This is a genomic window from uncultured Formosa sp. (genome assembly GCF_947500765.1).
Taxonomy (GTDB): domain Bacteria; phylum Bacteroidota; class Bacteroidia; order Flavobacteriales; family Flavobacteriaceae; genus Formosa.
Genome location: NZ_CANMTH010000005.1, coordinates 57,672 through 173,014, shown reverse-complemented (window position 1 = coordinate 173,014; position 115,343 = coordinate 57,672). Strand labels below are relative to the sequence as shown.

General features: G+C 31.6%; 92 protein-coding genes and 2 pseudogenes (2 of these 94 cut by a window edge). 36 read left to right on the top strand and 58 right to left on the bottom strand.

The genetic code is table 11. The features are described from left to right. The 12 genes from Q1B05_RS11325 to Q1B05_RS11270 all read right to left on the bottom strand — a co-directional run. Nucleotides 1–1,163: the 5' portion of a sialate O-acetylesterase gene (locus Q1B05_RS11325; protein WP_299780727.1), read on the bottom strand. 472 nt of this gene lie to the left of the window's left edge; only the first 1,163 of its 1,635 coding nucleotides appear in the window; its start codon is at nt 1,161–1,163; the stop codon falls past the left edge of the window. A gap of 97 nt (nt 1,164–1,260) precedes the next feature. After that, nucleotides 1,261–3,057 carry a sulfatase-like hydrolase/transferase gene (locus tag Q1B05_RS11320; RefSeq protein WP_299780725.1) on the bottom strand — a complete coding sequence of 599 codons (1,797 nt, stop codon included), beginning with the start codon at nt 3,055–3,057 and terminating at the stop codon, nt 1,261–1,263. A gap of 366 nt (nt 3,058–3,423) precedes the next feature. Beyond that, nucleotides 3,424–5,493, bottom strand: coding sequence for a right-handed parallel beta-helix repeat-containing protein (locus tag Q1B05_RS11315; RefSeq protein ID WP_299780722.1), 2,070 nt, complete (start codon nt 5,491–5,493; stop codon nt 3,424–3,426). Between the two features lie 50 nt (nt 5,494–5,543). Further along, nucleotides 5,544–7,985 (bottom strand): glycoside hydrolase N-terminal domain-containing protein, encoded by a 2,442-nt coding sequence (locus Q1B05_RS11310; protein ID WP_299780720.1) that lies wholly within the window; start codon nt 7,983–7,985, stop codon nt 5,544–5,546. 103 nt (nt 7,986–8,088) lie between these two features. After that, on the bottom strand, nt 8,089–8,895 hold the full coding sequence (locus Q1B05_RS11305) for a hypothetical protein (RefSeq protein WP_299780718.1): 807 nt from the start codon (nt 8,893–8,895) through the stop codon (nt 8,089–8,091). A 6-nt stretch (nt 8,896–8,901) separates the two neighbouring features. Next, nucleotides 8,902–9,228 carry a glycoside hydrolase N-terminal domain-containing protein gene (locus Q1B05_RS11300; RefSeq protein ID WP_299780716.1) on the bottom strand — a complete coding sequence of 109 codons (327 nt, stop codon included), beginning with the start codon at nt 9,226–9,228 and terminating at the stop codon, nt 8,902–8,904. A 21-nt stretch (nt 9,229–9,249) separates the two neighbouring features. After that, on the bottom strand, nt 9,250–9,408 hold the full coding sequence (locus tag Q1B05_RS11295) for a hypothetical protein (RefSeq protein WP_299780714.1): 159 nt from the start codon (nt 9,406–9,408) through the stop codon (nt 9,250–9,252). Nucleotides 9,409–10,076: 668 nt separating this feature from the next. Further along, the gene (locus Q1B05_RS11290) at nt 10,077–10,961 is read right to left on the bottom strand and encodes an alpha/beta hydrolase (protein WP_299780713.1); all 885 of its coding nucleotides are present in this window, start codon (nt 10,959–10,961) and stop codon (nt 10,077–10,079) included. A gap of 75 nt (nt 10,962–11,036) precedes the next feature. Continuing rightward, nucleotides 11,037–12,029, bottom strand: coding sequence for a kelch repeat-containing protein (locus tag Q1B05_RS11285; protein WP_299780712.1), 993 nt, complete (start codon nt 12,027–12,029; stop codon nt 11,037–11,039). Nucleotides 12,030–12,468: 439 nt separating this feature from the next. Beyond that, a complete protein-coding gene (locus Q1B05_RS11280; RefSeq protein ID WP_299780711.1) occupies nt 12,469–14,874 on the bottom strand; it encodes a glycoside hydrolase family 3 N-terminal domain-containing protein in 2,406 nt (801 codons plus the stop codon). Then, nucleotides 14,871–16,082, bottom strand: a complete 1,212-nt coding sequence (locus tag Q1B05_RS11275) for a glycoside hydrolase family 88 protein (RefSeq protein ID WP_299780709.1) — start codon at nt 16,080–16,082, stop codon at nt 14,871–14,873. The genes Q1B05_RS11280 and Q1B05_RS11275 overlap by 4 nt, the downstream gene beginning before the upstream one ends. Before the next feature lie 126 nt (nt 16,083–16,208). After that, a complete protein-coding gene (locus tag Q1B05_RS11270) occupies nt 16,209–20,387 on the bottom strand; it encodes a two-component regulator propeller domain-containing protein (protein WP_299780707.1) in 4,179 nt (1,392 codons plus the stop codon). A gap of 531 nt (nt 20,388–20,918) precedes the next feature. Between Q1B05_RS11270 and Q1B05_RS11265 the strand changes: the two genes are divergently transcribed. Both Q1B05_RS11265 and Q1B05_RS11260 read left to right on the top strand, forming a co-directional pair. Then, the gene (locus Q1B05_RS11265; RefSeq protein WP_299780705.1) at nt 20,919–22,760 is read left to right on the top strand and encodes a DUF885 family protein; all 1,842 of its coding nucleotides are present in this window, start codon (nt 20,919–20,921) and stop codon (nt 22,758–22,760) included. A gap of 289 nt (nt 22,761–23,049) precedes the next feature. Next, the gene (locus Q1B05_RS11260) at nt 23,050–25,338 is read left to right on the top strand and encodes a DUF1566 domain-containing protein (RefSeq protein WP_299780704.1); all 2,289 of its coding nucleotides are present in this window, start codon (nt 23,050–23,052) and stop codon (nt 25,336–25,338) included. Between the two features lie 198 nt (nt 25,339–25,536). Here the strand turns inward: Q1B05_RS11260 and Q1B05_RS11255 are convergent, their stop codons facing one another. From Q1B05_RS11255 to Q1B05_RS11235, 5 genes are all read right to left on the bottom strand, one after another. Continuing rightward, the gene (locus Q1B05_RS11255) at nt 25,537–26,217 is read right to left on the bottom strand and encodes a Lipl32 family lipoprotein (protein WP_299780702.1); all 681 of its coding nucleotides are present in this window, start codon (nt 26,215–26,217) and stop codon (nt 25,537–25,539) included. A gap of 39 nt (nt 26,218–26,256) precedes the next feature. Beyond that, complete coding sequence (locus tag Q1B05_RS11250) at nt 26,257–26,874, bottom strand: SIMPL domain-containing protein (protein WP_299780700.1); 618 nt, start codon at nt 26,872–26,874, stop codon at nt 26,257–26,259. 24 nt (nt 26,875–26,898) lie between these two features. Then, nucleotides 26,899–27,318, bottom strand: coding sequence for a hypothetical protein (locus Q1B05_RS11245; protein WP_299780698.1), 420 nt, complete (start codon nt 27,316–27,318; stop codon nt 26,899–26,901). Nucleotides 27,319–27,680: 362 nt separating this feature from the next. Next, nucleotides 27,681–28,322 carry a response regulator transcription factor gene (locus Q1B05_RS11240; RefSeq protein WP_299780696.1) on the bottom strand — a complete coding sequence of 214 codons (642 nt, stop codon included), beginning with the start codon at nt 28,320–28,322 and terminating at the stop codon, nt 27,681–27,683. A gap of 1 nt (nt 28,323) precedes the next feature. Continuing rightward, the gene (locus Q1B05_RS11235; RefSeq protein WP_299780694.1) at nt 28,324–30,360 is read right to left on the bottom strand and encodes an ATP-binding protein; all 2,037 of its coding nucleotides are present in this window, start codon (nt 30,358–30,360) and stop codon (nt 28,324–28,326) included. Nucleotides 30,361–30,918: 558 nt separating this feature from the next. Here Q1B05_RS11235 and Q1B05_RS11230 point away from each other — a divergent pair. From Q1B05_RS11230 to Q1B05_RS11220, 3 genes are read left to right on the top strand one after another with little or no spacing between them, the layout of a single operon-like run. Further along, entirely contained in the window at nt 30,919–31,635 is a 717-nt protein-coding gene (locus Q1B05_RS11230) for a hypothetical protein (protein ID WP_299780692.1), read from the top strand. Nucleotides 31,636–31,688: 53 nt separating this feature from the next. Continuing rightward, nucleotides 31,689–32,114, top strand: a complete 426-nt coding sequence (locus Q1B05_RS11225; protein WP_299780690.1) for a VOC family protein — start codon at nt 31,689–31,691, stop codon at nt 32,112–32,114. 22 nt (nt 32,115–32,136) lie between these two features. Then, nucleotides 32,137–32,877, top strand: coding sequence for a carbon-nitrogen hydrolase family protein (locus Q1B05_RS11220; protein WP_299780688.1), 741 nt, complete (start codon nt 32,137–32,139; stop codon nt 32,875–32,877). A 75-nt stretch (nt 32,878–32,952) separates the two neighbouring features. Here the strand turns inward: Q1B05_RS11220 and Q1B05_RS11215 are convergent, their stop codons facing one another. The 5 genes from Q1B05_RS11215 to Q1B05_RS11195 form a co-directional block, all read right to left on the bottom strand. Then, a complete protein-coding gene (locus tag Q1B05_RS11215; protein ID WP_299780686.1) occupies nt 32,953–33,447 on the bottom strand; it encodes a hypothetical protein in 495 nt (164 codons plus the stop codon). A gap of 61 nt (nt 33,448–33,508) precedes the next feature. Then, the gene (locus Q1B05_RS11210) at nt 33,509–34,102 is read right to left on the bottom strand and encodes a hypothetical protein (protein WP_299780685.1); all 594 of its coding nucleotides are present in this window, start codon (nt 34,100–34,102) and stop codon (nt 33,509–33,511) included. 314 nt (nt 34,103–34,416) lie between these two features. Further along, nucleotides 34,417–35,979 (bottom strand): carbohydrate-binding domain-containing protein, encoded by a 1,563-nt coding sequence (locus Q1B05_RS11205; protein ID WP_299780684.1) that lies wholly within the window; start codon nt 35,977–35,979, stop codon nt 34,417–34,419. 430 nt (nt 35,980–36,409) lie between these two features. After that, a complete protein-coding gene (gene hemG, locus Q1B05_RS11200; RefSeq protein WP_299780682.1) occupies nt 36,410–36,937 on the bottom strand; it encodes a menaquinone-dependent protoporphyrinogen IX dehydrogenase in 528 nt (175 codons plus the stop codon). Between the two features lie 385 nt (nt 36,938–37,322). Beyond that, the gene (locus Q1B05_RS11195; RefSeq protein ID WP_366944369.1) at nt 37,323–38,204 is read right to left on the bottom strand and encodes an NAD(P)-dependent oxidoreductase; all 882 of its coding nucleotides are present in this window, start codon (nt 38,202–38,204) and stop codon (nt 37,323–37,325) included. Between the two features lie 546 nt (nt 38,205–38,750). Here Q1B05_RS11195 and Q1B05_RS11190 point away from each other — a divergent pair. Next, nucleotides 38,751–39,314 carry a peroxiredoxin gene (locus Q1B05_RS11190; RefSeq protein WP_299780681.1) on the top strand — a complete coding sequence of 188 codons (564 nt, stop codon included), beginning with the start codon at nt 38,751–38,753 and terminating at the stop codon, nt 39,312–39,314. A 176-nt stretch (nt 39,315–39,490) separates the two neighbouring features. Next, nucleotides 39,491–40,408, top strand: coding sequence for a DUF6263 family protein (locus Q1B05_RS11185; protein ID WP_299780679.1), 918 nt, complete (start codon nt 39,491–39,493; stop codon nt 40,406–40,408). Between the two features lie 134 nt (nt 40,409–40,542). Here Q1B05_RS11185 and Q1B05_RS11180 read toward each other — a convergent pair whose 3' ends face one another. The 4 genes from Q1B05_RS11180 to rhaD all read right to left on the bottom strand — a co-directional run bounded on the left by Q1B05_RS11180 (nt 40,543) and on the right by rhaD (nt 45,882). Next, nucleotides 40,543–41,697: an iron-containing alcohol dehydrogenase gene (locus Q1B05_RS11180; protein ID WP_299780677.1), complete on the bottom strand. Its 1,155-nt coding sequence runs from the start codon at nt 41,695–41,697 to the stop codon at nt 40,543–40,545. A gap of 13 nt (nt 41,698–41,710) precedes the next feature. Further along, a complete protein-coding gene (locus Q1B05_RS11175) occupies nt 41,711–43,024 on the bottom strand; it encodes an FGGY family carbohydrate kinase (protein WP_299780671.1) in 1,314 nt (437 codons plus the stop codon). Nucleotides 43,025–43,281: 257 nt separating this feature from the next. Next, on the bottom strand, nt 43,282–45,069 hold the full coding sequence (locus Q1B05_RS11170; protein WP_299780669.1) for an L-fucose isomerase: 1,788 nt from the start codon (nt 45,067–45,069) through the stop codon (nt 43,282–43,284). A gap of 18 nt (nt 45,070–45,087) precedes the next feature. Beyond that, entirely contained in the window at nt 45,088–45,882 is a 795-nt protein-coding gene (gene rhaD, locus Q1B05_RS11165; RefSeq protein WP_299780667.1) for a rhamnulose-1-phosphate aldolase, read from the bottom strand. 101 nt (nt 45,883–45,983) lie between these two features. On the opposite strand from rhaD, the gene Q1B05_RS11160 reads away from it, so the two are divergent. The 4 genes from Q1B05_RS11160 to Q1B05_RS11145 all read left to right on the top strand — a co-directional run bounded on the left by Q1B05_RS11160 (nt 45,984) and on the right by Q1B05_RS11145 (nt 51,256). Continuing rightward, a complete protein-coding gene (locus tag Q1B05_RS11160) occupies nt 45,984–46,883 on the top strand; it encodes an AraC family transcriptional regulator (protein ID WP_299780665.1) in 900 nt (299 codons plus the stop codon). Nucleotides 46,884–47,450: 567 nt separating this feature from the next. Further along, a complete protein-coding gene (gene aldA / locus Q1B05_RS11155) occupies nt 47,451–48,890 on the top strand; it encodes an aldehyde dehydrogenase (protein WP_299780663.1) in 1,440 nt (479 codons plus the stop codon). 239 nt (nt 48,891–49,129) lie between these two features. After that, nucleotides 49,130–50,428 (top strand): L-fucose:H+ symporter permease, encoded by a 1,299-nt coding sequence (gene fucP / locus Q1B05_RS11150; RefSeq protein ID WP_299780661.1) that lies wholly within the window; start codon nt 49,130–49,132, stop codon nt 50,426–50,428. Nucleotides 50,429–50,575: 147 nt separating this feature from the next. Next, nucleotides 50,576–51,256 carry a Lipl32 family lipoprotein gene (locus tag Q1B05_RS11145; RefSeq protein WP_299780659.1) on the top strand — a complete coding sequence of 227 codons (681 nt, stop codon included), beginning with the start codon at nt 50,576–50,578 and terminating at the stop codon, nt 51,254–51,256. Nucleotides 51,257–51,414: 158 nt separating this feature from the next. Here Q1B05_RS11145 and Q1B05_RS11140 read toward each other — a convergent pair whose 3' ends face one another. The 3 genes from Q1B05_RS11140 to Q1B05_RS11130 are packed head-to-tail and all read right to left on the bottom strand — an operon-like array spanning nt 51,415 to nt 54,223. Beyond that, complete coding sequence (locus Q1B05_RS11140; protein WP_299780657.1) at nt 51,415–52,821, bottom strand: FAD-dependent oxidoreductase; 1,407 nt, start codon at nt 52,819–52,821, stop codon at nt 51,415–51,417. Between the two features lie 49 nt (nt 52,822–52,870). Beyond that, complete coding sequence (locus tag Q1B05_RS11135) at nt 52,871–53,635, bottom strand: DUF547 domain-containing protein (protein ID WP_299780655.1); 765 nt, start codon at nt 53,633–53,635, stop codon at nt 52,871–52,873. A 21-nt stretch (nt 53,636–53,656) separates the two neighbouring features. Continuing rightward, nucleotides 53,657–54,223 (bottom strand): hypothetical protein, encoded by a 567-nt coding sequence (locus Q1B05_RS11130; protein WP_299780653.1) that lies wholly within the window; start codon nt 54,221–54,223, stop codon nt 53,657–53,659. A 374-nt stretch (nt 54,224–54,597) separates the two neighbouring features. Here Q1B05_RS11130 and Q1B05_RS11125 point away from each other — a divergent pair, with 374 nt between their 5' ends. After that, nucleotides 54,598–55,587 (top strand): phosphotransferase, encoded by a 990-nt coding sequence (locus Q1B05_RS11125; protein WP_299780651.1) that lies wholly within the window; start codon nt 54,598–54,600, stop codon nt 55,585–55,587. Nucleotides 55,588–55,861: 274 nt separating this feature from the next. Here the strand turns inward: Q1B05_RS11125 and Q1B05_RS11120 are convergent, their stop codons facing one another. From Q1B05_RS11120 to Q1B05_RS11095, 6 genes are all read right to left on the bottom strand, one after another. Beyond that, nucleotides 55,862–56,575: a FadR/GntR family transcriptional regulator gene (locus Q1B05_RS11120; RefSeq protein ID WP_299780649.1), complete on the bottom strand. Its 714-nt coding sequence runs from the start codon at nt 56,573–56,575 to the stop codon at nt 55,862–55,864. Nucleotides 56,576–57,429: 854 nt separating this feature from the next. After that, entirely contained in the window at nt 57,430–58,425 is a 996-nt protein-coding gene (locus Q1B05_RS11115) for a peroxiredoxin (RefSeq protein WP_299780647.1), read from the bottom strand. A 32-nt stretch (nt 58,426–58,457) separates the two neighbouring features. Further along, a complete protein-coding gene (locus tag Q1B05_RS11110; protein ID WP_299780646.1) occupies nt 58,458–61,220 on the bottom strand; it encodes an outer membrane beta-barrel protein in 2,763 nt (920 codons plus the stop codon). 147 nt (nt 61,221–61,367) lie between these two features. After that, a complete protein-coding gene (locus tag Q1B05_RS11105; protein WP_299780644.1) occupies nt 61,368–62,114 on the bottom strand; it encodes a LytTR family DNA-binding domain-containing protein in 747 nt (248 codons plus the stop codon). A gap of 10 nt (nt 62,115–62,124) precedes the next feature. Beyond that, entirely contained in the window at nt 62,125–63,474 is a 1,350-nt protein-coding gene (locus Q1B05_RS11100; RefSeq protein WP_299780642.1) for a histidine kinase, read from the bottom strand. A gap of 20 nt (nt 63,475–63,494) precedes the next feature. Continuing rightward, on the bottom strand, nt 63,495–64,559 hold the full coding sequence (locus Q1B05_RS11095; RefSeq protein ID WP_299780640.1) for a hypothetical protein: 1,065 nt from the start codon (nt 64,557–64,559) through the stop codon (nt 63,495–63,497). Nucleotides 64,560–65,553: 994 nt separating this feature from the next. Here Q1B05_RS11095 and Q1B05_RS11090 point away from each other — a divergent pair. Continuing rightward, nucleotides 65,554–66,081 carry a DUF4269 domain-containing protein gene (locus Q1B05_RS11090; RefSeq protein WP_299780638.1) on the top strand — a complete coding sequence of 176 codons (528 nt, stop codon included), beginning with the start codon at nt 65,554–65,556 and terminating at the stop codon, nt 66,079–66,081. 135 nt (nt 66,082–66,216) lie between these two features. Beyond that, the gene (gene map, locus Q1B05_RS11085; protein ID WP_299780636.1) at nt 66,217–66,981 is read left to right on the top strand and encodes a type I methionyl aminopeptidase; all 765 of its coding nucleotides are present in this window, start codon (nt 66,217–66,219) and stop codon (nt 66,979–66,981) included. Nucleotides 66,982–67,019: 38 nt separating this feature from the next. On the opposite strand, the gene Q1B05_RS11080 is transcribed toward map, so the two are convergent. Beyond that, entirely contained in the window at nt 67,020–67,397 is a 378-nt protein-coding gene (locus Q1B05_RS11080; RefSeq protein WP_299780634.1) for a transcriptional repressor, read from the bottom strand. A gap of 157 nt (nt 67,398–67,554) precedes the next feature. On the opposite strand from Q1B05_RS11080, the gene Q1B05_RS11075 reads away from it, so the two are divergent. The 13 genes from Q1B05_RS11075 to Q1B05_RS11015 all read left to right on the top strand — a co-directional run bounded on the left by Q1B05_RS11075 (nt 67,555) and on the right by Q1B05_RS11015 (nt 76,737). Continuing rightward, entirely contained in the window at nt 67,555–68,487 is a 933-nt protein-coding gene (locus tag Q1B05_RS11075; protein ID WP_366944367.1) for an NAD(P)/FAD-dependent oxidoreductase, read from the top strand. Nucleotides 68,488–68,736: 249 nt separating this feature from the next. Further along, the gene (locus Q1B05_RS11070; protein WP_299780632.1) at nt 68,737–69,342 is read left to right on the top strand and encodes a class I SAM-dependent methyltransferase; all 606 of its coding nucleotides are present in this window, start codon (nt 68,737–68,739) and stop codon (nt 69,340–69,342) included. Between the two features lie 92 nt (nt 69,343–69,434). Then, nucleotides 69,435–70,175 carry an SDR family oxidoreductase gene (locus Q1B05_RS11065; RefSeq protein WP_299780630.1) on the top strand — a complete coding sequence of 247 codons (741 nt, stop codon included), beginning with the start codon at nt 69,435–69,437 and terminating at the stop codon, nt 70,173–70,175. Between the two features lie 18 nt (nt 70,176–70,193). After that, nucleotides 70,194–70,661: a DUF1097 domain-containing protein gene (locus Q1B05_RS11060; RefSeq protein WP_299780628.1), complete on the top strand. Its 468-nt coding sequence runs from the start codon at nt 70,194–70,196 to the stop codon at nt 70,659–70,661. A 4-nt stretch (nt 70,662–70,665) separates the two neighbouring features. After that, nucleotides 70,666–71,598, top strand: a complete 933-nt coding sequence (locus tag Q1B05_RS11055) for an AraC family transcriptional regulator (protein ID WP_299780626.1) — start codon at nt 70,666–70,668, stop codon at nt 71,596–71,598. 27 nt (nt 71,599–71,625) lie between these two features. Then, nucleotides 71,626–72,438: a helix-turn-helix domain-containing protein gene (locus tag Q1B05_RS11050; RefSeq protein ID WP_299780624.1), complete on the top strand. Its 813-nt coding sequence runs from the start codon at nt 71,626–71,628 to the stop codon at nt 72,436–72,438. Nucleotides 72,439–72,515: 77 nt separating this feature from the next. Then, the gene (locus Q1B05_RS11045) at nt 72,516–73,097 is read left to right on the top strand and encodes an NAD(P)H-dependent oxidoreductase (RefSeq protein WP_299780622.1); all 582 of its coding nucleotides are present in this window, start codon (nt 72,516–72,518) and stop codon (nt 73,095–73,097) included. 1 nt (nt 73,098) lies between these two features. Beyond that, on the top strand, nt 73,099–73,308 hold the full coding sequence (locus Q1B05_RS11040) for a hypothetical protein (protein ID WP_299780620.1): 210 nt from the start codon (nt 73,099–73,101) through the stop codon (nt 73,306–73,308). A gap of 36 nt (nt 73,309–73,344) precedes the next feature. Further along, a complete protein-coding gene (locus Q1B05_RS11035; protein ID WP_299780618.1) occupies nt 73,345–74,034 on the top strand; it encodes a YafY family protein in 690 nt (229 codons plus the stop codon). A 75-nt stretch (nt 74,035–74,109) separates the two neighbouring features. Next, a complete protein-coding gene (locus tag Q1B05_RS11030; protein WP_299780616.1) occupies nt 74,110–74,502 on the top strand; it encodes a RidA family protein in 393 nt (130 codons plus the stop codon). Between the two features lie 197 nt (nt 74,503–74,699). Beyond that, a complete protein-coding gene (locus Q1B05_RS11025) occupies nt 74,700–75,545 on the top strand; it encodes an SDR family oxidoreductase (protein WP_299780612.1) in 846 nt (281 codons plus the stop codon). Between the two features lie 18 nt (nt 75,546–75,563). After that, the gene (locus Q1B05_RS11020) at nt 75,564–75,806 is read left to right on the top strand and encodes an Atu4866 domain-containing protein (RefSeq protein WP_299780610.1); all 243 of its coding nucleotides are present in this window, start codon (nt 75,564–75,566) and stop codon (nt 75,804–75,806) included. A gap of 16 nt (nt 75,807–75,822) precedes the next feature. Continuing rightward, entirely contained in the window at nt 75,823–76,737 is a 915-nt protein-coding gene (locus tag Q1B05_RS11015; RefSeq protein ID WP_299780608.1) for an AraC family transcriptional regulator, read from the top strand. Nucleotides 76,738–76,751: 14 nt separating this feature from the next. Here the strand turns inward: Q1B05_RS11015 and Q1B05_RS11010 are convergent, their stop codons facing one another. Beyond that, the gene (locus Q1B05_RS11010) at nt 76,752–76,997 is read right to left on the bottom strand and encodes a helix-turn-helix transcriptional regulator (RefSeq protein WP_299780834.1); all 246 of its coding nucleotides are present in this window, start codon (nt 76,995–76,997) and stop codon (nt 76,752–76,754) included. Between the two features lie 18 nt (nt 76,998–77,015). Continuing rightward, complete coding sequence (locus Q1B05_RS11005) at nt 77,016–77,432, bottom strand: hypothetical protein (protein WP_299780606.1); 417 nt, start codon at nt 77,430–77,432, stop codon at nt 77,016–77,018. Nucleotides 77,433–77,461: 29 nt separating this feature from the next. Between Q1B05_RS11005 and Q1B05_RS11000 the strand changes: the two are divergent. Continuing rightward, a pseudogene (locus Q1B05_RS11000) lies at nt 77,462–77,746 on the top strand (ATP-binding cassette domain-containing protein); the annotation flags it as partial. A gap of 126 nt (nt 77,747–77,872) precedes the next feature. Here Q1B05_RS11000 and Q1B05_RS10995 read toward each other — a convergent pair. From Q1B05_RS10995 to Q1B05_RS10975, 5 genes are all read right to left on the bottom strand, one after another. Further along, nucleotides 77,873–79,789, bottom strand: coding sequence for a PA14 domain-containing protein (locus Q1B05_RS10995; RefSeq protein WP_299780604.1), 1,917 nt, complete (start codon nt 79,787–79,789; stop codon nt 77,873–77,875). A gap of 54 nt (nt 79,790–79,843) precedes the next feature. After that, nucleotides 79,844–81,652, bottom strand: a complete 1,809-nt coding sequence (locus tag Q1B05_RS10990; protein WP_299780602.1) for an alkaline phosphatase — start codon at nt 81,650–81,652, stop codon at nt 79,844–79,846. Nucleotides 81,653–81,735: 83 nt separating this feature from the next. Beyond that, entirely contained in the window at nt 81,736–83,322 is a 1,587-nt protein-coding gene (locus tag Q1B05_RS10985) for a RagB/SusD family nutrient uptake outer membrane protein (RefSeq protein ID WP_299780600.1), read from the bottom strand. Between the two features lie 16 nt (nt 83,323–83,338). Further along, entirely contained in the window at nt 83,339–86,437 is a 3,099-nt protein-coding gene (locus tag Q1B05_RS10980) for a TonB-dependent receptor (RefSeq protein WP_299780598.1), read from the bottom strand. A 382-nt stretch (nt 86,438–86,819) separates the two neighbouring features. Further along, nucleotides 86,820–90,557 carry a two-component regulator propeller domain-containing protein gene (locus tag Q1B05_RS10975; protein WP_299780596.1) on the bottom strand — a complete coding sequence of 1,246 codons (3,738 nt, stop codon included), beginning with the start codon at nt 90,555–90,557 and terminating at the stop codon, nt 86,820–86,822. 831 nt (nt 90,558–91,388) lie between these two features. On the opposite strand from Q1B05_RS10975, the gene Q1B05_RS10970 reads away from it, so the two are divergent. The 3 genes from Q1B05_RS10970 (at nt 91,389) to Q1B05_RS10960 (ending at nt 92,659) form a co-directional block, all read left to right on the top strand. Then, nucleotides 91,389–91,553: a lmo0937 family membrane protein gene (locus Q1B05_RS10970; protein ID WP_299780594.1), complete on the top strand. Its 165-nt coding sequence runs from the start codon at nt 91,389–91,391 to the stop codon at nt 91,551–91,553. 12 nt (nt 91,554–91,565) lie between these two features. Further along, the gene (locus tag Q1B05_RS10965) at nt 91,566–92,012 is read left to right on the top strand and encodes a response regulator (RefSeq protein WP_299780592.1); all 447 of its coding nucleotides are present in this window, start codon (nt 91,566–91,568) and stop codon (nt 92,010–92,012) included. 107 nt (nt 92,013–92,119) lie between these two features. Then, nucleotides 92,120–92,659, top strand: a complete 540-nt coding sequence (locus tag Q1B05_RS10960) for a hypothetical protein (RefSeq protein WP_299780590.1) — start codon at nt 92,120–92,122, stop codon at nt 92,657–92,659. A 340-nt stretch (nt 92,660–92,999) separates the two neighbouring features. Here the strand turns inward: Q1B05_RS10960 and Q1B05_RS18730 are convergent, their stop codons facing one another. Together Q1B05_RS18730 and Q1B05_RS18725 are read right to left on the bottom strand one after the other, a co-directional pair. Next, nucleotides 93,000–93,275: a tyrosine-type recombinase/integrase gene (locus Q1B05_RS18730; RefSeq protein ID WP_366944366.1), complete on the bottom strand. Its 276-nt coding sequence runs from the start codon at nt 93,273–93,275 to the stop codon at nt 93,000–93,002. Nucleotides 93,276–93,411: 136 nt separating this feature from the next. Then, nucleotides 93,412–93,657, bottom strand: a complete 246-nt coding sequence (locus tag Q1B05_RS18725) for an Arm DNA-binding domain-containing protein (RefSeq protein ID WP_366944365.1) — start codon at nt 93,655–93,657, stop codon at nt 93,412–93,414. Nucleotides 93,658–94,324: 667 nt separating this feature from the next. Between Q1B05_RS18725 and Q1B05_RS10945 the strand changes: the two are divergent. The 4 genes and pseudogenes from Q1B05_RS10945 to Q1B05_RS10930 all read left to right on the top strand — a co-directional run. Then, nucleotides 94,325–94,534, top strand: a pseudogene (locus Q1B05_RS10945) (HipA N-terminal domain-containing protein); the annotation flags it as partial. 147 nt (nt 94,535–94,681) lie between these two features. After that, entirely contained in the window at nt 94,682–94,813 is a 132-nt protein-coding gene (locus Q1B05_RS10940) for a hypothetical protein (RefSeq protein ID WP_299780588.1), read from the top strand. A gap of 97 nt (nt 94,814–94,910) precedes the next feature. After that, complete coding sequence (locus Q1B05_RS10935; protein WP_299780587.1) at nt 94,911–96,260, top strand: HipA domain-containing protein; 1,350 nt, start codon at nt 94,911–94,913, stop codon at nt 96,258–96,260. Continuing rightward, complete coding sequence (locus Q1B05_RS10930) at nt 96,196–96,828, top strand: DDE-type integrase/transposase/recombinase (protein ID WP_366944372.1); 633 nt, start codon at nt 96,196–96,198, stop codon at nt 96,826–96,828. Before Q1B05_RS10935 ends, Q1B05_RS10930 begins: the two co-directional genes overlap by 65 nt. A gap of 213 nt (nt 96,829–97,041) precedes the next feature. Here the strand turns inward: Q1B05_RS10930 and Q1B05_RS10925 are convergent, their stop codons facing one another. The 13 genes from Q1B05_RS10925 to Q1B05_RS10870 all read right to left on the bottom strand — a co-directional run bounded on the left by Q1B05_RS10925 (nt 97,042) and on the right by Q1B05_RS10870 (nt 114,674). Then, nucleotides 97,042–97,752, bottom strand: a complete 711-nt coding sequence (locus Q1B05_RS10925; protein WP_299780585.1) for a FadR/GntR family transcriptional regulator — start codon at nt 97,750–97,752, stop codon at nt 97,042–97,044. A 539-nt stretch (nt 97,753–98,291) separates the two neighbouring features. Further along, nucleotides 98,292–99,926, bottom strand: a complete 1,635-nt coding sequence (locus tag Q1B05_RS10920; protein WP_299780583.1) for a glycoside hydrolase 43 family protein — start codon at nt 99,924–99,926, stop codon at nt 98,292–98,294. 623 nt (nt 99,927–100,549) lie between these two features. Then, nucleotides 100,550–100,729, bottom strand: coding sequence for a pectinesterase family protein (locus Q1B05_RS18720; RefSeq protein WP_366944371.1), 180 nt, complete (start codon nt 100,727–100,729; stop codon nt 100,550–100,552). A gap of 82 nt (nt 100,730–100,811) precedes the next feature. Next, nucleotides 100,812–101,081: a pectinesterase family protein gene (locus tag Q1B05_RS10915; protein WP_299780581.1), complete on the bottom strand. Its 270-nt coding sequence runs from the start codon at nt 101,079–101,081 to the stop codon at nt 100,812–100,814. A 358-nt stretch (nt 101,082–101,439) separates the two neighbouring features. After that, a complete protein-coding gene (locus Q1B05_RS10910) occupies nt 101,440–102,339 on the bottom strand; it encodes an alpha/beta hydrolase (RefSeq protein ID WP_299780579.1) in 900 nt (299 codons plus the stop codon). Between the two features lie 42 nt (nt 102,340–102,381). Then, nucleotides 102,382–103,152 carry a rhamnogalacturonan acetylesterase gene (locus Q1B05_RS10905; protein WP_299780578.1) on the bottom strand — a complete coding sequence of 257 codons (771 nt, stop codon included), beginning with the start codon at nt 103,150–103,152 and terminating at the stop codon, nt 102,382–102,384. Then, the gene (gene pelA / locus Q1B05_RS10900) at nt 103,140–105,128 is read right to left on the bottom strand and encodes a pectate lyase (RefSeq protein ID WP_299780577.1); all 1,989 of its coding nucleotides are present in this window, start codon (nt 105,126–105,128) and stop codon (nt 103,140–103,142) included. Before pelA ends, Q1B05_RS10905 begins: the two co-directional genes overlap by 13 nt. Nucleotides 105,129–105,195: 67 nt before the next feature. Beyond that, nucleotides 105,196–106,416: a glycoside hydrolase family 88 protein gene (locus Q1B05_RS10895; protein ID WP_299780575.1), complete on the bottom strand. Its 1,221-nt coding sequence runs from the start codon at nt 106,414–106,416 to the stop codon at nt 105,196–105,198. A gap of 4 nt (nt 106,417–106,420) precedes the next feature. Next, nucleotides 106,421–107,440: a DUF4861 family protein gene (locus Q1B05_RS10890; RefSeq protein WP_299780573.1), complete on the bottom strand. Its 1,020-nt coding sequence runs from the start codon at nt 107,438–107,440 to the stop codon at nt 106,421–106,423. Between the two features lie 10 nt (nt 107,441–107,450). Then, entirely contained in the window at nt 107,451–108,323 is an 873-nt protein-coding gene (locus tag Q1B05_RS10885; RefSeq protein ID WP_299780571.1) for an alpha/beta hydrolase, read from the bottom strand. 139 nt (nt 108,324–108,462) lie between these two features. Further along, entirely contained in the window at nt 108,463–110,079 is a 1,617-nt protein-coding gene (locus Q1B05_RS10880) for a RagB/SusD family nutrient uptake outer membrane protein (protein ID WP_299780569.1), read from the bottom strand. Between the two features lie 11 nt (nt 110,080–110,090). After that, entirely contained in the window at nt 110,091–113,177 is a 3,087-nt protein-coding gene (locus Q1B05_RS10875) for a TonB-dependent receptor (protein WP_299780567.1), read from the bottom strand. 48 nt (nt 113,178–113,225) lie between these two features. Further along, nucleotides 113,226–114,674 (bottom strand): glycoside hydrolase family 28 protein, encoded by a 1,449-nt coding sequence (locus tag Q1B05_RS10870; protein ID WP_299780565.1) that lies wholly within the window; start codon nt 114,672–114,674, stop codon nt 113,226–113,228. 274 nt (nt 114,675–114,948) lie between these two features. Here Q1B05_RS10870 and Q1B05_RS10865 point away from each other — a divergent pair, with 274 nt between their 5' ends. Beyond that, nucleotides 114,949–115,343, top strand: the start of a protein-coding gene (locus Q1B05_RS10865) for a LacI family DNA-binding transcriptional regulator (protein ID WP_299780563.1). It continues 625 nt past the right edge of the window; only the first 395 of its 1,020 coding nucleotides appear in the window; the start codon lies at nt 114,949–114,951; its stop codon lies off the right edge, out of view.

The following is a 115,343-nucleotide window of genomic DNA, read 5'->3' as shown; positions in this document are numbered from 1 at the left end:
AGAATTTCACTTTGCTTGTATGAAAGTAAAGCCCAACCATCGTCGTCTCCAACAGGCGCTTCATTTGGGTCCTTATAGTTTGCGAGTTGACAGGCATAAAAATAAAACGTTTTCTGTCCCCAAACTTTTCTCCAACTTTCAATCATAGTCGAAAGTTTTAAGCCGTAAGTTTCTGCACCGTTCTCCGTATTACTTTCTCCTTGATACCAAATGGCACCCTTAACAGCAAAAGGAATTAATGGATGAATCATAGCATTATATAAGGTTCCGGGGATTTGTTTATCTCGACTCGGATGTACTGGTTTCCTTGGTTTTGATGGCGCGTCTTTGCCTTCTAATTCAGCTTGTTTTGCTTTAGCTTCCCAGTCGGTTAAATGCTGTTTATAGTTTTCATCTTCCTTAACGGCATCCCAAGTTGCTAATTGGTTTTCGTAAGTCGCTAATTCTTCATTATAAGCTGTTTTTAATATGTCATTTTCTTGATAAGCCGCTTTTGGCATCCAAGGTTCTATTCTTGTCGCTCCTAAACTGCAACTTAAAATAGCAACAGGAACTTGTAACTCCCAGCGTAATTCGCGTCCGAAAAAATAAGCAGTACCCGAAAATTCATTCACTTCGCCATGTATTGCCTTAGACCAGTTGCCTCTACCTTGATTTTTTTCTTCAAAAACACTAAAATCTGGACCAACTTTAAATTGACGAAATAATGGATCGTTTGCGGTAGCCGCCTCTTCTCGTAAATATTCAGCAATAGGTTCATATTTTGGTTCGACAGCTTCTCCGATTAACATTCTAAACGGACGATACATATTAGATTGTCCGCTGCACAACCATACTTCACCAACCAAAACATCTAATATCTTTAATGTGGTGACTTCATTATTATAATGAGAAGTAACTGTTAGAACTCGTGATTCACTTGATGCTTCCAACGGTTCTAAATCGATTCGCCAATTGCCTTCAGCATCAGCCCTCACTTTCTTTTTCTGATCTGCAAACAAAACCTCCACCATCGCATTAGCTTCTGTCGTTCCCCAAACAGGGACCTTTTGACTACGTTGCAACACCATGTGATCTGCAAAAATACTTGGTAATGTTATTTCAAAAGCAAAAGTGCTTTGTATACATACTAATAAAAATATAATCGAGATACTTTTCTTCATAATTCACTGTATTTCTATATTTTACTAAAAGATTATTTCAATAATTGTAAACATTTAAACGTTTATGATTTTTGATAACTTATGGATTGAATTGCTATTATTGGTTAACATGCTCTACATAATTATAATACACAGCACCTTCCATTTCTCCTGCTTCATTATAAAACCAGGTCTGAATAAACGCAGGACCTTTTGGTAAATTCTGTATTGTAAATTGCACGCCATCTTGGCCTCCGTTAGCATCTTTCTTCTCATCGACATAAATGGTATCTCCGTTCCAAATTTTTATTCTAGCACTTGCTATATTTAAGGCTTTACCATTTTCATCGCCAGAAGTTAATGTTGATTTATCTTCAATTTCTTTTGGCCAACGGCGTAAATCGAAATTATACGTCCCTGACTTATCTAATTCTACAGCTATAAATCCGCTACCAGGAGCTCCCTTTTTCACATCGTCTTGATGCCAAATTACTGTACCATGAAAATCGTGTGCATGAAGTGTTGTTTTAGGCTCTGCTTTATTTCCTATAATAATTCTCGTGTATTCACTAGCACGTTCTTCTACAAGTTGAAACCATTTTTCATACTCCTCTTTCAACTCAGCTACGACGCCATTATAGGCAGGATTTGAAATGATATTATTTTCTTGTTTCAGATCTGTTAAAACATCATATAATTCCCAATCTGAAGTTGCACTTGTTCTAACCAAACGCCATTTATGTTCTATAACATCTCCATTCCAATCATCTTTTTTTACGGATAGTTTTTTATATTTCTCAGGAAATTCTGTCCACATATCGTTTATAACGACAGCTCTATTTTTGTATGCTAATGGATCGTTAGTAGGATCATCATCTAGGAATGGTTTAAAACTACGCCCTCTAATTTTTAATTTTTCAGGTCGGTTTTCTACGTCTTTAAGATCTAAAACATCCATAAACGTAGGGAGCCAATCAATATGCGCTGTTAAAGGAGTTACATCTCGGCCTTTACCTTTACCTCCAAGGTTTCCGACTTCCCATCTTACAAAACATGGCACTCGCGTACCACCATCGTAATTCGATCCTTTTCCGCCTCTTAAGTAACCTCCTGCGCCATTATCTGTAGTAAAAATAAGAATGGTATTATCGGCGATACCTTTATCATCTAGGAATTTTATTAAACGTCCCATATTCTTATCTATGTTTTCAATAGTTCCCGTTTTTGCACTCACACCTTCACGAGCATCTGGTGGTAAAACATGAGGTGCATGAGCCGTTCCTAAAGGAATATATGCGAAAAAAGGTTTATTCTTTTCGATGTTATCTTCCATAAAATCCATAGCGCGATTCATAAAGAAATTTGTAGTAAAAGCACCCTCTATACCATCATCCTCATCTGTCATTTCAACCAAAGTATCGTTAATCCACATATGTGCCTCGTTATTAGTATTCCCCCAATAATCAGGTTGTTGTCCAGTTCCTCCTCCTTGTATCCAAGCCACATAGTCGAATCCGCGATCTTTTGGGCGAAACGGATAATTATCGCCTAAATGCCACTTAAAAAATAAGCCAGTAGCATAGCCATTTGCTTTAAAAATATCGGCCATAGTAATCTCATCGGCACGCATCATATTTCTTCCATTAATGGTATGCCAAACACCTACGACATCGCTTGGTCTTCCTGTAAGCAAGGCGCCTCGTGTTGGAGAACAACTTGGCGACACATGGAAATCTGTTAAGCGCACAGACTCGTCTCCTAACAGATCTATGTTTGGCGTTCTTGGCGCATTGTCTTTATAATATGAAAATGAACTGTGACTAATATCGTCAGGCATTACGAAAATTACATTCGGACGGTCTTGTTTTTGGGCAATAAGTGAATATGAATTCGCTAGAATAATATTCAAGAGCATGCATAGTTTAAATAGTTTCATATTGTGTAATAAATCAAATTAAAAATAGAAACACCTCTATTTTTCAAAAAAACAACTGTGCTTTCTTTCTATTGGTGTACATTATAATGACACTGCAAACGTTCGCTATATAGATTAAAAACCATATCGCGTAATCGTACTAGTATACAATGTTAAACATTATGTATTACTTGTATTATAAACCATGATGCAGAAACTATAACCTATGATTTATTTTATATAATTAAGCCTTGCTTCTACAGTATTAATCTATTAGAGAAGGTTTAAATCACTATGACTCACACAAAAAAGCATTCAACCTATTATACATTAAATGCCTTTTTCTTCACTTAAACACGTCTTAAACTACCACAGTAATTTTACATCGCCTGGCCATTTATCAACCGATTTATAGGTTTCGTTACCTTTAATAAATTCACTTTGCTCCATGATTACGTCACAATTTAGTAAACCCATATCTACTTTTTTATTTTTAAACATACAGTTAATTACATAGGAATTTTTAACACTACGCCACATTGCACCCCAAGTATTATCAACCACATTACAGCGGTTTAAAATGATGTTCTGAGGGGCATATTTTGGGTTTTCGGTATAATTGTATTTATCGTAATAATTTTCGCAAGGAAACCACAAGGCTACACGTCCACAACCAGAAATGTCAAATTTATGAAGAAATATATATCCCGCTTCTTCATGGTCGGCCTGAATGCCATTACCATTTGCATCTCGAATTTTACAACGCTGCGCCAATACAAATTCGCAAGACGTATATTTATTCCCTTTCCCTTTTATGGGGTTAGACATGTCGCAATCGGATTGTAAAATATATTTATTATACAAAAAATACACATTGTGATATAGTCCGCCGGCTGAACCATTATACTGAAAATCACAATGGTCCATAATAATATTATCGGTACGCTTTAAATGGACACCTTGCGCAGACCAATCTCTTACTGTGATATTCTGAAACATGATTCGTGTATGCCGACTCCCATTTTTTCCAGACATACGAATGCCATTCGCTTTTCCTTTTCTGGTTCCTTGAAGAATTAAATCTTTAATAATAAAATCTGTGACTTGCTGCTCTGGCTCCACATTAATTCCCGAAACGAGCATGTCTGGTCCCTGCATGATTATGGTTTCAGCTTGTCGTTCGCCTACAAGCGTGACTTTACTTCTTGGAATAAGCGTATCTTCTAAATAATGTATGCCTTTTTTCAATACAACTACACCTCCGCCAGCATTGCTTACAGCATCCATAGCAGATTGTATAGATTCTCCTGGATTAACATCTACCACATGCTCTAAAAATTGTTCGGGATAGGTGACATGTTTAAATTCATCATTCCATTTATCTTGCATGATAGAGTACACTTCTGGTTCTATTTCGACTTTAGTAATCTCATAATTCACCTTTTTTTGAACCGCCTGAGTATCATAAAAAAAGTAATTTGTTGTCCATGTTTTTTCATCATTTACAGGAACGGAAACATCTATAATATTACTTGTTGAAATTGATTTATTATTAGCAAAAAGTAGTTCTCTATTTAAAGGTTGATTTGAAGAAATGGTTATACCTGTATTTAATTCAGAATTTTCAATAGTCAATTTATTATTAGGGGTAATAAATTCAAAACCTTTTAAATCTAACGATACTACTAGATCTGTAAGAGTGTTAGTGAATTGAATTTCATTCCCTTCAATTTTAACGTATTCACTTAAGGAGTTTTCGGTTTTAAGTTTAAACGGATAAATAATTTTAAAAGGAAGCTCTGCAATTTTATCATCTGTGCCAAATGTATTCGCATTGTACAAATCTATATTTATAACATTAATGCCTGTATTTTGAAGGTGGTGTTCGATAATAAAACCTTGATTAGATAGTCTTATTGTTTTTTTATAGATATATGCATAACCAAAGTCACTTGAAAGAGTATGTGTGAAACTGATCCAATCTTTACCTTGATCGATTTTCCATGTTCCATGATCGAGAATCTTGTATGCAGAATGCTTTGAATCGTAAACTGATTCCTTTCCTTTTTGAAGAATCCCTACACCTAAACGGATAAATTTCCCGCCAGATACAGCTTCATCATAGCCTAAACCACCTTCTATTAAAGCTTCTGTTGGCCCCAAAATATTTGTAAACTTATTTGTTTTTTGCCTTGTTTGGTTTCCTTTAAGAAATTCTTTCCCTTTATATTTTAGACTAGCCACAAGACCAGACCAATCAAAATGTGTGGTACGATAAAACCCTTTTTTACGATCTGGTAAAAAGAACGTTAAAGTCATATCTTTATTAGAAATCTCGGTATGTGGATATTTTAAATATGCTTCTTTTTGTGCGTATCCTTGACTGATAAAACATCCTGAAAAACACAGCATGCATATCAAAATTTTAATATTCATAATTTATTTTTTTTGATTTTTTACACCTGCAACAAAACATATTTTCCTTCTTAAATTTTAAGGTAATATCGTTCTCCTTTTTTTGTTTTAAATGAAATTATATTAGTATTTTCTTTTTTGAAGGCCACAGATCGTCCTTCAAAATCTGTGAGGTTTTCGTTAGAAATTCCCGCATATTTTAACTTACATAATGCTCCGCTTCTAGAAAGAATTTCTATAGCCATAACTTTGCCATTCTTCCAAACCACAGATATTTCAAAATTTCCTCTAGCCACCAAACCTGAATATGCTCCGTTATTCCACGCTTTAGGAAGTGCAGGCAAGACATTAATATACCCTTCGTGACTCTGTAGCAACATTTCTGCAACACCAGCCATGGTTCCAAAATTACCATCAATTTGAAATGGTGGATGCGTAGTCCATAAATTTGGCAAAGTGCGCTCCTTTATAAATTTAGAATATACGGCGTGAGCTTTCTCACCATCTTTTGTTCGGGCGCGAGCATTCATGCGGTGTGCCATAGCCCAACCCGTAGTATTATTTCCTCTTAAATCTAAAGTAAGGATAGAGGCTTCCATCCATTCTGGAGTAGACTCGTTAATTAGCGTTCCTGGATAAAGTGCACATAAATGTGAGATATGTCGATGATTTTTTTGACCGATTTCTCCATAATATTCCTCTTCTCTAAATTCCTTTATCTGTCCAGATTTCCCTATAATTATGGGATCTAATTTTGTAAGTTCATCTTCAACAGTTTTCTTAAAACCGTCTTGAATATCTAGAATCTTATACGCTTTTAATAGATCGTGATGATTTTCCCAAACCAATTCTTGATCGAATGTTGTACCTGCCGTAATATAATTATCGCCATTGTGCTTTTGTTCTGGAGAAGCAGAAGGCTTTACCAATAAAAGACTATCATTTACAGGTACTAAGGTTTTAGATAAAAATTGACTCATTCCTAAAATAGCAGGAAATCCTTTTTCTTTAAGAAAGGTGGTATCCCTAGTAAATTCGTAATAATCCCAAAACATTTTAGTGGTTAGCGCACCTGTTCCAGGACCAGAATGCCCACCTGGACCAACAATTTTATAAGGTGTAGTTCCGGTTCCTATCGTCCACCCGTTATCTAAACTATCTTTTGCAAGCGCATCTGGATGATGTGCTTTTAAATATGTAGTTGCCAAACGATTTGCTTTCGGATGATAGGCATTGAAAAACTCAATATAAGGCGTAAAAGTCTCGGCTAAATTCGAATTTAATGCTCCCCAATAATTCATTTGCACATTAATATTGTGCCAAAATCCACCTGTAAAAGGGGTCACTTCATACTGACTCCAAACCCCTTGTAAGCCACAAGGCAAAGTCCCCGCTCTAGATGTTGAGATTAATAAATAACGGCCATAATGAAACATCAATTCTTCTAAATAGTGATGTGATGCATCTGCTTGATAATCTGTCAATAAAAGTTTAGTAGGTTTTGTTGGAATAGTTGTATTAAACTGAAGCTTTACGCGAGAAAAAAGAGATTGATAATCTTCTAAATGCGATTGTTTTAATTTTTCATATCCTTTTTCTGTAGCAGCTTGCATTAAATCGCTAACTTTTTGATGCGGATAACTATTTTTATCTAATTTCTTATTGTGAACTTCCTCTAAAAAAAGATTCTCACTTAATTCGTAATTCGTTCCTGCAGTGACTAATAACACTACACTATCGGCATTAGTCACCGTTATTTCCGATTTATCGCCTTTCTGAGTCGCGGTTAATGCTCCACCTGTATTCATGACTTTGATTTGCCCTTCATAATTCACGCTAAAATGATCAATAAAACCAGACATGGTAATCAAATCATTTTCAACTTTCATGACTCCGGTTCTTGTGTTTTTCTGAGTAGAATCGCGCAGATAAGGTATTTCGGGTTTAAGCGTAAAAGAGATTTTTCCTTTTTTATTGGCACTCAATTTTATGGCCATTACATTATCAGGATAGCTCATAAAATACTCACGAGTATACGTCACACCTTCATGGGAGTAGTTAACATAGGCTAGAGCTTCATTAATATTTATAGACCTGCTATAATTGGTTGGATTCTCATGATTGAATTCTAGATTGATTTCCGCAAAACTTGTTAAACCTCCAATACCATATAACCCTTCATTAGCCAATGTTTTTTCGGTAAGTTGTATGCGCTCAACATCGGTTCTACCAAAAATATTAGCCCCCATATACCCATTACCAATAGGATAAGAATGTAATTCCCAATCTTCATCATACGGATATCCTCTAGCTTTAGTTATGCTAAAATCTCCTCCTCTATTTGGTGCCGGTTCATTGTCCCAAATCGTATAAATCCGTTCTGAAAGTTTTGAATTTGAATTTAAAGACGACTGACTATAGCTAAGTTTACAACACAACATAAAACACAAAGTCAGTATAAACCAGGTTATAGAATTACTTTTTTTATTGCTATAAAAGCCATCTATTTTCATAATATGTTAGTTTGTAAAAATTAATATTTTAATGTTGTTTTTAATTTGATTTTTGAAGCTCTTCTTTCCAAAACATCAAAAGATTACCATTTTTTAGTTTTCTCTAAAGTGTGTTTTTTATGATAAAATCGACAACCATTTCAGGATCATCAATATCATAATGATGTCCGTTTGATTTTTGAACACCCGACTTACATGGCGATACCGTTGCGGTACCTCCTAAATGAATGTAGTTATTTGTAAGTTTTAACGAATTCTCGTCGGCCGGAACAACACCATCTTTTAAACTTACCGTATGAAAGATAGGAACTCCCGCATGAGCTAAACCTTCTAAATTATCGATGGGATTATTGGTATAAGCCTTAGCATCTTCATCTGTTTTAAATCCGTATTCAGCTTTTAATCTCTCCCAATCTTTTTTACTTCCTTCACTTGAACTAAAACCTGCTGGCCAACTTTTAAAATCGCAAACGACAGCGTCTCCGTATATACAGGCTACTTTTCCTGGGTTTTCTTTTGCCCAATTGTAAATAAACAAGCCTCCACGGCTATGACCATGTAAAGCTACTTTGGATTCTAATTTATAGTTTGTAGTAAGGTAATCGTAAAATTTATTCCAAATAGCAACTGCCTTTGGACTTCCAAATTGATTATTGGTATTAACGTAGGCTACATGAAATCCCTTAGCTAAAAGTAAACTATCAATTTCTGCATGATAATCAGGAAAACGAGCGCGCCAAAGCCATGGATTTCCAGGTAAAGGATGTTCTGGACGGGTAAGATGAGCTTCTCTTCCTTCAAACTTAAAATTAATACGTTCGAAGCCTTTCCAATCTGATGTTTCACTTTGTCCGAAACTGGATATTGTGGAAAATATGGTAATTAAAACAATAATAAAACAAGACTTCATTTTTATCTACTTTTGGGTTCTTAATTCGTTTACTTTTTGATTTGTATTATGTGCTATATGGCGATCATAATCTTGGGTGTACAACGTTACAACCCTATTATACTGCTCTAGTAATTTGTTATAATCTACCCAAGCTTTATCATAAACTGTAATCCATTTTTTAATTTCTTTTGCATCAAGATTATTATTACTATGCGGACCACCAGCCCAAAGGGTACTTTCGTTTAATTGAATATTTTCTTGAGTAGGATTTCCATAAACCATAGCCCCTAAACGACCATTTCCTAACGAAAGAGCTTCATTCCAATCGGCAGACGGTACATCATACCACAACTTTAACTAAGTTTTATTTTCTTATTTTTCATTATCTTCTTTCTGTTTAGTTTCGGTAGCACAACTACTTAAACTTAAAACCATCAAAAAAAACAATACCATAAATAAATTAATCTGATTCGTTAATTCTGTAAAATATAATCTAGGTATTCTTAATAAAAGAGAGTGTGGTAAATTCATTAATTTTATTTTATTCCGTTTATTCTTCTTTATTAATCTCTAAGCAATATCGTTTTTTTATTAAGTTTTGAATATAAATTAGAGGTCTTTGACTATTACTTATGAGTACTTATTAAACAAAATACATGATTATAGTATAATATCTGTTGAAAAAATAAAGGCATAAAAAAACCTCGACGTTTTACATTCAAGGTTTTAAGCACTAGTCTCGATTTAAATACACAACACATGAGTAATCATTTCATGTTGCTTACGTTTATTATTTTTATAAAATCTAACTAAATTTCAGCTTAAGCAAAAGCACCAAATTAGATTATTTATCACTTATATAATCTTCTAATTTTGATCTCTCTATTTAATTCATAAAAATCATTACAATTTTTATTCATATTTAATACACTTACATAAAAAGTAACGCTTCAAATATTTAAATAATAATCCCGAACACTCTTTTTTTGCCCCCTTAGTATCCAGGATTATTATTACTCACTCTTCATGATGGCAATATCGGTTTAATATTAAATTTTAGAGATAAATTATAAGTCAATTACTATAAATTATGGGTGTTTTTTACGTAAAAAAATCATTTAAAGATGAATTCTAACTAAATTTATTATTTGTATTTCTCTAACTTCTTTTTGCTAACTGTCTTTATGCTTTCTAATATTTTATTTTAAATGCGATAGTATAAATTGTGTTGCATAATCGTTAAGCTCCTCTATAGATGGTGAAATATTAGAACCGTTAAAGCTATGTTCTGCATTTTTAATTGTTAATAATTCGACATCTGCATTTTTTTCATTTGCGACTTCCATCATATACGTTGAATTAATAATAGGTAATGTAGTATCCTTATCGCCATGAATTAATAAAATTGGAGGGCTTTTTTTATTTAAAAATTCTGTTGGGCTGAGTAACACTGCTAATTCTGGTTTCTCAGCTAATGGCGCTCCCAAAAGTCGAACAAAAAGCGTTTCGTCTTCAAAAATAGATCCTGGTCTTATTTCTGGATTTACACAAGATGTAAATGGAAAATAAGCTGCGACACATTTAAATTTTGGATAAAACCCCGATAACTCTGGGTCTCCTTCAAAATCGGAATTATTTCCCAAAGCAGTAACTAGACTAAGATGACCTCCAGCTGAACCACCCCAAACACCATAATTTTCTGTATCTAATTTATACTCATCTGCATGTTTTAGAAGAAATCTAGTTGCATCTTTAGCATCTACAACAGCATCATAGGCGGTGTAATTCCCTCTAGCTTTCCGATACTCTATGGTTGCGCATACAACACCATTATCAAGCAAAGCTCTTAAGGTCTGTAAATATGCTTTTTTAAGTACATTATACTGGCTACCTCCGGCCCAACCACCACCGTGAACATGTAACATCCATGGATTATTGGGTGTCATTTTTTGAGATTCAGGATAAAAAATAGTCATGATTAAGTCCTGACTATCTATGGTTTTATAAACAACGACTTCTTTATTTTTAAAGGTTTCAAGAATTGCTTTCTCTTGCTTATTTTGCGCCAACACAGAGTTTTGCATGGTTATAACGCACAACAACAAAACTGCTAATTTGAAGGGTTTTCGTATTATATTAACTATTTTCATAACTTTTGTTTATTTACTAAAACATTCTATACTTGTTAATTCTGTACTCCCTCCTCTTTCACGACATCCAGAAGCAATATATAGTTTATTTTTATGCCAAATAAGCTGTGTACCATGTCTTCCTGTAATTAACGATGGTAACGTGCTCCATGTTTCTGTTTTTGTATTCAAGACCTCTACTTCATTATGTGCTGAAACTTGTTTAACATCTTCTCCTCCGGTAAACAAAATAGAATCTCCAATACATATAGAAGTACATCCTCCTCGTTCGGTTGGAACAGGTCTATTTAAAGTACTCCACGTGCCTGTTTTAAAATCAAACACATCAACTTCTGAAACCGTTAAATCCATAACTTTTTTAATATTTCCAGACGAACGTCTACCTCCTAAAAGATATAATTTATCATTACTAATTACAGAAGTAGCATGATCTCTTGCTCTTGGTGCATCGGGGAGTTTTTCCCACGTGCCTGTTTTAAAATCGTAAACATCGAACCAATTTACATGTCCATCCCAATGTCCATCAATAATACCACAAGCAATATAAAGTTTATCTTTATATACGTTAGCTGTTGTAGATGCTCTAATTCTATCTTTAGGCATATTAAAACCTTTGGTCCAGTTGTTCTTTTTAGGATTATAGATATAGGCATTCTCTAATGGTGTTTCATGAGGATATTTCCCTGTATGAGCACCAACAGCATAAATATTATTTTTATATGCAACACCTTGAAAATGATGAATCTCGATTGGTGGTTTTGCGCCACTTGTCCAGGTTGCTGTCTTTGGGTTAAAAATGGACACTTCTTGAATACGCCGCCCTCCTAAAAGGTAGAACATTCCGTTTACTTCAATAAAAGCGGCTTCATGTCTTGCCACAGGGTCTCCTTTGGTCTCAAGTGTTTTCCAAGTGTAACCTTCTAAAGATTGTGCTATTAATTGTTGCATACAAACAACCAATAGCAAACTAAACATACTTAATCTTTTTAATAATGTGTTCATTTTAAATCTATTTATAAATACCACTATTAATGAATTGAATTGCATCTATATTTAATAAAATCTAGACACAGCATTGCATGAAAGACTCCAACATATTAAGCTATGAGTGATTTCTTAATGTTTTACAAAAATATTCTTTAACATTACAACATACTCTAAATCATAGTTCAATCTCTATTAATTATCAACTATTTTAAAGCTTATCTCTCTAAAACAAAGAACAAAACATATAATTAATATTAAAAAATTAAGAGTTTAAAATTGCTTTATCATATTGAAGTGTAATATCTTCTAGTATATTTTATTCTATCTATTAAAAAGGGGTATAACGTCTAGATTCATCCCTCTATAAACTAAAAATCTCAATACATCTAAATTTAGATTATACTGAGATTTTCAATTATTTTATTATTCGAAATTACGTTAAAGTTTAGCTCATTTACAAAACAGTAAACTTTTCTTTAAGAAAAATATCGACAGACGAACCTCCTACTAGGATTTCAAAAGTTCCAGGTTCTACCGTCCAATTCATATGTTTATCTAAGATCTTTAAATCTTCTGGTTTTAAAATAAAATGAACCGTTTTAGTTTCTCCTGCTAATAAATGAATCCGATCGAATCCGCGAAGTTGAGATTCGTAAGTCGTAACACTGCTTACCTCATCTTTTAAATACAATTGCACAACCTCGTCGCCTGCACGTTTCCCCGTATTCTTAACTTTAAAGGAGACTTCAATATCACTTTGTGAATGTTGTGTTTTTTGATTTACAACCAAATCACTATACTGAAATGTGGTATAACTTAAGCCATAACCAAACGGATATAACGGACCTAAAACACGTGTGTTTCCATACCCATTGGGTCCTGCGCCAGGTTGCCCAGCTTGCGATCCAGGTTTATATGGAAAATTTAATGGGATTTGTCCAACAGATTTAGGAAATGTTACAGACAATTTTCCGCCAGGGTTATAATCTCCAAACAGTGTTTCTGCAATAACCTCTCCCGCTGCTGTGCTTGGGAACCAAGCTTCTAAAATAGCTGGCAAGAATTTATTTTCCCAATTAATTGTTAAAGGTTGTCCGTTTATCATGACTAGAACAACTGGTTTTCCTGTAGCATATAGCGCCTGTACCAATTGAAATTGTCGTCCAGGAAGTCCTAAACTTGTTCTGGATTTGGTCTCACCTACACGTTTCTCATCTTCGCCAACTACAGCAATAATAATATCAGATTTTTGTGCTTGAGCAACAGCCTCTGCGATACTTGCTTCTTCTGATAAGGACAACGGTGTTGGAATTATTTCGCTTCCTGGCCAATCTGGATCTACAATATCACATCCTTTTACATAGGTTACTTCAGCCTTATTTTTTGCGTAATTTTTAATCCCTTGATAGACTGAGGTTGACGGATTAAAAGCTGGCCCATAACGACTGTACGTAAAACTAACTTCATCTGCTAATGGTCCTGTTACTAAAATATTTTTAAGTGCATTAACATCTAAAGGCAATACATTATTTTCATTTTTTAAAAGTACTAAAGATTCTCTATTGATTTGTTTTGAAAAATCCTCATCGGCTTTAGTGTGAACTAAATTATCTGATACTTTTGGATTTTCGACATAAGGCTGATCGAATAACCCTAATTTAAACTTTACCTTTAAAACCTCAGCAACTCTCTTATCTATCGTTTGTGTTGAAATCTTTCCTTCATGAATTAATTCTCGTAAAGGCTCTATATATGATTCTGGAGTTCTAAATGTTGTGCGTACATTTAAACCTGCTTCAACAACCTGTCTAACTGCTTCCTTATAATCTTCAGCAACATGATGTTTTGCTGATACATATTCTACAGCTTCACTATCTGATACCACGTACCCATCAAAGCCATATTGTTCTCTTAGTAATTCAGTTAAAAAATAAGGACTTGCCGAAATTGGAACTCCGTCATAATCATTATAACTACTCATAATCCCCATAGGCTTAGCTTCCTTAATAACGCGTTTAAACGGATATAAATGAAGCTGATGCATTTCTCTTGGCGCTACATGCGGATCTGTACGCGCATCTCCATCTCTAGCTCCTTTTGGGATACTATACACAGCAAAATGTTTTAAGGTAGCTGCTACACCTTGCGATTGAATACCTAAAGTCATTTGTTTCCCCATTTCGGCAATATGAAACGGATCTTCCCCATAACATTCTAATACTCTACCCCAACGCGGATCTCTTGCTACATCTAATATGGGGGCATAGACATTGGTATATCCTAAAGCTTTGGCTTCTCTCCCAACCATCGTTCCGGCTTGCAAGACCAAATCTTTATTCCACGTACTACCAATACCAATAGGTGCTGGTAAAGGTGTTGCTTTTTCATGACATAAACCATGCACACCTTCGTTGGTAAAATCGACAGGAATACCTAAGCGAGTTTCTTCAATAAACCATTTTTGGACTGTATTTATCGCTTCGGCATGTGTACTATACGGATAAGAATACGGTGTATGTGTTTTTTCTTGATTCCAAATGGTATTTAAATGCTCGTCTATATTTGCGATACCGTCTTTCCAAACTCGATTCTTCCATTCTGAAGTTGGTAACTCGTCTTCTAAAACACGAGCATAACCATATAAAGTGGCCATTTGGCATGTTTTTTCATCAATTGTCATTAATGAAATAAGGTTAGCTACTCTATCATCTATTTGAGCTTTAGGATTTTCATAAACATCCATAACTCCATTTTTATTAAAATCTATCCAATCTTTATGATAAATCTTAAGTTTGTCGCCTTTAAAAGCAGTTATAAAAGCTAATACTCCTAAAATGAAAATAATCTTTAAATTTCTCATATTTTATTTTCTAATGTTTTAAGACGCATTAAGGCTTCCATATAATAATAATCGGCATAAATTATAGATTCGTCTATTTCTGAACCATCAGGATAATTTCCTGTTGAATGAAGTAATAACGCTTGGTTTGTTGATGTACTTAAATAGGCAGAAGAAGATAGTAAATCGACTAGCTTTTTAGCCGCCTTCGTATACTTTTCTTGTAATTCTGGATCTTTTACTAAAGTAGACAACTCTAACATTCCACATGCAGCAACAGCCGCAGCTGAAGCATCTTTAGGAGCATTGGGTATGTTAGGATCGTCGAAATCCCAATATGGCATCCCATCTTTTGGTAAACGTTCTAAAAATTTATCGGATAATTTAATCGCGGTGTCTAAAAACACTTTACGACCTGTTTCTCTATATGTAAACGAAAAACCATAAATACCCCAAGCTTGTCCTCGTGCCCACATAGAATCATCTGCATAACCTTGATGGGTATAACCTTTAATAAACGCACCAGTCTCATCATTAAAAGCGGCAACATGATAGAGTGTAGCATCTTGACGAACAATATACTTCATGGTTACTTTTGCATGACTTACAGCGATATTATACAACGATGCATCTCCTCCATTTTTAGCAGCCCAAAATAAGAGTTCTAAATTCATCATATTATCTATGATAGTATTGTGCGGATAATCTTTTCTGTATGGCCAAGAATGAATGCTTCCTACATTTGGATTATATAAGGTAACCAAATTATTAGCAGCATCAAGCAAAATTTGTTTATAGGTTTCGTTACCTGTTAGTCTGTAACCATTACCATAACTGCAATACATTTGAAATCCGAGATCATGATTTTTAGGTGGTGTATACGCTAACGTGTTAAGAGACGTTGTAAATTCTTGGGCACCTTTTAAAATAGTTACATCTTTAGATTGTTCGTATGCATACCAAAGGGTACCTGCCCAAAAACCGCTACACCAGTCGCTCTTTCCAACTAATTCCCAATTTGTTTGCCCTTTAAAGATATGCCTAGGAAAGCTATCGGTTGCTTTTAATGTACTTAAGGTTTCCTTTATTTTTGTAGCATGTTGGTCCAGCATAACGCTTGCTTGTGACGTAGTTTTTACGACAGTAGCAACCTCTTTTTTCTTGGTATTACAACCAAATAACAACATGAATATAATTCCTAATAAACCAAAGTATCGCTTACCATTCATAGTGTATTATTTTATATAAGTTGATAACTATACAATACTAAAAAACATATTGTAAGCAATTTATAAATTATGAATCTTTGGTTATAACTCTAAACCCATTTTAATTAGTTGCTTAAACATAGAGCATTAACTATCTGACTCTGATGATTCTTTTTTATGTTTTTCTACATATTCACTTGGCGTCATATTATAAAGTTCTTTAAACGTTTTTCCAAAATAAGCAGCGGAATTAAACCCAGACATATGGGTTACTTCTTTTATTGTATTTACATCTTTTAATAATAACTCTGAAGCATATTTTAAACGAATTGTACGAATAAAATTACTTGGATTTTGACCCGTAATATTCTGTATTTTTCTATAAAATTGAGAACGTCCAATACCAACTTCTTTTAATAAATGTTCTAATTTAAAATCGGAATCACTAATATTATCTAAAATAATTTTTGTTGTTTTTTCTAAAAAGGCCTCATCTATAGAATTATTTGTAACTTCTTTAGAAGGAATAACGGCTCCTAATTTTGAAAATTTTTCTCTTAGAACACGCTTAGTTTCTAATAAGTTAGAAATTCTTGCTTTTAAAACGCGCATATTAAATGGTTTTCCTAAATAACCATCTGCACCTGTTTTATAACCTTCTATTCTATCTTCTTCTAACGCGCGAGCTGTTAACAATATAATAGGTATATGGCAAGTTTCAAACTCCGATTTAATTTGTTTACACAATTCAAACCCATCCATTTTAGGCATCATAACATCACTAACTATAAGATCTGGATAGTGTTTATGCACCTTTTTCAATCCTTCTTCACCATTAACGGCTTCTATAATTTCATAGCGATTACGTAATTCGTTTTTTAAATGTTCCCGTAACTCTTTATTATCTTCTACGATTAAAATTTTATTTTTATCTTTTAATTCATCTACGGGTCCTTGATCTACAATCTCCTGACTATCTTCAGAAATAAGCATATCGTATTCTACAGATTTCATAGAATTAATTAAAAACTCATCTTTAACAACCTCTACAACACTTGTTTCTGCTTTTTTATTATATGGAATTCTTACCACAAACTTACTTCCAACACCATATTCACTTTCTACAAAAATTTCACCACCATGTAATTCTACCAAACCTTTACAAAAGTTAAGTCCGATACCCGTTCCTGTTTTGTTAACATCTACATTGTAAAATCTTGAAAACAAACGCTTTAACTGTTCTTTATCTAAACCAATCCCCGTATCTTCTACAATTATTTCTATATAATTTGTAAGCCTTTTAGAATGCCCAAGAAATGTACTACTATTCTTTTTCTCTGAAACCTTATTAATAGACACAACTATTTCTCCTCCGTTATTGGTGAATTTTATAGCATTAGATATTAAATTGGTTAATATTTTTTCAATTTTATCGAAGTCGAAAAAAGAGAATAACTGATCTGTTGTCGAAGTAAAGGTATAGCCTATATTTTTCTTAATTGCTAAGCCTTTAAACAGTGCAAAAATGTCGTTACTAAACTTTATAATATCACCTTTTTGTAATTGTAAAGGCGCCATACCAACTTCCATTTTTCTGTAATCTAACAACTGATTTACTAGATACAATAAACGTCGTGCACTACGCTGAATTGATTTTGCCGATGATTTAACAACCTCTGTATCATTATATCCATCCATTAATTTATCTAAAGGATTTAATATTAATGTAAGTGGTGTTCTAAATTCGTGAGATACATTAATGAAGAATTCTAGTTTCATTTGGTCAAATTCGTGCTCTTTTTCTTCTTTAATTCTATTTGTAAAATATTTATTTAAATACCATAGTGATACAAGAAAAACAATAGTGTAAATAATATATGCAGTCCAAGTTTTCCATGGCGGAGAATTAAGACGAATATCCATAGACGTTACAGGCGCACTATCCCAATCTCCATCTACCGTTGCTTTTACCATAAAAGTATAATCTCCTGGTTGTAGGTTAGAGTAATTTACAAGTCTGTTTGTTCCTGCTTGAATAAATTTATCGTCCAAACCTTCCATTTTATAAGCATATTTTACTTGCTCTTGATTTTTAAAATGAAGTGCTAAAAAATCGAAAGATAAATTTGTTTGTTTGTAATCTAATACTAACCGTTTGGTATCTGAAATAGTTTCAGATAAAACGAATTTTTTATTAATACGATCTCCCGTTTTTACATATTCGTTATTGATTTTTAAACCTGATATTCTTGGATATAATTTTTCTGACGAACTGATAATAATATCTGAAGGCTGAAAAATATTAAATCCATTAATTCCTCCTGCCAGGATACGACCATCTTTAGTACGATATATAGATTTACTTTGGTATTCCATACCTTGAATACCATCGTGCGTATTAAAATTTTTAATAATATCTGTCTTCGGGTTTATAAAAGATAAACCACTTCGTGTGGTTACCCAAAAATTATGATTTAAATCTTCTGTAATCCCTGTAATCAAATTATTAGGTAATCCATCTGTTGTAAAATATGTTTTTACTAAGTTAAGATCTGTATCTAATTTAAAAATACCAATGTCTGTTCCTAACCAGATATTATGAAATTCATCTTCTTTAATATCATTAATTCGATTTCCTGATACTCCATTAAGATTGACTTCTTGGAATGTAATATGTTCTGGGATTTCTGAGCCAAGCGCATCTAAATTTATAAAATTTAAACCTAGAGATGTACCAACCAACATTCTGTTTTTAGAATCTATAAATAAAGAAAATACAAAGTTATTTAAAAGTCCTTCTTGATTTTTTTCTCCTATTTTAAAATGATGAAAGATTTGTTTTTTCTTATCAAACACATCTAATCCTTCGTCTCTTAATCCTAACCAAACCCGATTATTCTGATCTTCTATCCCTGTCCAGACCGAGTTCTGACCAATAGTATTATTGTTATCTTCGTTATGATAGAAGCTTTTAAAAGTCTTAGTCTCTGGATTAAATATACTAACACCTCCATCTAAAGTACAAACCCAAATGTTTCCATCATTGCCTTCAAAAGTGTACATTATTTTGTTAGAACTTAATGAATTACTATCATTTGGATCGTGACTGTAGGCTATAAAAGAACTGTGCTCTTCATCAAAATAATTTAAACCACCATTATAAGCGCCTAACCATATTCTTCCTTTAGAATCTTCTAGTACAGATTGTACAATTTTTTCATTTAACCCATTAGGTCTTCCTTTCTGATAATAATAATGACCAAAACTAGATTTTTTAACATCTAACTTACTAATCCCCTCATTGTAAGTTGCAATCCAAAAGATACCGTTTTTATCTTCAATCACGTCAGAAACTTGGTTTCCTGGCAGAGAAAATGGATCTGAAGGGTTGTTTACAATCTGAGCTATTTTTTGCTTCTTTTTATCGTATAAATAAATACCATATCCGTCTGTAACAATCCAAATTACACCTGTAGAATCTTCGTAAAGGGTATAAAACGGAATACTTTTTTCGGTTAGAGCCAATTGCTTAAACGAATTTTTACTTTTATTCCAGATAATAATATTAGACAAATCGTTTCCTATCCAGAAATCATTATCAGAATCTATAAACAATCTTTTAGGTATATGGTTTAACTCGTAAGGCTGTTTATGTTGTATAAAAACACGTTCAAAATCGTTTGAAATCGGGTTATACTTATTTAAATATTCACCATTAGTTTCAATCCATATAAAACCATCTTTATCTTTTTCTATAGAATTGATGTTGTTATTATCTATACTCTTAGTATTCTCTGGGTTGTATGCATAATGTACTGGTTCTAATTGGTCTACTTGACTTGAATCGTCACTTAAAACCAATTTCACTAAACCATCGCTAGTACCTACCCAAATTATATTTTTTACATCGTCATATAAAAGTGTATTTATTATTTTTTTAGGATTATTAAGCTTTAAAGGTTGATTGTATATTGCAATGTGTTTAAATTGCTTGGTATCTCTATGATAAAAATTTAATCCGTTGTTTGTTCCTATCCACAGATTTTCTTGTTTATCTTCTTGAATGGTATTTATACGATTATTACTTATAGATGTAGAGTCATTTAATAGCGGTCTAAATATTTCGAATTCATATCCATTATACTTGTTTAAACCATCTATAGTTCCGAACCATAAAAACCCTTGACTATCCTGAAAAACCTCTAAACACGTACTACTAGAGAGTCCCTCTTCTGTGTTTAAGTTTTCAAATTTAAGGTTAGAATACTGTCCAAAAATAAGATTACTACAAAAGCATAATACAATTAAACATAAATTCTTATTCATTCTATAGCTATTTTGTCAATCCCGTAAAATTACTAAAATTTAATAAAAAGTTAACTTTTGCACCGAATATAAAAGGATAATCGATAATAATATTTAAACAAAAATCACATACAAATCTAAAAGTTAATCGATTACATTTACAAATGTTTATAAAAATAATCTATAAAAAAATGTAATATTATAAATTCGAAGCTTTTTTAATAGAACTTTCCATAAAAAATTTTTATTAAGTTAAGCAATTAGAATTTAGCATATCTCGACATTGTTTTAAAACAGATTGAAAAATTCAAATATGCTCCTGAATTGACAAAAAATCAAAATTTTAAGCACATTATATTTTAAATATAGTCTTAAAAAACTACGGATCTCTTCTGTAAAACCTACCCTAATTATAAATTTAGTATTTTAGAACAGAAATTATACTATAAGTATATAAATCGTAGCACTACTAAAAACAATTCTAACACCTATTACCTACTATTTATGTACTAAATACAGTTTCAAATTTAACTAAGCAATAACTAAACATTAATGAAGCACACAATTTTTAAATCGACACTCGTTTTATTTTCAATTTCAGTATGTATGTCCTGTAAAACAGAAAGCGAGCGCACTAAAACGTATACTGAAGCAGAAATTTCGGCAGAATCAAAAAAAGTCAATGATTTTTTCCAAAAAACATTTGATGACAAAGTGAATTTATATCCAGAATTTCAAACACGACTTGGAATAAAAAAAGATTATGGAAAATTAAACGATATTTCTCCAGAAGCAGGAATAAGAGATTTAGAAGTAAATAAAGAAAATCTTGCTTGGTTAACAGACTCAGTAAATGTAGATGCGCTTTCTAAGGATGCATTATTAAGTTATAAATTGTACAAACAAAATGTACAAAATAATATTGACGATTATATTTACAGATTACATAATTATCCTGTAAATCAAATGCATGGTGCGCAATCTGGCATACCAGCATTTTTAATAAACATGCATCGTATTGACAGTATTCCAGATGCAGAAGCATATATTTCTAGATTAAATGCATTTAACGCATACTTCTCTCAATTAGTAGAAAATTTAAAAGCGCGTGAAAACATTGGTGTTATGCCTCCAAAATTTGTTTACGACAAAGTAATACAAGATTCTGAAAACATACTAGTCGGACAACCTTTTGATACTTCTAAAACGCAGAGTACATTATTAAAAGATTTCATAAAAAAACTAAACACTTTAGAGATTGATGAAGCACAGAAATCTATTTTAACAAACAAAGCTAACACAGCACTATTAACATCTGTAAAACCTGCTTACGAAGCCTTAATAACGTTTATGAAGGCACAAAAAGAACGAGCGAACACAGATCATGGTGCTTGGAAGTTTCCTGACGGTGATGCATTCTATAACAATGCTATAAAAAGAACAACAACTACAAATTTAACAGCAGACGAGATACACAATATTGGTCTAGCGGAAGTTGAGAGAATACATAAAGAAATGAATGCAATTCGTATAAAAGTAGGCTTTGAAGGGACATTGCAAGGTTTTTTCCAGTTCATGAAAACAGATAAGCAATTTTATTACACTGCAAACCAAGAAGGCAAAGATGCTTATTTAGCTAAAGCTGTACATATAATAGACAGTATGAAAACCCGATTAGATGAAATTTTTATTACCAAACCGAAATCTGATATTATAGTTAAAGCGGTAGAGTCGTTTAGAGAAAAATCGGCAGGAAAAGCCTTTTATAATCGTCCAGCAGCAGATGGCTCTAGACCTGGTATTTTCTACGCTAATTTATACGACATGGAATCTATGCCAACCTACCAAATGGAAGCTTTAGCATACCATGAAGGAATTCCAGGACACCATATGCAATTGGCGATACAACAAGAATTGAAAGATGTACCTATGTTTAGAAAATTTGGTGGTTACACAGCTTATACTGAAGGTTGGGGATTATATTCTGAATTTATTCCAAAGGAAATGGGATTCTATTCAGATCCATATTCAGATTTTGGGCGTTTAGCTATGGAGTTATGGAGAGCCTGCAGATTGGTTGTAGATACAGGAATACATTCTAAAAAATGGACGCGTGAAGAAGGTATTAAATATTACACAGATAATACCCCAAATGCAGAATTAGATGCTGTTAAAATGGTAGAACGCCATATTGTAATGCCTGGTCAAGCAACTGCCTATAAAATTGGCATGTTAAAGATATTAGAATTGCGTAACAAAGCAAAAGACGCCTTAGGAGATGCTTTTGATATTCGTGAATTTCACGAAGTTGTTATTTCTCATGGTGCAATTCCTTTAAATGTTTTAGAAGATTTTGTAGATGATTATATTGCCTCTAAAACTGAAAACATATAAATTAAACAATAACGTATTGTATCTAGTACTAAACTAGAATTAACCTCAACATTTACACATAAAAAGCACTAATAACATTAAATTTATTAGTGCTTTTTTTTACAAAAAAATCTCTTGAATAATACATGTTACCTTTCTATTTTATATTGTAAAAGTTATCTACACACTTATACATAACAACAATTATATATTATGCCAAGAACTCCAATACTAATTTTGGTATATATAATTTCTTTACTCTTAACTAAACCATAAGTAAAAAAAAGAGTCCTAAAACTAAAATACTTACATGAAACGCTATTTAGTTTTAATTCTAATTTGTTTAAGCACTCCAATTTTTGCGCAACAAAATTCTGAACATTTAATGGCAACAATTATTGGTTCTGGATCTCCAAAATTTAATACTGAACGCTCAGGACCTTCTGTTCTTATTTCTTATAAAAACACAAACATTTTGGTAGATATGGGTAATGGAACACAAGCCAATCTAAATGCAAACCAGACCAAAATTAAAGACCTTGATGCTTTACTTTTTACACACCATCATTTAGACCATAACGAAGAATTTACCCCTATTTTTATTCAGTCACTTCTTGGAGGAAATACCATATCTATTTCAGGACCAGCCCCAACAACAACCATGGTCGATAATATCTTAACAACATATAAAGACGATATTAATTACCGGCTTTCAAAATCTGGGAGAGATTTAAATAGCGCTATTAAACATGTCTCTACTAAAAATTTAAAAGGAGATGAATCGTTTTTTATAGGAGACATAAAAATCACATGCACTCCTGTAAATCATACTATTACTACACTTGCTTATCGTTTTGATGTAAACGGAGAATCTATTGTTATTTCTGGAGATTTAACCTATTCTGAATCGTTACCTGTACTCGCTAAAAATGTCGATTACTTAATTATGGACTCTGGCGGGAGTATTCAATTGGGTGCAAAAGCACGTCCAAATAGAAATCAAAATAATAGAAAGACAACTCAACATGCTCATGTTAATTTAGCTGAAAGTTCACAAATGGCACAAGAAGCACATGCCAAAATTTTAGTATTAACACACTTTAATTATACAGATATTGATGAAGCTGCCACTAAAACCGAAATTCGTAAAAATTATAACGGCACGATTCTTTTCGGATTTGATTTAATGAAGATTCCACTAATAGATACTCCTATATCTCAAAACAAAACATCAACACAGTACACATACCCGATTGTAGACACTAATGTAAAAACATTTTATTCTGATGTTTCAACAATTTCAAAACCATCTATAAGCGATGCATTTTATGGCCAAGATGCCAATTATTTAGGACATGCACCTACCTATATAGACAATAACGATTCCACAATAACCGACCAAGTAACGGGATTAATGTGGGAAAAAGATATGGGAGAAAAACTAACATATAATGACGCTCTAGTTAAAGCTAAAAATTCGACATTAGGTGATTATAAAGATTGGAGAATCCCTACCATAAAAGAACTGTATTCACTTATATTATTTTCCGGTCAAGTTAAAGGAGAAAAAGCCATTAGCTCATTTATTGATACAAATTACTTTAATCAGCCGTTAGGAAATATAAATGCTGGAGAACGGGAAATTGATGCACAAACGTGGAGTTCTACCCAATACGTTGGTAAAACCATGAATAACAACGAAACTGTATTTGGAGTTAATTTTATAGATGGTCGAATAAAAGGTTACCCAAAACTTCAACCAAAAACAAAGCAAGAAAACAAAATGTATTTCCGAATGGTACGCGGTAATACACAGTATGGAAAAAATAACTTTATAGACAATAGAGATGGAACTGTGAGTGATTTATCTACAGGGTTAATGTGGCAAAAAAGTGATAGCAAACAAGGTAAAGATTGGAAATCTGCACTTTTATATGCCGAAAATTTAACTCTAGCAACCCATACAGACTGGCGCTTACCAAATGCGAAAGAATTACAGAGTATTGTAGATTACACAAGATCGCCACAAACCACACATTCACCTGCAATAGATTCGATTTTTGATACTTCAGAAATTAAAGATGCAAATGCACACTCTGGCCAGTATCCTTATTTTTGGACGAGTACCACACATTTAGATGGGAAGAACCCGAATGCTAATGCGGTATATATTGCCTTTGGAGAAGCTCAAGGTAAAATGAGAAATAAAGTCATGGATGTACATGGTGCAGGCGCTCAAAGAAGCGATCCAAAGAGCGGGAATAAAGACGATTTTCCTCAATACTTTGGACCTCAAGGCGATATAAGAATGGTATATAATTATGTAAGAGCGGTTCGAGATATCACACCATCTGCTACAACCCTAAATACAGAAATACCTCAGATCAATAATACACAAACTCGACAGGTAAATAATAATAGAAACAACTTGAATACACCTCCTTCTTTTTCGCAACTCTTAGAAAAGATGGATACAAATAAGGACCAAAAAATTAGTAAATCTGAAGCCATAGGTCAATTAAAAAACAACTTTGAAAAAAGAGATCGTAACAACGATGGATATCTTACCGAAGATGAAATGAAAAAAAAAAGTCGATAAAAAATTGAAGGCACTTAAGTTTAAGTATATATTTTCAACCAAAGAAAAACCACTAATAGTATGATTCAAAATAAATGAATTTGATTATAATACAAACCTAGTCAAAAGCTTATATTGGTTTACTTTTTATACAAAATTAAAACACCCCTTTATTTTCATAAAGGGGTGTTTTTTATAATACGAATGTCTGTCTTTGTTTTATAGTCCTTTTTTAAGGTCTTCAATAGTTTTAGCCATTACAACACCAGGTAATTTTATTGGTGCTGCTACTTCTGCTAAAAATGTTCCTTTAACTTCTCCTGTTTTGTAAGTTGTAAAACCAATACGGTATAAACCAACAGTTAAAGCTTTTGTAGGATTTCCAACTTCACTTTCGTATCTTAATAATGAGTTGTAGCTACTTCCGCTTGGTTGTTTAGGCATTTCACTACTATCATCATTGCTAGCAAGTTTAGTCCAAGTTGCGTTTTTAGCAGCTTCTTCAGAAATATCTTCTTTTGTAAAAATAGTAGAACGTTCTAAAGTAATGTAAGTATCAAAATAATCGCTTGAAGATGCATTTTCTTTGTAAGCAGCAGACTCAATAGCATCTTTAACTTTTGTTTTAGCTACAGGAGAAAGCATTCTTACACCAAGTTCTGGAGCAACAGCAGGAATCCATAAGTATATGTAATAGAATTTTTTACCATCTACAACTTCATCTTCATTCCCTGCAGAAGCATATCCTAAATAAGAAATAACATCTGTGTAAGGTACTTGGATTGTTTTTGGTCCAACTTTTTTCTCTACTGAACTTCCAAACTTTTTTAATTTTTGAGCTTCTGCATTGAAAAATGAACAGCAAGCGAATACTGATAATACTAGTAATTTAATTTTCATATTTGTTTTGTATTTTGTTATATATAGACATTCGTGTTTTTACTTCAACTCAAAAGATACAGTAACGTTATGGGTTTGTTTTGTAGTTGTACCATAACTCTGTACATATTGTAGACTTGTATTAGGATCTGAAATACTAACAATTTCTCCAATAGATTTATTCATTTTTTCAGCAATAGCTTGTGCTTTTTCTTTTGCGTTAGTAATGGCTTTTATAGAAAGATCTACCAATTGGCTATCTGTAAACTTTACAGGTTCCATATCTATATTAGCAATAGACATCCCGGCAGATTTTAATTGTATTATTTTTCTAACTTCGACCTGATCTGATGTTTTTAAATAATAGCAAGCGGCGGCTTTACCTTGTGAGTAAGACATGGCAAATTCGTAATACGTATTTCTTTTAAACCTATTAAAATCTATTCCTAAATCTTTTAATTTTTTGGTGAAATTTTGCTGGACAATATCTAAAGGTGTGACCACCATTTCTCCTTGTCCTTCGTATACCGTAACATCCTGTAAAGTGATTATAATGGTATAACTCTCTGCTAATACTTCTTTTTCGACTTCCCCCATAACAACAATGGTATTTTTATTGTCTTGAGCAAAAGTGGGTAAGGAAATGAATAAGATAAGTGCATAAATTATGGTTCTCATATTAGGTGTATTTAGATGTGTATATTAAAAGAAAAGAATGTTAGCAACAATCATCCAAGCCCCCACTATTAAACCTACAAGACCTAATTTACCTTGCTTTGGTGCTAATTTTTCTCTAAGTATTATTGCTTTTTCTTTAGCGGCGTCGTTTTTAGATAAAACATATTTGTTAATAAGACTAAACCCTAACATAAATCCTAAAATAGATTGAATAATATTCCCTGCTAATAATGTTCCCCACCAGATAGGAAATGTTGTAATCCAACCTAAATTTAAAATTGAAAAAACAATTCCCCAAACACCATAAAAACAACAAACCAATCCGATCCAACCTTGGTAAGGTTCTATTTTTTCTAAAAGTTCTTTAGCGTTAGGTTTTTTTGATAATAATAAAGATGGTACTGCAATGAAACTTAATAAGATTAGTGTAATTCCGAAAATCATAATGTTTTTTTTAAATGGTTAATTTTTATGTTATAATTAAAGCATCCTGTTTCTGTTTCTGATGCCTCTCTTATTCTTATACAAATTTAGATGAATAGCCTCTACTGTAAACCCCACTATTAAGTGAAAACATACCCCCTGAAAACAGGGTGTTTTAAGTAAACAACTATTAATCAAATAATTAAAACACATTTCATAATTTTATATGTATCTGATGTACTCATTTTTACTAAAAAAATAGAGTTAAACGTTTTTATATACCAATAAAAGGGGGTGTTACTAAGTTTAAAAGAAAATTTTGTACAAAAAAAAGTGCTATTTTAAAATAGCACTTTTACGTATTGTAACTGTATGTTCTAGTTTTAAGAAACATATCCTTTTTTAATGGCATATTTGGTTAATCCTGCTAGGTTTCTAACATTAAGTTTAGTAATCAGGTTTTTTCGGTAACTTTCAATAGTGTGTTTGCTTAAAAAAAGCTTCTCTGCAATTTCGTGTGTAGTATACTCTTCTGCTATAAGCGAAATCACTTCAACTTCGCGCTTTGTAAGTTTGATTTCTCTTTCTTTATTTTTTTCAAATTTGTTTTGAAGGTAAATCTCTTTAATTTCTTTAGAGAAATATTTTTCACCACTTAAAATTGTTTCTATTGCTTTTAGAAACTCTTCCTTTTGTGCATTTTTTTGAAGATAACCATCTACATTATTTTCAATAAGATCGTCTATAATTTCTGGTGTGTTATGCATGCTAACCACCAATGTTTTTATATTTCTAGAGGTTTTCTTTATCCATTTATTTAAAGTAATACCATCTACTTCTGGCATAGTAACATCTGTAATTACAAGGTCTATTTTTTCTTCAGTATTTATAGATATATATTTTTGAACATGACCACCATGTTTTGCCGTATATAAAATATTGTAATTACTTTCTGTGTTTAGAATACTTAATAAACCATCTAAAAACATTTTATGATCGTCGGCTATAATGAGGTTATGCTTCATTTTATTGTACTTTTAATGGAATTTCTATATTGATACTTGTCCCTCTTTCGAGTTTAGAATCTATATGCAATATACCGTTATAATTTTCTACTCTATTCTTTATATTCGTTAAGCCTATACCTAATGTGGTTTTAGATAAATCGAATCCAATACCATCGTCTTCATACACAAAAAAGATACATTCATTTAAAAGATCTAACTGAATGTCTATAGTCTTTGCTTTAGCATATTTAAGCGTATTGGTTGTTAATTCTTGAAAAATTGAAAATAATTCGTTTTGTAATATTTTATCTAGCTCATTAATTTTTTCTTCATCGAAAAATGAAACATTTATACTTATTTCACTAGCATCTTCAACCGTATAGATGTATTCTTTAATTAAAAATACGAAGTCGTTTTCTATAATTTTTTTAGGCAATAAATTATGCGATAAGTTTCTTACTTGTTCATAAGTATCATCTAATTGACTATAGATTAATTCCATTTTTTCTGGGTGATAAGTAAGCTGGCTAAATTGTAATTTTATAGCCGCCAAATTACCTCCAATGCTATCGTGCATTTCTTGTGCAATCTTTTTTCGCTCTTGATTTTGTCCTTCAACAGATGCTTTAATTAGCTTTAATTCTTGATCTTTCTTTAAAGAATTAACACGTTGTGCATTAATTTCTTTCTCTTTTAAATTAAGTAACCCTTGTGCTTGTAATTTTTGATAGTAAATAATTAAAAGCGCAACAATAGGTACTAGTAGAATAAAAAAAGCAACAAGAACAATGTATTTAATAGTTTTCTCTCGGTCTAACTCTACTGCCTTTAAAGCTTCTTTTTCTTTTAGTAATGCGATTTCATTTTTACGTTTTTCAACACCATTTTGTAATTGTAAAACTTGATTCTCATTTTGTTTTGCAATTATGGCTTGCTGAAGTTTGTATTTCTCAATATCTGCATCTTTATTTTTAATATTTAAACTTTTATTTAAGTTCTCTATCTGTAATAGTTTTATCTTTTTTTCTTTTTCAAGCGTTTCAAACTTAACCTCTAAACGATTTATTTCTTTTTCTTTCTGAGAATTTTCTATAGAATCTTTTATCTGATAATATCTTTTTCCATAATTATAAGCACTATTATAATCATCTTCTCTTACTGCTATTTTTTCTAGCATAAGGTAACTATGCATTAGCACATCTAAAGCCCCCAAACTCATGGCTTTTGGTATTGCACTTGTAAATATTAAGAGGGCGTCATGATCTCTTTGTTCATTATAAAGTAAAGTCCCTATTTTATCTGTAATTATAAGATCTAAATCATAAAATTTATTTTTAAAGCTTAGGTCTTTTGCTTCATAAAAATGTAAAAGCGCTTTATTTATCTCTCCATTATTTAAATAATTATCTCCTATATTTAGAATAACATTAGTTAAAGCTTGCGTATTATTCGGATCTTTTTCACAAATCACTTTAGCTTTTTTTAAATAATTATTCGATATGTTATATTGGTTTAGCGATGAATAAATAGACCCTAAATTGATATAGCTTCCTAAAATAATTTCCTCATCCTTAGAATATTTAATACATTTCTCTAAAAGCTCTAGAGCTTGTTGGTTCTTACCAAATGCAATATACGTACTCGCTAAACCATGTAAATGAGAATAGTATAAATTTGTCTCGTTATATTTCTCACTAAGTTCTGCTCCTTGAATATGCCATTTTTTACTTTCATGATACAAACCTTTCTTTTTATTGTTCATCGCTAGTAATTGGTAAGCTAATATGGTTAGCCGGATACCCAAAGAATCGTTAACTGTGGTTTTGCTTTTAAGGGCTTGTTGGGTATAATAAATAGACGAATCTATCGCAGCATATTTATTATGGTAATAGGCTAATAATAAATTGGTGTTCGCTAAAGCCTTATTTGTTTTAAATACAGGCAACAAATGTTTAGCCTGCTTATATGCTTTTTTATCTGAGCCATTATTAAAATAGTAATATAGCGAGTCTACTTTTTTATTTTCTTCATTTATGGTTGTAACCGTTTGTGCCATACACAAAGAGGTATAGCATAAACAAAGAAAAATAATTATATTTTGGAGCTTAAAAAGCATGCACAAATGTATGTATTGCAAAACGTATAATCACCCCCGAAAACAGGGAATTATATTTTTTTAAAAATGACACAAAAAAAGACACATCATACCTACTGAAAATCAATTTATTAACACATTAGTTATAATGTACTAAGATTTCTCGCCTATTTAGAAAAGATATTTAAGGATTTTATATTCGGTTTGTATTTGGTAAATTTGATGTTTAAAATTCGCTATTAATCTCACACGATTAATTATTCGAAAATATATTAAAAGCACTATCGCTAACACCATTTATAAAATGTTTTTTGAGAACAAATTTTGAAGCGTGTAATATTGGTTCTTCTAAATTTCAACATAAAATCACATTGTAAATAAATTCAAGTATTTAAAATATAGATAAAGACTACTATTTTTTATTCATTTTAAAACTCTATTTATGCAATAGAATTTTTTGTAAGCCAGTCTAGAATTATAATAACGTTAGAAAAAAACAGAATACAAATGATTAAAAAAATGAGCTTACTAATCTTAACATCAATTTTTCTTTTAAGTATGACACCTAAAAATTTAGACCCCATAAAACTATTAGTTTATGGAAATAATAACAATTACAATGTACAACTTACAATTAATGGCATCTCTATTGGAAATGGATCTGTATCTGGACTTAAAATTTTTAACGAAGAACATCCTTTAAAAAGTCAATTTGAAGATTTTCCGCCTATAGTTAAAGATCAGATCGCTTTTGTTTTAAAAGAAGGTGAAAATACTATTGAATTAAAGTTTAAACATAAATCGAATAACTCTCGCAAGTTTAGTTTTGCTTTAACCGCTGTTGACGAACTTGTTCCGCTTTTCTATTTTTCAAGTGAAGAAGAGTCTGGAAGTGTAACGTCTAAGTTTTATGTTTGGAATACAGATGAAACTTCTGAACTTAACACACCTAGTTTAGGAAATACAGATGCTTCTTTTATTTTTTCTGAAAGCACTGCCTTATTTCAAGCAACTCTAAACGATAATAGATTAATGGTCTTTGGAGGTACTGGAGGTCTTACCGACTTAAATTTAATTGAAAGACAAAACACTTTAAAAGTAAATTATATATGTTCTAACGAAGGTGAGTTTACCTACTATATTCACACTCCAAATTTTACTAAAAAAGTAATTAAAAACATAACTAAAGATCAGGTAGACAATTTTTTAATTGACACCTATACTTTTGAAAAATAAGATTACAAAAAATAACGTGCAAAACTTTAACCCACTGTAAATAACAAAACATCATGAATGTAAATCCTTTTCATCTTGCAATACCGGTTAAAGATTTAGCGCTTTGCAGATCTTTTTACAACGAAATTTTAGAATGTCCTGAAGGTAGAAGCTCTGAACAATGGGTAGATTTTAATTTTTTCGGACATCAATTGGTTATTCATCAAAAACCGAGTAACGAGATTCCAAACAATCAAATTTCTAATCCGGTAGATGGTCATGACGTGCCTGTGCCACATTTTGGGGTTGTTTTAGATTGGGATAAATGGATTGAATTATCAGAAAAATTACAGAAGAAAAACATAACCTTTGTTATAGAACCTTATATTCGTTTTAAAGGACTAGTTGGAGAACAAGCAACAATGTTTTTTTTAGATCCAGAGAATAATGCACTGGAGTTTAAATCCTTTAAAAATATAAACCACCTTTTCGAGAAATAAGAATTAAGATCATTATTAAAAAATGAAAATTTGCATCGCACAAACAACCCCCATTAAAGGAGATATTCAACAAAACATTGAAAATCATAAAAAACTAATATCCCTTTCTATTCAAAACGATGCAGATATAATCGTTTTTCCAGAACTATCATTAACAGGTTACGAACCTAAATTAGCGAAGCTTTTAGCAACAACAAAGGATGATCCCAGAATTGATGAATTTCAAAAACTAAGTGATTCAAACAATATTATAATTGGTGTTGGTTTACCTACCAAAAGCGACGTAGGAATTTGCATTAGTATGGTTGTGTTACAACCCCAAAAACCTAGAGAAACTTATTCTAAAAAACATCTACACCCTGGTGAAGAAAAATATTTTGTTCCTGGAAAAAACCTAAACCCTATTACCTTTAAAAATAATAAAATTGCTTTTGCAATCTGTTATGAAGTTTCTATTCCAAAGCATTCAGAACATGCATTTAAAACTGGTGCAACTGTATACATTACCAGTGTATTAAACTCTATAAATGGCATAGATAAAGACATTGAAACAATTTCTAATATTTCTAAAACATATGGAATAACCTCTGTAATGGCAAATTATGTTGGACATTCTGGCAACTACGATTGTGCGGGAAAAAGTTCTATTTGGAATAAAAAAGGAGTACTAATTGAACAGTTAGATAGTACAAATGAAGGTATTGCTATAATTGATACAGATACACAACAAACATTTATCTCCCAGTTGATTTCAGCAAAATAAAATCGCTACTATTTTTAGATTAAAAGACAAGACACTCTCTAAATTAATTAGAGTCTGAATTTGCTTTAAAAGAAATTAAGGCACTTTGATAAAATACTTTTGGGTTAAAGGCTTATCCTGCCAAAATGCGAGTTTAAAAGTCCAGAAAGGTGTGTCTTCAAATAACAAATGATAATCTCCCCACGGATATTGAAAGTCGTAACGCTTTTTCTTTTCTTTACTGTATATCGTACCAAAAACATACGCAGTTGTAGTACCACTAACTCGACCTGTATGGAGTTCTGCTTTATCTAGTACAACTTCTGTTCCGATAGGTATATCGGCAATAATTTCAAGTCCTGAATCCATGCCATAACTATTACCATCTTCAAAATGATAATTGTATTGTTCGTGTATAGAATGCTCTGGGTGTTTTAAAATTACTGCGTACCGCTTTGTTGTGAGCTTTTTATTTAAAATCTCTGAAAATGGTTTTTCCTGAGACACTTCTTTATATTTAGGACTGTATAAAAAATAGTACATAAAAGCTATACTTAAAACTATTCCTAAACCAAGTACTGTTTTTTTCATATTCCGTTCACAATGTATTTTTAAAGCAGAGCTGGTTTTTGGTATTTGTATCTGTTACTATTTAGTCTGCAACTTTCATTAGTTCTTGATATAATTCATTTAAAAAATCTTGTTGATTAACATCGTCGCTAAAATATCTTTGATAAATTACACTACAAGATTCAATATCTAAAATATTATTTTTGCTACAAGACCAATCGTTTGCATTTTTCACAGAAATACCTAAATTACTATGACAACTTTGCCATTGTTTAGAAAAGGGCGTTTCTTTATCTGCTGGTAATGCTTTAAAATCTGCATTCACTGTATAGCCAGTCATCTCTGGATTATAAAACTCGTAAATTGAGGTAATTGGTACACCTCCCCAGTTTATAGTTACGCCTTCTTCAAAAGAAATCTGAGTAATATCTTCTTCTTTAGGCATTTTTTTTTGTTCAATTTTTTGCCAAAAGTAACGTTTGCTATATTGAATTTTAGTTCCTTTTGGTACGTTTAAGTTTTTAACAACCATTGGTTTTGTAGTTATAAAATAAGGACTTTCATCGACAGTATGTGTTGAATACATTGAAGCAGATGCTTTTATATAAGCATAAAAGTACCCCACTACTATAAGTACGATTACTCCTAATATAATTAGTATTTTCTTTGTTTCCATTAATGTTAAATGCTTTACTTTTTATAAACATAACTTCCAATTCTATGAAAGATTTATTTTGCTTATTCCTTTAAAAATGTTTAATATTTTAACTGTTAAAGATACTACAATTACCCTTAACTACATTTAAGTAATATTAGACTTCAAGTATTTATTTTACTTACATCTCACAGCTTTAACCTACCAAAAAAAAAGCTTACAACATCAATCTCTTGACGGTGTAAGCTTAATCTTTAACTGTTAATCAATTTAGAATATCAGGACCTTGTATTCGGTGATGTTTTACCTACAATTTAATGATTTCAATTTATATATTATCGGCCTCCATTATCACCTGTTGGACCTAAATCTCCACCAATTTGTGTCACCGTGTTACTTACCGTAAACTCATTTCCAGTATCTGTGCCTCCAGTATATGTTCCAGACGTGTACAATCCGTTAACTTCTGTGCCATTACTTACGCTTCCACCAGTATAAATTTTATATGTAGTACCCGTTACTAATTTTGCATTAGAATAAATTATGGTATTTACCTTATAAGGGACTAAGTAAGTTAGTGCTTCTGTACCATCTTCTGACTGAATATTTAATAGTGTATTAGAACTCGTACCATCAAAAACTACAGTATTCTGCGTACTCACACTTTCTGTAGGAAATGAAGAATTTAATGCCAGTCCTAAAATGGTTCCTCCAGTAACTTTAAATATATTATCATCGGTATCAAAACTACCATCAGGTTCGTCTACTCTAATTGCTATACCAATTGTAGTACCTCCTGTAACAGTAATTCCGGTATTACTATCTATCGCATCATTTAAAGTACTATACACATAGTTATTTCCGCCGTTAATATATAAGTGTCCAATAGCATTCAATCCATCATCATAAGCGTTAATGTTTATGGTTCCGTCATTAATAGTCATGATTCCTTTAGATTCTATCCCCTCACCTTCAGACGTATTTATAACAAAACTCCCTCCGTTTATGGTTACGTTTGGTGTAATAGAATTGTCTGGTTCATCTTCATCATCGATATCATAAGAAGCTGCAATACCATCATCTACAGCATTAATATTGAATGTTCCGTCGTTAATAATTATATAACCTTCTGTACAGTCCATACCATCACTATCTGCCGTTAAATTAAGTGTACCGCCATCTACAATAATATAATCATTGGTATGTAAACCGTCTGACGCTGCTTGAGATACGGTAATTGTTCCGCTAATCACTCTAATATAATCATCACTAGCAATACCGTGTTTATAATTACCAGCTACATTAAGCGCTCCCGAACCACTAAACACTAATTGTCCTTCACTAAAAAATGTTGCTTTTGCATCTTCGTCATCAGGAATACTGCTATAACTAGAGGCGTCTGTTAAATTAGTTGTTCCATCTAATATTACAAAAATGGTTTTAGAAGATTGGATATTAATTGCAGGTCCGTCTGTATTCATGATACTTAAATCACTTAACGATAATTTGAATTTTTTATCGCTATACATTTTTAGCATACCATTTGTTGTTGTTCCCGATACTTCGTAGGCAACTTTAGAAATTGATGAATTTACGGTAACATCTGCACCGTCTTGTGTAATAACCACATCGTCTGGGACGGGATTTGTAATGGTTACCGAAGATTCTGAAAACACTATTTGAACGGTGTACTCGAACGTGGCATTTTCTACTAAATCATCCTCATCTGCCCCCGTATTATCGGTATCTCCTTCGGCTGTGGCAGTAGTATTTGTATCTGTTATTGTAATATCATCAGACACGGTTAAAACTTCATTGTCACTATCACTACTACAAGCCGACAGAACGGTTAATAACACAGTTAAAATACTTGCTTTTTTTAATGTTATATACTTCATAATTCTATTGTTTTAAGTAAATTTTTAGAGCTTATTTAGAAATCTTTTAAGTTGAAAAATTTAAGCCGTTAGTTTACTTCGTTCTAAATTTTAGTTCGCATTAAATTAGACGCAATTATAAAAATAACACCACTTAAAAAATTCAAGTTTGTATTATAATGCCTCACTTTTCAATGTTTTGTAGTACAAGTATATAAACAAGTTTCTATTATAATTTTACGAATCAGTGAACCCGTTATATTTTTAAGTGAATAGCACTTATTGTACTGTAATTAAATTTGAATAAAATAGTCTTTTTGAAATATGAGAAGAGATCTTTAAAATAAATCGAAGCATGACAATTTAGTATTGCGTTAGGATTCGATTTTAATTATTTAAAGCTTTATCTGGTAAAAGAACTAATTGGATATAAAAGGAGCTTATAGCGGTATTAAATCTGACTTATTTTTATTGAAAAGGCTTTAACTCGATCCCAATCGGTATATTCTATAGGCGTGTTAGTTGAAGTTGGACCATCTGTCATTTTCATAATTAGTTTAATCATAATACGGTCCAGAAAGGAATATGATTTATAATCTAAGGTTCCGGCGAAAACATCAATTATTTTGGGTGTCCAATCTAACTGTTTAAAATACTTTATAACATACGGATTGGTATTAAACCGATTTTTATCACTCTTTCTTGCCACTAAATTTACAGAAAAGAATGCTACATCAATTTGATCTAATGCATTCTTATGTTTTTGGATAAATGCTGTAACTTTTTTACTGTGTTTTCCATACCTAATACTGGCTCCAATAATAAGTTTTGGATATTTTGATACGGAATCTTTAAATGCTGAAATTTCAATAATATCTGTACTGAATCCTGAGTTTTTAAGATGTTCAGCTATACGTTGACAAATTTTAAGTGTTTGTCCGTCTGTTGTAGAATATATGATGCCTACTTTCTTATTCATATTTAATCTATCAAACTCAATTAAACTGCTTTCTCTTTAATGGTTTTCTTATAAATTTTGCAGATATATTTTCAGCTGTAAAATTACAATTATCTCTTTAAAGTTATATAAAAACCAGTTACCTACATCCTATAATTTATATTAAAACAAAATACAAGTACTGGAATCTCACTTTTGTGTGTTTTCTATAAATTACATATGCTTTTTAAAGTTAAAACTGGGGCTAGAATATGTTATAAAATGGTAGTTGCGTGTTTTCTACATTAAGTTTTCTTTTGAAAACATAAATATAAAAACACGCAACTTTCCACACACAAAGTGTTATCCTGAAAATATTTTCAGATCTAAGAAGTATTAATTTTTATTAAAAAAAATTGACACTCTACTATTTTTGCAATTTCACGAAATAATCAAAAATTTCTGGAACGTTTCCTTTACCCATATCTGCTTTTACAGCAGCTTGTAGGTTAGAAGATGTAGCTTCTGCAATCGAAGAAGTTGTTCCAAGATCGTTCATCATCTGTACAAAATAGCCTAAATCTTTATTTGCATTAGCAATAGAGAAACCTAAATCACTTACGTTATCTACAGCATAGTTTTTACAGAATTTCATGAATGGTGAATTTGAAGGACCTGCAGACATAATGTCGAACAATTGTTGCCCATCTACACCTGCAAGTTTAGCTGCAGCAAAAGCCTGAGACATAGCAACTACAGTTGTCATACCCATAAAATTATTAATTAACTTTGTTGTATGTCCTGCACCAAGAGCTCCTAAATAAAATACATTCTCTCCTTGCTCGTCTAAAACTGGTTTCACTTTTTCAAAAGTATCTTTATCTCCGGCAGCCATAATGTTAAGCAATCCGTCTTTTGCATGAGCTGGAGTACGTCCTAGTGGAGCATCAATCATACCAGCGCCTTTTTCAGCAAGATCTTTACCAATCTTAATTGTAGAAGCAGGAATAGATGTTCCAAAATCAATTAAAACAGCACCTTCTTTAATACCAGCTAATATACCTTCTTCACCATATACAATCTTTTCTACAACAGCAGAAGTAGTAAGACAGAACATTATGATATCACTCTTTTCAGCTAATTCTTTAGGAGTGGCAGCTTCTGTAGCATTACCACGAGCAATAACAGTTGCAACTTGGTCTTTATTAAGATCCATTACTATTAGCTCGAAACCTCTCTTTTGCAGATTTTCAACCATATTACCGCCCATAAGGCCTAGTCCGATAAATCCGATAGTGGGTTTTTTCATATTTAACTTATTTAAATTATAATTGTTATTGCAAAGATATGCATGCTGTTAACATTTACGAAATTTTTTAACAGATCTCTACCATGCATTATTAATTTTTTTTTAATAAAACAAATACGAGAAAACATTCATTTTAAGCAAAGTAAAAGTCTAACAATTGTAAAACAGCTTGTCTAGACCTAGATTCAGCTATTATTAGCTTTAATATTTAAATCCCATAATGCTTAAAATCTAACCATTAGCAACTGTATATATTTCAGTTAAAAAAATAAAATAATTGCATGATATTATGTTAAAAACAGATTTAAAAGTAAAACACTGAATCTCCCTTCACCTTGACAATTTCTTACCCAAAAAAACGGAATTTACTACTACGAATAGCTAATATTATAAATTAAAAACCCTACTAGAATTATAAGCTTTATAGATTTTCCTACAAATATCCTCCCTCTTTTGTATCTTAGTTTTTTAAATAAAAAATCAGTTTGTTTTTTTTATAGCGACCTCTACCCTATTTAATAACTAATCACATACTACAAACATTTTATGAGTACACTGCAAGATTTTCAAAAACGAGTTATAGCTAATGCTTCCCAAGTAAAAGGATTAAAGATTGGTGAAAAAGCACCAAATTTCATATTACCCAATGCATTTGGCCATTTAATTTCACTTTCAGATTGCTTAAAGTCAGGATCTGTTGTCTTAAAATTTTACAGAGGTGAATGGTGCCCTATTTGTAATCTTGACCTTATAGAAATTCAAAAACACATAAGTCAATTCAATGATTTTAACACCAAGATAGTAGCCATAAGTCCACAAAAACCTAATGATGCGTTAAGTATTACACAAAAAAACGAACTTGGATTTGAAGTCTTAAGTGATAGTGACCAAAAGGTTATTACATCTTATAATTTACAATTTGATCCAGGTGAAGATTACCACCAAAGACGCGACTTGTCTCTTTTAAATGGCAATGGATTAATAACACTTCCTGTGCCTGCAACGTTTATAATTGATCAGGATTTTACTGTCATTGCAGCTCATGTGGAAGCCAATTACACAGAAAGAATGTCTCCTGAGGAAATTTTAGACATCCTAAAAAACACATAAAACACGGATTAACAACAGATATAATTTCTACATAACTATTCTCAAAATTCTAAAATCAAACTCTTTCTTTAGTATTTATAAAATAAGGTCTACATATACCAAAACACTAAGAAAATACACTAGTTTTGAGTTTTAAACAGAAATCATACTTTAATGCCCCACATAAACACCATTATATGAAAACATTTTATACGCTAATCTTAATCTCTTTTTTTTTAACATCTTGTCAAACAGAACAAACAGATTTAGCGCTAAAACTTGAAAAAGGAAAGACTTACAAACAGATTTCTAATGCCAAAGCAACCATTACACAAAAAGCTAATGGACAAGAAATAAAAATGATTATGACTATTAATGGAACTTTAAGTTTTCTTGTAAACACAGTAAATGATACTGATTACAGCATGGAAGCGACTTTCGATGAGTTAAATATGTCTATGCAAACCCCCCAAGGTACAATGTCTTTTAGTTCTGAAAAGGAAGATAAAAACGATATCATGTCGAGTGTTTTTAAAACCATGAAAAACAAAACTTTTGGAATTACAATGAGTAAGACCGGAAAAATTGTTGATATAAAAGCCGTTAATAATGCTTGGGACACAGCTATAAATAGTATGGAACAACTTTCCGACAGACAAAAAGGGCAATTAAAAGCTCAGATAATGAAATCTTACGGTGCTCAAGTTTTAAAAGATAATATTGAAATGGCAACTGCAATTTACCCAGAACATGGACTAAGCACAGGAGATACATGGACTATAAATAAGACTATTGAATCTAATATGCATGCTAAAATGATTACAGATTATAAATTTGTAGAACGCACACCTGATCATATATTAATAACAGGAAAATCAGCCATAAGCACCACCGATAAAGAAGCATATATCGAGTTTAACGGCGTAAGTATGAAGTATGATTTAACAGGAACTATGACATCTAAAATTAAGGTAGATAACAATACGGGATGGATTATTGAAGCAAATATGGATCAAGAAATAAAAGGAGATGCTTTTATTAAAGAAAACGATCGCATGCCAAATGGTATGACAATTCCAATGTATTTAACAAACATCACAACCATTACAAATTAACCAAAACACTAATTTAGTATAAATAAAAAGCTTACAGAATAAACAATTCATTCTGTAAGCTTTTTTAGTGGTATATTTTTAATGCTACTTCTTATTATAAACTAAGTTTTACAACAAAAATGCATTCTTTTAAATTACATAGCTGCTTTATAAATTGCAACTGCATCTTCTAAAGTAACAGCTCTTGGGTTTCCACCTGTACAGACATCTTCAAGAGCATGTTGTCCCATAACTTCAAAATCAGATTCTTTAACACCTAATTCTCTTAATCCAGATGGAATTCCAACAGCTTTAGATAATTTCTCGATAGCTTTTATGGCTTCATTGGCACCTTCTAAATCATTTTTATCAGAAACCTCAACGCCCATTGCTCGTGCTACCTTTTTAAGTTTGTGCGTACATGCAGGAATATTAAAACGCTCTACATGTGGTAATAGAATAGCATTGGCTACACCATGAGGCAAATCGTACATTCCTCCTAATTGATGCGCTAAAGAATGGACAAAACCTAAACCAGCATTAGAAAAAGATTGTCCTGCAATAAATTGTCCCCAAGCCATTTTACTTCTAGCTTCTATATTACCTCCATTTTTAACAGCTTCTTCTAAACTAGATGAAATTAACTTAACCGCTTGTAAAGCTAAAGTATCAGACCAATGAAAAGCACCAGTACACACATAAGATTCTATAGCATGTGTTAATGCATCCATACCTGTAGCAGCAGTTAAAGCTGCCGGTTTACCTAACATTAATTCTGGATCGTTTACAGCAATAGATACTAAACAGTTTTTATCGACCATCACCATTTTAACATGACGCTCTACATCTGTAATTACATAGTTAATAGTCACCTCACTTGCTGTTCCAGCAGTTGTATTTATTGCTATAATTGGTAGAGATGCTTTTTTAGATTTATGAATACCATCGTAGTCATTAATTTCTCCACCGTTTGTAGCTAAAATACCTATAGCTTTTCCACAATCTTGAGGCGAACCTCCACCAAGTGTAATGATAACATCACAATTATTTTCTTTCAATAATTTTAATCCATTCTTTACATTCTTCACTGTAGGATTAGGCTGTACATTATCAAAAACAACCATTTCAATATTAGAACTCGCTAAAGTATCTATTACCTTTTGGGCAACACCTATTTCAACAAGTATTTTATCGGTTACAAAAAGCGCCTTTTTATAAGGTAATGCTTTTAATTCTTCTGCTAAATCTTTTAATGATCCTGGACCAATTAAACTTAGTGGCGGTAAATAAATTCTTCTACTTTGTAACATAATATTTTATATTCTATTTTAAATAATCTTTCATTAATAAAGCAGCTCCTAAAGCACTTTCGTTTTTACAATCCGAAATTTTTATGGTTATGCTTGGTTTCAATAATTCTAAAAATTTGATAAAAATTCTATTTCTATTAAACCCGCCTGAGATATAAACGTCTTTCAACACCGCCTTTTCGTCTGATATTAATTCTATAGCTTGAATAACTTTTTTGCTTATTTCATAAATTAATTGAAAATAAGCTGTTTCATAAGACTGAAACTTTTTCAACAATTCTGGATGTGCCTCAAAATCGTTATCGATACCTTCTGATAAAAACACACGAGTATCTTGATGTATTAATGTTTCACAAAGTGTTTCATTAAGAATTAAGTCTATATGTGTATTTATATCTACTTTAAAATAATCGCTTAAGGCTTTGATATAAACTTCGTGAATACGTCCTAAAAATTGCATAGACGATTTTACTTGTTGTTTTTCGGGGGTCATAAAACATAAACAATTATTCTGAAGTTGGTATTGGGTTAAGGTTTCTTTACTAAACGGGTTCATGGCAATAATCCAAGTTCCGGTAGACAGTAAAACAAAATCGTTATCTTTTTCTTTTTTTAATAATGGTATAATTGAAGAAGAACTATCATGTAAACCAGATCCGACTGCAATCTCTTGGCCGTTAATTTCTGCAATAACAGCTTCGGTGCCTTTACAAGGTTCGGGTAAGGAGATACCTTCTTCTCTTAACCAACTATGGTATTGCATATTATCATAATCCCAAGTTGCGGTGTGTGCACCAACCGATGTAAAATCGGCAGTTATTTTGTGAGTAAACAGATAACTTAAATATTGTGGGTAATGCAAAATAGATGAAACCTGTTTCCAGATCTCTGGTTTATTCCGCTTAATAGACAACATTTGAATTCCCGTATTAAGCATACCATAAGCTGGAGATGCTGTTTTTCTAGAAAATTCTTCTACGCCACCTTGAGAGATATAAAAATCTTGATAATCGTTAAGATCTAAGGGTTTTAAATAATTATATAAAGGCGTAATACGTTTACCTTCCTTATTTAAATAGACTAACGAAGCTCCATGGGTAGAAAAATTTATAGCCTTTATGTGATAAAGTCCTTGATTTTGAATTTCTATAATTTCGTTTTGAATCCAACGTTCTATAGCCTCAATATTGTCGCAACAAAATCCATCATCATCTTTAACCTCTTCAAATTGAATACTATTTTGAGACACAACTTGAAAGGCTTCATCAAATAAAAATATTTTCTTATTCGTTTTTCCTATATCTATAACGGCTATAACTTGTTTCATCTGTTTAAATTTTTCTTCTAATCCCGATAACATTGGGATATTTTATTAAATACACCTGAAGCCATTATGCAACTCTTAAAAACGGCTTAATTTCATGTTTATGTTTGGAATATTTTAGATAGATAAAGCCTTCCCTCTAATAGTTATTACACTATTAAAGGGATAATCTTTATCCATTTTACTATAAAAAAGCGGTATTAATATCTAATTATCAGTTCAAAAAGAAATAGATGTTTGAACTATTTTGTAATTACATATTAGTGTTTAAACCCATATAATGGGCCGTAGTTTTGGCATGCTCTGTAATCTGAACCTTCTAGATGTTCTCCAAAAGCCGACCATGCACTTGGTCTAAATACATCATTCTCATTTACATTATGCATATTTACAGGAATACGTAACATAGCTGCTAACGAGATTAAATCTGCACCAATATGTCCGTGAGTAATTGCACCGTGGTTTGCTCCCCATTTTGCCATTACTGTATACACATCTTTAAAAGCACCTTGTCCTGTAGTTCTTGGTACAAACCAAGTTGTTGGCCAAGTTGGATCTGTACGTTCGTCTAAGACTTTATGTATATCTTCTGGTAATTCGACACTCCATCCTTCTGCAATTTGAAGTACTGGTCCAATGCCTTTTATAAGGTTAACTCTACACATAGTTAATGGCATAGTTCCTTTTGTTAAAAATTGAGATGAGAATCCTCCTCCTCTAAAATATTCTGTGGTGGCTGGTGGCCATTTTGTATTATCTAAACAACGTTTAACATCGTCTTCTGTAATATCCCAGAATGGTTTCATTGTAGGATTTCCTTCAGCATCTAATTGTTGTGCTGTAGCATCTAAAGTCGTAGATCCAGAATTAATTAAGTGAATAATTCCATGCTCTGCAAGACCTGTTAGTTTTTTACCTGTAACACGCTCTACAGATTCTGGGCTCCAATATGTACGTACGTCTGAGAATAATTGTGCTTTATTAGTCAATAAGTGACCAAATAACATAGAGATTGCATTTAAACAATCGTTTTCTGTAGCAAACACGTATGCTTGACGAATACCATTCCAGTCGAAAGATGAATTTAAAATAGACTCTGTATAATCTGCATTGGGTTGGTAATCTGTCCACTGACGTTGACCCTGAAAACCTCCCATAATAGCATTTCTACCTTTAGACTCTTCACCAAATCCCATGTCTTTCAACTTAGGATTCCCGTTCATTAAATCTTTACAGATTAAAGTCATTTTCACAACTTTCTCCCATTCTTTATCTTTTTCTTCACGAGATTTCTGGCTTTCCGGACTATTTCTATCTTCGGCTTCTTTACAGTTTTCTTTGGTCCAAGCTAAAGCTTTTTTATATTCGTCTTGATCAAAAATATTATTTTCAATACGTCTTAAAAGTTCAACAGATTCTACAAATTCTGCTCTCACCCCTAAATAGTCTTGTAAAAAATTAACATCGACCATAGATCCTGCAATACCCATAGAACTATACCCGATAGATAAATACGATTTCCCTTTCATTTGTGCTACAGCAAGTGCTCCTTTTACAAAACGTAAGATTTTTTCTGATACATCTTCAGGAATTGATTTATCTCCTCCATCTTGTACTTCTTTACCATAAATACCAAAGGCTGGTAATCCTTTTTGAGAATAACCTGCTAAGGCTGCTGCTAAGTATACAGCACCTGGTCTTTCTGTACCATTAAATCCCCAAACAGCCTTAGGTGTTAATGGATCGGTATCCATTACTTCTGTACCATAACACCAACAAGGCGTTACAGTTAAAGACACTTCTACACCTTCTCTTTTAAATTTATCTGCACATGCTGCTGCATCTGCAACACCACCAATTGTAGTATCTGCTATAACACATTCTACCTTTTCCCCACTTGGAAAACGTAATGTATCTTCTATTAATTTTGCGGCTGCTTTAGCCATATCCATAGTCTGAACCTCTAAAGATTCTCTCACACCTAGCTCACGTCCATCAATCGTCGGACGAATTCCTACTTTTGGTAGTCTCCCTATTAATCTACTCATCTTTATAATGCTTTTATATTATGTAAATTGCTCTAATTCTGTTAATTGATCGTTAGATAAACCTGCTGGTTTAAATCCTGCTGCCCAACACATCATTAATAATTTTGCTCCTTTATTTGCGACATCTAAAAAGTCCCAAGCTTTCATAACATCTGGTGCGGTTGCAGTTGCTCCATGTTTTTCCCATAGTGATACGTTACGCGTTTTAAAAGCTTCGATAGTAACTTTAGCTAATGCTGCGGTACTAGATAATGCATATGGTGTACAGTGAATTCCTTTAGGCACAAATACTTTCACCTCTGGACACATCATCCAAATTTGTCTGTTTAATTCTTCTTCATTATCAAACAATTCGTGATGACTCATACAAATTAACTCTAATGGATGCGTATGTACCACTGCTAAGTTTTCTGGATGATGTTGTGAGTTAAACAAGTGGATACTTGCATGAGAAATTAATTCGCAAGTTGGTCCGAAATTAGGACGATTACCTCCCCATATAATAGAATATGCTGTTGCCGCTTCATTGATATAAAGAATACAAGACACTTCTTCTAATTTATCTACTAAATCTCTTAAATAACAACCCGTACCGGTAATGTATAAAACAAACCCTCCAGCTTCTTTAGGAAAATCGAAAGGTACTTCTTCACCAATACCTTTAACTTCGTCTTTCGAGAAAAAAGAAGTTAAATTCATCGAAATATTACCTGCATTTCGTTCTGCCCATTCTCTTTGCCATAAGTATCCTGCTACAGTAGACACTTTTTTTAATTCTGCCTCTACTTCTATTGGAAGTTTTAAAGTTTTCATAGTATTTAATTATGTTTATCTCACAAAAATAGTCAACCTATATCGTCAAATAAATATTCAAAATCTGTATTTTCGTATCTAATTCAAACATTGTTAAAAAAATGAAGTTTGTAAAAAGTATTGAATTAGGAGATCCTTCCTCGAATAAACAGAATTTTATTGACCTTAGGTTAAGGATGATGTGTTGCCGATATTGGTTATTAGATTTATGGGATTGCCACGATATGGTTTTCCCGTTTTGGAGGTTATATTGGAATAAAAATGAAGGTGGCCAATTAATACATCAAAACACGGTGTACGAAATGGATTCTAATCACATTTATATTATACCGCCTTTTACATCCTTTTCTTCCCAATTCAAAAAAAACCATAGATATACCACAGGAATTCATGTTTCGGGAAAACAATTCAGCGATAATATTAACGAAAAGGATTATATAGAGCATTCGTTAATTCATTTCTTTATTCATTTTAATCTTGGAGTCCCTTTTGACAGTGTGTATCCTGGAATTCTAAAAATTGAAATGACCGATTATTTAAAGGAGCGTTTAGAGTATTTAACCGAACGATTGATATTAGAAAATAAAGATTTTAAACTGACATTCAATTTAAAATTACAAGCCTTTATAAAAGAAGCCTTGACTAATATTGGTCCAGAATTATGGAAAACCACAATAATAGATGAACGGGTTTTAAAGGTGATTCGTTATGTAGAAGCCAATATTGAAAAAAAATTAAAAAACACAGATATGTCCTCCTTAATAAATATGGCACCAAACTCCTTTGCCCGATTATTTAAAGAAGAAATGCAAGTCACACTTCATAACTTTATTCAGAATAGGAAAATTGCCAAATCATGCGAACTTTTTGAACACACAGATAATTCTATTGAAGAAGTGGCTTATAATTTAGGATTTTCTGACAGGTACCATTTCTCTAGAGTCTTTAAGGCTGTTACAGGACTAACACCTGCGGTTTACAAATCTGGAAGATATACTTAAGCAACAATTGATCTTCAAAATTGATACGTTTTAATCATTTACAGGATCCAAATACATCATTAATACTTATTTCATTATTGAGAATTATTTTCAGTACAAACAAAATATTTAACTGTATAAAATACACCTACTATCTAATTACTTTAAAACTTAAAAACAGAGTATCTGAAACTGTTTTAAGAAGGTGTTTTTTAGAACTAAAATCATTTCATGTTAGAAACACATCTATAACAAAAACAGTAACTCTTAAGTATTGTTCTAAATCTGCGTTTTCAAAACACTAAATTACAAAGTTTTAAAACCACATTTACGACTTAAAATTCATCAAAAAAATAGTTAAAATATTCACAATTGTTTAAATTATACATAAAATAGATAATTATAGATAAAACTTTTTGAAGTCATATCTTTAAGTTTGATAATAGCAAAACCATATTTATTTTTTTAACCACAGCCTATACCTTATATAGACTTTAAAAATAAATTAAAACAGAGTATCTCAAACAAATGTTTAAATATAATTAGGTAAAACCATTTGTATTTATGCACACTAAATTTAAAGAAATTATGAAACCATTTGAACAGTTTATAAACGGAAGGTTTGTAACATCTACGTCTACAGATGTTATTGAAATTTTAAATCCTTGTACAGAAGAAGTATTATCCTTAATGCCTGTAGGAAGTGTTAAAGATGCAGATTTAGCCTTAGAGGCTGCAGAAGCTTCACAGCATGCTTGGAAATCTTTATCAGCTATAGAAAGAGCCAAATTTTTACACAAAATGGCTGATGTTATTCGCGAAAACCGCGTAGCTCTTGCAGAAACACTAGCTAAAGAACAAGCTAAAGTAATAGATTTAGCTCAGGTTGAAATTGATGTCACTGCAGATTACTTTGATTATAACGCAGGTTGGGCAAGACGTATAGAAGGAGAAATTATACAAAGTGACCGACAAAAAGAACATATTTTTTTACATAAAGCACCTATTGGTGTCGCTGTAGGAATTCTACCATGGAACTTTCCATTCTTTGTAATGGCTAGAAAAATTGCCCCATCTCTAGTAACAGGTAACAGCTGTATAATTAATCCAAGTTCTGTAGCTCCAAATACGGTTATGCAATTTGCACAGTTAATAGAAAAAATAGGCGTCCCAAGTGGTGTATTAAACTTTGTCTGTGGTAAAGGGAGTATTGTTGGAAATGCACTCTCTAAAAGTCCAATTACGGGTATTATTAGCTTAACTGGTAGTGTAGGTGCTGGTCAGAAAATTATGGAAGCCGCAGCAGAAAATATTACAAAAGTATCTTTAGAATTAGGAGGAAAAGCACCAGCTATAGTGTGTGCCGATGCTAATTTAGATTTAGCAGTTAATGCTGTAGTAAGCTCAAAAATTATATTTAGCGGTCAGGTTTGTAATTGTGCAGAACGTGTCTATGTAGAAGATTCTATATACGACGAGTTTATGGACAAGGTAACTAAGAAATTTACTAAAATAAAGGTTGAAGATGCTTTTGCAACAAACAATCCAGACATGAGTAGTTTAGTAAATAAAGACCAATTAGATAAAATTTCTGAAATGGTTGAATATGCTAAAAAAGAAGGAGCAGAAGTTGTTGTAGGCGGAAGCAGATCTAGCCAATTTGATAAAGGATATTTCTACCAACCTACCCTACTTACAAACGTAACTCAAAACATGCAAGTTATACAAGAAGAAGTTTTCGGACCAGTATTACCGGTAATGAAATTTGCAACTTTAGACGAGGCTATTGCCTTATCTAATGACTGCCAATACGGACTAACATCTTCAATTTTCTCAGAAAATTTCAATAAAGTCATGCATGCTTCTCAAGAACTACAATTTGGAGAAACCTATGTTAACAGAGAACATTTTGAAGCTATTCAAGGATTTCATGCAGGATGGAAAAAATCAGGATTAGGTGGTGCCGATGGAAAACATGGTATGGAAGAATATCTTCAAACCAAAGTGATATATGCTCAGTATAGATAATAGTAAATCAAGATCATGTTTCATTTTTATATCTAATCAAGTTGGAATAGTTTTATCTATTTCAACTTGATTTATTTTACACTAAACTTCAAACTTATTTTTAAAACTAACCTACTAATTAAATTCATTACTTTTTAACCGGTATTTTTACTGTATTTATATCTTATTGCATTATTAAAACGTAATAACACCTTTTAAAACATTATAGAATTCTTAAATAGTACGGCCTAAAACTTACTATGACTACAACAATGCAACCTCCTATTGTATCCAAAAAATTTTTAATTCCATTTATATTAATAACATCTTTATTTGCCCTTTGGGGTTTTGCCAATGATATTACCAACCCTATGGTTGCAGCCTTTGCAACGGTTATGGAAATATCTACAGCAAAAGCCGCTTTAGTACAATTGGCTTTTTATGGTGGCTATGCAACCATGGCTATACCTGCAGCATTATTTGTTAGAAAATACTCTTATAAAAAGGGCATTCTTTTAGGCTTATCGTTATATGCTATAGGTGCCTTACTCTTTTTTCCTGCAGCGAAATATGAGGTTTTCGGATTCTTCCTAGGATCGCTTTACATTTTAACTTTTGGTTTGGCTTTTTTAGAAACAACCGCCAACCCTTTTATTCTATCTATGGGAGATGCTAAAACAGCAACACAACGTTTAAATTTAGCACAAGCCTTTAATCCTATTGGTTCTCTTTTTGGCATGTTTGTGGCTTCAAAATTTATACTTGTTGCCTTAGATTCTGACATACGAAATGAAGCAGGCGAACTTGTTTTTAACACCTTAAACGAAGCGCAAAAAGCAGTTATTAGAACCCACGATTTAGAAATTATTAGGAACCCTTATGTCATTCTTGGTTTTGTGGTGATAGCAATGTTAGTTGTAATATCTATTACTAAAATGCCTAAAAGAGCCGTTAATGATAATCCAACTAGTGCAGCATCTTCATTTAAAAGATTATTCAAAAACGAAAAATATAAAGAAGGTGTCATTGCCCAGTTATTTTATGTTGCTGCTCAAATTATGTGTTGGACATTTATTATTCAATATGCTGGACACTTAGGAATTTCGAAAGCAGAGGCCCAAAATTATAATATTCTGGCCATGACAATATTTTTAGCAAGTCGATTTATAAGTACATTTTTAATGAAATATATAAACTCAAGAAAATTACTCATGATTTTTGCTCTAGGTGCTATGGTAACCATTTCTGGAGTCATTTTAATTGAAGGTATTTTAGGACTTTACTTACTCGTTGCAACTTCTGCCTTTATGTCTTTAATGTTTCCTACAATTTATGGTATAGCATTACATGGGTTAAGCGAAGAAGATTCTGCCTTAGGAGCAGCCGGTTTGGTTATGGCAATTGTAGGCGGTGCATTAATGCCTATTTTGCAAGGAACACTTATTGATATCGAACATATAGGTCCTCTATCTGGAGTAAATTTCTCATTTATCCTTCCTTTTATTTGCTTTTGTGTGATTGCTTTTTATGGATACAGAACTTTAAGGGTACATGATTAATAATTCATATTACAATGATTCCTTAACCATATAAGTTAAATTAATACGTTTTTTTTGTTAAAAAACCCAAATTAACAATTAATACAATAATTGTGGCATATTAATTTAATAAGGTTTATTTTGCGCGAAATTAAAAACCAATACAATATGAAGTTTATTAAAAATGTAAGTTTATTATTTGTTTTCGCACTTACAGTGAGTACCATTAATGCTCAAAAATTAAAATCATTCGGTAGTTCTATCGAGAAAAAAGTAGGTCCTGTTACAAAAAAAGTTCCTTACACCGATGTTATTAGTTATTTAGGACACGCTGCTCCTGGCTCTGAAGATGAAGTAAAAGATGGTAAGAAATTTTACTACATTTATGTATGGATTCCTGCTGTTGCTCCTGAATTAGGATTAAGAATGATGTCTCCTGCAGGAGATGCAAAAACTAAAAACGCAATTATTGGAGCTGGATATGAAGAAAACAAAGATTCTAAAGACTTTTTCGATACTTACATCACTTTAGAAAGATCTAGTGTATTCACAGAAGATAAAATTGCTGGTTCTGCAAGTGCAACTTGGACTAAATTAGCAAGTAATGACGATAGTGGAGAAATGCCAAAACAACCAAGCGGTAGTTCTTACAACTCACTTTTACGTTACGAAAGTCAAGTTGGAGATCCTTTAAAAGCATTAACTAAAGGATTATACAGAATTGGATTTACAACTTACAAAACAGGTGAAGTAAACGGAACGTTCCTTGCTCAAATAGGGTCTCCAATAAAATTACCAGGTGTTGTAATGTCTAATACAATCGAAGGGCTATTAGAGCAAATGAAATAATCATTTTCTTTTAATATATTAAAAATCCAAGTCAAAAGACTTGGATTTTTTTTGTTTATTATTTAGAAGTATTTTTAATTTAAATATTGAAAGTGTAGCCAATATTATGGCAATTCCAGGTAACATCATTATAGGTAAATACCAGTTTTTCATTTTAATTATTTAAAATAATGGCGCACACCATAACTTGCTAAAACACCTTCTCCTGTTGCTGCTGCTACCTGAGCAATAGCACCTTCCCTACAATCTCCTGCTGCAAAAACACCTTTTACACTAGTTTCCCCTAAAGCTGTAGTTTTAATAAAGCCTCTAGGATCTAAATCGATAAAATCTTTTACATTTTGCGTATTAGGAATCAGACCAATAAAAATAAATGAACCATCGGCATGTAATTCTTCAACCTCACCAGTCTCATTATCTTTAATCTGTAAACCTTTAAAATTTCCGTTTTCATCTTTTAAAAACGCTACAGATTCCTTATTCATATAAGTCTCTATATTTTTAATGCTAGGCAATTTATCTATATACGTTTCTGAAGCTGAAAATGTTTTACTTCGGTTAACAATACTCACTTTTTTACAAAATCCTGATAAAAATATACCTTCTTCTAAAGCACTATTCCCACCACCAATAACAATTATTTCACGATCTCTATAAAACGCACCATCGCAGGTGGCACAAAAATGTACACCACCACCAATAAGATCGGCTTCATTCGGAATTCCTAATAATCTGTAAGTAGACCCTAAAGCAAGTACTACACTTTTACTTACATACTCGCCCATATTAGTTTCTAATACAAATTCATTTCTTTTTTTGCTTATTTTATTTACTGCTACACCCGTTTCAATTTTAGCACCATAGGTTTTAGCTTGCTCAGACATTTTAGTCATTAATTCTGGACCGGAAATATTAGTAAATCCTGGATAGTTTTCAATCTTTTCAGTTAAAAATGCATTGCCGCCAATATTCTTTTTCTCAAGAATTAAAGAATTAAATCGATCGCGTTGAATATAAATTGAAGCCGTTAAACCTGCTGCACCTGCACCAACAATTATGGTATCAAAAACCGTTTTTTCTGCTTCTTTACCAATATCTAAAACCTCTTTTAAAATGGAATTATCTGGATTCGTATACGAAGTCTCGTTAATAAACACAGTAGGAATAATACGTTTTCCGTTATTGGTTTGCTCTACTAAATCTGCTGCCCATTTATTTTTATCGACTTCAATGTATTGAAAATTAATCTCGTTATTTTGTAGATACGTTTTTGCACGCTGACAATCCGGACACCAATCTGCACCATACAATTTTATAACGCCTTGCTTATTAATTCCTAAAAGATTTGCCAAGGTGGCATTATCAGGGTTTGTATAGGGTTTTTCATTAACTATAACCGTTGGAATTATACGTTTTCCCTTATTTATGGCTTCAACTTTTGCTGTAGCTTCTTTATCTAAATCGACATCTATAAACTTAAAATCTATTTGATGTTCTTTTAAATATGCTTTTGCTCTCTGGCAATCTGGACACCAATCTGCGCCATATAAATCTATTGTATTCATATTCTTTTTGTATGTAAATTAGTTAGTTGTTTTAAAACAAATTGGAGGCTTATTTATTCAAGTTCCAGTTATAATCCTTATATTTTACTTTAGCGTTTTTATTAATTTTGATTGTACTATAGTTATTCAGAAAATCGATTATACTCCCGTAAGATTTAAAATCGCTAGAGAACCAATCAAAAATCTTTGAAATTTCAACAGCATCTTTAGAGATTGTATTCTTTGAAGTATCGTTAACAAAACGATGTGCTGCAACGTCTAACTGAGCCTCTAATGTCTCTGCTATATAAGCCTGATTCAATAAATTAGGACAAGAATACGATGCACAATTTATAGCAAAATGAATTCTAGGTTCATCCATTTTACGAAGAATTTTATGTTCAATATCTCCTAAACTATAGGTTTTATTTGCTATTACAATAAATTCTTGATCCCAAGGATTCTTAATATCTTTTATGCTTTTAACAGGATAATTATCTAAAATTAATTTCACTGTAAAGGCATTGTAGGCATTAATCCAATACGCTAATTTTTCATTTTTAGTCCACGATTCTGAAGGCGCATGAGTTTTCAAAACGTTTAAATAATCTTGAAGTTTATCTTCGTCTGTTTTAAAACCTTCGTAATTTACATGCCCTTTCTTTGTCACATATTTAGACAATAGCGTATTCCAAAGTGTATGATCTACAGACATTGGTATTTCTAGTGTATTTACATTATATTTCTGAAAATTAACGTGTAATTCGCTCACTGTTTTAAGATTAGAAAATCCCATTAAAGGCGCTATTAATAGAATTAAAAAGTAATTTTTCATGTATGCAGTATTTGTATTAAATTATTTAAATATATAGTTTACAGACAACGCCAATATCCCGATCCAACCTTCTCCAACTTTTTCTCCGCGTGTAATAATATTAATTTCTCTACCAAATCCCAAAGAAGCACCTGCATTCCAATGCCGTGATAAGTTAAACAAATAACCTCCGTTTACCCATGGTTGCAAGACAACATTATAAGTCTCTCCCGATGTCGGATTTAAAGTGTTTAATCCATCTTTCCAGTCTGTCCACATATTCCATGTATCTAAAGACACACCTGCAATAAAATGTCCCATTCCATAAGGAACGTATCTCACTACACCTAAACTTCCTCCAACCCCTTGGGCTGTTTCATCATCGTTATATTCACTAAAATCTTGCCTGTCTGCAAAATTCCCTCCAACCCTAAATCGTAAGGCCCACTTTTCGTTTAAAAATACATTAGAAGTTAGCATGGGCATAAATCCGGCAGGATATAATTGAAGCTCTGTTCCAAATTCAATTTTACGTTTAAAACCATCCTTTTTTTGAGCATTAACTAAAAATGAAGCCGCAAAAAATACAATGACTAAGATTTTTTTCATTTAAGTTCTTTAGTTTAAAGACGCTAATAATTTATTTTCCTAACAAATAAAAATTCACAATTATTTTTTAAACACATATTGTAACACCTTTAAAAGAGTAAATCTTATTATAAAACGAGAAAGCTAAAAATTTAAATGTCAGGAATAGATTTTAGTTACGTCTGTTTATAAGACATTAAATTAACCGATGTGGAACAATAATTCAGAATATAGAATTAAAGCCAATCATTTTAGAAAAAAGACTTTATATATTACAACATTATTTTGAATACTTTTGGTGATTACAAAACAACTGAATTCAAAAAAACTAACAAAACTGCAGCAATACTAAAGTTATTTTAGTTTAGAGATGATACTTAAAAAAACAGTTAACTATGTTTATATTAGATGCTAATGCACCGAATAAATTGGAGCATTACTTAAAACAAAATCGATGGCTGTCTGATAAAGACCGTATTCTTGCTTGCATTAAAGCTGGTGAGGGAAATATGAATTATGTATTGCGTATAACCACAAATCAAGGTTCCTTTATTATTAAACAGTCACGCGGTTACGTAGAAAAATATCCACAAATTAAAGCGCCAGAAAAACGTGTTCTTACTGAAGCTGCATTCTATACAAAAATAAGCACCAAAGAAACACTTCAAAATAAAATGCCTGAAATACTAGGCTTAGATTCCGTAAACAACATTTTACTTTTAGAAGATTTAGGACAAGCAAATGATTTTAATACCTTATATAAATTAGATCACACGCTTTCTAAAAACGATATTAATATTTTAGTACAATATCTAAATTTATTACACGACAGTTTTAAAAAAGAAGACCTAGATAATGAACTAGCCAATTTAGAAATGCGTAAATTAAATTACGAACACATCTTTCATTATCCTTTTTTAGAAGAAAATGGCTTCGACTTAGATAGCATACAGCAAGGTTTACAAACTTTAGCTTTAAATTATAAGAAAGATGCCCTTTTAAAACAGAAAGTAGCACTTTTAGGTACACATTACATGGCCAATGGTAAATACTTACTGCATGGCGATTATTATCCTGCCAGTTGGTTATCGACCACCCAAGGCATTAAAATTATAGATCCTGAATTTTGTTTTTACGGTTTAAGAGAATTCGATTTGGGTGTGTTTATTGCGCATTTATATTTATCTAATCAGAAACAAAGTATTATAGATTTAGTCATTGAAAAGTATTATAATTTTGAGGCGTTAAATCAACCTATTTTAAATGGATTTATTGGTATAGAAATTATGCGGCGTTTAATAGGATTAGCACAATTACCATTGCAATCGAACATTAAAGACAAAGAAAAACTACTAGCATTCGCTTATCATTTAATTACAACATAAGGATAAAATTTTACACATTACTATTAATTATATTACTTACAAATAGTATTATGGCACAGACTAAATGTGGTTAAACATCTATATTATAAGAAGTATGCTAGACACACCTTCTAAAAAATTCTTAGAAGTCTCTTCTCTATAAAAAAAAACAATAAGGAAGTAAAATATGCACGACGTGCTTTACTAGATTTTGAAGGACATCTTTAATAATAATAAATTTTAGATTAGATATAGAAACAATCTTCCGTTCCGGTTCTTCTCTAACTTTAAAATATTATTCTTCTATACAATTATAACAATATTGATATAACATTTTAAAATGATCTTTCATTTTTTGTTTGGCTAGTTTCGGGTTTTGATCCTTAATAGCCTCATAAATTTCTGTGTGTTCTTGGATGCCTGAAACTGCTCGATTTTCATCACAAACATGATGCTTTTTAAAATTAGTAATAATTTCAGGAGTAATAATAAGCATTAAACTATTTAAAGTACTATTATCACAAGCATCGGCTATAGCTAAATGAAATAATAAATCTTCTTGCACAGCATCTTCCCCTTTTAAAACTTTCTCACAGTACCCATCAAGAGCATTTTTAATTTGAATTAAATCTCGATCTGTTCTTCTAGAAGCAGCGAATCCAGCAGTTTTTAATTCCAATAAAATCCTTGTTTCTACCAACGATTTAAAATCAGGACTTTTTAAACGAGAAATACTATCAATCATTCCATTCATGCCAATCGTTCCAATATTTGCAACAAATGTCCCACTTTGGGGAATAGATTTTAACAAGCCATAAAACTCTAACTTTTGTATAGCTTCGCGTACAACACTTCTACTTACACCAAACTTTTCAGATAACATCCGTTCCGATGGTAATTTATCTCCAAGTTCTAAATTTTTATAATTAATTAAATCTCTTATTTTCGAGATAATAGAATTTAACACTTCTTGATTGTAACTTTTTAAGTTACTTTTTATTTCATACATACTCCTTTTGCTTATTAAAAGTCTGACTAACCAGTCAAATCAAATAAAACAATTTATAAACTTTAGACTAAAACTTTGTCTATAACGTTTATTTTTTCTGCCAATAAATTTATTAAAGATTTGAATTACTATCTGTAAACTATATTAATATTTTTTTTGATAAATTTAATATAAATTAAACACAACAGATATTTTTTTTATACGCTTAGACCAAAACCACTATACTTTTAGGCATTTTTATACTGATATTAATGATAAAAAAAAAGTATTGATTTGAGATGTAAATTATATGAATATGATTGTATTGAAAACAAAAAATAAAAATTATTACAATAGTGATTTTCTGAATGTAAAAAATTGTATTCCGCTTTATCTAATACTATAATTTATACAATCAGTTTAAATTACTGATAATGGTAATAGTAAATACAAACACATATTTGAGCACGAATATTTTTATTATACTGTATTGGCAAATCGTTTTTATTTAATTCGTTGCTTTTATCCGAATTTGAGACACTAACAACTTAAAAAAGATAGAAGTTAAATTTTTATTATACTCAAATGCTGCATTAATTTTTTTTGGAATCCACACGCAAATAGGAACACCATACAAAAATTTTCATCGACTAAGCCCCCTTTTTATGATACAATTCTGTTTCTTTAAAAACCTCTTCAAAATCTAGAGATTTTAAGCTTCTTTATTTGATTCTAACTAAGTATAAATCGCCATTATCGTAATAGCTTATAATATAAAGAACAGGAGAAAAAATCACGAAACAAGGCGATATACAACAAAAACTGTTAAGGTAAAAAATGAATAATCTTTCTAACTTTAAATACACGTTTAAGTCTTACTCTAGTATTTCTTTAATTTTCTGTTCTAATGCTTTTCCCCGTAAATTTCGGCTAATTATAGTACCATGTTGGTCGATTAAATAATTACTAGGAAGTAAGTTTATTCCATACATCATTGCGCCTTCGTTTTTCCATAATTTCAAATCACTTACATTGGTCCAATTAAGATTGTCTTCTTCTATAGCTTCTAACCATTGTGTTTTATCCTGATCTAAAGACACCTGAAAAATTTCGAATCCTAAGGCATTAAATTCATCGTAATAGTTAACCAGATTTTTATTATCGGTTCTACACGGTGCACACCAACTTGCCCAAAATTCTAAAAGGATTAATTTTCCTTTAAGTTCTGAAAGTTTTTTCTTTTGGCCATACCGATCGGTACTTTCAAAATCCACATAGTGTTCTCCAATTTTCGGATTTTGATAAGAGGCAATATATTTACAGATTTCTTTACCGTAAATGGAGTTTCTAATATTATCTGAAAACAGGTTATATAATGGTTCGGTATATTCTTTTTTCCAAGAGATATACCATTCTGAAAGCACGTATGCTCCTAAAATATGATCAGAATTGCTTTTTACAAAATCCGTAAGTATGTTTTTACCTTCCTCTCTTGTAAGCGTGTCCACTGCTTTATATAACTTCGTGTATGTTGTTTCAGAATAAGATCCAAGAATTTCTGCATCTCCAAAATTTACGGCTGAAGCATTAAATATCATGGGTTCATTTTCTATCCAAAAATCATTAAACAGAACATTATCCGGGCTTTTTAAAACACCCAGAAACGGAAAATTACTGCACCGAGAATTAAAATAAAATTGATTATCCTGAACGTTTACAGAATCTATTACGTTTTCTGTAGCAGCATCTATTAGATACAAAACGGTTCCGTTTTTCAATGCATTAGTCGTTCCTCTTAATGAGAATTCAGACTTTGGTTCTTGATTACAAGACGTAAACATTATTAATATTAAAAATACAATGACTTTCATGATGTTCCGTTTTTAAAGAATCTATGACTATATTATCGCCTAATAATTATGTTATTCCCTCCTCGAGATTCTCCCGCTTTTCCAAGGGTATTAAACTTCCAACTAAAGCCTATCATAAAATATTGTTGCAATACACTGCTTTGCCTATCTTCTATATAATTCTGATTGATAACCCGTCTGGAGTTATTATTTTGATTCAATAAATCGTAAGCTTTTAGCGTTATAGATCCCTGATCTTTTAAGACAGAATAAGATAAGGTAGAATTCCAAAACCAGGCACTTTTTTCAAAACCATCTGCTATATTGGGATTATAATTGTAATTTATAACATTGCTCCATTCTAATTTTTTACCAATATAATTCCTAGAATTAAGATACAAGCGATGTTCTGTGTATTCTTGTGTATTAAATACATTTGTATCAAAGGTATTATGGGTAAAATCTATATTATAATAGGCGCTCAATTCCGCAACCTCTTTCCATAAAAATCTTAAACCTAAATTTGGCCTTATAGATTTTCTTAACGATGCATATTGCACATCATTAGTAAAGTTTATATATCTGTTTATTGAATTCCCTACACTTACATTTAAATTAAGCGTTATTAAACTATCTATTTTAACCTTCTTATTAAAACCTGCGTCTATGTAAAACCTATAATTTCCATCTACATTTTCGTACGTAGTTACCTTTTCTAAATTTTCATTAATACTTGTTTTAGAAATTACCGCATCGTTTATAATACTCGTGTAAGTATATAAATTAAAACTAACACCTTTCTGAAAATTATTTTTATTAAAGTAGATATTGAAATTATGATTATCTGTAGGACTTAAATCGGGGTTACCAACTACAATATCTAAGGGATCTGTAATATCTACAAAGGTTTGTAATTGGTTAAGCGATGGCACATCGTTTCTTAAGTCGTAACGTAAGCCTACTCGAGTTTTAGTACCATTATAGTTTAAACGATACTGTACTGCCGCAGCGTTAAAATGACGTTTTAAATCGAATTCTGGACGTAAGGCATCCTTATTTTCAAGTGTTCTAAAAATAATATCTGTTTTTAAAGACGTGCTCCATTTATCCTTTTTGTACTCCAAAGCCGCAGTTGGTGTACTTGTAATATTGGCATACTCGTAATCTGAATTAAAAGCTGTATTTGCGGTAGGCTCGTAGTCTAACGAATCATCATTATAATCGAACGATGTCCTTGTGTTTAATCTAGTATTATCTCGGTAACCATAACCAAGATCTAAAAACAATGCTTTATCTATTAGTGGTAATCTGTAAGCAGCAGCTACAATAAATGTTTTGTCTGAATTGTCGGTTTCTCGCAACTGATTAAGGGTTGTAGTTTCCGGTGTATCACCAAGTATATTTACTTCATTTTCCAAACTGTTTTCATCATCAGTTTGAATGGTTCTATAAAACACATCTAGTTTTAAAAACTCCCCCTTTTTTCCTATAAGCTTAGTAACGTTTGTATTGTTCTGAAATTCGGACTCTTCAGTCTCTGTAAACGAATAACTAGAAGAGTTATTAATAGCTGTGCCCTCTTCGCCATAAGAGTTCTGGTTTTCTTGGTAAGTATTGGTTCTGTTTATTTTTCTCACCTGTGGTCGTAAGGTTATTAACAAGGTAGAATCTATTTTAAATATAATATTTGAATCGATACCGTGTTGTTCTGCATTTTGTGAAGCTTTAGAATAGGAGCTCGTAAAATACCGACTGTCTGACAATATGTTTTCACGTTCTGAAATACTTTCATTTTCATTCTGAGTATTCGAACCAAAATAACTGGCTGAAGCTTCTGCGACTTCTCCCCAATCATCGACATAATTAAAACCAAAATTTCTGGATGTAATAATTCCATCGACACCATAATTAAAAATCTGGCTATTAGTATCGTAAGATGCTCTACCTCCAAACATTTTATCTATTTCTCCATAACTAAAGCCTGGTTCATTAATATTATTAACTCCAACTAAGGCACTTATTCGTAAATCGTCGTTAAACTGATTGTACATACCTGCTAGTTGGTAACGTTTATCTGTTCCGCCTCCAGCAGCTACACGTCCGAATACACCTTTATTATTTTCTTTTTTAATAACCAGATTTACAGTTTTATTTTCGCCATCTCCCGCTTCTCCTGTAAAAGCTTCATCATCGGTTTTAGTATCTGAGACTTGAATTTTTTCAATAATGTCTTTACTTAAATTTCGGGTTGCAATAGTTGGATCGTCTCCAAAAAAAGCCTTCCCGTTTACTAAAATCTGATTAACGGGTTTTCCATTAATTTTTATCTTACCATCGGGATCCACTTCTACACCAGGTAATTCTTTCAGCAAATCTTCTATATTCGCATCTTTTTTTGTTTTAAAAGACTTCACATTAAATTCTAAAGTATCTTTTTTTATGGTTACTGGCGCTTGAGATTTTATTAATACCTCATCTAGTGTAGCGGTATTTTCTAAAAGTTTAATTGTCCCCAAATTTATTTCAGGTTTATCTAAACTAACTTTAGTTTTATATGTTTTATACCCCATAGAAGAAACATACAAATCGACCTGCTTATCACTGATTTTATTTTCTAAAATAAAGGCTCCCTTTTGGTTAGAGATGGTATAAGTTATTAAAGTACTATCTGTTTCCCGCTGTAAATACACGGTGGCTGCTTCTAACGGGCTGTTATCTACTTCGGAAATTAATAATCCTGAAATTTCAAAGGCTTGCTGCTGGGCATAAGTTATGCTAACAAAACATAAAGTTAATAATACGAGTATTTTTTTCATGTGATAGTAAAAAGTTTATTTCTATTATTGACTATAATATCAATCTAAAAATACTTCACATCAATGGTATTATTACTTATAAATGAGTTATTGGCAGGATTGAATTAGTATTCGGGTGCCTAGTATTAGAATTTATGCTTATTACTTTTAAGTAGATAATTCGCGAAGGGTTTGTTCCTTTTTATGTTTAGACACACTAACCGTACTACCATCTTCCATTAAAATATAACCGCCATCTCGTTTTACGTAAGATTTTACATGATTTTTATTTATTAAATGGGATTGATGTGTTCTAATAAACCCGTATGCCGATAATAATTCGTCCCATTCTTTTAAGGTTCTAGATACTAAAATAGAACGCTTATCGGTCATGTAAAACATAGTATAATTATTCTCGCCTTTACATCTAATAATGTCATCTACGGTTACAAAAAACAATTCATCGGCGGTTGGTAAAGCTATTTTTTTTGGTCCTTGATTACTTTTTAAGTTTTCAACTAAGGTCTTTAATTTATGATTTTCTTTTTTCTGCTTTACTACATTCAAAACATTTTGGACTGCTTGTTGTAATTCGGAAATCACCACTGGTTTCATTAAATAATCTAAAGCACAAGAGCGTATTGCCTTTAAAACATACTTATTATATGCAGTCACAAAAATGACCTCGAAGTTTACAACGGCCAGATCTTCTAACATACTAAAACCATTTTTCTTCGGCATTTCTATATCGAGAAACACTAAGTCTGGCTCATGTTCAGTAATAAGAGACAAACCTTCGTCGGCCGAAGATGCTGTAGCCAAAACTAAAACCTCGGGACAATGCATTTCTAATAACCGTTTAAGGTTTTCTTGGTTATGCAACTCATCATCTATAATTATACTTTTAAGTTTCATATAGGCTGTGTTAGTACCGTAATGGCATTATTATTTTTACTTCTGTCCCTGTTTCTACATTACTATATTCAGAGCGATCTGTTATGTTAATTTTAGCGTTGGTTTTATAGGTTTCATTTATTAAACGGATACGGTCTTCTGCCAATTTTAAACCATATTTATTTCGATTCAAATCTGTTTGTTTTTGAGCTTTTGCAACTTTAACACCAATACCGTTATCGGTTACGATGCATATAAGGTTTTTGTCGTCTGTATTAAATGCGACAGAAAGTGTCCTGTTTGTATCTATTTCTTTTAAACCATGAATAATTGCATTCTCTACAAAGGGTTGCACCAACATCGCAGGAATTTCCAATTCATCTTGATTTATGGTATCATCAATAAAAATCTGATACTCAAATTCGAGTCGTAATTTTTCAATTTCTAGGTATTTTCTTATCGATTCTATTTCATCTGTTAAAGATACTAGTCCGCTTTCTGTTTTGTCTAATGTTAATCGCATTAATTGCGAAAACTCGGTTAAATAATGATTCGCTTTTTCATTATCACCTTGATTAATTAAATTTTGGATAGCACTAAGGGCGTTAAACAAAAAATGCGGATTCATTTGCGACCGAAAACTCTTTAATTGCATCTCAGTAAATAAACGTTTTGAATGTTCTTTCTTTCGAGCGACGGCAATTTGCCACTTAATTAAAAAGTAACTAAGCAATATTAAAAGCAGCACACCTAAGATGATTAAACCATTCTTGTTTTTCTGAAAAAACGTGGCTTTTTTAAATACTAGTGGTTCCAAAAAACCGACATTTAAATACTGATCTGTATCTGCAATCGTATTGTATAACACCACATAATTTCCTTTTCTATAAATGACTATAATGTAGTTTAAGTTGTCTGAGGTTGCCACATAATCTACAGGATAAATATCTTCAGCAAACTGTACTTCGTCTGCTTTAAGTGTAATGCTACTCGTTTTATCATACCAAACATCTGTAAGTGATTGAGGTATGCGATTTAAATTTTCGGTATACGATTTTGTTAAGGTTAAAATTTTAGTACCTTCATCTAGAAATAGGTTACCATTAGTAAGACTAGAAATAACAATGTCTTTTTTATTGTCTTGATACCAACAACTAATATGTATTTCATTTGGTTGTTGGATGATATCTTCATAATAAAATAATTCATTGTGCAGGACAAGATAATCTGAAGTTATAATCAGGCTATTCTGAGACTGATTACCTGTCCACGTTCCGTAGAGAGTATCTGGCAACTGCGATGGCAACAACCTATAGCCTTGAGCAAAAAGCATTACAGGTGCTAAAATCCATAAACATGTTAAAAATATGCTACTTTTCAAGGCTTTTAATATTATATTTATTATTCTACTTTTCTATAAATTGCATTTGGGAAACCAGCAGGCGTAATAACATAGTTCTGTCCTATTTTCTTAGCCTGAAAAGCATTATAGTTTTCCCCATTATTCAAAAGAAACCAAAGTTCACCTTCAGAAGAACTTCCTATAGAAATAATTTTATTGTTTTCAACCTCATTTACATTAGGAATACCGGTATCATCGTTATAAAAATAAGTATCGGTAATCTTTATTTTTTTCACCCCAGCATAATGAAGCCAATTCCCTTTTAAGTCTTCAGGCACCTTAAGCTTTCTATCGTCTCGTTTTAAATTTAATATCTTTTTATGCTTTAGTGTTAATACATCTGAAGTCTGACCTAAAACTTCAAAGTCTCCTCCGGAAGTAACAATAAGAAACGTATTTTCTCCTGTTTTATATAGTTTTTGATACCTATAAATTTTAAAATTAAATAAGATAAACTCAGGTGTTATACAGGTGATTAAGGTGTCGTATTTATCGTGCCAATTCCCAAAAACGGACTTCGGTAAATCGGAAAGGCCTATCTCTTGATGCTCGGATATTTTAATATCAATAAAATTTTCCATTGTTATAGGATAGCCTATTATTTGCTCATCGGTATTAGGACTAGCAGCATAGGTTTTAAAAATATAGTTATCGCTATTAGAAATGTCGATATTTTTAATGGCCCAGTTAGATTCTCCAAATCCTCTTTCTCCATAATTAATGTGGGTAACCTCATGAGATACTGGCGGAAAATATAATTTATATAACATGCCTGTGCTGTTATTTACAAAATTATTATCCGTAATATTTAAACCTACCGCCTTAGTCACGAATAATTTTTGACCTTGGTTTAAAGCATCTATAATATGTGTGTTATCTGGAATAATAAAAGCGGTACCAGCTTGCATCTTGAAATATAGTATGGTTTCAGAATCTGTTAATTCAATTTTTGTTAAAGTTGCAGGAAAACTGATCCCGTCGTGCACGGGAGAATAAATAACTTTTTGAGCCACACTGTTTTGAAAAAATAACAGCAGTGCTAGAATAAAAAGGGCATTTTTCATAACAAATTGATCTAAAACAAATTTAGCACCTTTACGTCATAAATTCTGCCTTATTTAGAATTTGGCGCTTACAAATGAGAAATTGGCCTTAATACTATAGAATACCTTTAAAACAGTTATTAATAAAAATGGATTGAAACTAAAAAATTAACATTCCTACTTTGAAAGTTAAATCTAAAGAAGACAAAACAGCCTTTAATCATGAGGATCATGAAATAAAGGCTGCTCTTATTTTATTGAATATGATTAACTAATTTTAAAAAAAGAAATAACCGATAGAAACTTGAATGACTCCATTTTTGTTCTTATCTGAAAATCCATCTACGCTATTAATATCTGTTAATCCTGAATTAAGTCCGTTGTTTAATTTATACTACCGTCTTTTAACAAATTTACGGTTTTTACATCATTTCTATCTAATCAAATTGATATAAATTAATACTAATTGATATATTCTTTTACCACTGTCTCTTCTATTCCAGTGTAGTCGGCATCAACCTGTGAAAAGCGCATACCATTCAAATATACCCACCTGTAAAAGCCAATATATAAGGAAGTTTTCTTCTTGGCATGTTATGAATTTTTAAACCAGACTTGTGTAATATCAAATCTTCACAGTTTTAAGGATTTCATTAGTAAAAGTGAAACCAAAAGACAAAACCTAACGAAGTGGTTCAGCGAAGCTAAATATCAAGAATTAAAGCGCTTCAAAAGGAGACTGAACAGCTTAACAAACTACTCTTAAAAAAGAATCTTGATGCAATGGCTGAACGCGTAAACGGCATCTTAAAAGACGAGTTTTATCTAGACCAAACCTTTGATAAGGGAGCTCACGCAAAAGAGTTAAAAAAATATAATTAATTTATACAACGAAATAAGATTACATTTATCTTTAGATTATAAAACACCAAATATGGTATATCAATTATCTACCTAAAAGCAATTTTAACCTGTAGCCATATTTCAGAACAAGACATATGAAAAAAAACAAAAATTGATTGAAAATTTTAGAAATATTGAATATTTAAAATCCGGAAACACAAGACAAAGACTTGCTTATTCTGAAATCAAAAAACATAAAATTTTAGAGAAACTTAAAAAATATAATCCAATTTTGACAGGAACTATTCCAATTGAAATAGATGTACCCGAAAGTGATTTAGACATTATTTGTGAGTGTCAAAATCATTCTGAATTTAAAGCATATTTATTAAAACATTTTTCTGACAAAAAAGACTTTAAAGTTTATTCAACCAAACATGATGGAATGGAATCAACTATTGCGGAATTTAAAACGAATCATTTTTTGTTTGAAATTTTTGGACAAAATATTCCTACCGTAAAGCAAAACGCTTATCGCCATATGATTATTGAAAATAGAGTTTTAAATAAAAAAGGAAGTGAATTTAAACAGAAAGTAATAGAGTTAAAATCAAACGGAGTAAAAACGGAACCTGCTTTTGCCAGATTATTAGGATTAGATGGAGATCCGTATGCTGAATTATTAAAGTTGGAAACATAAATAGTATATATAATTTATTGCTAGTGCTCGCCCACTTGCGGAATATTCTATTCGATTTTTATTTATTAACTTTACTATGTAAAAACAGCCAACAAAGCTTAAACAACAACTTCGTAACCAATTAAAAAAAATAAAATGTCAATAACATCAGAATCAGAATTAGTAGGAATGAAAAAAATTAGTGAAGTTGTTGGAACGACACTAAAATTAATGAGAGCATATGCTAAAGTTGGTATGTCAACTAAAGAGCTTGATGATTATGGTGGTGAAATTTTAAAGCGTTACGGTGCTAAATCTGCACCTTATGAAACTTATGGCTTTCCTGGTTATTCTTGTATAAGTATAAATAAAGAAGCGGCACACGGCATACCATCAGAGAAAAAAATATTAAAAGAAGGAGATTTAATTAATATTGATGTATCTGCAGAACTAAACGGATTTTGGTCTGATAATGGAGGTTCTTTTGTTCTTGGAAAAGACATTCATAATCATCAACCTCTTGTAGATGCTTCCAAACATATTTTACGCAAAGCCATACAAAATATTAAAGGCGGTGTGAGAATCTCTGAAATTGGATATTTAATAGAATCTGAAGCAAAAAAATCAGGATTTAAAGTCATTAAAAACTTAGCTGGTCACGGCGTTGGAAGAAGTTTACACGAAGAGCCAGAGAATATCTTAAACTACAGAGTTAAAAGTAACAGAGAACGATTCAAGAAAAACACAACAGTAGCTATTGAAACGTTTATCTCGACAAATTCGACTGTTGCCGTCGAACTGAATGATGGTTGGACGTTAGTAGGAAATAAAGGAGGTTATGTAACCCAACACGAACACACCATACTGGTAACAGACAACTATCCTGTTATTTTAACAAAATCGAATGACATTTGGGATTAAGCCTCTGCCTAAATAACCTTATTTAGGCAGTTTAAAACTTACGAACAGTCTTTACAAATCCCTGTTAGAACACAATTTACATTTTGAACTTCATATCCATTAGGAACTGAATACGCTACAGGTACCTGCAAACATTCAATTGAATCGCACGACAAACATCGAAAATGAAAATGATGTTGCATAACCGCTACCTGATTCTCACATTTTTTACAAATGGCAAAGTATTGTTTCCCATCCTCAGCAACAATTCTATGTACTAAATCATCCTTACAAAATCTATTCAATACTCGGTATATAGTAGCCCTATTTATTTTAATATCAAGTTGTTTTTCAATAGCGTCCTGACTCAATGCCTTTTTTGAATTTGAAAGTAAATTTAAGACAGCGTCTTTTGTAGGTGTATTTCTTCGATTCATTTATTATTGCGAATTTGTTGCAATAATACAAAAAGATTGTATGTTTGTCAAAACATAATTGCGACCAATTCGCATTAACGACTTATAATGACTAGAAGAGAAACCATAAAACTATTTGGGGTATCAGGTTTAGTATGTGCACTACCGAGACCCATTATTGCTCTTCGCTGAATATAATAACAAAATGAATAAAAAAGAATTTGAAGTAATAATTATTGGCGGGAGTTATGCTGGTCTTTCTACCGCAATGGCTTTAGGACGTTCATTGAGAGATACATTAATAATAGATGCGGGAAAACCATGTAACCGCCAAACACCACATTCTCATAATTTTCTGACCCAAGACGGAAGTACGCCTCAAGAAATATCTGAAATTGTTAAACGTCAATTGTCTAAATATGACAGTATCAAATTTTATAACGGACTTGCCGTAAGTGGAAAGAGCATTAAAAAAGGTTTTGAAATCACGACCGCTAATGGAGATGTTTTTACTTCGAAAAAATTAGTTTTTGCTACAGGAATTAAAGATATAATGCCAGATACAAATGGCTTTTCCCAATGTTGGGGCATTTCGGTAGTGCACTGCCCGTATTGCCACGGTTACGAAATACGACATAAAAAAACCGCTATAATTGCTAATGGAGAAAGAGCATTTCACCTGACATCTTTAGTAAACAATTTAACAAAAGAGATAACAATAATTACTTCGAGAACAAAAGACTTTGAAGAAAGCCTGCTCGATAAATTAAAGCAGTACAATATTAAAATTATAGAAAAAGAAATTTCAAAAATCGAACATAAAAAGGGACAGTTAGAAAGCATTGTATTCAAAGATGGGAGTATAGAAAATTATGAATGTGCATATGCTTCAGTACCGTTTGAGCAAAACTCTACCATACCTAAAGTATTAGGTTGTAAATTTACTGAACATGGACATATTGAGGTCAATTCTATGCAAAAAACTACAGCAGAAGGCATTTTTGCTTGTGGTGACAATAGTACAATGATGCGTTCTGTTGCAATAGCAGTTTCTAGTGGAAACATTACAGGTGCTGTTATTAATAATGAACTAACACAAGAGCGTTTTTAATATGGTTGAAGTATTTATAACAAACGTAAAATCAGAATGTCAATCAGAAGACATTCTACAATTTTTAAAAATTAATTATTCAACTTTAAAAATTAATTTTGACTTGGAAGATTTCAATAAACCATATCCTTGTAGTCATTCCATTTTAAGGATTGAGGGAGAATTAATTGATACAATTACTATTGTACAGCAAATTAAATCCAAAGGAATTAAATGTGATGTATTAGAAGATAAAATTTGTGTATAGTTATGACAGAATTTTGGGAAACTGTTTTCAAAAATAAGAAAGAATTGTGGGGAATGAGACCTGCACAATCTGCTGAACTGATAAAGAATTTCTTTATAGAAAAAAAAATAAAAAACATTCTAATTCCAGGAATTGGATATGGACGTAATGCCCAACCGTTCATTGAAAATGGAATTGAAGTTACTGGAATTGAAATTTCACAAACCGCCATTGATTTAGCTATTGAACATTTTGGTAATAACTTGACAATTCATCACGGTTCAGTAACCGAAATGCCTTTTGATAATAAATTATTCGATGGAATATTTTGTTACGGATTAATTTACTTATTGGATAAAGGCGAAAGAAAAAAACTTATACAAGACTGTTTTAACCAGTTAACAGAAAATGGTTATATGGTTTTTACAGCTATTACAAAAGACGCTCAAACTTATGGACAAGGAAAACATATAAGTAAAGACAGATTTGAAATGTTTGGTGGTGTTAAAATTTTCTTTTATAACAAGGAATCTATAGAAGAAGAATTTGGGAGATTAGGTTTATTTGAAACTACAGAAGTAATTGAGAATTACCCTTTTCATTTAATAAAATGTAAGAAAAAAGAATAAAAAAAACATAACGACAGTTAAAACACAGATTTGGAAAAGTTTTAAGTTTGAAAATCACTCAACTTTGTATTATTAATAAAAAAACAGAGAAAATGAGTGTATTAAATGGAAAAGTCGCTATTGTAACAGGCTCTTCAAAAGGAATTGGTGCTGAAATAGCTAAAAATTTAGCCAAAAATGGGGCAAAAGTAGTTGTTAACTATGTTGGTGGTAAAGTAGCTGCTGAAAATGTTGTAAAAGAAATTATTCAGAATGGTTTTGAAGCTATTAGTATTCAAGCAGATATTAGTAAGCCAGAACATGTCAGAAATTTATTTGACACTGCTATATCACATTTTGGAAAAGTAGATATTTTAGTTAATAATGCGGGAATTATGATGAATTCTCTAATTAAAGATACGACTGATGCTGTTTTTGAAAAACAATTTAATGTTAATGTAAAAGGAGTTTTTAATACATTAAGAGAAGCTTCAACTCAATTAGCAGACAACGGAAGCATCATCAATATTTCGTCTACAGTAACACGAACAAATTTTCCGACCTATGGTATTTACTCAGCAACTAAATCTGCTGTACAGCAAATAAGTAGTGTGTTTGCTAAAGAAATAGGCAATAGAGGTATCAATGTAAATTGTGTGTTACCTGGACCAACAGGAACCGAATTATTCTTAGAGGGTAAATCAAAAGAAATGATTACTCAACTTTCTAATAGTAATGCTTTTAAGCGCTTAGGAACACCATCGGACATTGCAAAAATAGTCGCTTTCTTAGTAACAGACGAAGCAAAATGGATTAATGGACAAAATATTGGAGCTAACGGAGGTATGGCATAACTCATAAATTATTTTATTATGAAACAATTTTTAACAGCTTCAACAATGGGTTTATGTGGTGCTTTAGCTACATTAATTGCTTTTTCTTTTCAATTACCAAGTTGGGTTTTATTTATGGCTTGGGTAAGTTATTATCTATTTGGTAAATCTTTTAGATCAGCTTTATATACTATTATTCCTATAACAAGTGGTATCATTATGGGTATTATGATCAAATTATTAGGTGGTGGTTTAAACCAATACTTGGGCATCCTTGGTTTTCCTTTAGCTGTTTTTATACTCATTACATCTTTAACATATATGTCAAAAATTAAAGGGCTACATAATATTCCTGCTTGGTTTATGGGTTTAATTATATTTTTCGGTGTGCATCCAAATATCGAAATTAAACCAATAATGCTTATTTTTATTTCAATAACTTTAGGTTTTATATTTGCCTTTTTAAACGATACAATAACAATCTTTATTAAAAAAAATAAAGTTTAAAATAATGGATATAGGAAACTTAAAACGAATTTCAAAAATTTCGGAGTATCATACTTTTGCAAATCTTTCTTCTCCAAAACATCCGTTAATAAGCTTGATAGATTTTAGTAAAGTTGAATTCCCTAAACATTTAAAAGGATTAAAACTGATTCAAGAATATTACACGATTGGATTAAAACGAAATGTGCCTTATAAAATGTTTTACGGACAACAAGAGTATGATTTTAATGAAGGTTTAATGACATTTTTAGCACCCAATCAAGTGATGAGTATGGAAAGAAACCCTAATATTTTTTTAGATGATAAATTAAAACCATCTGGTTGGCTACTTTTAATCCATCCAGATTTTTTATGGAACACAGCACTTGCTAAATCCATCAAAAAATATAACTACTTTGGCTACGACATCAATGAATCATTATTTTTATCTGAAGATGAAGAACAAAAAATCATTGATATTTTTAAAAATATAGAAAAAGAATACCAAACCAATATTGATAAATTCAGTCAAAAAATTATCGTATCTCAAATAGAAGTATTATTAAATTATGCCGAACGCTTTTATGAAAGGCAATTTATAACTCGTAATAAATCCAATCATCAACTTTTGGAAAAAATAGAAACCTTATTATCAACTTATTTCAATCAAAATAACTTAATCGAACTTGGTTTACCTTCTGTTGAAAATCTCTCTAAAGAACTTCACCTTTCCCCTACTTATTTAAGTAGTGTATTGAAATCGTTAACAGGAATGAGCACGCAACAACATATACATAACAAACTAATTGAAAAAGCTAAAGAAGAACTTTCAACAACTACTTTATCTATAAATGAAATTGCCTATAATTTAGGGTTTGAATATCCAACGTCTTTCAACAAACTTTTTAAGAGTAAGACCGAAATGTCACCTATGGAATTTAGAAAAACATTTAATTGATAATTAAATGTGCCTAATTGGGGTGAAATGACAACAGACAAGCAACATATAACAAGTAAAAGAATAGATGTCCCAACAGATTTCCAATCTGTTTTTTCTCATTTTTACAGTTCTAAAAACAATACAGAACAAACTATAACAAAAACACTATTACCTAACTTCCAAATTATTATGGTTTTTAGTTTTGGTGCGCCAATTCATTTTAATACAGTTAATAATACCCAAATAAATATAGAAAAGTGTATTGTTTTAGGTCCAATAAAACAGCCTTTCGACTATACTTTATCATCTGGTACAGAAATGTTGGTTGCCAATTTTAAGGATGATGCTTTTTATCGATTATTTAGTCAAGTGTTAGTATCAGACCAGTTACCTATAAATCCTGATGCAATTTTGAATCAAAATTGTTTTACAAATCTCTGGCAGTTTATCAAAAATGCAGAAACTAACTACCGTGTAAATTTGATTTTAGATTTTTGCAAACCTTATTTAAAAGATAGCGAAACGGCTTTTGAAAATTTTAAAAATCACAAAGACAATTATACCATTTTTAATCCAATAAAGATAATTGCTCAAGAAACGAATCAAAGTGAAAGGACAATACAACTCAACCATAAAAAATACTTTGGTTACACTGCAAAAGAAAAAAGCAGGTACGAAAGATTTATAAAAGTCATTGAACTTTTACAAAATCAACCATCAAAAATAAATTGGTTCGACATTATAGAAACTTGTGGCTACTATGATCAAAGTCAGTTGATACATGACTTTAAGTATTTTACTAATTATTCACCAAATCAATATCTAAAATTCCAACAGGATGTTTGTAGTACAAAATAATCATTTCGTTTTCTTACAATTGTAACATACAAAGGCACATTACATTTGTCTCATTAATTTCTTAAACAACCAGAAAAATGAAACATCTTATTATTTATGCCCATCCTAATAAAGCAAGTCTAAATCATCATTTTAAACAAACTGTAGTAGATATATTAACACAACACAATCACGATGTTATTGTTCGAGATTTGTATCATATAGATTTTAATCCTATCCTTTCTTTAAGTGATATAGGAGGACAACGCAAAGGTGAAGTTTCAGATGATGTAAAAATGGAGCAAGATTTTATTTCTTGGGCAGACATTATTACATTTATCTATCCCATCTGGTGGACAGGAATGCCTGCGATTATGAAAGGATACATTGACCGTGTTTTTTCTTATGGTTTTGCCTACCGTTACGATCAAGGAATACAAAAAGGATTACTATCCGGAAAAGAAATTTTTGTGATTAACACCCAAGGAAAATCGAATACGGAATACAAAGAAATAGGTATGGACCAGGCGCTAAGCTTAACTTCCGATAAAGGCATTTTTTCATACTGCGGTTTTGAAATAAAGCAACACTTCTTTTTTGACAAAGCTGATATGGCAGACAAAGAAAGAGTTAATGATTGGACCGTAGCAATATCTCAACCCTACTTAAAAAGTATTTAAAATGATTTCTGTTTTCAAGACAAACATTTCAACCAAGGAAAAGGCAAAATATGCAACGCCAACCATTGATAACATTACGGAAATACAAAATTGGAATTTCGATATGGAAGACTGCGACCATATTTTACGAATCGAAAGTAAAAACTCCATTTCAAAAAAAGTAATTAATGAACTAAAAAAAATAGGTTTTAAATGCCTTGAATTAAAATAAGAAACATATGAAAACAGTACAAAATTAAAATAGAAAATGGAATATTCGGAAACAAATAGGCTATCACGATTGACAGCTATTTTAATTCAATTTCAAACCAAAAGAATAATTACTGCTGCTGAACTTTCTGATAAATTCAATATTAGTAAAAGAACTATTTACAGAGATATAAAATCTTTAGAAGAAGCTGGAGTACCAATTTTAACGGAAGAAGGAAAAGGCTACACCTTAATGAAAGGCTATAAAATTCCACCCGTAATGTTTACAGAAAACCAAGCCAATGCTTTAATATTGGCTGAACAACTGGTTTTAAACAACAAAGACTCTTCTTTTATAAAGCACTATTCTGATGCGATTGAAAAAATCAAGGCTGTTTTAAAAGAAAGTGAGAAAGACAAGGTTAACCTATTAGCTCAAAGAACTAGATATGAGCAAAATATAAACAGAGAAAGAAACAGTCATAATTTGGCAGATTTACAACATGCGTTAACCAACTATTTTACTGTAAAAATTGAATATTGTAATGAATCAAACCAAGTAAGTTCCCGCATTATAGAGCCTTTTGCTCTGTTGAGTACCGAAAATTGGTTATTAGTAGCAAAATGTAGGTTAAGAAAAGAGTTTAGATATTTCCGATTGGATAGGGTTCAAAAAATGGAACTATTATCTGAAAAATTCACATCTCATCAAATGTCACTTCAAGAGTTTTTTGATAAATACCATTAATTATTTTATACCCTTGCCATAAGGCTGTCGCAACCACCTCATAGTTTTGTCTTTCAATTTAAAAATAACATTAAAATGGAAAAAAGAACTATCGACCCGTGGGCATGGGGTAAAAACACAAACTCGGCACAAGCTGTAGAAGTAAAAAACGTAGCAGGAACACTTTACTGTTCTGGACAAGTAGCTATTGACAAAAATGGAGTACCAAGCAACGCTGATATGCGTTCACAACTTATGCAAACCATTGCAAATTTAGAACAGCTTATTCTTGAATCTGGCTACGATTGTAAAAATATAGCAAGGTTAAATGTCTATACTACTTCCACTCAAGATTTTTTCACCACTTGTATGGATATTTATGTACCGTTTTTACAAAAATATGGTATTCAACAAGCTACAACTTTACTTGAAGTAAAAGGGCTTTTTGCTACGTTAACAGTAGAACTAGAAGCAACGGTTGTCAAGTAAACCCGTAAAAAAACATTTTAGAACAAACCGTACAGATTGTAAAAGAGGTTAATAATACATTCTGTATGGTATGTTTATTTTCATAAAACAGCATCTACAAGGCTCAAAAGTAGATTTAAGCAATTCTTTCTTAGATATGGAAAAGTAAAACCTTTTTTAATCCTTCAACTTTGTATCATGATTTAAAACAACAGAAAATGAATACAAAAAAAGTATGGTTTATTACAGGAGCATCTAAAGGACTAGGTTTAACCTTGTCTAAAAAATTACTTTCTCAAGGATATGCTGTAGTAGCAACATCAAGAAATATAAAATCTTTAATTGATGAAATTGGAGCTAAAAACGACATGTTCTTACCTATTGAAATGAACATAACAGACAATAAAAATGTTAAGAAAGCTATCGACGCTACTATAAATTATTTTGGTAAAATAGACGTTGTGGTTAACAATGCTGGTTATAGCCAAATAGGAACTTTAGAAGAATTATCTGAAAAAGAAGTTGAAAATAATTTTAAAGTCAACGTTTTTGGTTCTTTAAATGTCATTAGAAATGCTTCAAAACACCTACGAAATCAAAAATGTGGACATATTTTTAATATATCATCCATAGGAGGTTATACGGGTAATTTCGCTGGCTTTGGTATTTACTGTGCAACTAAATTTGCTGTCGCTGGTTTTACAGAAGCATTAGCAGAAGAAATGAAATCATTTGGAGTTCACACCACATTGGTTTATCCCGGGTATTTTAGAACTAATTTTTTAGCAAAAGGCTCTATACAAACGCCAAAAAATCCTATTGACGATTATAAAGATGCTCGCATCATGGAGCAAGCACATTTAAAAGAGATTAACGGTAACCAACCCAATGATCCCGAAAAAGCAGCGGAAGTATTAATTACATTAAGCAATCAAGAAAATCCACCAGTACATTTCTTTATGGGAGAGGATGCCTATCACTATGCAAAACTGAAAATAGAAACCGTTGAAAAAGCATTAAGTGATCATGAATCTTTAGGAACATCTACGGGATTTAATCACTAAGATATGAAGTCAAAAACCATGGAACAATCAAAAGAATATATAGGCATGTGGGTAACTAAAGATAAACATATTAAACATGAATTATTACCCAATAACCGCTATGATGAAGCCAGAGGAAACAGAAAAAAGGCTTATCAAGGACATTATACAGTAACAGGAAATTATATAGACTATAAAGATGACACTGGTTTTACTGCAGATGGTGAGTTTAGAAACGGAATTCTGTATCATGCAGGGATGATCTTATACAAAGAAAATTAATTCTTAAATTTAGAACATGAAAACAACATTTCATTTTAAGTCATTAAGTGAATTTCACAATTACAGCAATTTACCAAAACCAGAACATCCACTAATTAGTTTGGTAGATTATAGTAAAGTAAACTATCCTACAGACACCGATGCCATACAATGGATACAAGATTTTTATGCCATTGGTTTAAAACGAAATGTAAGCGAAAAGTTTAATTACGGACAACAGAAGTACGATTTTAACGAGGGAGTTTTGTCTTTTATTGCTCCAAATCAAACCTTAAACATTCAAATAAATCAAAATATAACTACAAATGCATCTGGATGGTTATTGTTAATTCATCCAGATTTTTTATGGAATACACCTTTAACAAAATCTATTAAAAAGTATGATTTCTTTGGGTATGCCGTTAATGAAGCTCTTTTTTTATCAGAAAAAGAAGAAAACAATTTAATAACACTCTTAAAAAATATACAATTAGAATATCAATCTAATATTGATAAGTTCAGCCAAAATATAATTATTTCACAAATTGAGTTGTTGCTCAATTATGCTGAACGGTATTATGAACGACAATTTATAACCCGAAAAATAACAAATCATCAAATTCTAACAAAATTAGAAGACACATTAAATTACTATTTTAACAACAAAGAAAGATTAATTAACGGTGTGCCAACAGTAATTCAAATTGCTGATGAGCTAAGGCTTTCTCCTAATTATTTAAGCAGTATGTTAAAAGTAATTAGCGGACAAAGTACACAACAACATATACATAATAAATTAATTGAAAAGGCTAAAGAAAAACTATCTACAACAACACAAAGTGTTAGCGAAATAGCCTATGAATTAGGCTTCGATTATCCTGCTTCGTTTAGTAAATTATTTAAAAATAAAACCAATATATCTCCTGTTGCCTTTAGAAAATCTTTTAATTGATTAATCTTTAGAAATTAAGACATACTATACTTTTTAGGCTTTAATCCCACATGTTTTTCAAAAACACGACTAAAATGACTCAAGTTACTAAACCCTATTTTATAGCCTACTTCAGATACAGATAATTTATTTTCCTTAAGCAATCTAGCTGCTTCTTTCATTCTAAATACTTGGTAATAATCATATAGACTATTTCCAAAAATTTGTTTGAATAATCTTTTTAATTTCGACTCACTAAATCCGGCAAGTTGTGCTAATATTTTTAAGTTAGGAGGGCTTTATAAATTTTTTAGAATCTGATCTTTTATTTTATATATTTTCTGAACGTCCAGTTCGTTTAGAGCAGAAATCGTTGTGTTTTTTCGCTTTAATAACTCCGTAAAAAGCAAACAAATCATTTCCTCTGCCTTTAATCTATTATAAAATGAACTTAACTCCTCCGGTATGTCTTTCTCAACTAATTCCAACGCTACTCTTTGAATTTGTGGCGATATTAATTCTTCAAAAAATAGAGGTTGTTCACTTTCTAGTATGGTTGAAAGCATACTCTTCTCTACTTGTTTTCCTATTAAAACTTTTAGGTTTTTAGAATCTATAGCCATAAAAATGGAGTGGTTATGTGTATGACTTGAATATAAAATTTCAAAATTCAATTCGCCTTTTCCTACTTGTGCACAAGGAAGATTTTGAACCAAATTCCCAGGCTTAACTACCCAAACAATTATCAGGAGGACAACAGCAACGTATAGCAATTGCACGGGCTTTAGTAACCAATCCTAAAATTGTGTTGTGCGATGAACCAACCGCTTCACTAGATAAAGACAGCTTAGTTACAGTAATAAAAGAATTAAAGCAACTTGCCCAAAGAGGAAAGGCAGTAGCAGTCGTTACGCACGATCCTCGTTTGCTAAAGTATGCAGACAGAGCAGTGGAAGTTAATATTCTACTCAATTTCAATCTGGGAATTTTAATTACTCACAAAACCTTTGGGCTCCTTTTAATTATATAGGACTTAAATCGGGGTTACCAACTACAATATCTAAGGGATCTGTAATATCTACAAAGGTTTGTAATTGGTTAAGCGATGGCGCATCGTTTCTTAAGAAGAACTATCAAGACAACCTAAACATTCATTTTAATGCCAAAGCTCCACCTTACTCTTTTTACGATTTTCGCTAGAGTATTCCAATTCTAAGCGTTCACCTAAATAATCTTCGAAATAATCTATGCGTATGGGATGCCAACCTTTCTTTAAAGCAATCCTTCCTTTTTTAACGCTTGTGTCGTGAGAGCCGTCATTATCTACAACTTCTAATTCATTTATATACAGTTTAGCACCATCATCGGACATGAGATGAAATGTATACACTCCTGTTTCTGTAATTTTAATATATCCTGAATATTGTATAGCATAATGATCTAAACGCTCACCGATTTTATCCGGATCCAATTCTAAAGTAACACCAGATGATTTAGGGGTTAATACTTTAAAATCTGGTACCCTAGTAAAATCATCTTCATAATAAGAATAAGCAAGTCCTTGTTTAGGATGCCTGACCTTTATCGCAGACTCTGGTTTTACTTTTCGGTATTCTTTTGTTGAAACATGACTTATAAAACCTTCTGAATCTGATAAAACAGCATTAACTATAGTCGTATTTTTCAACATTACATCATCTTTTAACGTCTGACTTTCAAGGTTTGGTTTTGTTCCATCTAGAGTATATTTTACAGTTAAATTATTAGTATAAGGGTGATTTAATTCTACTATTTGCTCATCAATAAAAATATCTTTTTCAGTAAAATTAATATTAGTTTCATTGGTATCCAGTGCTACAACTTCTATACCTTTTAAACTAAATTCGGAGGTCATAAATTCAGGTTCGTAACCCATTTCCCACTCCAGTTCCAAAGGATCCCAATTTACCTCACGATTTCCTACTAAAGGCGTGGTATTGATAACTATTTGATGAAAACTTTTTGGCTCCAATTCTAATTCAAACTTTGAAACATCTGTTTCTATTTGATGATGATGATACAATTGCCCTTTAAAATAAATTGTTTTCTCTGACGAGTTATTTAAAGACAATACAACTTTTCGTTCATCATTTTTATACAACACCAAAGGTTTAAAATCTGTAGATTCTATTAGTTCTCGTGCCAATGCTATTGAATTTACATTACTCACATCCTGATCTATAATTCCTGAAAGTTCTAAATTAACAAGTTTAGGCCCCGAATCTGTCATGGTAACCCAACCTACATGATCAAATTCCCCAAATCGAGGACCACGAAGTGCACTTCCTCCTCCTGTAGTCCCTAGAACATAATGATTCTGATCGTTTTTTACTTCATGAAGATATCTGTGAGTATGTCCTGCAAAAACGGTATAATCACGTCCTTTTAAAGCTTCTTCAACTTCATCAAATCCGTTAACATCACCGAAAGTCCACATAGGATGATGCATAAAAACCATAGTCCATCTTACATCCGTATTCTGAGCAATAGTTTCCTTAAGAAACTCGATTTGGTCTCTTCCCATTAAAACACCATCCCCATCGTTTGTATTAAGCACAAGAAATAAAACATCTTTATATTTAAAATGATAATAATCTTTTCCATAACGCGCTTTCCAATCTTCTCCCATAGTTGGATTGGAATAATCATGATTTCCTGCAACGTAAAAGAACTTGGTTTGAAGCGTATCTAAAATACCATGAAATTCTTTCCATTGCCATTTAAGCAATGTAGGATCTTTTGTATAGCCTTCAATTAAATCACCAACACTCATTACGAATTCGGGATATAGCTGATTAATTTTTTCTAATCCTTTTCCAAAAACGCCTTCACGATGCCCTCCTGTTCTATCGCTAACTATAGCAAATTGAAAATTATTTGGATCGTTATAAAACGGTTTATCTGTCCATGGTTTTTTTTCTTCTTGTATGGTATGTTTAAAAAACATATCGTCATTTTGAGCCTTTGTATTTTGGTAAAAAGCGATACAAATACATAAAGCAAAACAATATTTATAAAAATTATACGGTCTCATAATTTAAATTTTTAATGTGAAATATAGTTGTAGTTGATGAGTACAGGAGTGCTATTACTGTTTAACACCTAATAGCTGTAACATTTTTTTGTTTAATTCTGAATTATTATAAACACCTTGAAATAAAGAAGCACCGGGGCCATAAGCAAAAACAGGCACCATAGTTCCTGTATGATCGTGTGTTGTAAAATTACCTTCAATAGTATGTGCTTCAAGGTTTCCGTTAGGCAATGAAAAACCTCCAGTTTCATGATCTGCAGTAATCACCACCAGAGTTTCACCATCTAAATCGGCAAACTTTAGTACCTCTCCTACCATAGCATCAAAATCCAGAACTTCATGCACGACACCCCTAGCATCATTATGGTGTCCATAAGAATCTATCATAGCACCTTCAATCATGATAAAAAAGTGATCTTTTTTTGCTTTTACTAGAGGTAATAATTCGTTTATTAATTCTGGCATTAAACGACCACGTCCTTCATCCATAGACTGTAATCCATTATCGGAAAGAAAAAGACCTACTTTTTTATGTTTAGAAAATGTTTTTAGCTCTGAAACATCATCTAATAATGTATATGCCTTTTTTAAATTAGGAAGTACTTTTTTAAAATCTGCTTTTCCTGCTCCAACAAAAAAATCTAGCGGGCTTTCAACTAAATCATTTACAATGCCGCTCGTATCTCCTCGATCTTGAACATGTGCATAAAAAGCTGCGGGTGTTGCTCCAGTAAGATGATCTGTAGTTACAACCCCAGTTGTATAACTATGTTTAGACAAAATTTCTGTGATACTAGATAAGTCGTTTCCTTTTACATCTGTACTAATTGCTCTATTATTTGAACGTTCTCCTGTTGCATAAGCTGTAGCTCCAGCTGCACTGTCTGTTCCAAAATTATCTGCAGACTGTGTTCTGATTAACCCAATAGATTTAAACTTGGACATATAAAACTGATTATTAGACATAAAATCGCCTGCAGAAACCTGAGATAATCCCATGCCGTCACCAATTAAAAAAATAATATTTTTAACGGTTTTCGCATGTGCATCGAAAGAAAATGCAGGCACATATGCTTGTGTAACACTCTCACCTTTAAAAGTCATTTTGGGAAGACTTTTTAAATAGGAAACTGCTCCATTTGGATCATCTGTATTAATATAATCTACACCCAATTTGTAAAAAGTATGCCATGCTGTTTTTGTATCTGGAGTTGCCCAAAACCGAATAGGCTTATTAAGTTTATGAGCTACCTGAATAAATGATTTAACACCATTTAATTCAGATTCTACCATACGCCCTAACCCATTCCATTTAGAAAAATTAGTGAAAGACGTACTTATCATAGCAACTTTGTTCCATGAACTTTCTGGAGTATTTTCAATCTCTTGACAATCAAAAAAGATATGATCGGGATACTTACTATATTCAGAAGGTTTAGGTCTACTTCCTGAAATAACTATTGAAACCCCATCTTTTTTATAAGGTTTTAAAAGTGATTTATAAGGCTCTAAGACTTTTATAACTTCTGCTAAAGAGGTATAAGCTTCTGTTTTAATATCAATTAATAATTGTAAATCTAAGTTAGAATTCTGATACGTTGAATCAAGCTGTTTTAACGGACTTAAATACAAATTTTCTAAAGTTGCAGTAGGAAGTATGGTTGCTTCCTCGTGTGCCACAAATAATTTACCGTCCTTAAAAATCACGTCTGCTTCTATAGATGTTGCCCCCGCAGAAAAGGCTTGCCAAAAAGGAACTGTTTTTTTATAATCATTATGTGAATGGACATTTATAATGTCCTTCTGTCCAAACATGATATTGAATGAAAACAGAATAATAAATGGTACTATTTTTTTTAACATAATATACTTTAATGAAGGGAAGGACGTCCAGAAGACCTCCTTCCCAGTGTAAAATTAAACAACTTGAAAAATGACTTTTGTAATTACCATCCTATATTTTGTGGTAATCCTGAAGCATCTATAACCTCTACAGGTATAGGCCATACATTCATATATGACGGGTCAAAATTTCTAGCATCTCTTACAACCTCTATAGTATAATCTGAATCTGGATTTGTTTTAGAAGTATGTACACGCCCATGTAAAGGTTGTGTATATGCCTCAAACGCATCGCCCCATCTTACCAAATCAAAATGACGATTAGCGAATTCTCCGGCCAATTCTACACGACGTTCATGCTTAAGATCGTCTATTGTTGCACCAACAAGAGCATCTAAACCTGCTCTTTCACGCACTGCATTTAAAGCATCATCTCCATTTTGACCTTGCATAATTTGAGCTTCAGCCTTCATTAATAAGATTTCTGCATACCTTAGAATTGGTACGTTGTATAATGTAGTTGGACTATCTCCATTTGTGTTAATGGTTGTTCCAATAGCGTCTTCAAACTGATACTCGTACATATACTTATTAAACTGAAAACCGGATTGAGAATTTTCCGAAAAATAGCGTCTATCTTCTCCTAAAAATGTGAACTCGTCACCAAATTTAAGAATCGTGATTTCTCTTCGAACATCGTCATCTTCAAATTCATTATACAATTCTAATGTGGGCTGAAAATAGCCCCAACCATTATAAAGTCCCCAGCCTTTATTTTCTAAAGCTACACCTGGTAATTTACTTCCGCCATCGGTACCCGAATCTACAGACCAAATATACTCTGAGGTCCAATTATTTAAATAACTGTGTAATTCTCTAAAATCTGTTGTAGGATTATCGGTATCTATTAAAGCTCTACCCGAACCTGAATTAGTTACAGCATCGCAATATGTTACAACATCTGCGTATTTAGAACTATCATACTGTGCCCAATACAAATACGTTTTAGCAATATAAGCTAAGGCGGCATCTTTATGTGCTCTACCTAAATCTTCAGATTCGTATGTTGTGTATAATGGGAGTAATTCTGAAGCAATAGTAAGATCTGATATTATTTGTGCATAATTATCTACCACACTATCTGGGCGGGTATAACTACCAGCAGCATCGTTCATATTTTCTTCAGTTACAATAGGAACACCTCCATTTTCTCCATTATCACCATATGTATGTGCTAACCAGAAATAATGAAACCCTCTCATAAAATAAGCTTCTCCTAGTAAACGATTTTTAAGATCTTCATCGATATCCATTCCAGGAACATTTACTAATACATCGTTTGCTCTTTTAATAACTTTGTAACTTTGAGGATACATCCAATAACTATAACTTTCTGTACCTGTGGTTGTAAAATTAGAGATATTATCTGCACTGGCATTAGTACGACCTGTAATCATATCATCGGACGCGTTAATATACCAGTAGAATCCTCGACTAAACATATCTTCATCTTTCATGTAAAAGTAAATACTATTTACAGCTTCTATAGCATCGTCTTCGGTCTGCCAAAACGATTCGGCAGAAGCACTTCCTATAGGTTCTAAGTTTGTAAAATCGTCTGAACAAGATAGAGTACACATTAAAGCACCTATTGCAACAACCGTTTGAATTTTTATATTTTTAAATGTCATGTCTTAATTATTTGTATTAAAATGAAAGTGAAATTCCGCCTGTTATCGTTCTAGAAATGGGGTATCTACCAACATCTAAACCAATACCTCCAACTTCTGGATCCATACCACTATATTTAGTAATTGTGAAAACATTATCTGCAGAAACAAATACTCTTAAAGACGATCCTTTCATAGATTTAGGCATAATATCTCCAGCAAACGTATAGCCTAGATTTATATTCTTAAGTCTTAAATAATCTCCATCTTCTAAATACCAACTAGAATTAGTACTAAAATTCTGATTATCATCTGTTGAAGATACGATTGGAATTTCTGAACCTGTATTCGTTTCAGACCAAGCATTTAGTACTCTATTATCTAAATTGTAACCCTGTAAAGATGCGCTATAGGTAGATAATTTATAACCATTAAATACTTTAGATCCCGATACACCTTGAAACATCAACCCCAAATCAAAACCTTTATAATCGAAATTGAAATTGAAAGCATAAGTAAAATCTGGTTGATAAGACCCCATATACACTCGGTCGTCAGAATCTATAGTACCGTCGTTATTAGTGTCTTCAAATTTTAAATCTCCAGCTTGTGCGTTAGGCTGTATTAATTCTCCATTATGAGTATAAGCATTTACTTCGTCTTGACTTTGAAAAACGTTTAAATAAGGAATTAAGTTGTAAGAAAAAAGTTCTTGCCCCACAGCAGATCTGTATGGATAAAGTGTACTTCTTACATCTGACGTATATCCGTTACCAGCATCGTCTTCTACATAATCAATACCAACTTCATTATAACCTTCTAAATTAACAAGTTCGTTATCTACAAAACTCATGTTACCTCTAAAGTTCATACCAACTTCACCAATCTGTGTATTATACCCTAAACTCACTTCAAAACCTGTGTTTTTAAGTTCGCCACCGTTTACTTTAGCAGCATCTGTACCTTGATGAGAATCTTCTAAACCGTCGAAAATCATATTTTTAGTTGTTTTCTGAAAATAATCCATAGTTACTGAAACATGGTTATCAAACAACGAGGCATCAAAACCAACATCAATAGATTCTGATGTTTCCCATTCTAAATTTGGATTAGATTGTTGTCCTTCGTAAGTTGCAGAGGTATCATTTTGAGGATCTCCGTTTTCATCACCTAAAATTACAGTCGTTGTACTTAACGGTACATTAAACGCATAAGCTCCTAAAGCATTTACGTTACCAACTTGTCCCCATGAGGCTCTAAATTTAAGATCGTCAATCCAACTCACTTTAAAGAACTCTTCCTTACTAATTCTCCAACCTACAGAAGCAGATGAAAAGATACCGTCTTGATTATTTTCGGCTAGTTTAGAAGTTTCGTCTCGTCTAACACTACCACTTACATAATATTTATTATCATAATTATACATAAGTCTACCAATCATTGAAGACAAAGCAACCTCGCTAGCATCTGTATAAATATCTGATAGTTGATCTGCATTTTCCATATATTGATTGTAAGGTTCTTCACTGCTGAAACCTTCGCCATCTAAACGGAAGTACTCATAGTCTTCATAATATGCAGAATTAATAGCTGTTACTTCTAAATTATGAAATCCGAAAGTTTTTTTATAAGACAATTGATTATCCCAAATCCAACGATTAGTTTTTGTATAGCGCTGTGTTAAGTAATTTTGGGTGTCTTGTCTACCTAAACCCAATCTTGCTGGAGTAAAAGCCTTATATTCTGAATGATTATTATTTATACTATATGTTGATCTAAAACTAAATCCATCTAAAATTTCGTATTCTAAAAAGGCATTAGCTTGTAAAAAGTTAGCTGGTTGATCTACTGTTGGAGCCAGTAATAATTCCATTGGATTATACACATCTCCATAAGCACCTGCAAAATTTGAATATTCATCTGGGACAACCCCATTAAAACCACCTTCGTCGTTATATATAGGTGTTGCGGAAGGCATATAAATCGCATTCATAATCACACCAGAATAACTACTACTTGTATTTACACCATTAGAGTTTCTTAAACTATACCCCACATTGGCACCCACTTTTATTTTATCAGTTATATCGTAATCAGTTTTTAATCTAAAAGTATATCTATCCGACTCTGTTCCAACAAGTACGCCCTCAGATTTATTGTAACCAAAAGATGTCGCATAGCTTGCTTTTTCAGACGCACCACTAACATTTGCACTAATATTATAGATTGCTGCTGTTCTAAAAATAGCATCCATATAATCTGTACGTGTTACTGCTCCCCAAGGATTTATTTCTGAATCGAAAGCTGACGGCGCTGTCGTGCCCCCGTTATCCGCTGCTAAGTTATAAACAGCATTTTGCTGTTCTGCATTTAAAGATTTTGGTAAATTAGTAGCTGTGCTAATCCCTCCAAAATAATCAAGTTTAACTTTAGGTTTCCCTAGTTTTCCTGTTTTTGTTTGAATAACAATAACCCCACTTTGTGCTTGAGCTCCATATATAGAAGCTGAAGCAGCATCTTTTAAAATGGATACAGACTCAATGGTATTAGGATTAATATTTTCTAAAGCACCATAATACGGAGAACCATCTACAACAATTAATGGGTTAGAAGCATTTATAGAGGATAGACCTCTGATGTTGATTGTAGCACTACTTGAGGGATCACCACCTTGTTGTAAAACATTAACTCCAGCGGCATTACCTTGCATAAAATCAGATAGCGACTTAATAGGGCGTTTTGCAATCTCCTCAATGCCTTCTAAGGTCGCAATGGCAGATGTTGCATCTCCCTTTTTAGTAGAACCATATCCAATAAGTAAAACCTCATCCAACTCACTTGCTCCTTCAATAAGAGTTACATCTAAAGTTTGGCTGCCTTTAAACTCAATTTCCGAAGTGTTATATCCTAAGTATGAGAATACCAAAACACCTGTATCTACAGGTAAATTTAATTCGTAATTACCATCAAAATCTGATATAATATAATGAGTAGAATCAGATTTAAGTACAATAGATACTCCAGGAAGCGACATCCCATCTACGTCAGAATTGACATTTCCTTTAATAATAGTCTGTGCATTACCCGAAACAAAGGCAAATATTAATAGACTAAAACATAAATACATTTTTTTCATGTGTTTGCTTTTTTTTAGTTTGGTTTCAAATCTATCTCACTGCTATTAAAACGACGGTAGAATTGTTTCGTTTAAGGGGTGTAAATGTTTCAAAAGAGCTCCATAATCCTTGTAAAACGGGGTGTAAATGTTTCATTAAAACTATGGTAACATTGGCTTGATCGCGTGGTAACATTCCGCAGTATAAAAACAGATACTTAATAAGTTCATACCTGATAATAAAATCAATTATTTTGAAGATAAAAAAGTCTTTTAAAGTTAAACACAACCTAAAGCCATAAATAAAAGGCACATTAAATATGTATTAAAATGAATACTAATACATAATGAGATTGTAAATAGAAGGTGCTTTTAAAATGATGAAACCTAAACAGAAGAATCCTTAAAGATTAGTTTCTCCTGTATTTTGAGTTCTATATTGACTTGGAGTACAGCCGTAACGTTTTTTAAACTGTTTACTAAAATATTTTGGTTCGTTGTAACCACATTCGTAACCAATTTCAGAAATATTTAAATTCGTATTTAGCAATAAATATTCAGCCTTTTGCATACGCAGATCTAGTAATACAGCTAAAGGTGGTTGCCCAAAAACGTCGTTAAATAATCGATATCCTTTAATTTTAGAGACACCTAATAACGTATTCATCTTATCTATGTTGAATGTTGAATCGCTTAAGTGTTCTTTGATAAGTTTTACCGCTTTTTGGGCCAATTTTTCACCAGTATTATAGTATAATTCTTCTTTGGAAGCATCAACTAACTGAAGCTGTTTATCTGCTTTTACTTGAAGTTCGATAAGTTTATTCATTTTTTTTCGAATCAATTCTTGTCCAATAGGAAACTGAATAAAATCATCAACACCAAGTTCTAATATCTCTTCCTGTAAAAAATAATCTATCTGTTCTGAAATAAAAAGAATAGGAATGTTAGCCATTTTTTTATCCTTCTTTAACTGTTTAAAAAAACGGACTAAGTCATCTGACACCACATGATTATATATAACTAACAAATTTACTTTTAATCGCTTTAGGGCAGAAATTAAAGCTCCAATTTCGTTCTCGAAAACCAGTTGATATTTATCTTCATCTAACAACATTTTTGATACAAATGTTTCTTCTGTTTCATCTGAAAGTACTAAAACTGCACGCTTTCCTTCTTTAAGAATTAAATCATCTAAATGCTCTAACTGGATATGTTCATTAACAACAGTTTCTGTAGCAATAATATGCAAGGGTATTTTTATTTCTATACTAATAGCTTCAGAAAAGATGACCTGACACTCCCCTTTAAGCTGAGATACTAGAACATCTACCGCTTTGTAATATGGACTAAATTTTACAGCTGAAGAAAAATCACTGACTAAGAGTTTACTGTTAGAGTCTATGTTTGCATATAAATAATCTTCAGTAAGATGATAAGTCACTTTTAAAGTCGATCCCTTTTCTGAATATTTAAGCACATCATTAAATATATATTTAAAAATGAATCGAAAAGCTAGCACATTAATTTTAACCCAAATATCTGTAACCTTAGTATTACACTCTAAAACAACCTCACGTTTTTGCGTAAATTCTTCTAAATATTCTATAATGGGTTTTAGAAGATTCTGTAATTTATAAGCTACGGGTTCTAATGTTGCTAGGTGCTTAACATCTCCGAGATATTCCCATTCTGAAATAAGATTTGACAATTTTACAGACTGCAATTTTAGTTCTTTAGCAATAGAGGTCTCTTCTACTGAACTAGATATTTCCATAATATGCGCAATGGGTGTCTTAAAATTTTTAAGAACAAACGCTTTAAATTTTTCTTTTTCAAAATCTGAACTTTTTAATGCATTATGTAATTCTAAAAGTTCTCTCTTACGCTCTTCTAAATAATTATTTTTTTGATCTAATTCGCGGTTAGCAAACTCTAAAGCGGATTTTTGTTTCTCAACTTGAATTGTACGTTCTGCAATCATTTTCTTCAATTCTTGCTGATATTTTCTTGATTTACGATACTTAATCCGTGTATAGAAAATGATAAGACCAATAACGATTAGTATAACGAGTATAAAAAATTGCCAACTCAAATAATAAGGTTTATTGATAAGAATATCAATACTCTTTTCAGTATCTGACATTGAATTTTTTACTTTTAAACGGTATGTGCCAAAAGGTATTTTTTTATAAATAATACTTCCATTACCATCATAAATATTCCAAACCTCATCATAACCTTCAAGTTGATAGAGTATCTGATTATTAGAATTATTTACATAAGAAACAGCATCAATCTGGACTTGAATAGTGTTGTCTTTATAATTTTTTTCTACTAGGTTATTAGACAGATCTCCATCAATACTAACTTTTAAAATTGGCAATTGAGTAGAGAAATACATGTTTTGAGGTAAGAAATAATCAAGACCATTAACGCCTCCAAAAAACAAAACCCCTTTGTCATCTTGAAAAGCTGCCCCTTCAGAAAATTCAGCATTTCGCCATCCTTCAGTTGTATCAAAAGCATGAACGCTATAGGTTTTCATATCGATAGCAGCTCCTCCTTTAGTAGTACTTATCCATACTTTATCTTTATCTATAAACATACCATAAACCATATGGCTAGGCAAACCGTTTTCTTCGGTAATTGAAGCAACGACAGCTTTTGATATAGGATTATAAATAGTAATTCCACCAAGACTTCCTACCCATACAAAACCAGTTTGGGTATCTGTTATTAAGCTATAACAACTATCGCCTAGTAGGCCATCCTTTTTATTTAATTGATTGACAATAGTTCCTTTTTCTAATGAAAAAAAGATAACTCCACTATGTTCTGTAGCTATAACGAGTTCGTTTTTTGAAGCCGTAATCTTTCTTATATGAAAATCATTTAAAGCACCTTTACCTTTAAAGTATTCAAACACTTTGGTCCTTAAATTGAATTTTGCTAATCCCCCCCAACATCCAATCCATATATTTTGGTTCGTATCCTCTGTCAGGGCATAGATTCTGTTATTAGGTAACCCCTCATACACTTGAGAACTATAATAAGTAGTTGTTCCATTATAAACACGAATTAAACCCGCATAAGTTCCTACCCAAACACCACCTTCGGAATCTGTAAATAGGCTTCTAATTCGTTTCCAATCCAGATTATCTTTTGCTTTATCAATTACAAATTCAACAAAGCAACCTTCAGATTCATCAAAATAAAATAAGCCTTGAGTATAATACCCAAGCCATAGATCGTTTTTTCGATCTTTAGTTATGGCACGAATCGCTTCGTTTGGTAAATGCGGATATAAAATTGGATGCGGATAAAATCCTTTGATATCATTTGAACCTTGGTACACTTTACTTAATCCACCATCTTTATGAGCTAACCAAATATTACCAAAAACATCTTCATAAATAGCATCTATTTCATTGCTAGAAAAACTATAAGGATCATAAGAATCATGGGTATAATGTTCTATGTGTTCATTTCTAATATTATTCGAATTATTTGGCACAACATACAATCCTTTAAAACGGACTGCAAACCAAAGATTTCCCCGACTATCTTTAAAAAAACAACTAATATCTTCTTCTGAAACAATTCCTTTTAATATAGCTGAATATTTTTCAAGATTTTCAACCTCTGGAATATCTTTTTTAGATATAGTTTCTTGACCAAATTTAGTTAATTGTAAATACTCACCAGATTTTAAACGTACAATTGGAAATTTGTTTTTTTCAAAATACCGTTCTAGTATAGGTTCTTTAAAATCAAGTGTTTTAAATGTTCCGTCTTCATTATAAAAAGATAACTGATATTGTTCAGTTAAGATCCAAATGGTACCATCGGGATCCATATGTACACGGTCAATATCATTAGCAGGAATACTTCTACTATTTCCTTTTTCGTGCTTATATACCGTAAAACTATTTCCATCATAAACATTAAGTCCGTCCCAAGTTCCTATCCAGAGTTTTCCATCTCGATCGTTTGCAATATCAGACACTGAATTGTTTGACAAACCATCTTGAGTAGTCAAGGTTTTAAATTTTAAATCTTGTGCACGAAGTGATAATTGACTGCTAAACGATAAAAACAAAAGAAAAGCAAAGACAAGTGGTTTATCAAAAAAAGTCATAAATAACGGGAACGTTAGGTACTATAAAGCGAAAAATAAAATTATTGTTGCAAAATAATCCTTTTATAACATTACAATTTTAAATACAGCAACTACAAATATATAGTCCATATATAAAGAGGATCTTTCTATTGGGTAAAATAATTGTTATCATTTTTTAATTATAAAAAAGAGAGTATTACCAGTTACGATATTAATATTGCATTTACTAGTTTGATGACCTGTTTATTATTTTAAGTAGACTTGACACCCCTCGAACTTACTATTGTTTTTATTACACTAAGATTTTAGTGTATTTCTATTTCAGAACAACACACTTTCTTAAGTTTTCTAAAAAGGACACCCCACAATTAAGTATCACCTGTGAAATTGTTAAAGCGAAAAAGCCGAAAATTGAAAAAAAATTGCCAAGAAAAAATACTGCCATATTACATTTTTAGACAATAGTATTGGTTTCGATCCAGAATACAGTAATAATATGTTTGAAGTATTTCAACTTTTACACGGCATAGAACAATAGAATGATACGGGTATAGGCTTTGCTATTGTTAAAAAATTATCATAATGTATAATTGCAGCCACTGGAACGTTAGGGAAAGGCGCTAGCTTTGACATTTATATACCTGCCTAAAACCGATTATTTATAGTATTGCCATACCTATTGGTATAAATAAGCAACATTTACTTCTTAAAAAAACACGTATATTTTATGATGTAATGGATTGAGTTAATAATTCGCATCATATGGATTAAATAGGAAATTTAATTCGTTTTAGATTTGTAATGTAACAAACAATATATGTGTGTTATTTTAATTTAAAAACTTGAATTATGAGAAGTATACTTTGGTTAGTAGCAGTGATATGTATTATCGGTTGGATTTTAGGTTTCTTTGGTTTTATCGCAGGATTAGCGACAGGGAGTTTAATACATATTCTTTTAGTGATTGCAGTAATAGCAATTTTATATAACATTATAGCGGGAAGACGCCCTTAAAAATCAATAGCTATGTTTCAGGAACACTTGTTAATTTATTTGGCTGATGATGATAAAACTGACCGTATGTTTTTCCAAGAGGCTTTGGATACTATCCTTTCTGATATAGACGTCATTAGTTTTGATAATGGGGTGACCTTAATAGACAATTTGTTAAATGAAAACAAACCGCTTCCTCAAGCCATATATTTAGATTTAAATATGCCATTAATGAATGGCATAGAGTGTATAAGAGACATTAAAAACGAAATAAAACTTCAAGACATTCCTATTTTTATTTACTCCAACACTATTAATAGTTCTGTGATAGATCAATTGCAAAAACATGGAGCGAATCTCTATTTAGTGAAACCAAACTCCTTCGACAGATTGGTGTCAATACTATGTCAAAGTCTGGATTATTTAGAGTCTTTTATCAATAAAGAAGTAGTTCACGAAAAATTTATTATAAATAATTAATTAAATAGGCTCTAAACCTTTTGTAAAATCTCAAAAAATAATATGAATTCAATTATAGTTTTATTACATACGTTTTAGCGATAAATTAAACTCCAAAATTTTAAAAATTGAAGTTTTCAAAACATAATATACAAGCATTGTCAGGAGGTCTTATTGCTACAATTACAGTTGGTTTTGGAGCATTTATAATAGGATCTGTAAGTGGCTATGAAGCCCAACAACTAATCAGAGCTTCTTTATCAGGTATTAATAGCTTATGTAACACCGTAGTTCTAGCTTCTGCAACTATTTTAGCTTTATTACTTACGTTATTAAGTGTGAGTTCGAACACCAAATCGAAACTTACAGACGATCATTACAAACACATACTAACCATAGCTAAGACAGATACCATAGTACTTGTTACCTCTATGATTATTTTTCAATTATTTAATATCCCAATTGCAGAAGCAGACAATGTTCCTCCATCATGGTTTACCCTTGTTTATTATATAAGTTTAGGGCTTTCTGCTATTATAAGTGGTGGTTTAATTGTCGTAGTACTAATGCTTTATTATACGGTTTCTAGTATTATAAAAATTGTAGGCTTAGGTATTAATGACCATCCCCTTATTCATAAAGAAAAAAAAGAAACTGACAATCAATAATTTTATAATTGCACTTCAAGAACGATAACGGACCGTCTTCATCCAATATATAGTTTAAAAGCCTAATCGAAATTTATAATAACAATATTATTATTTATTTTTAATACACACGCAATAGTTATAGAACTACCATACACATTTTCTGATCTTAAATTATTAATGAAAAAAAATCCCCTCAAAATATGAAGGGGTTCCATTTAATTAGATAAAAATATTATTTTTTTTGAAGCTTCTATAGACAGCTTTCTAAAATCTTTCATTAGTTTAGTTATTTAATATGAAATTATACAATCCGTAGCTGAACAGATTTAACTATAGGTTGTTTTAAAACACATTTTTCTTATCGATCCAAAACGTTTTTTAGGCGCCCAATATCCTTACTAATTTTCTTCTCAACAACCCTAGCATATCTTTGTGTAGTTGAAAGTGTGGTATGGCCCAATAATTTTGATATTGTTTCAATAAGGACTCCATTGGAAAGCATGACAGTTGTAGCAAAAGTATGACGAGCTACATGAAATGTTAAGTATTTTCTTATTCTACAAACATCTGTTAGTTCTTTTAAATAAGCATTTAGTTTCTGATTAGAAATTCTAGGAAAAATAGTTTGCTTCACCTCTACCTCGGGATGAGTTTCATATTTATTTATGATAGGCTATAATATCAGTCAAAGCTTGTCTAGATTCATTCCCACCTAAAAAATGAGATTTAATGAGACTGGATGTTATTAACTTATTATCTTGTTTTAACTTTTAATATATCTTAAAAAATTCTGCACTAACTTGCTTTAAATAATCATTGAGTAATTGAGATTCCTCACTCAAGCCATTTACACGGCTTTTGTTCGAATCCCAATCCAAAATATTTACTTTTCGTTTTAAGGAGAGTTCTGCGCGTTTACCATTAACTGTGATACGAGCGTAAAGAGGCACTTTTCCGTTTTTGGTTATAGCTTGCTTTACCCAGAACAATACACTGAAGGTGGGTTGTGTTTGCATAGTTGTCGTCTTTAAATTAAACTTGAGTTCAGACGAAAGTCAAATCAACTATTACTATACACGTATTTTAAAGCTAATCGGTTCACAGTTTTAAGATTAAAAAACTGTGAACCGAATTGTGAACCGATTAGATTGATATGATATCTATTTAAATGAATGGCCAAAAACAATAAAACCTTGTAAATCATACGATTTACAAGGTTTTGATTCAATTTAAAATTGATTATTGTCGGGGTGGCAGGATTCCTAAACAAACCCCAATACAATGTGTTTCAGCATATTAAAATAAAATAATCATAATAGGACACTCTATAGGACATATTTAAATGAGTTTTTGACATTCACTTATCAAATTTAATCAAAATACTATATTTTAGACTGTTCCAACTCAAAATGGAGTAAATTATCAATAAAAATTTTTATATCTAAAAACATATAATGAAGTCCTTAGCTGAATTTGTGAAACACCGGCAAAAAGAGGTTAATCTCACTCAAGAAAAATATGCAGAACGCGCTGGTGTAGCGTAAACAGTATTTCGTAAAATAGAGCAAGGAAAAACCAATCTGAATATGAACAAGGTTAATCTTGTTTTAGCTATGATTGATCATGAATTAGCACCAGTTAAAAGAAAAATGATGAATGATGAGGTAATGTAATGTATATTACAAAGAATATTTAGCAGGAACTATTAATGAAACCGGTGAAGGTGATTATGTGTTTCAATACAATGCTACTTATATAGAAACTTTCCCTTTTGGCTTCATTACATTTACAATACCTGTTAGAGATGAATCTCATATCGATAACAGACTTTTCCTTTTCTTTGAAGATTTAATATCTGAAAGATGGCTACTTGCTATCGCTGCTAAAAATTGAAAAATCAATAGCAATGATCGTATGGGATTATTATTGGCCTGTTGTCAAAATTGCATCGGAGCCGTAAGTATTATTCCAAAAAATAATAGGTGTCTATATTCCTATAAACCTCTTGAAAACGATGCAGATTTTCACCAAAAGTGTTCTATGATTTTTTTTAGAACTCCAACACCTCCGGTAATCCCTTATACTATTGATCAAATGTATGAGCTTGCCAAAAGTGTTCTAGAACGCAGTGTTGCTATTCCTGGGGTACAACCTAAATTATCTATGTCTTGATAAAAAAACTCAAGAACATTCAGGTGCAAGGTTGACCGTAGTAGGTGCCTTAGGAGGGTAGTATATTTTCAAACCTCCATCCCTACACTTTCGTGAAATGCCCGAGAACGAACATGTTACTATGAGGATTGCAGAAGCTTTTGGAATACGTATCGTCCTATCAAGTTTGATAAGGTTGGTTTCCGGAGAGCTCTCTTATGTTACCAAGCGTATTGATAGTACAGAAAATGGAGAAAAAATCCATATGCTAGATATGTTTCAAATAACAGAAACTTTTGACAAGTATAAAAGTTCTATGGAAAAAGTTGGAAAAGCATTGGATAGTTACTCTAATAATACCCTGTTAGATAAAATCTTCTATTTTGAATTGGCTGTCTTGAGTTTTCTAACAGGAAACAACGATATGCATTTGAAAAATTTCTCTATGATAGAAAGTCCATCAGTGTGGATATTAGCTCCAGCTCACGATTTATTAAACGTCACTATTGTGCTTCCCGAGGATACTGAAGAATTAGTACTTACTCTTGAAGGCAAAAAGCGAAAACTAAAAAAAATTCATTTTGAACATTTAGGAGTAAGTCTTGAATTAACCAATAAACAAAGACAAGGTGTCTTGAAACGAGATATGAACAACTCCATTGAGAATTTGTACCTTCTCCTTACCAAATCTACGATTTCCCTTATCGTTAATTGGATTTTAATCCTCAATTTTGTATGTAAAAGCATAGTTATCAAAATTCAATCTAGTTTAAAACGGCAGTCTTGGGACACTAGTATAAAGCATTATTACAGATTAGGCTTAGAGGAATATATTCCTGAATATTTAACAAATAATATCCCAAGTTCTAATATTTCTCGATGGAAACAAGAACCTGAAAGCAAATATAAAGGTTTCGAATTTTCTGAGTTTATCAATAAAGAAATTGAATTTATTAAACGTTTTAACCAAACTGTAAAAATTAAAACTGTAATCGAATGTTATTTTAAACTCTCCGATACCTTAAACCATATTACCTCTAAAGCTAAAGGCTTTAAATCGCTTATTAAAAACAACATGGAATTGGTCGTTAATACTGTAGAATCTGTAAAACATACAGTACCAGTAAATAAAGCGTTAAAACTTTTCAATATCTCTAGAAGTTCTTTTGAAAACTACAAAACCATACTTATTCATAAATGTGAAGCCTTTTATTATAAATGGTGCTTCAGAAAAATGCCGAATCAACTCTTGGCAAACGAAGTACGTACCATTAAAAACTATATGAAAAATGATACTTTTAGATTCTGGTCAAAATCTTCAATTTACCTAAAAGCCATTAGAGATGACGTCTTAACCTGTGGCCTGTCCACTTTTTATAAATACTGTAATCTATTAGGTTTTACTGGTAACAATATCATTACAAAGCCTAATAACTATACCCCACTTAAAACTACAAAAACCGAATGAAGTTTGGTGTACGGATGTAACTATTTTTAGAAGCCTTAACGGTGTAAAACATTATATCCATATTTTAATGGATCAGTTTTCTAAAATGGTTTTGGGATATCAAATTGAAAAGCACAGTTCAGGAAAGACCATAAGACATCTATTACAAAATGCTTACCTAAAACACAAACCAAAACTCACCTTATTTTTAACCGATGGAGGTTCTGAAAATATAAACACCTATGTTAGTTCCGTTATCTATGCCTCCAGTGGAAACCTTAAACATAAAATAGCACAACGAGATGTCAGGTTTTCTAATTCTATGATTGAAGCTTTTAATAAAGTGCTGAAATATCAATTTCTATATCCTATACCTATTAACTCAAGGACTAAGCTTGAAACTGTGCTTAATCATGTTATAGAGACATACAATCTACAACGACCACAACTAACCTTGAACGGAAACACACCTTTTGAAGTTTATAATGGCTCCCCTATTGATTTTAGCACATATTCTGATAAATTTAAAGCTCAAATACAGTACAGGATAGCTCAAAAAAGAAATATTTCTTGTAAAATATGTCTATAAAATCAAGAAATAATATAACATCAAGGATATTTAACCAAATCAATCTCTATAAAAGAACTTTTCCATTACCTTTTATTCTAAAAAAAAAAATAATCAACTCATATTTAACAACTTCCCTTATATGGGATAGCTTATTTTAAAATGAGCTCGGGAATAGCAGGCCATTTTTTAAAGCCAACATTATACTATAAAAATTATCGAATACAAGAATTCTTAATCAATATCATCATAACAATATTGATATAACATTTTAAAATGATCTTTCATTTTTTGTTTGGCTAGTTTCGGATTTTGATTCTTAATAGCCTCATAAATTTCTGTGTGTTCTTGAATTCCTAAAGCAGCCCGATTTTCATCACAAACATGATGCTTTTTAAAATTAGTAATAATTTCAGGAGTAATAATAAGCATTAAACTATTTAAAGTACTATTATCACAAGCATCGGCTATAGCTAAATGAAATAATAAATCTTCTTGCACAGCATCTTCCCCTTTTAAAACTTTCTCACAGTACCCATCAAGAGCATTTTTAATTTGAATTAAATCTCGATCTGTTCTTCTAGAAGCAGCGAATCCAGCAGTTTTTAATTCCAATAAAATCCTTGTTTCTACCAACGATTTAAAATCAGGACTTTTTAAACGAGAAATACTATCAATCATTCCATTCATGCCAATCGTTCCAATATTTGCAACAAATGTTCCACTTTGGGGAATAGATTCTAACAAGCCATAAAACTCTAACTTTTGTATAGCTTCGCGTACAACACTTCTGCTTACACCAAACTTTTCAGATAACATCCGTTCCGATGGTAATTTATCTCCAAGTTCTAAATTTTTATAATTAATTAAATCTCTTATTTTCGAGATAATAGAATTTAATACTTCTTGATTGTAACTTTTTAAGTTACTTTTTATTACATACATGCTCCTTTTGCTTATTAAAAATCTTACTAATCAGTTAAATAAACATTATATAATTAACACTTAAATCACAAAATATATTTATTCCCATAAGTAAATTAAATATAACGGAATGTTTTTTAGTGTTTTAACTAAAAATATTCCGTTATATTATGTGATTTAAAATATTCTTTTTCTTGTTTTGGATAGAAATTTTATTCAAATCAATTATTAGGACTTTTATTTTTGAAACTACTTCTTTAGATGTTATTACATACTCTATTTAAACATTATTATTAACATAAAATAATTTCATGCTTTCAGAGTTAAATAAAAAAGTTGTGCTCCTTTTTCTTTTGTTTGCGAAACACATCATCTTGAAAACTTGGAACAAACCAGCTAAAACATATCTACTATTTTAATATAATTAATACTAAAATACTACATTCATAATTATCAATATAATCTACCATCTTTAAATCTCCCTTTTAAGTATACAGAGGTAACATTATATTGCTTAAAACTAAAAAATGATTTATAATATAGCCAATCTTCATTTTATCTTATTTACTAATTTTAAACCAATCTATATCTGCATAACCACCACGCTTAGCTGCTCGTGTACTAACACAAAAGACACCTAATTTAGCGCCAATCCACTTCCCTGGCAAAGCTTTGAAAGGCTTCCCAATAATTTTAAATTTTACACCATTTTCTGAATAACTAAATTGACATATAGCATTAATCCCTTTATCTTCTATTTCAACTCTAAAATATGCTTGATCACTGTTTATTTTTTCTGATTCAACAATAATTTCCTTACCTCCTTTCATTGCATTATTAGATAAAGATTGTTCTATATAAAAAACATCATTTTTATTAGTAATTTGTAAAGTAGCATAATCCTTTCCCATAATAATCAACCCTGCTCTTTTCCCTTCTGTTGACTCTTCAGGAATCAACTTGATTTTAGTGGTTGCAGTAAATTTTTTTGCAGGAAATTTTTGTAATAATAAATTAGGCACCATCCATAAATTTTTAGCAGCTTCAGGGATTTTTATAGAAAATAATCTTAAATAATCTGAATCTCTTAATTTAGCATGCCATAATATATTTGGGTTAGCTTGATACTGCCATTGTAAACCAATAGTATTACCTGTAAAATCATCTGTTTCTTGAGGCGTAACGATTGGATATGTTTTACCTACATTTGGTTTTACATGAACCATAACAGGTTCACCAATACCATCACCATCTATATCCTCCCCAATCACCGGCCAATCATTGACCCAACACATTGGTTGCAAATGTACGATTCTTCCATAAGCCTCTACATCTTGAAAATGATAAAACCAAGATTCACACATTGGAGTCTCTACCCATGCACCTTGATGTGGTCCGTTTATTTCAGTTTTACCTTGTTCTATTACAACTTTTCTTTCGTAAGGTCCGTAAACATTTTTGGAACGTAAACACAATTGCCAACCTGTAGCAACTCCTCCGGCTGGTGCAAAAATGTAATAAAATCCATTGCGTTTATAAAATTTAGAACCTTCTACAGTAGGATCAACTCCATGACCATCATATACATGACAACCTTCATTAAGAACCTTATTACCTTCGTTATTTAATTCTCTAACAGTCAAGATACTTTTAACTCCTGCCCTACTTCCTGCCCATCCATGAACTAAATAAACACGCCCATCATCATCCCAAAGGGGACACGGATCAATAGCTCCTTTTGCTTCCATTACTAAAACTGGAGCTTCCCATTTACCAAAAGGATCTTTAGTTTTCACCATATAAATTCCAAAATCTGGATCTCCCCAATAAATGTATATTTCATTGTTATGATATCGAATACTTGGTGCCCAAACACCATTTCCATGTTGTGTAACAGTATAATGATCTAAAGGAATTTGTTTTGGTAAAGCATAATTAACTAATGTCCAATTGACCATATCTTTAGAATGTAAAATAGGTAAACCAGGTGTACAATTAAAACTAGAAGAAGTCATAAAGTATTCATCATTTACTCGAACCACATCTGGATCAGAATAATCTGCATGAATTATAGGATTCAAATACATACCATTTCCTAAATCTGAAACCCAAACATCTGAAACATAAGCTTTGGAAGCCTGTGAAAATAGAGTATTAACACAAAAAATAATAAACAAAAAGATATAATATTTCATTATAATTTAATTTAATTCTACACTCGCCATTATAAATGGCTCCATCCCTTTAGAATCATTAAAACGATTTTATTAATTTGTATAAAATTCATTTGATCCATCACGATACGGTTTAACTACCAAACCAAGTTTACCAAAACATTTAACTAAACTTAAAATTCCATTTTTTAACTACAATAAGTTTATTTGAAATCCCAAATTAACCTTTCGAAGCAATAGCATAATACATTTATGATAATTTCTTTTTCCTATACCTCTAGTTAATATATTTTATATTTATAACCATTGATAGTCACTAACATCTAAATAATCTTCCCATATGTACACCTGTTCCTAAATATGATACTACAAACCATCTAACTGCATTTGATTAAAGGTAATTTTCTTATAGCAATATTCTCAATCTAAATTTATAGATTGAAATTCTAATTTATTATTTAAAGTTTTAATACTCTTTAAAAGCGATCTTCCTTGGTTATTGAATATAAAATCAATAAAACATCAAAAATGTTGTCATATCCAAATTTATGTTTATACCAATTATATTTTGGGATTCCTATTATTAATACCACCCATAACTTTATTTAATTTAAATATTAGTAATTTTTTTCACCCATTTATACCTACTTACCAGAAGCCCCAGGCCCTGATGAATTGAATTCAGCATAAAAAGAAGTGTGCTCATCATTAGGTTTATTCCAATTATGCCACCCCTCTTTTTTAATTAATTGATCTATAAAACAATTAACAAACACAGTTTGCTCATAAATGTTCCAAGGTATTCCTAAGAAAAAAGTAGAAATTTTAGCATTTCCTATTATTTTACAGTCTTAAAAAACGAAACAAAAATCAACACTTTCATTAGCATAATAAACTGTAAATCAACTACTTGGATGTTTGTAAAAAAATTTCACAATTTTCAAAACAAACTATAGACCAACCAAAAATGAAAAAAGAAGTTGAACCTGATGTTCCTATCTCTTCTCCAAAAGAATTATGTATTTCAGCAAAATCATCATAAGTTAAAATAGTTTTTTCTTTATTTTTTCCTATAAATGTTACATTCACTTTTGAAGAAGTAAGAACTAATTTTTCTTTATAAATTACATTTTTTATTAAAATTATTGTTTTTTTTTCTAAAATCAGAAACGGCATTAATAGCTTCTTGAACAGTAACAAATTCACCTAAATTGTTTTGATTTATTTGTTGCATTAAAGAGACATTTAAACTTGAATAAAGCAACTTATAAAACGAAATTTCTGAAACATTAGCATTAACAGAAAATGAAAAAAAATCTGCAAGAGGAAATAACCAATTATTAATTTTAAATTATAATTCATCCAATTTAAATTTTACTGTTTCAAGATTAATCACTCAAACTATATTAAATTAGCTAACTTTTATTTAAAACCTAAATTTCAAATATTTAACCTTCATTACTATTTCTTAATAAATTACCAATAAAATTAATAAATGGTAAGAATTAATTTTATCGATATACCAGTGAAAACATTAAATAAATCTATTAGATTTTAACCAGTTTTCACAGTTAGTTTTCCATTGTAAAAAAATTTTATTTTCAGCTAAACCAAAACCATGTCCACCTTTCTCAAAAAGATGCAATTCCACAGGAACTCCTACTTTTAATAATGCTAAATAATAATTAATGCTATTTTCTACAGGCACAGCTATGTCGTCTGTAGCATGAACTAAAAATGTACGCGGAGTCTTTTCATTTACATGTAATTCATTAGAATAGCTTTCAATTAATTCAGTTGACGGAGATTTCCCTAATAAATTAATTTTAGATCCATTATGTGTTATACCATCTTTCATTGAAATTACGGGGTAAATTAAAATACAAAAATCTGGTTTAGCACTTATCTCATCTATTATATATAGTTCTTTATCGTATTTAGTAGATAACAAGGAAGCCAAATGACCACCTGCAGAGAACCCTAAAACACCTATTCTGTTTACATTCAAATTATATTCAACCGCATGTCTTCTTATAAAACGCATCGTTTCTTGGGCGTCTTGTAATGAACCAATCCTTTTATTAATCATTATTTTATCACTTGGTAAACGATATTTTAAAATGAATACTGTAATACCTAAACTGCTAAGCCACTTACCAACCTTTGCTCCTTCTTTATTCATTGATAAATGATTGTATCCTCCTCCAGGACATACAACAATAGATGTACCATTAGCTTTATCTTTATCTGGTAAATAAACAGTTAATGTAGGTATTGATACTTGAGAAATACTAGTTAGTAAATATGATTTAAAAGTAGCTACCTCTTTATATTCATCATTAACAATTGAATTTGGAATATCTGTTTCCCATAGCGGAAATGTTTTTACCCTCTGACAATAAAGTGTATTCGCTATTATTATAAATAAAATCAAATAGCATGTTTTACTAAAATTATTTTTTTTAAACATCATATATTATTTAAGATAGATCACTAACTCCGGAACTTGTTTTTTTAACTGAGAAACAACTAATTTACTTACTTCTAATGCTCCTTTAAAAGATAAATGAGTATCATCATTTTTTCCTTCAGGATAATAAGGATTTTCTCCAGGTTTAAAATGAAGATGCAGCTTAGCAGAATTATTAGGACCATATCTCATTTCCAATTCTTCTGTTAACCATTCTAAGTCAATAAACGGAACGCTTAAATCATCGGCAACCAAACGTGTCACTAAAGGATATGCTCCATGTGTATCTACTAATGTACCGAATTCATTAAAATTTCGCCTAACAATAGATGATAATAAAATAGGAATTCCGCCTTTTTCACGGGTATCTTTTACAAAGCGCTCTAAGTTATAGCGGTATTGGGTATACGGATTTGTATACCGTTTGGGATCTTTCTCTTTTTGATCGTTGTGTCCAAATTGAATAAACACATAATCCCCAGGTTGTAAATACTTAGAGATACTATCCCAACGACCTTCTATAATAAAACTTCTACTACTACGCCCGTTTACAGCTCTATTATCTACGGTTACTTTTGGATTAAAATAGGTCGAAAAAACTTGTCCCCATCCAAATTCAGGATTCGTTTCTGGCTGTTTTTTATTTGCCATGGTAGAATCACCAATCATATAAATCTTTACCTTTCTTTCTTGTGATGTCTTTAATGAAAGAAAAACAGCACACAATATAAGGATTACAAATACTTTAAAATTTCTATAAGTTTTTATTTCAGCCATTCCTCTTCAGAATTAATTTCTAATATATTTTCTAACGTGTAATCACTTGCTTGTTTTTTACTGAGTTGATGAGACCAAGAAACTCGTTTATCGGTCGAAGAACCTTCACCTGTATTATTGTATTCAGCATAAAACCCTAGAGATTTTGGTTCGGTTTTAGACCAATTATGCCAACCTTCAGGTAAAATATGGCTACCTAAATTACAATGTAAGAACACCGTTTTAGCATAATTTCGCCATGGACGTCCCAAATACACTTCATGTACATTTTCTTCAGCAGTTAGCTTGCAGTCCTTAAACACAAATCCGAAACTGTTTCCCTGTGTTGTAGAAGCTGCAGTGACAAACGAATCACTTTTACTACGGATTTCACAATTTGTAAAAAGCGTTATTGCATTTCCAAAAATAAAATCGGTTGTCCCTGTTATTAAGCAGTTTTTAAACCACTGCTTATTTCCTTCTCCGCTAAGATAAACCGTATCTTGATTTCCTAAAACATTACAATTTTCTATTACAAAACCATTCGCATTTACACTTAAGGCAACAGCTTGCCCAACTGCTCCAGCTGTATTTTGAATGGTTAGATTTTTAAACTGCGTATAATTACCTTCAACCAAAACAGTAGACGTATGAAACGTACTATTTCGACCTAAATTAATACTTTCAAAATAATCGTTGTACGTGATTATGGTTTTTACTTTGTCTTCACCAATAAATGAAATTTTAGGATTCCATTCGTAAACATGAATTTTCTCGATATAGGTTCCGTTTCGAATATAGATAGTTATGCGTTTATACGGAAATGATTTACAGTTATTAATAGCATCTTGAATAGATGTAAAATCGCCACTTCCGTCTTGAGACACAGTAATGTTGTATGCATTTTCAGGAGTTACTTTTAGATTCTTTTTCCATACAAGATATTTTGTTAAAACCGTATTAGGCTCTGTATTATACCATGCGTAACCAGCTCTACGTTCCTGACTGATATCCATAATGGATGCTTTTTTCACACCATCACGATCACAGAAAAAAGGTATATTATCTTCTAAACCCATAAACCGAGCCCAAAGCGGCTTAGCTTCTAAATCTTGCACATAACGCTTTTCCTTTAAACCCGCTTCGGTTATAAAACGTTCCTCCTTTAGACCTGTAATTTTTGTATTTTTTAACCAAGTTACCGCTGCTAGTATAGATCGTTTTACATCATCTGAAGGATTTTTTATAGACATTAATAACAATACGATTTGGGCAGAATCTACTCCGCCTAAAGATGGTAACTCATAAGCGCGTGCTTTTGCAGGCTGAAATGTAACTTCGTCATGTTGTGCACACCAACCTGTAAGTGTTCCATTTTGTTTATACTGTGTTTGTAAAATGCAATCTATCCCTTTTTGAAAAGCTAATAATGTTCTAGATCTTGTTTCCTTATCTACCGTTATTCCTAACGTCTTCGACCCGTCAATAATATCTTTTAAAATAGACATAACATGAATCATTCCGCCATCATTATAAGTGATATGCGTATAATATCCTTTTCTCAATGGATAGTATTGAGGCCATCCACCATTGGGATATTGTGCTTCTAGTAAATAATCTAAGCCTTTTAAAAAAGCATTTTTGTAATCTTCGTTTTTTGTTTGCTTATAGACTTTAGATAAATAAATCATTTCTAGATAGGTCGCACCATTATCTATTGTACAACGTTCAGAATCAGATTTAGTATCAATCAGTTTTTGTTGTTCTGCTTCCGATAACGGATGATGCATAGCTTTATTTTTATGCCAACCCCCGATATCTTTTTGATAAAGTAAAACATTTTCGGCAATACCTTGTGCCTCGTCTGAACGATACCAACTGGCATCCATATTTTGAACAATATCTGTCCAAGAGTGATCTAATATTTGAGCGTAGGCACTATATTCTAATGAATTATAAAAAACTAAAAAAACAAGGATATGTTTAAAATATTTCATAATAATTTTTGTTATGACTTATAAAAAATGAACATCTAAAGCTTAATTTCATTTTGATATAAATTTTTTATTTATCTAATTCTATTGCAGCTAAAATAAATGGACCAACACCTTTAGGATCATTATCTTTTTTTCTTTCATTTACATAATATTCAAAAGAACCAGAACGATAAGGATTACCTCCAAGACCTGCTACCTGACAAACTTGGGTTAACGTAATTTGACCATCTGGAGCTGTAATGATTAAATCTCGTATCATACCATCAAAACCTTTTTTGGCAATAGCTTTAAATTCTGAAGGCAAATAACCTTGGTTTACTCCTTTTGCAAGCGCATACACAAACATTGATGTACCTGAAGCTTCAAGATAATTTCCTTCTTTATCACCACCATCAGTAACTTGATACCATAACCCAGAATTGTCTTGATATTTTGTTAACGCTACTGCCAAATCATTTAAATAAGTAATAAGTTCTAGGCGTTTTGGATGATCTTCTGGAAAATAATTTAAAACATCTACTAACGCCATAGCATACCAACCAAGTGCACGTGACCAGAAATTAGGAGATGTTCCTTTTTCTTTATCAGCCCAATCCATCATTTTACTTTCATCCCAACCGTGATAAAGTAATCCAGTTTTTGGATCTAAAGCATGTTTCTGAATTAATTCAAACTGCTTTGCTACATCGTCTAAATTTTTACCGTTTTCAAACTCTACAGTGTATTGAGCATAAAACGGAGCGCCCATATATAAACCATCTAACCACATTTGATAAGGATATATTTTTTTATGCCAAAAACCACCTTCAGAAGTACGTGGCTGTGCTTCTAATTGCTTTTTCAAGGTCTGCATCGCTATTAAATACTTTTCTTCTTTGGTTATATCATATAAATCGAAAAGCAGTTTTCCTGCTTCAATCATATCGATATTATATTTTTCTATATCATATGTTGCTATATGACCTTGAGCATCAATCAAGATATCAGCATAAGATTTCACATAGTCATAGTATTTTTTATCGTTTGTTTTTTCATATAAATGTTCAAATCCTGATAAAACTAAGCCATGTACATAATCCCATTTAGGTTCTGTTTTGTGATCTATTTGGTAAGATTCAGGATGACGTTCCATAACAGAAAGCGCCATACGTTCGGACCATTTTAAGTCTTTAGGAATAGTAACTTCTTGTTTTTCATTTAAATAAATTAACTCTTTACTTTCTTTTGTTTCTTTACAACTTGTAAACGCCAAGCTTAAAATAAATAGATATATTATTGATTTTTTCATCTTGTTATAAGTCATTATTAGTGTTTAATTCGGCTAATTTTTCATTTAAGTAAGTAAAAAAATCATCTTGATTTGTAATACCATGTTTCTCCTTTTCCCAAGCCGCTAAAAAATAAAAGGTTATAGGAGCAGTTGTCGGTTTAAAAATCACTAAATGATCGTCTTTGCCTTCTTTAAGATTATCTACAGTATCTACCATATAAAAAAGCGCCATACCTAATTGATCAGGAACCAATGTTTGTTCTCCATAGGTTGCGATATAAGCCCAAGGTCCCGACATATCATTCATTTTAACAATACCAACATTATGATTTACTATACCCGTACAAATACCAGAAATGGCTTTTGATGATTGAATGGTATGTTTAGTAATTCGCGACTCTGATTTTATTGATAAAATTGATTTTAAATCTATAATTTCTCCAGCTGTCTTCCAGCCTTTGTAATTTACGAGAACGCTTGAAGATTCGGTATTATTTTCTACGTTAGCCGTAGTTTGTTCAACAGAATTAAAATGTAAAACTTCGTCATTTACATAGCGACCAATAGAACCTATTCCCAAAGATTTTCCTGCCTTAAGAATATCCATTCCCCAGTCGCTCATTTCGTGATACGAATCGAAACCGTCTTGTCCTACATGATATAATTCCAGAGAATCAGTTACTTTCCCAAAGATATCTATAGCATTTCTCCAATCTAAATATAAACGGTAACCAACTTTATTACTTTCCCAACCTGGACCTTCATATTTAAGATACCAAGAATGATCCGTATGTGCTTTCGGGACAGTAAGTTTTGTTACATTTTTAAAAGTTGTTCCGTTGCTATATTCTTTATGACCTCTAGAACCATCTGTCCATTCACCTCCTTGTGCAATAGAAATTTCAGCATACGTTTTTGGTTTGTGTATGGCAACAGGTTCTGGCTTTGATTCCTTAGTTACACTTTCAGACTCTTTAGATGTGTTTTTACAAGAAAGGAGACCTCCAAGAATTAGTAGGAAAATTAAAAATCGTGTTTTCATAATCTATAATTTAATTAAGACTGAGATTTAGGAAATTTAGTATACTTCTAATAACCTCGTCAAACCAAGGATTAAATAACCAAAAGGTGTGAGGAGCATTATGGATTGTTTTTACTTGATATTGAATATTGTATTGTTTTAAAATGGAAATCATTTCGTCCCGACCAGCTTGAAAGCGTTCGAAATCACTAGCGATGAATAATGTAGGCGGACAATTTTCATCAATATAGGTTAAAGCTGAAGCTTCATTCCAAAGATTAAGATTATTTTTTTCAGTATCCCCAATCCAACTTGCGGCTAAGGTACCTTCTTTAGATTTGGGATGACTAAAGGCTAAAATACCATCAATATTTATAAGCGCTCTTAAATGAACAGGCTCTTTTTGGAATGTTGTACTATGTGAGGTTGCAGCCACTAATGAAGCTAATTGTGCTCCAGCAGAACAACCTAATATTATAATCTTATTGGAATCTATTTTAAATTCTTCTGCAGATTGAATAATAAACTGAATTGCATCATTGATGTCGAAAATAGCTTCAGGAAATTTATATTGGGGGGCTAATCTATAATCTATTGTAAAACAATTAAATCCGTTTATTGCTAAATTTTGAGCCAAAGGATCAAGCATCTCCTTAACCCCTGATTTCCAAGCTCCTCCATGAATCAAAATAATTGCTGGTTTGCGGTTTTCTTTTATATTTATAAAGGCATTCATACATAAATTAATATCCGCCTGAACCTTATAAGAAATATTTGGAATACATAAAACCGGTTCAACATCTTTCAACTTGGCAATTGACACATATGAATATTTTTTAACTATTTTTTGATATGCTGAATTTATAGTATAACTAGTATCTACAGTATTATGCTGAGAAAACATGTTATAACTAAAAGCAAATAACAAAAACCATATATTTTTTTTACAGAACATTATTTATCTCATCACTAAAGATTTAGGAGTTCAATAGTATATCAAACTCCTAGACCAATAAAAATTAACAAAAACAACTATTTAACGCTTAATTATAAGCAGGATTTTGTGAAAATTCAGGATTCTGATTTAAATCTATTGCAGATTGTGGAATCGGACGTAAAATCTTAAGATTTCCTGCATTACCAGAAAAATAACTTTCATTAACTTGTGAATTATACTTAGCTGTGCGTTCAACTAAAGTACCAGTACGTTTAAGATCAAACCAACGATGATATTCACCAAATAATTCTCTTGCTCTTTCATCTAATATGACATCTATATCAATTTCAGATAATGCGGCAACATTAGCTCTATTCCTAACTTCATTTAAACGCGCCAAGGCAGTACCGAGATTACCTGATTTGTAATAAGCTTCAGAAGCTATCAAATATGTCTCACCAAGTCTTGATAAAACTATGTCTCTAGTACTGGTTCCTTTATTGGAAAATTGTTGATCTGGATCATCAAATTTTCTAGCTGAAATAGATTCAGCATCAGCATTGACATTGATATTAGCACCATAAGTACCATATTTATGGTATACAGCACCAGGATGAGCAATAACATAACTTATACTATCTTTGACAGAAGATTTCCATTTTGGAGCATAATAGTCAGAAACGGATAATTCATCATGATCTTTTTCTTGAACATTATAAAAATCATAATAATTTTCAAAAATTTCTGTCATAAATGTACCTTCCCAGCGATCATCACCTTCTTCATATAAATCAATCGTATAATCAGTAGCAATTAAATTATAACTTCTACTTGGTGCAGAACCTGCAACTTCAGGTCCTCCTAAATAAGATCCAAAAAAATATGATTGCATATTACCAAGTTCCTCAGGATCAGTACTAATAATTGATTGACTGTATTGAACTGAGAAGATAGTTTCAGAATTCATTTCATTATCTGGTGACCAAAGTTCACCAAAAGGGATTGATAAAGATTCCCCAGCGATAGCAGCATCTGCATAAGCTGCTGCTTGGGAAAAATCATTTTCATTACCATACACTTCATAACCTCTTGTCAATAATACCTTCGCCAAAAGATGCTCTACAGCTCTTCTATTAACACGACCTGTATAAGCCCCTTCAGAAACTAAATCTAATGATTCTTCAAGTTCACTTATAATAAATGAATATATTTCATCTTCCGAATTTCTACTAAAGGATAATATAGGTGAGTTTATATAATCTGTTACAAGACTGACACCACCATATGTTTGTACTAATAAAAAATAAGCGTTTGCTCTTAGATATTTTAACTCCCCTTTATATTGTTCTAAATCGTCTGAATAATCCGTAATCTCATTATAATATAATCCCATATTTGCAATTTGAATTGCACTAAAAGCATTTTCATATAAAGGTTCTATTTCGGGTGTTCCTGCAGATAATGTTAAATATCGACTGATACCAACTGGTTGCTGTGTTCTACCGTCTGAATACATATCTGTACCAGCACAAAATGTCCAAGGTTCTTTCCCATAAATATCACTAAGCATAGAATAATTAGCATTAATCAAAGATTCATATCCTGCGCTTGTCTCGTAATATTCCTCGGCTACTACATTAGAACGAACATCCTCTTCTAAGAAATCGCTACAAGATGTAAATAATAGCCCCATCACAACTAAACTTATAAATATATTTTTCATTTTATTGACTTTTAAAATTTAACACTTAATCCTAATTGATATGTGATGGTTCCAACCCCTCCTCTTGTCAAGGAAACTGTAGCCCATTCTGGATCATATCCTTCATAATCAGTAAAAACAAAAGGATCTAATACGTTAGCATATACTCTTAAATAAGTAAAACCTAGTTTATCTAAAATACTTTGATCAAAGGCATAACCAAAAGATATATTTTTAACTTTTACATATGAAACATCTTTATAAAAAGCTACCTCCTCATCATTCCAATATGTCCCTTCATTTCTAGGTTGTGGTATTGTATTTGAATCACTTGTATTTAAACCTGCACTATTAGTAGGTACAAAATAATTTATACCAGAAAGTCTCTGTCTTCCTCTTTGCTCAACATCTAAAAACTCTCTATGAAATTGACTAAAAGCTGTAGCTCCTTGACTAGTAATTACTGATGCTGCAAAATCAAATTGTCCAACAGTCAATTTAGTATTAAAACCTCCTGTCCAATCAGGTTGTGTACTTCCAATAATTTTACGGTCATCATCTGCAGTTATTTTTCCGTCTTCATTTAAATCTTTTACTTTAGCTTGTCCTGGAGTTTGACCAAAAGCTGCTGCTAAATCACTTTCATCCTCTTGCCATACACCATCAAAAACATAATTATAATAAGAACCTAAAGGTTCGCCTACAAACAAACCATTACCAATATCATCAGAACCATCTCCATATAATTCTTCTACAGCATTATTATTTTTCGCAAAAATAAATGATGTTTCCCATCTTACTTTTTCATTAGCTATATTTACAGATGTTAAAGCAACTTCTACTCCTTTATTACTAATAGATCCGATATTAGAGTTTGTTGTTCCCCAGCCTGATTCTATTGGTAATTGCTGAGCAAACAATAAATCTTCAGAAAGCCTATCATAAATATCTACAGAACCAAATAATCTATCCTCATAAAGACCAAAATCGACACCAAAATTCACCTCTCTCGTACTTTCCCAAACAAGAGAACTATTAGACAAAGTTCCTGGAATCCAACCATTTGAAGTACTACCATTTAGTTCATAATATGTTTGTTGATCTAAAATGTTTTTTGTTGAATATGGATCAATGATATTGTTCCCTGTATAACCATAACTGACTCTAAGTTTAAAATCAGAGATGAAATCTACATTTTCCATAAAATCCTCTTCACTTAATCTCCAAGCAAATGCAGCAGAGGGGAATGAGTCCCACTGTTTTCCTTCTGCAAATACAGATGAACCATCCCATCTATTTGATAATGTTATTAAATAACGGTCCATAAATGAATAATTTAAACGTAAAGCAAATGAAGCTAATGTTTGTTTAGAATAATAAGAGCTGATTGCAAATGTTTCTTGTTCACCAGAACCAATATTATTGTATTCTGTATCAAAAGGCATATTTCTAGAACTCATAGAACTACCTTCAGTGACTGTAGAATAAATACTTTGCAACCCTAACAAATTAAAGACATGCTTATCATTAATTGTTTTTTTAATATTTACAGTATTATCCCATGTATAATTGAAATTTTGATAGTTTTCTAAACTTGAAGATGGCATATCATTATTTGAAACACCTACACTAGTCATTGCACCCCAAGATTCACCTATTCTTCGATCATCCAAGCCTGCTGAGTAATTTGTCTTAAAAGTTAACCATTCTGTCGGTCTATATTCGACAAAAGCACTTCCAATCATATTCCATCTTTTTGTTAAATCACTAGTATTTTTGATATCTAAAAGAGGATTATAATTACTCGTTTTATTGATTAAATAATTACCATCTGCATCAACTAATTTTCCTGGCAAAGGATATAATTCACCATCTAAGCCATATGGAGTCATTACAGGAGCTAAACGAAAGGCATCACGCATAGCAGTACTACTTCCCGCCTGAATTTCAGTTAAAGAAAGAGATATCGTCGTTCCGACAGAAAACTTATCGTTTATTTTATGATTCACGCTAGTTTTGAAGGTGTATTTATCTAATGATTCATTATCGACATTCCCTGTTTCATTTTGAACACCTATCCCTAAAGTATATGCTAAACCATTATCTGCTCGACCTGAAATAGAAAGATAATTATTTGATTGTGTTGCTGTTTTTAAAACGGCATCAGTCCAATTAAATGTTTCATTATTTATAACACGTTGTTCTAACAAACTATTTTGTGTTCCTATTACTGTATTGTATAAACTTTCAGGACTCCAAGACATTGGATCAGTACCTAAATAAGCCGACTGATGATAATCCCACCATTCGGCAGTATCCATAAATTCTGGCATTCTCGCAACACTTTTAATTCCATAGAAAGAATCAAATGATACAGTCAGCTTACTTTTCGCAGAGTTACCATTCTTAGTCGTAACCAAAACAACACCATTGGTTCCTCGTGATCCATATATAGCAGTAGAAGATGCATCTTTTAAAATATCTATAGATTGAATATCATTAGGATTCAAAAAATCAATTCCATCAGTAGGAACACCATCAACCACATATAATGGCTGAGCATCAGTATTTAAGGAACTATTACCTCTAATTTGAATATTAAAACCATCTCCAACACGACCACTTGAATTAGAAATTACAACACCTGCGACATTACCTTGAATTGCTTCCATAGGATCGGTTACATTCCGTTCCGTCATAGATGAAGCATCTAAACTACCTACTGAACCTGTTAAATCTTTCTTCTTCTGCGTACCGTATCCCACAAGTACAACTTCATTTAATTCTTCAATATTTGCTATTAAATTAAAATTAATAGAGCTCCTCCCGGATACATTTATTTCTTGTGATATATACCCTATATAACTAATATACAAAATAGCATCTGAGTCTACAGATAAAGAATAATTTCCATCAAAGTCTGTAGCCGTACCATTTGATGTATTTTTCTCAATAATATTCACCCCTGGTAAAGGCATTTTACTTTCGGCATCCAATATAACACCATTAATAGTTAACTTTTGCTGTGCGAAAGTTAAGTTGGACAACAAAATAGCCATAATAAATAAACATTTATTTAAAGATCTTGGCTGTTTGAGATTTAAAAAATAATATTTCATAATTAATCAATTGTTTGTTTGTAAATAATTTTAAGGTTAAATTTTTAGTTATTTTTTTTCTATTTCATTTATATTTGTATTAATTAATTTTATATTATTAACATATTCTAAATGTTGTGTTTTTTTCACCTTTTTTATAGTAATATTACTCAACGTTACATCTTCGATTGGATAATTTTTATGACCTCTAGCTAAAATCCCATATTCTCCTCCATCATCGACAATTATATTATTTAGATTTATATTTTTCACTTTTGGATAATTATCCCCTGTTTGCTCTCCATATATTCCATAGAATAAATTAATTTTTAAGACAGCCTCTTTGACCTGACCAATTCTTAAATTTCTCACATAAACGTTTTCAACAAAACCACCACGTTTTGAATTTGTTTTGATACGGATTGCTCTCTCTAAATTAGGACTATCCATTTCACAATTTTCAACAAAAACGTTTCTTACTCCTGCAGATATTTCACTCCCCATGACAACTCCACCATGACCATCTAGCATTTTACAGTTTTGTATTAGAATATTCTCACTTACAATACCAACACGTCTACCTTCATCATCTCTACCTGATTTAATAGCTATACAATCATCACCTGTATTGAATGTGCTGTTTTTAATTATTACATTTTTAGAATATTCAGGATCACAACCGTCATTATTAGGACCATGACTTACAATATTAACACCATCAACAATAATATTTCTTGACTTAAAAGGGTGAATAACCCAAAAGGGAGCATTTATTATTTTTACATTTTTTATTAAAACATTTTCGCATTCAAATGGTTCTATAAAATTTGGTCTTAAAAAATAACCTTTACCAAAAACACGTTTAGACACAGGGACATTAGCCTCTGCCATTTCCACTAATCTATCACGATTCCCTTTTACATGTTGTGAGTCCATCCCTTCTTCCCATCCATAAATTTCTTTACCACACCAGCTCCACCAATTGGAATTGTTTGCATTACCATTTAACACACCTTTTCCTGTAATAGCTATATTTTTTTTACCTCTAGCATAAATTAGAGGAGAATAATTTATATATTCATTTCCTTCAAATGAAGTATGCACCAAAGGATAATAGTCATTAAGATCATTACTAAATTTAATTTCACTCCCCTTTTCTAAGTGAAGATTCACATTATCATCTAAATGAATAGGACCTGAAAGAAAAAGCCCTTCAGGCACAATGACATACCCACCTCCATCAATGGTACATTTTTTAATTGCATCTTTAAACGCTTGAGTATCTAGAATTTCATCATTTGATTTTGCTCCAAAATCTAAAATATTATATTCAACATTTCTAAATACAGGTTCTTTAACTGTTTCAGTCAAGTGATCAGCTAATTGCCAAGCAACAAGTTCATTTTGACCTTTACAAGCAATAGCACTTATCAAGACAACATATAAGAATAAAAAATTATTTTTTTTCAGAACACCACCTGTACACAAATTGATTTTTATTGTTTTATCCATTTTCATATAATATATTGAATTATTCATGTAATCGATTACACAAATCTAAACAATTACTATTATAAAAAAAAATTTATTTTATTGTAAATGAATAAAACATAAAATAACACAGTTTAATAGGTTTATATGTAAAAAATAATGCAAAAAAATTAAAAAGAACATAAAAGCAAGTCGATACATTGATATATTTCAAGACATACAACTCTCTTTATGTAATCGATAACATGAAAATAACTCAATGAATAATGACTATATTCATTTTTATTCTTAAACTTGTATCATGAATGAAAAAGTGACTATATATGATATTGCGAAGAAACTAAAAACTTCAGCAGCTACAGTTTCAAGAGCATTGAACAATAATCCAAATATTAGCGAATCAATGCGACAATTGGTTTTTGAAACAGCCAAGAAAATGAATTACAAACAAAACAAATTAGCTTTGGCTTTAAAAAGTGGAAAAAGCAATAATGTGGGAGTAATTGTACCATACATAGATCGTAGTTTCTTTTCATCAATAATACGAGGCATTGAGGACGAACTTTATCCTAGAGGCTATAGAGTTATTATTAGTCAAACTCATGAAACCGAACAAAAAGAAATAGATACAATTAACATGCTTTTAAATGCACAAGTAGATGGTATCTTAATGTCTGTATCAAAATTTACTGCGAC

Coding starts and splice junctions, on each gene's coding strand:
- Q1B05_RS11105 (WP_299780644.1), bottom strand. CDS start 62,114: ATGAAACTTAAAAGTATAATTATAGATGATGAGTTGCATAACCAAGAA.
- Q1B05_RS11080 (WP_299780634.1), bottom strand. CDS start 67,397: ATGAATCGAAGAAATACACCTACAAAAGACGCTGTCTTAAATTTACTT.
- Q1B05_RS10925 (WP_299780585.1), bottom strand. CDS start 97,752: ATGTATGTAATAAAAAGTAACTTAAAAAGTTACAATCAAGAAGTATTA.
- Q1B05_RS11170 (WP_299780669.1), bottom strand. CDS start 45,069: ATGAGTAGATTAATAGGGAGACTACCAAAAGTAGGAATTCGTCCGACG.
- Q1B05_RS11035 (WP_299780618.1), top strand. CDS start 73,345: ATGGAATATTCGGAAACAAATAGGCTATCACGATTGACAGCTATTTTA.
- Q1B05_RS11265 (WP_299780705.1), top strand. CDS start 20,919: ATGAAGCACACAATTTTTAAATCGACACTCGTTTTATTTTCAATTTCA.
- Q1B05_RS10875 (WP_299780567.1), bottom strand. CDS start 113,177: ATGAAATATTATTTTTTAAATCTCAAACAGCCAAGATCTTTAAATAAA.
- Q1B05_RS11185 (WP_299780679.1), top strand. CDS start 39,491: ATGAAAACATTTTATACGCTAATCTTAATCTCTTTTTTTTTAACATCT.
- Q1B05_RS11050 (WP_299780624.1), top strand. CDS start 71,626: ATGACAACAGACAAGCAACATATAACAAGTAAAAGAATAGATGTCCCA.
- Q1B05_RS11070 (WP_299780632.1), top strand. CDS start 68,737: ATGACAGAATTTTGGGAAACTGTTTTCAAAAATAAGAAAGAATTGTGG.
- Q1B05_RS11160 (WP_299780665.1), top strand. CDS start 45,984: ATGAAGTTTGTAAAAAGTATTGAATTAGGAGATCCTTCCTCGAATAAA.
- Q1B05_RS11235 (WP_299780694.1), bottom strand. CDS start 30,360: ATGGCACAAACGGTTACAACCATAAATGAAGAAAATAAAAAAGTAGAC.
- Q1B05_RS11040 (WP_299780620.1), top strand. CDS start 73,099: ATGATTTCTGTTTTCAAGACAAACATTTCAACCAAGGAAAAGGCAAAA.
- Q1B05_RS10990 (WP_299780602.1), bottom strand. CDS start 81,652: ATGTTAAAAAAAATAGTACCATTTATTATTCTGTTTTCATTCAATATC.
- Q1B05_RS10920 (WP_299780583.1), bottom strand. CDS start 99,926: ATGAAATATTATATCTTTTTGTTTATTATTTTTTGTGTTAATACTCTA.
- Q1B05_RS10880 (WP_299780569.1), bottom strand. CDS start 110,079: ATGAAAAATATATTTATAAGTTTAGTTGTGATGGGGCTATTATTTACA.
- Q1B05_RS10935 (WP_299780587.1), top strand. CDS start 94,911: ATGCCCGAGAACGAACATGTTACTATGAGGATTGCAGAAGCTTTTGGA.
- Q1B05_RS11045 (WP_299780622.1), top strand. CDS start 72,516: ATGAAACATCTTATTATTTATGCCCATCCTAATAAAGCAAGTCTAAAT.
- Q1B05_RS10870 (WP_299780565.1), bottom strand. CDS start 114,674: ATGAAAATGGATAAAACAATAAAAATCAATTTGTGTACAGGTGGTGTT.
- aldA (WP_299780663.1), top strand. CDS start 47,451: ATGAAACCATTTGAACAGTTTATAAACGGAAGGTTTGTAACATCTACG.
- Q1B05_RS11060 (WP_299780628.1), top strand. CDS start 70,194: ATGAAACAATTTTTAACAGCTTCAACAATGGGTTTATGTGGTGCTTTA.
- Q1B05_RS11240 (WP_299780696.1), bottom strand. CDS start 28,322: ATGAAGCATAACCTCATTATAGCCGACGATCATAAAATGTTTTTAGAT.
- fucP (WP_299780661.1), top strand. CDS start 49,130: ATGACTACAACAATGCAACCTCCTATTGTATCCAAAAAATTTTTAATT.
- Q1B05_RS11295 (WP_299780714.1), bottom strand. CDS start 9,408: ATGAATTTACCACACTCTCTTTTATTAAGAATACCTAGATTATATTTT.
- Q1B05_RS11245 (WP_299780698.1), bottom strand. CDS start 27,318: ATGATTTTCGGAATTACACTAATCTTATTAAGTTTCATTGCAGTACCA.
- Q1B05_RS10995 (WP_299780604.1), bottom strand. CDS start 79,789: ATGAGACCGTATAATTTTTATAAATATTGTTTTGCTTTATGTATTTGT.
- map (WP_299780636.1), top strand. CDS start 66,217: ATGTCAATAACATCAGAATCAGAATTAGTAGGAATGAAAAAAATTAGT.
- Q1B05_RS11290 (WP_299780713.1), bottom strand. CDS start 10,961: ATGCAAAACTCTGTGTTGGCGCAAAATAAGCAAGAGAAAGCAATTCTT.
- Q1B05_RS11205 (WP_299780684.1), bottom strand. CDS start 35,979: ATGAAGTATATAACATTAAAAAAAGCAAGTATTTTAACTGTGTTATTA.
- Q1B05_RS11120 (WP_299780649.1), bottom strand. CDS start 56,575: ATGTATGAAATAAAAAGTAACTTAAAAAGTTACAATCAAGAAGTGTTA.
- Q1B05_RS11180 (WP_299780677.1), bottom strand. CDS start 41,697: ATGTTACAAAGTAGAAGAATTTATTTACCGCCACTAAGTTTAATTGGT.
- Q1B05_RS11125 (WP_299780651.1), top strand. CDS start 54,598: ATGTTTATATTAGATGCTAATGCACCGAATAAATTGGAGCATTACTTA.
- Q1B05_RS11110 (WP_299780646.1), bottom strand. CDS start 61,220: ATGAAAAAAATACTCGTATTATTAACTTTATGTTTTGTTAGCATAACT.
- Q1B05_RS10980 (WP_299780598.1), bottom strand. CDS start 86,437: ATGAAAAAAATGTATTTATGTTTTAGTCTATTAATATTTGCCTTTGTT.
- Q1B05_RS11210 (WP_299780685.1), bottom strand. CDS start 34,102: ATGGAAACAAAGAAAATACTAATTATATTAGGAGTAATCGTACTTATA.
- Q1B05_RS11280 (WP_299780711.1), bottom strand. CDS start 14,874: ATGAGAAATTTAAAGATTATTTTCATTTTAGGAGTATTAGCTTTTATA.
- Q1B05_RS11140 (WP_299780657.1), bottom strand. CDS start 52,821: ATGAATACAATAGATTTATATGGCGCAGATTGGTGTCCAGATTGCCAG.
- Q1B05_RS11310 (WP_299780720.1), bottom strand. CDS start 7,985: ATGAAAATAGATGGCTTTTATAGCAATAAAAAAAGTAATTCTATAACC.
- Q1B05_RS10940 (WP_299780588.1), top strand. CDS start 94,682: ATGATTTTTTTTAGAACTCCAACACCTCCGGTAATCCCTTATACTATT.
- Q1B05_RS10970 (WP_299780594.1), top strand. CDS start 91,389: ATGAGAAGTATACTTTGGTTAGTAGCAGTGATATGTATTATCGGTTGG.
- Q1B05_RS11215 (WP_299780686.1), bottom strand. CDS start 33,447: ATGAAAAAAACAGTACTTGGTTTAGGAATAGTTTTAAGTATAGCTTTT.
- Q1B05_RS10965 (WP_299780592.1), top strand. CDS start 91,566: ATGTTTCAGGAACACTTGTTAATTTATTTGGCTGATGATGATAAAACT.
- Q1B05_RS11030 (WP_299780616.1), top strand. CDS start 74,110: ATGGAAAAAAGAACTATCGACCCGTGGGCATGGGGTAAAAACACAAAC.
- rhaD (WP_299780667.1), bottom strand. CDS start 45,882: ATGAAAACTTTAAAACTTCCAATAGAAGTAGAGGCAGAATTAAAAAAA.
- Q1B05_RS11175 (WP_299780671.1), bottom strand. CDS start 43,024: ATGAAACAAGTTATAGCCGTTATAGATATAGGAAAAACGAATAAGAAA.
- Q1B05_RS11220 (WP_299780688.1), top strand. CDS start 32,137: ATGAAAATTTGCATCGCACAAACAACCCCCATTAAAGGAGATATTCAA.
- Q1B05_RS11145 (WP_299780659.1), top strand. CDS start 50,576: ATGAAGTTTATTAAAAATGTAAGTTTATTATTTGTTTTCGCACTTACA.
- Q1B05_RS11065 (WP_299780630.1), top strand. CDS start 69,435: ATGAGTGTATTAAATGGAAAAGTCGCTATTGTAACAGGCTCTTCAAAA.
- Q1B05_RS11020 (WP_299780610.1), top strand. CDS start 75,564: ATGGAACAATCAAAAGAATATATAGGCATGTGGGTAACTAAAGATAAA.
- Q1B05_RS11190 (WP_299780681.1), top strand. CDS start 38,751: ATGAGTACACTGCAAGATTTTCAAAAACGAGTTATAGCTAATGCTTCC.
- hemG (WP_299780682.1), bottom strand. CDS start 36,937: ATGAATAAGAAAGTAGGCATCATATATTCTACAACAGACGGACAAACA.
- Q1B05_RS11130 (WP_299780653.1), bottom strand. CDS start 54,223: ATGAAAAAAATCTTAGTCATTGTATTTTTTGCGGCTTCATTTTTAGTT.
- Q1B05_RS11270 (WP_299780707.1), bottom strand. CDS start 20,387: ATGAATAAGAATTTATGTTTAATTGTATTATGCTTTTGTAGTAATCTT.
- Q1B05_RS11305 (WP_299780718.1), bottom strand. CDS start 8,895: ATGAAGTCTTGTTTTATTATTGTTTTAATTACCATATTTTCCACAATA.
- Q1B05_RS11230 (WP_299780692.1), top strand. CDS start 30,919: ATGAGCTTACTAATCTTAACATCAATTTTTCTTTTAAGTATGACACCT.
- Q1B05_RS10905 (WP_299780578.1), bottom strand. CDS start 103,152: ATGGCTGAAATAAAAACTTATAGAAATTTTAAAGTATTTGTAATCCTT.
- Q1B05_RS10915 (WP_299780581.1), bottom strand. CDS start 101,081: ATGCCGTTTCTGATTTTAGAAAAAAAAACAATAATTTTAATAAAAAAT.
- Q1B05_RS11135 (WP_299780655.1), bottom strand. CDS start 53,635: ATGAAAAATTACTTTTTAATTCTATTAATAGCGCCTTTAATGGGATTT.
- Q1B05_RS11285 (WP_299780712.1), bottom strand. CDS start 12,029: ATGAACACATTATTAAAAAGATTAAGTATGTTTAGTTTGCTATTGGTT.
- Q1B05_RS11320 (WP_299780725.1), bottom strand. CDS start 3,057: ATGCTCTTGAATATTATTCTAGCGAATTCATATTCACTTATTGCCCAA.
- Q1B05_RS10885 (WP_299780571.1), bottom strand. CDS start 108,323: ATGTTTTCTCAGCATAATACTGTAGATACTAGTTATACTATAAATTCA.
- Q1B05_RS10985 (WP_299780600.1), bottom strand. CDS start 83,322: ATGACATTTAAAAATATAAAAATTCAAACGGTTGTTGCAATAGGTGCT.
- Q1B05_RS10975 (WP_299780596.1), bottom strand. CDS start 90,557: ATGACTTTTTTTGATAAACCACTTGTCTTTGCTTTTCTTTTGTTTTTA.
- Q1B05_RS11195 (WP_366944369.1), bottom strand. CDS start 38,204: ATGAAAAAACCCACTATCGGATTTATCGGACTAGGCCTTATGGGCGGT.
- Q1B05_RS11055 (WP_299780626.1), top strand. CDS start 70,666: ATGGATATAGGAAACTTAAAACGAATTTCAAAAATTTCGGAGTATCAT.
- Q1B05_RS10890 (WP_299780573.1), bottom strand. CDS start 107,440: ATGAAAACACGATTTTTAATTTTCCTACTAATTCTTGGAGGTCTCCTT.
- Q1B05_RS11315 (WP_299780722.1), bottom strand. CDS start 5,493: ATGAATATTAAAATTTTGATATGCATGCTGTGTTTTTCAGGATGTTTT.
- Q1B05_RS11015 (WP_299780608.1), top strand. CDS start 75,823: ATGAAAACAACATTTCATTTTAAGTCATTAAGTGAATTTCACAATTAC.
- Q1B05_RS11275 (WP_299780709.1), bottom strand. CDS start 16,082: ATGAATGGTAAGCGATACTTTGGTTTATTAGGAATTATATTCATGTTG.
- Q1B05_RS10895 (WP_299780575.1), bottom strand. CDS start 106,416: ATGAAAAAATCAATAATATATCTATTTATTTTAAGCTTGGCGTTTACA.
- Q1B05_RS11095 (WP_299780640.1), bottom strand. CDS start 64,559: ATGAAAAATGCCCTTTTTATTCTAGCACTGCTGTTATTTTTTCAAAAC.
- pelA (WP_299780577.1), bottom strand. CDS start 105,128: ATGAAATATTTTAAACATATCCTTGTTTTTTTAGTTTTTTATAATTCA.
- Q1B05_RS18725 (WP_366944365.1), bottom strand. CDS start 93,657: ATGCAAACACAACCCACCTTCAGTGTATTGTTCTGGGTAAAGCAAGCT.
- Q1B05_RS11025 (WP_299780612.1), top strand. CDS start 74,700: ATGAATACAAAAAAAGTATGGTTTATTACAGGAGCATCTAAAGGACTA.
- Q1B05_RS11250 (WP_299780700.1), bottom strand. CDS start 26,874: ATGAGAACCATAATTTATGCACTTATCTTATTCATTTCCTTACCCACT.
- Q1B05_RS11225 (WP_299780690.1), top strand. CDS start 31,689: ATGAATGTAAATCCTTTTCATCTTGCAATACCGGTTAAAGATTTAGCG.
- Q1B05_RS11260 (WP_299780704.1), top strand. CDS start 23,050: ATGAAACGCTATTTAGTTTTAATTCTAATTTGTTTAAGCACTCCAATT.
- Q1B05_RS11255 (WP_299780702.1), bottom strand. CDS start 26,217: ATGAAAATTAAATTACTAGTATTATCAGTATTCGCTTGCTGTTCATTT.
- Q1B05_RS11115 (WP_299780647.1), bottom strand. CDS start 58,425: ATGAAAGTCATTGTATTTTTAATATTAATAATGTTTACGTCTTGTAAT.